Origin of the sequence: Sutcliffiella deserti, from assembly GCF_020037475.1 — a bacterium.
Classification (GTDB): domain Bacteria; phylum Bacillota; class Bacilli; order Bacillales; family Bacillaceae_I; genus Sutcliffiella_A; species Sutcliffiella_A deserti.
This window is the reverse complement of sequence record NZ_JAIQDB010000001.1, coordinates 461,372-576,714: the sequence shown is the minus strand read 5'-3', so window position 1 is coordinate 576,714 and position 115,343 is coordinate 461,372. Positions and strand designations below refer to the sequence as shown.

Here is a 115,343-nt window from a genome sequence, read left to right as displayed (position 1 = left end):
CAAAAAAAGAGCTTGCGAGTATCCCTGTGGTAGCAAATGCAGACTTCGGTCATACAAGTCCAATGTTTACTTTTCCGATAGGAGGAGAAGCGGTGATAAAGGTATCTCATAAAAAGGTTAAAGTTACCCTTATAACAAACTAATAAATAGCCTTTGAGAGAACCGAACATTTTTACAGTATCCAGGAGGTGAATGTACTTGTTTGATTCCTATACTGATCCAGAAGCTTTTATGGATGGAACGCTATTCCTTTCCTCCTCTCATATAGCTAGCATAATACTAGCAGTGCTTCTGATTATACTGCTTTTTATTTTTCGCAAACAGAAATTCACTAGAACCTATGGAAAGTGGCTTATTCTGATAAGCCTGATAGGCTCTGAGATTTGGCTGAATGCCTGGTATTTTTCAACAGGCATGTGGGATATTAAGTATACGTTACCTTTTCAGCTTTGTTCCATCAGTTTGTATCTGTGTATATGGACGCTTCTAACTAAACAAAACCTGTCCTTTGAGATAGTATATTTTATCGGTTTAGGCGGCGCCCTTCAAGCAATACTTACGCCAGAACTATTTTATGATTTTCCCCATTTTCGGTTTATCCACTTTTTTGTTGCCCATATTGCTATCATCTTATCTGTTTTTTATATGATATGGGTAGAGGGGAAATTGATCCGTTTTAAGTCGTTATGGAAGGCTTTTGGTTTTTTACAGCTTATTGCATTAATTGTGTATTTTATAAACAGGCTGACTGATGGAAATTATATGTTTTTAGCCAGAAAACCATCTAACGCTAGTTTAATAGACTTTTTAGGGCCTTATCCATGGTATATTCTTTCTTTGGAGGCAGTTGTAATCATTTTGTTTTTGGTTTTATATTTACCTTTTCCTATTCTTTATAGAAGAAGAAATAGAAGACTTAAAAATCAAGATGTTTAAAGAAAAAAATAAAAGAGGTTGGGACAAAACTGTTTTAGCCTGAGAAAAACCCGGACTAATTTGAGTTTTAAGTTCAAATTAGTTCGGGGTTTTTAATGTGTTTAAATATACGTTTTGTTTTAATGTTACTCAAGCGGTTGATTGGAGTGCAAGACGAAGACTCCTGCGGGAGAAGTGGCCAATGTGAGACCCCGCAGGCGAAGCCGAGGAGGCTCACGGGTCACCCGCGGAAAGCGAAGTCTTGCACGGAAATCAATAGCGTCTTTTAGAGCCGGTACTAAAATTGTTCGTCTTTTGTAAGAGTTATTTCACTTTTGTCCCAGCCACCTTTATTTTTTGGCTCTGTTAGCCTTGAATTAATACTTTTTCAATGTGTTTCTTACATATTTATATACACCGAAAAAAATCACGGCAAAAACTGTCACAATTAGTATATCAATTAAAACTACCATTCCCATTCCTCCGAAAATCCTATTTTTTTCATCATAACTTTTTCAAATAAAACAATCAATGAGATAAATAAAGTTGTCTTGAAATTTTTTTGTAATAGTCCTGTCATATTTTCGCCTTTCGACATAGTATGTAGAAAAGAAAAGGGGGGGACGAATGAGTACTGTATTGAAGGTAATTCTTCTATACCTGTTGGTTACTTCCACTCTTTATGGATTACTTGCTGGCTTAACTTATCATACAATACAACTTAAAATTGAAAAAATGGAGTTGTTAGAAACTGAATATATTGAAAAGGAAGCTCAAGGTGAGGTTTCTTATTCATTTAAGCAAACATATGAAAAGGAGTATGAACTTTATAATCGACTGCAAACTCTGTTTCAGTCTTTTTGGATGAAGTGGATTTTTGATTTCCCGGAATTTCGCGCTCCGTAAAAAAATGGTACATTATTCCTATGTTTCCTTTACGAACCCTTGTTGAACAAGGGTTTTTTAGTTTTCTGCTATTATAATCTAAAAAAAAGGTAGTTTTACTGTGTTATAATCGTTTTAAGACAAATTTATGGAGGGCTCATCCTGATAAATGTATTTCTAGATGATAGTCGCACATGTCCAGAAGGATACATCCTTGCAGAGGACATTGACGAATGCCGCACATTGCTAGAAAATAATGCAATTGGGCATCTTTCATTGGACCACGATCTGTTGAGTAGACAACGCAATGGCTTCATGCTGGTTCAAATTATGGTTGAAAACGAGCTCTATGCAGAACGAATTACTATACACTCAGCTAACTCGGTAGGCAGTAAGGCAATGTACAGATATTTAAAACAAGCGCAAGAAAACCTTAAAATGCCACCTGATATTAAAGTAATTCTCCGACCGCTACCATTATTCTAACGATTAAACCAAGCATAGATTTTGCTTGGTTTTTATTTTTCCGTTGTGTTAAACCACTGCTGATTGTTTCGGAAAATAAAGGGAAAAAAGCCTTGGTAAAAAACATTGAATAAGCAAAAGACTGATAGGAGTGATGGTTTATGGAACCTATCTATGATCACATAAAAAAACACTTGGATATACTGTTTGTTGGTTTTAACCCCAGTATTCGTTCTGGAGAAACAGGGCATCACTATGCCAATCCGAACAATCGTTTTTGGAAAATATTATATATGGCAGGTATTACACCTAGAAAATATGCACCAACAGAGGACTCAAAGCTAATTGACCTTAATTATGGATTGACTAATATAGTTTCAAGACCAACAGTGGGAGCTGCGGATATTACAAGAGAAGAGTATGAATTTGGGAGGAAACAATTAAAAAAGAAAATAGAAATGTACCAACCCAAAATCGTTTGTTTTGTAGGAAAAGGAGTTTATCAAGAATACAGCGGTCATAAAAAGGTACAGTGGGGTGTCCAAGATCAACCAGTTGTTTCTAATGTTATTGATTTTGTTGCACCGTCTTCGAGTGGTTTAGTGAGAATGAAGCTTGAAGATATAGTAATGATTTATCGTGAGTTAAATAGACTAAGATAAAAACAATAATAGAAATCTCCTCGTGGTTTGCCTTGATCTATCATAACAAAAGCACTCTTTCGTATTTTAAAGAGTGCTTTTGTCTTATGATTTATCATCTGTTAATTGAAAGTGCTCCAGCAAGAGTGGATTTAATGGAAACTTTATCAAAAGAGAGCCCCAACTGAACAGTTGTCTGAGCAATCTCCGGTCGAATGCCAGAAAGGGTAGTCGTAACTCCTATAAGGTTTAAGGCACTTATAAGCTGATATATTTGATCGGCAACCATCGTGTCAATGATGACTACACCGGATAAATCAATGTATAGATGACTAACGCCAAGCTCTGAACATTGTTCTAATGTATGTTCAAGTATAAACTTGGCTCTGCTAGTATCAATATCTCCGACAAGTGGCAGCAAGGCTCGGTTATTATCTAAGGCAATAATAGGAGAACTTAACTCTTGTATCATTTCCTGTTGCGCTTTTAACTTTTGTTCAGCATAATGTTGATGCTCTTCCACAAACTTAAGTATGACTTTGTCAAATGCCTTCATTATTAAACGATTCCATGCTATTTCGTTATTTTTATCTGTTTCATTAATAGAAATGTACTCAGCTATAAAATCAAGATACTGTTCCCTTACCCTGGAAAATTCTCTTAAAGTAAAGTGAATGGGAGTATTTAAATGTTGATCATCCTTGGCAATGGTTACTATCCATTGTTGGAACTCTTGAAAAAACACAGTTTCCTCTTCAACAAAGATATTGCAAAGATGAAAGTGGAAATCATAGTTCTGTTTCTTCAGGTTCGCAATAACTTCTGGATTGTTGGAAGAATAAACACCATAAGGATCGCTTTTGTCCAATGATTCGTACCACTCTTCAGTTAAGATTTTTGCTTTGTCTAATATAAACTTGTGTAACGCTATATTTCTGTGCAAAGGGGATCCTCCTCTAAAACTATACCTTTTTAATTAGGTTCTTTTCTAATAGATTGTTGCTATAAGTCCATAAAAATTGCAATTGGATTTTTTCTTTCTGATTCACTTAAAATAAAGAGGAATTCCTTAATTTTAGGCTGTAATAAACGCCGCTATTGATTTCCACAAAAGGCTACGCCTTCCACAGGGAGGTGCTTGAACCTCTTCCGCTGTGACTGGGGGATCTCCAGCCTTTAATTAATATCCTTTATTATAGTCTACTAAATTCTTATATGGTTGATTTTGATTCAAATAATCTTTGAAATTTGGTATAAAAATGTCTTCTATTACTCTTTTAGTATAATGCTCAGTTGAACCTGAAGTATGGGGAGTGATAATGACGTTTTCCATTTCCCAAAAGGGGCTGTTACTTTCTAAGGGCTCTTTTACAAAAACATCCAAACCTGCTCCGGCAATTGTACCGTTTTGTAATGCTCTAATAAGTGCATCTTCTTGAAGAATTTCGCCTCGCCCGATATTAATCAAAAAAGCAGATTCCTTCATTAGGATAAATTCTTCTTCACCAAACATTTCTTGAGTGTCGGGTGTAAGTGGTAGTGTTATAACTATATAGTCACATTTAGGAAGAATCGTATGTAATTGCTCTGGCGTATGCATGCTATCGACATATTCTTCAGATTTACCTGAATGGCGGACACCAAGCACAGTCATTCCAAAAGCTTTGGCGATTTTTGCAGTTTCTTTACCGATTTCTCCCACTCCAATAATTCCTACCGTCTTATTATGGAGTTCTAGATTCATCTTGGCATGATGCCAAACTTTCTTTTGCTGATTTTTTACATATGTATGAATTTTTCTCGTAAGAGCAAGCATCAGTCCAAAAATTGTTTCTGAGATAGGGTAAGCGTGGACTCCATTAGCACTAGTCAAAAGGATATTCTTTCTCGAAAGCTTTTCAAGCGGTATATTGTTCACACCCGCACTCCACGCTTGAATCCATTTTAAGTTTGGTGATTTATTAAGCGATAACTCCTCCAGTTCTTTTTTCCATCCTAATATAACTTCTGCCTCACTTGCGTATGGAGCCCAAACATCCTTATCTTTTCCAATAACCACTTCCCATTCTGGAACCATGGCTTTAATTTGCTCTTTATAATATTGGCCAATATCTTGTGTTACAAGTAAAGTTCGTTTCTTCATGCTGAATAGCCCTCCCTAATTTTATTTATTTTCATTTTAACAGAGTTGTCCATTTGATTTGTACTATTATGTGCTATTTAGAAAGGATCTTAGGAATTTAATAGAAAAACAATTTATGATTGTGGATTAGGACCGAAAGATGACATTTTAAATTGTTAAGAGAAGGGTCAGTATGACGTCCTGTGATAAAAAATTATCAGTCAACAGATTTAACTTCAGGCAGGCATACAATGGGTAGAATGCTTGCCTTTATTGTTCAGAATATGTTCACACTTCCATTTAAGTGTCCATATTATAAACACTCTAAGCTAGTTTGAACCTTGAGCCCTCAATTGGCACACTTATTGCATATTAAGGAATAATCAACCCTACATATATAGGAGGCGGACTAAATGTTTATAAAAGATACGATTGCATTTGTAACCGGTGGAGCTTCAGGACTTGGTGAAGCTACCGTCAGAAATATCACTGCTAAAGGTGGAAAAGCACTGATTGTGGATTTATCAGAAGAAAGAGGAAAAATGCTTCAGGAAGAACTAGGTGAATCGGTTTCTTTTGTGAAAACCGATGTAACAAAGGAAGTGGATATAACGAAAGCATTAAATCTAGGAATAGAAAGGTTTGGATCCATCAATACGGTCGTGAACTGTGCAGGGATTGCCGTGGCTAAGAAAGTTCTAAGTAGAAAAGGACCACATCCTCTTGATGAATTTTCTAAAGTCATCTCCATCAATTTAATTGGTACCTTTAATGTCATTAGACTTGCAACAGAGAGAATGACTACTAATAATCCAATCAATGAAGGAGAACGTGGCGTTATTATAAATACTGCTTCAGTAGCAGCATTTGACGGTCAAATAGGACAGGCTGCATACTCTGCTTCTAAGGGTGGCATCGTTGGAATGACTTTGCCAATTGCTCGGGAATTAGCCTCTTATGGAGTACGTGTCATGACGATTGCACCGGGTCTTTTTCATACTCCCATGTTTGATACACTTCCAGCTGAGGCTCGCGATTCATTAGGTAAGATGGTACCTTTTCCATCCCGGTTAGGTTATCCCGAGGAATATGCTCAGCTTGTGCAGAGTATTATTGAAAATCCTATGTTGAATGGGGAAACCATACGACTAGATGGAGCGATTAGAATGCAGCCGAAATAAGCTGCTCTTTTCTAGTTACAAGACATGTTCGAAGGTGAAGAAGATCATGTCTTGTAACTAGAAAGCTCACTATGTAATTATTTTTATAATTTTCTAAATAATGCTTTTTCAGTTAGAATAGAGATATCTAAGTATAAAGGGGAATTCTCATGCTTCCGTTAAAAGATATGATCACACCTGTTGTGGAAACAATCACCCCGGACACCTCACTTGAAAAAGCACTAACCATTATGCAGGCTAATAAATGGAATATTTTGCCTGTAACAGATGGGGAGAAAAAACTTAAAGGTGTGTTTACAAGAACAAGCTTATATAGAATGATTATGGATAAAAGATCGTTGAATACAACTATTCGTGACTATATAAAATTAGATGTTTCTACTTTGGCTATTGATACTTCATACGAAAAAGTGGAAAAGATTGTTCGTTCGAGTCAAGTTGGTACAGGGGTTGTCGTTGATGAAAATGAAAGAGTGATAGGTTTATTCACCAAAACGGATATGGTCATGTCCTTATTGCACGCATCCAGTACGTTGAAAGAACAACTTGATACGGTTATGAGAAATTCAACGATTGGCGTGCTTATGACAGACGAAAATAAAAAGGTTATCTATGCCAACGAGCGGCTATGTAAGATGACTACGAAAAAGAAGGAATTTCTTATATCAGCAAATATCCATACAATCTTCCCTGAAGCCAGTTCTATGTTAAAAGGTAATGGACCTTTCGTGCCTTTGAAACTTGAAAAACTTAAGGCAATCCTTACAATGACCACATATTCAACCATTAGGAATCAATTGGGCTATATCTTGTTCTTTCAAGATCTTTCCGAGGTAGAAGATATGGCAGCAGAGTTAGAGACAGTTAAAAACTTAAAGCAATCCTTACAAACTGCGATTAATCATGCATATGATGGAATAATGATGATTGATGAAAAGCAAAAAGTACAAATGGTTAGTCCTTCTTTGTTGGAACTATTTCAACTCGATCAGAAAGATATTTTACATATGCATGTTGATAAAGCATTTCCACAATTCGATTTGTCATCTATCTATGAAACCAAATCAGCAGAAATAAGTAATTTTAAAGAAGTAAATGGAATTAAATATATACTCCACCGTATTCCCATTATACAAGATGATAGAGTGGTTGGTGCTATTGGAAAAATAATGTTCCGACAATTAAATGAGGTTAGCGAACTTTTTAAAAAACTTCAAAAAGCAGAAAACAAGGCAAGTTATTATCGTTCCCAGTACCAACAAGCAGAATCTGCCCGATACACTTGGGATCATATCATAAGTAAAGATCCCCACATAGAGAAGTTGAAGAAAAGTGCTGCAAAAGCTGCAAAAGGTAGGTCCACTGTATTGATTCGAGGAGAAAGTGGAACAGGAAAAGAGTTATTTGCTCACGCCATTCATAATGAATCCGCACGAAAAGAAGCAAAATTTGTCGTCATAAATTGTGCTGCTATACCAGAGGATTTACTAGAGTCTGAGTTTTTCGGATATGAAGAAGGAGCTTTTACTGGAGCAAAAAACAAAGGCAAAATTGGAAAATTTGATCTTGCCAATGGAGGAACACTTTTTCTGGATGAAATAGGCGATATGTCTCTAAATCTTCAGGCGAAATTGCTGCGAGTCCTTCAAGAAAGAGAGTTCTATCGAGTTGGTGGCACAAAGCAGGTTCACGTGGACGTTCGTATTATTGCCGCAACAAATCGTAGCTTGGAGACAATGGTAATAGAAGGTGCTTTCAGGGAGGATTTATATTATCGGCTAAATGTAATTTCCTTTTCGATTCCACCGCTAAGAGATAGATTATACGATGTAGAGCTATTGTTAAATAAGCTAATGGTGGAACTTAACTCCGTTTTAGGTACAAGTATCGTTGGTGTAGAACCCAAAGCAAAACAGGTGATGCTTTCTTATGATTGGCCAGGGAACGTAAGGGAGCTGCGAAATGTCATGGAAAGAGGAATGACATTTGCAGAGCACGGAAAAATAAAAGCAGAAGACCTTCCTGAATATATGCATAAAGGTATAGAGCCAATAAGCCATGGAAACCAGAATGATGTCACTATGGTGGAAAGTGCAGAGCGAAACACCATTGAGAATGCCCTTCGAAAAACAAAGGGAAATAAAGCAAAAGCTGCTAGAGTATTAGGAATTAGTCGCTCAAGTTTGTATGAAAAAATAAAAAAGTACCAGCTTGTTTATTAGTAAGTAGTTATCTTCTTGCTTTTAAAATGCTTTTTTAAGTGGGTATCAGAGAGAAGTGTTATTAATGGTGCTTCTCTAGCTTTATTGGAGAAGAGATCCTGGACTAGGCACCAGCACCGCCCCGTAAAACATGTAGCCTTTTGCGGAAATTAATAGCGGCGTTTTTCACAGCTTTTTAAAAAAGGAATAAAAGGGAATAGAGAGAGAAGAGTAAAAACTTTTCTGAAAGGGAGGGCTTATTATGAAAAAGGAAACAAAGAACATTATTATCGGGTCAATGCTTTCAGCAGCAGGCAGTGCAGTACTGGTTAAGGAAGTTATTAAAAAAAGACAAAAAAATAAATATAGGGTTCTAGAAGATACCGACATGAGAAACAGTAAAAAAATCGACAGAATGGAAAGTGTAGATGCAAGTAAAGACGAGAAGGAAAAAGGGCTAACCCAACTTGATTCTGCTTATCGTGCTGAATGGGTGGCAAATGGTTTTCCACAAACACATAAAAAAATGAAAGAGTTGGAAGAGGAAGAAAAAAAGAATAATATTGGAGATAAATCTGGAAATTAATTTTAAGTTGTTATCGACGAAAAAATCTCTATACAATTATTTTAAGTGTCCATTTAAAGGACACTTTTTTTCATTCTCTACAAAACTAGTATATAAAAAAGCAACATAATAGTGAATTTATAGATGTTTGAATATTGGCATAATTATTGCATGTATGTCGGTAACACCCATTAAAGGAGGAATAGGAATGAACATTGGTATGTATGTAGCGCAAAATGCAAGGAAGCATCCAGAAAAGCTTGCCATAAAGTGTGAAGACAGAACGTACAATTATGATCAGTTTAATCGTGAAGTGAACAGACTTTCACACGGCATGATGGCTTTGGGAGTGGAGAAGGGCGATAAGGTTGCCTTTATGATGAAGAACTCAGACTATTTTGTGTTTTCTTTTTTTGCAGGTGTGAAAATTGGTGCGGTTATTGTTCCGATGAACTTCCGTTTAACGTCCTCGGAAATTCATTATATTTTAGAACAATCTGAAGCGAAAGTTGTTATCTGCGATGAAGAGTTTGAGGATACTGTTAAAACTGCAAGCGAGGGGTGCGTGGTTCAAAAGGTAATTGTTGTAGGCAACCCAGGACACGAAGAGAGCAGATCCTACAAGGGGATTTTATCCAGAAATGAAGAAGAACCTGATGTGGAAGTATTGGAAACAGATGACATAGAGATTCTATATACATCGGGAACAACAGGACGTCCTAAGGGAGCGTTATTTGACCACCGCCGTATATTCAATGTTGGTATCTCGATGATGATTAGCATGGGAATCAACCAGCAGGAACGGTTCTTACATGTTGCTCCACTATTTCATTCTGCACAGCTTAATCTGTTTCTGGTTTCTGGAGTGGTCCTTGGGGCAAGCCACTATATTCAGCGTGATTTTCATCCGGTTCACACCCTGCAAGCAATCCAAGATAATAAGATCACCCATTTCTTTGGCGTTCCGGCAATGTTCAATTTTCTGTTGCAGGTGCCTAATGCCAATGAGTATGACCTTTCATCCATTAAAAGGTGTGGGTATGGGGCAGCACCTATGGCGCCAGAGCTTGTGAAGAAAAGTATAACTCTATTCAAAAATGATCAATTTTATAATCTATGTGGTTTAACTGAAGCCGGTCCAAATGGAATTTTATTAGATCCTAAAGGTCATAAAAATCATCTCGGGAAAAATGGAAAAGCTTCTTTCTTAACGGAAGCAAGAGTGGTGGATGAAGCAGGGGGAAATGTGAAACCTGGAGCTGTCGGTGAATTTGTGCTTCAAGGTGAGTCGATTATGAAAGAATACTACAAAAAGCCAGAGGAAACGAAAGCAACGTTGAAAAATGGCTGGTTGTATACAGGAGATTTGGCTGTCATTGACGAAGAAGGTTATATCACCTTGGTGGACCGCAAGAAGGATATGATTATTTCAGGTGGAGAGAACGTGTACTCCATCGAAGTAGAAGAGGTACTCTATGAACACCCGCAAGTGTTGGAGGCAGCTATTATTGGATTGCCAGATGAAGTGTGGGGAGAAGCAGTGTGCGCTGTAGTTGTTCCGCACAAAGATCAACTATTAAATGAAGAAGAACTAAAGCTATTCTGCAGACAAAAGCTTGCTGGATACAAAGTGCCGAGAAGGATTTTTATTGAAAATGCACTTCCAAGGAATGCATCCGGAAAAATACTAAAATATCAACTACGCAAACAATTAAATGAAGTAAAGGCTTAGAGGTGAAAAAAGCGAAATCGCTTACAACAAGGAGAGAGTCTATGAAACACCCTTACTTACAGGAGGAACATCACCAATTTCGTAAATCATTACGCAAGTTTTTAGAAAAGGAAGCTATACCGTTCTATGAAGAATGGGAAAAAGACCGCATCGTTCCAAGGTCCTTTTGGACGAAGATGGGAGAGCAGGGATATCTTTGCCCGGATATTGACGAAAAATACGGCGGAAGTGAAACGGATTGGGGCTATTCTGTTGTTATTGATGAAGAATTAGAACGGGTAGGGACAGGGTTAATAGGAGTTGCCCTGCACAATGATATTGTTGTTCCTTATCTTACTTCTTTTGGAACAGAGGAGCAGAAACAGCGCTGGCTGCCTTCTTGTGCTACTGGACAAACCATTACCGCAATTGCCATGACCGAGCCCGGAGCAGGTTCTGATTTAGCCAATATTAAGACAACTGCCAGGCTTGAAGGGGATCATTATATTGTCAATGGTGCGAAAACCTTTATCACAAATGGCATACATGCAGATCTCGTATTAGTGGCTTGTAAAACAGACACTGAAATTCGTCCCCAGCATAAAGGTGTGAGCCTGCTTGTAATTGAACGGGGACATTCAGGTTTTTCAAGAGGCAGGAAGCTCGATAAAGTAGGGCTGCATTGCCAGGATACCGCGGAGTTGTTTTTTGAAGATTGTAAGGTTCCTAAAGAAAATCTTTTAGGTGAAGAAGGAAAAGGATTCTTATATTTAATGGAAAAGCTGCAGCAGGAGCGGTTGCTTGTTGCAATTGGTGCCCAAATTGCTTCAGAAGACATGCTAGAATCTACAATTGAGTATGTGAAAAGCAGAGAAGCATTCGGAAGGTCTGTCAGTCAATTTCAAAACACCCAGTTCAGAATTGCTGAAATGGCAACGGAAGTAGAAATGGGAAGAGTATTTCTAGATAGATTGATTGGAGAGCATATGGCTGGTGAAAATGTCGTCACAAAAGTATCGATGGCAAAGTGGAAGTTAACTGAGACTGCCCGTGAAATTGCCACAAAGTGCATGCAGTTACATGGCGGCTATGGATATATGGAAGAGTACAAAATTGCAAGAAGGTATCGGGATATTCCGGTTGCCAGTATTTATGCAGGTACGAATGACATTATGAAAACAATTATTGCCAAAAATTTAGGCTTATAAGAAGGGAAGTTTGTTCAACATGAGAGAAGTTGTCATTGTCGAAGCGGTACGCTCTGCGGTTGGAAGAAGAAATGGGTTATTGAAAGATATAAGACCAGATGATCTAGCAGGGGAAGTGCTAAAAGAGCTGGTACGTCGTGCAGGAGTGGATGCAAGTTTAGTAGAGGATGTTATTCTTGGCTGTGTTACCCAATCCGGAGAGCAAGCGGGGGATATTGCTAGAGTGGCGGCCCTTATTGCAGGGTTTCCAATTGAAGTCCCAGGAACCACTCTTGATAGACAGTGTGGATCAAGTCAACAAGCGGTTCATTTTGCAGCACAAGCCATTTTAGCTGGAGACATGGAGGTGGTTATTGCAGGTGGTGTGGAAAACATGTCACGAGTGCCGATGGGCTCGAATTATCAAAAGGCGCCTTTTAGTGAAAAATTAAGAGATCGTTTTGAGATTATAAACCAAGGACTATCTGCAGAACGTATTGCAGAAAAATATGGATTTACAAGAAAAGAATTAGATCAATACTCCTTCAATAGTCACCAAAAAGCTTTAAAAGCACAGGCTGAGGGTTATTTTGACAAAGAAATTATGCCACTTGAAGTCATGATGCCTGATGGTACAACAAGGATAATGAAAGAGGACTCAGGACCAAGAGAGGAAACCTCGGTGGAAGCGCTCGGCGGGTTAAAAACAGTATTTAAGGAAGATGGAGTGATCCATGCAGGAAATGCCAGCCAAATAAGTGACGGAGCAGCAGCACTCTTATTAATGTCAAAAGAAAAGGCCCTGGAATTAGGACTTACCCCTCGCTTTAAGGTACATACGAGAGTTGTAGTGGGTTCTGACCCAACCTTAATGCTTACCGGACCGATTCCTGCAACAGAAAAAGTTTTGAAGAAGGCTGGCTTGAGCATAGAAGATATAGACCTGTTTGAAGTGAATGAAGCTTTTGCTCCTGTGCCGCTCGCATGGCTAAAGGAGACAGGAGCAGATCCGGCCAAATTAAATCCAAATGGTGGTGCCATCGCACTTGGTCATCCGTTAGGGGCAAGCGGGGCAAGGATTATGGTAAGTATGATGCACGAGCTGGAGCGAACAAGTGGACGCTACGGCTTACAGACAATGTGTGAAGGTCATGGAATGGCGAATGCAACGATTATCGAGAGGATAGATTAATTAAAATGGCGGGAAAAGCGGTCAAAACATGATAAATAATCTATTAGAAGGAATAAGAGTCATTGATTTCACTAACTACTTACCTGGTCCATTTGCTACGCAGCGTTTAGCTGAGCTTGGTGCAGAAGTGATAAAAGTGGAACCCTTAGAAGGGGACCCTGCCCGAAATGCAGGATTAAAGCGTAATGGAACGGGAATCGTCTATTTAGCAAATAACCGTCAGAAGAAGAGTATTTCAATGGATTTGAAAAAAGTGAGTACAAAAAAAAGGATCTTAGAGCTTATAGAGACCGCAGATGTTTTGCTTGAGAGTTTTCGACCAGGTGTGATGGAGAAACTCGGCTTAGACTACGAATCTGTTAAAAAGCATAATCCCCAAATTGTCTATTGTTCTCTCAGAGGCTATGGAGAAAATGGAAAATGGCGTAAGTTTGGCAGCCATGATTTAAACTATATGGCATTAAGCGGAATGCTCGCCCAGCTTAAAGATACGAATGGGAAGCCTATTCACCCCTCTATTACCTTAGCAGACTACTTTGGCAGTTTTGCAGCTTGCGAGCGAGTTCTTGCTGCACTGCTTGCCAAAGAAAGAGGAGGACTTGGCGGATATCATTGTCTCTCTATAACAGATGTAATGGCTTCTATGATGGGCAACCATTTAATCATACAGGAGGAGTTAGGTGAAGAAAGGGGCATCTCGCTCTTAAATGGTGAAATAGTATCCTATAGCATTTATGAAACAAAGGATCAAAGGTATATGTCCTTAGGGGCTCTGGAACCAAAATTCTGGAAGAACTTTTGTGAAGCGGTAAACCGCCCCGAGTGGGTTTGTGCGCATTTCACCTTGAAAAGAGAGACGAATTCTATCTATAACGAAATACAAGCGTTATTTCTGACTAAGAGCTTTTTAGAGTGGATTGAATTTAGCCAAGAGTTTGATTGCTGTATGGCACCTGTTTTAGAAGTGGGAGAACTTGAACAATTTCCTTATTTTAAAGAAAATGAAACCATTTTTCGAAATACAGAAGGACATGTAGAAGTGAGAATGCATACCAGCTCATCAAGAATCGAAAGCAAAATTCCTAAACTCGGTGAGCATAATCAAGCGTTTAAAGTTTGATTGTGTAGAATTCCAAGGAAAAAACAATGATAGTCTGCAAAAATAAATCTAAATTATTGTGAATGAGGAAGGGGTAAACGAAGATGATGAATGTACCTATGACCGTTAGTTCGCTGTTAGAAAGAGCAGAAAAATTTTTTCCTAATAAAGAGGTAGTCTCGAGAACTTTATCTGGTGTCCAACGAATCTCTTATAAAAAAATAGGAGAACGGACAAGGAGACTTTCGAGTGCCCTCGAAAAACTTGGAGTGCAAAAGGGTGATAGGGTCGGAACGTTTGCCTGGAACCACCATCGTCATCTAGAAACGTACTTTGGAATTCCTGGTATGGGAGCAGTGCTTCATACTATTAATATACGATTAGCTCCAGAGCATGTTTCCTACGTTATGAATCATGCAGAGGATGTTGTACTTTTTGTCGATGAAGATCTTATACCTCTTGTGGAGCGAGTAAAGGACAAGTTAAATACTGTAAAGGCATTCATCATCATGACAGATAAGGAAGAGCTTCCTAGTTCAAGTCTTCATCCGGTATTTTCATATGAAGATCTCTTAGAAGAAGGAAACCCTAATTATTCGTTTGTAAAAGATATTGACGAAAATGATGCAGCCGGGATGTGCTATACCTCTGCTACAACAGGAAATCCAAAGGGTGTTGTCTACTCTCATCGTTCTTTGGTGCTTCACAGCTATGCACTTGGCCTTGCAGACACAGCAGGATTATCGGAATATGACACATGCATGCCAGTGGTTCCAATGTTTCACGCGAATGCATGGGGGCTGCCGTTTGCAGCAACGTGGTTTGGGACTACCCAGGTTCTCCCAGGACCACAATTCACCCCGCAGCTTTTAGCAGAACTAATTGAACAAGAAAATATTACACTAACAGCGGGGGTACCAACAATCTGGCTCGGGCTTTTGAATGAATTGGAAAAAGGAACTTACGATACATCAAGCTTGCGGGCCATATTATGCGGAGGATCTGCTGCACCACGGGGAATGATTAAGACTTTTGAAACGAAATATGGAATTCCGTTTCTGCATGCATATGGCATGACGGAGACTACACCCCTTGCCACCGTTTCGCGACTGAAGAGTCATCAACTCGATCTCGACGAAGACCAAATGCTTGATAAACGTTCAATGCAAGGTTTACTCGTACCAGGTCTTGAGATGAAGGTCATCGGACCTGACGGGGAAGTGGATTGGAACGGACAAGACATGGGAGAGCTTTGCCTAAGAGGGCCATGGATTGCCGATGAATACTACAAAGATGAACGCTCCAATGATGCCTTTAAGGATGGCTGGCTGCATACAGGAGATGTGGTCACCATTGATGAGGAAGGAGTCGTAAAAATTGTGGATCGTACCAAGGATCTTATTAAAAGTGGAGGAGAATGGATCTCTTCTGTTGACTTGGAAAATGTCATAATGGCGCACGATGCCGTCTTTGAAGCAAGCGTGGTTGCTGTTCCCCACGATGAGTGGCAGGAAAGACCAGTAGCGTGTGTGGTGTTAAAAGATTCTTACAAGGGGAAAGTGGAAAAACAAGAAATACTAGATTTCATTTCTCCTCAGTTTGCAAAATGGTGGCTCCCTGATGAGGTTATCTTTATGGAGGAAATACCTAAAACATCGGTAGGTAAATTTTTAAAGCGTGCCCTTCGTGATGTGGTCGCAAAAGAAATGAGTGGAGCAATAGAATAAATAGATCTCTAAGGAAAAGACCTTTCTGTTTAATGAAAGGTCTTTTATTTTGGTTTAAATAACGTTCTGTTAAATTAAGAAATTACGTTTAATCTTGAGTGAATAGGGCAGTGAAAAATCCAAATGCCGATTTTTATCCGAATAATTCACCCATTTATTGTATAATTAAGTAGACGGATATTGTATATACCTTTTGTTAGAATACAATCGAAAAGAGTGATTCAATGAATAAGAAAATAGTTTTAGCAGGTGGAACAGGTTTTATTGGTATATATTTAGAAGAAAAGTTTCAGAACCTTGGATATGAAGTGAAAATTATTTCAAGGCAGCCACAACATATTTCTTGGAGTGATTTTGCTAGTATTGTGGATGCTTTAGAGGACTCCGAAATGCTGATAAATTTAGCGGGAAAGTCAGTTGACTGCCGCTACAATGAGAAAAATAAGAAAGAAATTTTTGATTCTAGAACAAAAACCACAGAGATTTTGGGAAGGGCAGTTTTAGAAGCAAATAATCCTCCAGAATTATGGATTAATTCTAGTACCGCAACCATCTATAGACATGCAGAAGACCGTCCGATGACAGAGGAAACTGGGGAAATTGGATCAGGCTTTTCTGTAGAAGTTGCAAAAAAATGGGAAAGTTCTTTTTTTCAATTTCACCTACCGAAAACAAGACAGGCAGCACTGAGAATCGCCATTGTACTAGGAAAAGATGGGGGAGTTATGGTACCCTTTATGAATCTTGTAAAGTTTGGACTTGGAGGTGTACAGGGACCAGGCACCCAGAAGTTCAGTTGGGTACATATGGAAGATGTATATAACATAATCTTATTTTTGCAAAAGAGGAAAGACCTTAGTGGAGTGTTCAACTGTTCTTCGCCGAATCCTGTAACTAATAGAGAATTTATGACCAAACTCCGCAAAAAGATGAATAAAAACCTTGGGTTACCTTCTCCAAAATGGATGCTTGAACTTGGGGCAATATTCATAAGAACAGAAACTGAACTGATACTAAAGAGCCGTTGGGTTATTCCAGCTAGGCTTGAAGAGGAAGGCTACTCGTTTAAATTTGCCACAATAGATACGGCATTGGAAGAAATCATATAAACCCTAGCTTTCCCGAATAGGATATTCTCAATCGTCTTAACTCCCCCAAGAGCCGCTCTGTTTTAATTTTAAAAAATCAGGGAATATGCTCAATAGTAGAAGGGAGTAGATAGAAATGAGCTTATCAAAAGAAAAAACGCAAAAATTGGAAAGAAAACTTTTAGATATGAAACAAAGCATAGAACAGAAAAAAAAGAACAGTAAGTTCGACGAGTCAATGAGAGAATCAACAGGGGAATTAACCACAGGTATAGGAAACCATATAGCGGAAGGCAATGCAGAACGTGTAGAAAGAGAACAAGAACAAACCTTTGACCAGATTGATGAAAAGTTGCTCGGGGAAATAGATGAAGCTTTAGAACGTATCGACAATGGAACATATGGGACATGTGTTGATACAGGTGAGGAGATTCCTTATGAAAGACTTGAAGCCCTTCCTTACGCTAAAAGAACTGCCCAGGCGCAGCAAGAAGTCGATCGTACCATGTAAGAGGATTATAGATAGAGCAAGCAAATGAAACGATAAAATGCCACTGCTTATACAGAGTGGCATTTTATATATTCCAATTAAAAATTCAGGTTCTTTCATTCCAATTATTTTGAAAGGCTCTTTTCGTAAAAATTGTTGCTATAAGCCCGTAAAAATCGGTATTTGGATTTTTTACTGTCCTATTCAATCAAAATTTAGAGAGATTTTTTTATTTATCAGGAAAAGAGCACGACAGCAACGATTTTAACGGGTTGTACCCGCTTACGTAAAAGCAACAAACAATGCGAAAACAGCCTTTTGAAAAGCTTAACTGCTAAATGTTGTAGCAACAAAAAAGAAAGCCTTAACGGTTAACTTTTTTGTTCCTCTTATATGAAATAAATAATGCAATGGTAAGGACAATGAGAGACGATAAGCCTATAAAGATATTACGATAGCTTGCAACTTCCCCAAGAGCAACCTGCCAGACAAGGAGAAGACCGGTTAGTGCTACACCAAAGGCCCCGCCAATAAATTGCACTAGCTGTGCAATACCCATCCCTGCTCCAAGCTCACTTTTATCCATTATCCTTGAAATTTCGTTAGAAATACTAGAAGTTAAAGCTGAAAAGCCTGTACTCATAAACATATAGATAAATAAAATGGAAAAAGGAGATACGGTACCTAATGCTGCAAATGAGATAGTTGCAATTAAGAGAAAGGATTGTCCAAAAAGGATTAAAGGCATATTGCCGAACCGGTCAATCAGCCTTCCGATAAATTGAGCTGCAACAGCAGAGAGAATGGCACCTGGAAAAATAAGAAGTCCTATTGCAGCCGGTTCTTTACCGAAAACAACTGAAAGCATGATGGGCATCAAAAATAGTGCAGAGAAATGTGTTATAAATGCCACAAACCCAATTCCCAATAGCTTGACAAATTGCCGGTTTTTCAATAATGAAGGCTGGATAAATGGAATCTTCACACGATGAATGTGTCGCCATAGCCACCCCGCTGCCACTAGGCTTATTAGCAGTATTGGAATGGAAAAGGTTGATAAAAACAATAGCAGCCCTGTTACAGTAACGCCAATCATTAAGCCGCCAATCATGTCGAATTTCACCTTCTGAACATCTTCTATAGGTAAAAGCTTCCGGAATAACGGGAGCAGCAAAACCACAAGCCCCGTAATGGCAAATAAATAATGCCAACCAAGAAATTGTGTGATAAGACCGCCGAAAACAGGACCAAGCCCAAATCCTAACGATGCAGCGGAGGAAATGAAGGCCATTGCCTTGCCTCTTCTGGAAATGGGGATATAACGTCCAGCTAATACCATCGCAAGACCTGGAACCGCTCCCGCCCCTGCTGCCTGTAATAATCTTGCACCCATAAGCCAATAAAAATCATTGCTTAAAAATCCAATGATAGAGGAGATGGCTAGCAGACTTAAGCCGATTGTCAATAACCTTCGAATCGGAAGAAAGTCTGACAAACGACTATAAGTTAAAGTGGAAATTGCAAATACAATCGAATAGCCTGATACAATCCATGAGGCGGTAGAGGAGGTAAGGGATAACTCCTGTAACACACTTGGCAGCGCCACATTAAACATGGTCGTATTCATTACGACAAGCCAAACGGTGACGCTCCAAAAAAGAATGATTTTATTTTCCTGAATAACTGGATGTTCATCAGCTTGCATCATGACAGCGTCATTTGTCATTTCTATCACCATGTTTCTTTTAAATTTGCAAAAAGCGTTGTAAAGCATCAAAGTTTTGTTTAGCATCCTCCCAGCCTAAGTTATATAAATCAGTTAATTTTTTTTGGTTTTTTTCAATACGACTAACTGAAATAGACCTACTTGGTTGGAAAATAAAGATGCTTTTCTGCTCTTTCTCTTTTTCTAAATAAGAGAGAGTTTCATTATAAAGCTGATACCTTGTTTGTAAGCGCTCGGAAATAATAGGATGCTGTTTATATTGGAAAAGGGAAGACAAGCGACTGAATTTCTTCTTATACCCCAGAGGTTTGGTTAGGATAACAACGTTTTTCTGAAACCCATCCTCTTGTGCTTTTTTAATTGGAATCGGATCGATGATGCCTCCATCTAATAAGACACGATTTTCGTACGTGACACTTGGAGCAACAAAAGGCAGGGAACTGGATGCCCTGATGAGCTGTAGCATATTTTCCCCATGTTCATCCATGTGGTAATACACCGGTTCACCTGATTCACAATCTGTAGCAACAACTACAAATTGCTCTGTTCGTTTTAGAAAAGTTTCATAGTCGTAGGGGACAAGACTGTTTGGTATTTCATCGAAAATAAAATCCATGTCAAATAACTGCTTTTTTTTCCAGTAATTTCGGTAAGAAAGATAACGAGAATCTTTGATAAAGTCAATATTAACTTTTCTATTTCTCCCTCTCTGCCTTGATAAATAGGAGGCGGCCATGCAAGCCCCAGCTGAAACTCCTATAACATAAGGGAAATAAAGGTTTTTCTCCATAAAATACTCTAAAACACCAGCAGTATACACTCCACGCATGCCACCGCCTTCTAAAACTAAACCACTTTTATTCATGTAAAATCCCTCTTTTTTATAGCTTTGTTAGTAAACGTTTGTGAATTTTGTAGTAATGGCTGTTAAAAAACCAACTATTTTCAACTTCGCATGTTCAATAAAGGTTATTGTATCAAAAGATAAGAGTTTTTGTCAGAACCTTTGCTTGATCGATTCTAATAATAGATAAGCAATAATGGGGAAGGGTTTGGGAAGCAAAGGAACAGTATGTCATGTCGACTTAGCCCTAGGATGGGGCGCTTTATAGATTGTTTATCAATGAATTTATAAGTACAATTGACATAATGAACATATGAGGTGATAAGAATGCAAAGACAATGGTATATGCTTGATAATTCAATTGGGTATAAGCTGTTTCATGCTTCCAGACTAATGAATAACCGGATTAATTATTATTTTAAATATAATGATTTTCCAGTGACACATGAACAGTGGCAAATATTAAGCAGACTTTATGAGAAGGATGGATTAACTCAAAATAGAATTGCAGAGTTAAATGAAAAAGATCAACCTAGTGTTTCGCGTTTGATAGACAATATGATTAAACGAGGGCTGGTAGAACGTAAGGCACATCCATCTGATGCTAGAATTAACTTGATTTATTTAGCAAAAGAGGCGAAGGAAATACGAATGGATTTAACATCTCTTGCTGAACAGACGATATTAGATGCTACAGATGGCATAGATCCAGATGATCTAACAAACTGTCTACTTGTATTAGATAAAATCAGGGAAAACTTAAAGAAGTAGAAACAACAATCTTATAAAAGGCATAAAAAATGATTGTTTAAGCAAGTAATGAAATAAAAAAAATTAGTTGTTTAAACAAGTATTTTTCGAAAACCTATTGACAATCAATAGTGATAATCATTATCATTAAAAAAGCAGGTCAGGTTTGTTTTTTTTAATCGATATTGAGAATGATTATCTATTTCGGTGAGAATAAATAAACCATACTGGAAAAAATCTAAGTTGGGAATGTTAGGGGCTATGAAAAGAAGATATTTACTAGGAACACTTGTCGTTTTATCCGTTGTTTCTCTATTCATAGGAGTAAAAGGAGTAACTCCATTTGATCTATTTAACCTTAAAAATGAACAAGTACAAATTTTGTTGCAAAGTAGAATACCAAGATTAATAAGTATTATAATTGCTGGCGTTAGTATGAGTATCTGTGGTCTTATCATGCAGCAGCTAACACGAAATAAATTTGTTTCACCTACAACGGCTGGAACGATGGATTCTGCAAGACTAGGAGTACTTGTTTCTTTACTTCTTTTCGCATCGGCAAGCCCCGTTTTGAAAATGTCGATTGCCTTTTTATTCGCATTATTAGGGACTTTTATTTTTATGAAAATATTGGATAAAATCAAATTCAAAGATACGGTTTTTATTCCACTAGTAGGATTAATGTTTGGTAGCATCATAGGGAGCATTACGACCTTCTTGGCGTACAGATATGATTTAATACAAAACATGTCTTCCTGGTTGCAAGGAAATTTCTCCTTAATTATTAAAGGCAGATACGAACTTTTATATATCAGTATCCCCTTGGTTATTATTACATACCTTTTTGCAAATAAATTTACTGTCGCCGGAATGGGCGAGGAGTTTTCTATTAATCTAGGGCTTCCATATAAACAGATTGTGAATATTGGTCTGGTTATTGTCGCTGCAGTAACGTCCATCGTTATCCTCACAGTAGGAATGATCCCCTTCTTAGGTTTGATTATTCCGAACATCGTAAGTATTTATAATGGGGACCATTTAAAGAAAAATTTATCACATACAGCTTTAATGGGGGCAACTTTCGTATTGTTCTGTGATATTTTAGGACGTCTAATTATTTTTCCTTACGAGATACCAATTGGAATGACCGTCGGCGTAATAGGTAGTGCGGTATTTCTTTACTTACTTTTAAGGAGAAAATCAAATGAAGCTAAAGTATAAGATTATTATTTTATCAGTTCTGGCGATCTTATCCATTATATTGTTTTTATTTTATCAATTAGGCCCCAATTGGGATTATGTATTACCAAGACGTGCAACCAAGATCTTTGCGATTGTACTAACAGGGAGTGCCATTGCTTTTTCAACAGTGATTTTCCAAACCATCACAGGTAATCGAATTTTAACCCCTAGTATTATTGGCCTGGATTCTCTTTACATGCTTTTACAGACATTTTTAATCTTTGCCTTCGGTTCCACTAGCTTAATCGCTATGAATAAAAATTTTAACTTTATGATATCCGTGTTATTGATGGTTATGTTCGCATTTGTGTTAAATCGATTCTTTTTTAAAGGCGAGGGACGGAACATTTACTTCCTATTGTTAGTAGGTATTGTATTTGGTACCCTATTTGGAAGTTTATCCACGTTCATGCAAGTTTTAATTGATCCAAATGAATTTATGTTGGTACAGGATAGGATGTTTGCTAGTTTTAACAATGTAAATACGGACTTGCTAACTCTGGCGGTCGTGCTGCTCATTGCTATTTTCTTGTATGTAGCAAGATTTATGAAATACCTGGATGTACTTTCACTTGGGAAAGAGCATGCGATAAATTTAGGAGTACCATACAATCTTGTGGTTCAAAGATTATTGATTGTAATCGCTATTCTAGTATCTCTTTCTACAGCATTGGTTGGACCGATTACTTTTTTAGGGCTACTTGTAGCAAACGTAACATACGAGTTTATGAAAACATATCAACACAAGTATTTATTAGTAGCCTCCATGCTCATTAGTATTATCGCTTTAGTTGGAGGACAGTTCATCGTAGAGCGCGTATTCACCTTTAGCACGACATTAAGCGTAATTATCAACTTTATAGGTGGCGTGTATTTCATCTATCTACTATTAAGGGAGAGTAAATCATGGTCGAAGTGAGTAATGTTTCGAAAAGCTATGGAGGAAAAGTGGTTATTGATCAAGTTTCTACCACAATTAAGAAAGGGAAGATCACGAGTTTCATAGGACCGAATGGTGCAGGGAAAAGCACACTCCTTTCCATGATCAGCAGACTTATTGGAATGGATAGTGGGGGAGTGACTATTGATGGTCAGGATATTACGAAAGCAAAAAGCAATGACCTTGCAAAGAAAGTATCCATTTTAAAGCAAGCGAACCATTTACCAATCCGCTTAACTATTCGAGAACTAGTCAGCTTTGGACGGTTTCCATATTCTCAAGGAAACCTGAATAAGGAGGATAAGGAATTTGTTGATGAGGCAATTTCCTATATGGAGCTTGAGGATATGCAGCATAAATTTTTGGATCAGTTAAGCGGTGGCCAGCAACAACGTGCATTTATCGCAATGGTTATTGCACAAAACACAGAATACATACTACTTGATGAACCTTTAAATAATTTAGATATGAAGCATTCTGTTCAAATTATGAAGGTATTAAGAAGGTTAGTGGATGAACTAGGAAAGACCGTCATTATCGTGATACATGATATTAACTTTGCGTCTTGCTATTCAGATTATATTGTTGCTTTGAAAGATGGAAAAGTGATAAAAGAAGGGCCAACAAATGATATTGTCGATGTGAAAGTTTTAAAAGAGCTTTATGAACTCGATATGCAAATTGAAAACATTAACGGAAATAACATCTGTATTTACTTTACTTAAAGCCCTGTTAAAGATAAGTGTTGAAAATAGTACTTCACCAGCGATGATTAGAGCAAAAGGCGGAGACTCCAACGGGAGATAGCGGTAGACTGGAGACCCCACAGGCGCAGCCGAGAAGGCTCCAGCATCGCCCCGTGGAACGCGTAGCCTTTTGCGGAAATCAATAGCGGCGTTTAAGATAGCCTTACTTAAAGAAAGGAGAGGACGTAAATGAAGAGAATGATATTTTCTCCTTTGCGGATTGGGAACATTCCATAATAAGGAAGGTTTATATAAAGGTATCTCTTAAAAAGGTTGTTTTCAATTAGTTAGTCGTCTTTGCTGTTGTTTTCTGGGAATGAAAAAAATAAAACCTATGAGGTGTATACAATGAAAAACAAATTGTCCATTTTACTTTTAACATTTATTCTTACTATTTTAGCAGTAGGTTGCAGCTCCACGAATAATGCTAGTACTGGTACTGATGAAGCTACAGCTGAAACAAATGAAACACAGACTGCAAATGCTTCAGAAGAAGTTACTGAATTAACTATAAACCACCAGTTAGGCGAAACAAAAGTACCAAAGAGTCCAGGGAAAGTAGTAGTATTCGACTTTGGAATTCTTGATTCCTTAGATAAACTTGGTGTAGACGTATTAGGAGTTCCTCAAGCTAATATTCCTGCCTATCTATCAAAATATGAAGATTCTAAGTACGAGAATGTCGGTAGTTTAAAAGAGCCGGATTTTGAAAAAATCCATTCCTTATCGCCTGATTTGATTATTATTTCTGGAAGGCAGACCGAGGCATACGAAGAGTTGTCAGATATTGCTCCAACCATCTTTTTAGGGGTTGATACAAGCCGCTATATGGACTCCTATAAAGAAAACATGACTACTTTAGGGAAGATTTTCGAAAAAGAAGAAGATGTTACTTCTGAGTTGACGAATGTAGAAACGGCAATTGCTGAATTAGCTGAAAAAGCATCAGCACTTAATAAAACATCACTTATCATTTTAGCAAATGAAGGTAATATCAGTGCGTATGGTCCCGGCTCACGTTTTGGCATCATCCATGATCAATTTGGATTTACTCCTGTGGACAAAGGAATAGAAGTATCCACCCACGGACAAAATGTTTCATTCGAATATATTATGGAGCAAAATCCTGACTATCTATTTGTTATTGATAGAGGAGCAGCAGTAGCTGGTGACTCTACAGCAAAAGGTTTACTGGACAATGATTTAATGAAACAGGTAACAGCTGTTAAAGAAGACAATGTGATCTATCTTGACCCGAACTATTGGTACCTATCCGGTGGGGGGTTAATCTCTGTTTCTGAAATGGTGAAAGAAGTAGAAGAGGCTTTAGAATAAGAAAATCTCATCGTTTACTTTGAAACATAGACGCAAACAGAACAGTGGAAATTACTCCCTGTTCTGTTTCTGTTTTATGTGTTCATTTGAATTTTTATCGGATGATATTCAAACAACTTCCCTTCAAATATCTTCTTCACCTTCGCACTCTTTCTAAAGTCATCCGGTGTTACAAGTGACGGAAGTTTCTCCCATAGATTAATGCCAGAGCGGTGTAAAACATCGGAAACAAATTGAGAGCAGAAATAAGAGGAATCTATTTCTACGGGCTCATTGATGGAAACTCCAAGCACTCCAAGCAAATTATAAAACCATTTCTTTTCTTTTTTTTGAAAAAATGCTATTAGTCGCTTTATTTTTTCCACTTCTCTTTTTGATACAGGCAATTTATAAATTTCACAAGTGGTCCCAGGATAATTTCGGTAAGTGCCGTGTACCACATCTTCCTTAACGAAGCCCCCATTAAGAGGATTATTTGGTTTTTTGCGACCGAAACTGTAGAGCTCGTTTAACTCAGGATCAAGGGATAAAGAGACATGATTAAAAGGTGCTTTTGTATATTTTTTTATGGAACGTGTAAATAGAGTTCCAGTATCTGTTAATAAAATATAGATGTATGCTTGGCTCATGGTTTATCAAACTCCATTTATAGTATATTTAAAGAATATTCTTATTTATTATACGATTCCTATTGACCAAAATTAAACATTAATTTCATAATATATATAGTTAGGGGGAAAAGTATGTTTGAAATTGAGGCTTTAATTACCTTGCTAGTTATTAGTGCTGGCTTGAGTTTGTTCAATGTTGTGTTCGTCTTAGTAAGACGTAAAAATCCATCAAAAGATTTCTCTGATCTATCTGTTAGGGTGAAGACTTGGTGGGGAATGCTCATTGTTTTTAGTTTTGCTACCTTATTTAATCCAATAGTATCACTTTTTGCACTTATGTTATTATGCTTTTTCTCATTAAAAGAGTATTTCTCCATCTTAAAAACACGAAAAGTGGATAGGCAGCTTTTTCTATGGGCTTATTTATCCATACCTATACAATTTTACTGGATTTATATAGGTTGGTATGGGATGTTTATTGTGTTTATTCCCGTTTACGTTTTTCTTTTTCTGCCTTTGCCAAGAATATTAGGAAAAGGTACTGTGGGTTTTCTCCGATCTGTTAGCTCTACTCAATGGGGGCTGATGCTGATGGTGTTCGGTTTAAGTCATCTAGCATTCTATCAGATAGCAACACCGGAATTTGGAGCAAACTTAGTCTTATACTTGGTAGTACTTACTCAACTACATGATGCCGTTCAGTTTTTAGTATCAGTATTTGTTGGGAAGAGAAAAGTGGTCCCTTCCTCCAACCCTAATATTACCTGGGAAGGCTTTCTTATTGCGACCTTCGTAACAACAGGATTTTCTTATCTTCTTTATCCATATTTAACTCCTTTAGATGAACTATTCGGGATTCTTTCAGGAATACTCATCAGTGCGGCATGCTTTGGAGGAAGCTTAGCAGTTTCTGTACTAAAACGAGATCTATTGATTGGTGATGAAGAGAAGACCGTTGAAGTTAAAAAAAGCTATTTGACGAGAGTTGACAGCTTAGCATATTCTGCTCCGATTTTCTTCCATGTAATTCGTTATTATTTTGATTTTATGTAAAGGGTCCAGCAAGAATTATAAAACAATAGAAGTTAGCCTTTTTAAAATAAATCTATCATTTTTTCTAGTAATCGTTGCATATAATGTAACGATTCTTCTTTTTATAAGGCTCTTTTCGTAAGGTTCTGTTATAGGTGAGGAAAACTGCTCTAAGAAAAGAATATGATAAAGGGATTTCAGTTATCGCTAGCGAAAATACATACAAGTCGACTTAGATGGGAGGGACGAGATATTCATGGATAAAGAGGAGCATTCTATATTTGATCAACCAATTATAGCCTTTGGCTTACCAATATTAATTATGCTTTTCGGGATTTTCTTGTTATATGAAGCTCATAATTCAGGAAAAATTAAATATGTCCCTGTAGTTTTCATTTTACTTGGACTCTCTGAAATTATCCGCGCATTTATGAGAAGGCATTACCGGCCAACCAAAAAAAAACGAGCAGAAATCAATCAAAAAAGCGGACATATTGCCTATGTACTCATGGCAACAAGTGTAGTCTTTTCTGTTCTCTTATTAATTATGGAGAAAATATCAGTCGAAATGGTATTATACGTCCAACTGTCGATGGCGATAGTTGTCTATCCTTTATTAAAATTGATTTTTTTAGTACGATACTATTAAGTACATAGTAGAGAACGCTAGGAAGTATGTTTAAAATTCCTTTTTGAAAATGGCTATATAAAAACAGGGATTTCAATCAAAAATTCAAACTTATTTTCAGGATAGAATATAGGATAGAGAGGTTATGGTGCTTGTGATTTGGGTCTTTTTTCTTTCATTTACTGTTTTAGTTGCAATCTTTTTCTATTTTTTAAATATGTCTCTGAAAAAGCACCATGAAATTTACGGAGCTAAGTTTGTGAGACCCTCCATGTGTGTAGGATGTGGTCGAGAGTTTTTTAATAGTAGTTCTAACTTTTGTGAGAATTGTAAGAAACGATAATGTTTAATATGTTTATATTAGAAGCGGAGCGGGGGTAAAACTGCTCTGCTTTTTTTCATTAATTGATAACAATTTCTTAAGAAGAATTTTCAGACAACTAAAACGGGAAATATAGTATATTAGATATGATATTCTCTGGTACTTTACTAGCAATCTACAGCAATTTGGATACCTATGTCAGCAGCGCTTGCTATCAGGTATGTAATTCTTATTTTCAATATTCTAGGTGAAGTTTAAGAAAGCATTTTAATAAAATTGAACAATGATTATTGAAGGCTGTTTTCGCGTGGATTGTTGCTTTTAAGTAGGCTCTGTTAAACGCCGCTGTTGATTTCCGCAAAAGGCTACGCGTTCCACGGGGCGGTGCTGGAGCCTCCTCGGCTGCGCCTGCGGGGTCTCCATTCTACCGCGGCCGGACTTGGAGTCTCCGCCTTTTGCTCCAATCATCGCTGGTAAAGTACTATTATCAACACTCATCTTTAACAAAGCTTTTAAGTAAGAGGGTACCACTCGTTACAATCGTTACTGTCGTGCCCTTTTGGTAAGCAATTCTTTTGCATCTATCTTAATCGTTTGTAATAATAGCAGATAACTCTTGATAAGGATGGTGTAGGATATGAGAGTATTAGTAGTCGGAGCAACAGGTCAAATTGGACAAAAGCTTGTTCACATACTAAGTAACACAACGGAACATACTCCTATTGCTATGGTTAGGAAAGAAGAACAAGCACAAAAGTATGCAGCAGCAGGTGTTGAAACAGTATTTGCAGATTTAGAGGGCCCAGTTGACGACCTTGTAAGTGCAATAAAAGATAGTGACGCAATTGTTTTTACTGCAGGTTCGGGAGGAAGTACCGGACATGATAAAACATTATTGATTGATTTGGATGGTGCAGTTAAAGTAATGGAAGCAGCCGAAAAAGCTGAAGTAAAACGATTTGTTATGGTTAGTGCACTGCAGGCACATAATCGGGAAAGTTGGAATGAGCAGATAAAACCCTACTATGTAGCTAAGCATTATGCAGACAAAATGCTACAAGCAAGTAGCTTGAATTACACGATCATTCGACCAGGTTTGCTCTTGAATGAAAAAGGAACAGGCAAGATTCAGCCCGGTCTGAATCTTGATAGAGGCTCGATTTCTAGAGAGGATGTCGCGCATTTGATTTCCGAAGTGTTGAGTGCGGAAAACACCTATCGATTTGCTTTTGATGTAATTTCGGGTAATGTGAAGATTGAGGACGCTGTAAAAAATATTAAGTGATATCAAGTAGAGCCAATTCTGGAGAGGGTTGGCTCTTTATATCTGTATTCTAAAAAAGGTATAGTTAACATAGCAAAACTCAAACGGTGAACAGTATATGGTCTAGCGATGGATAGATAAATAAGTAATTGATTATCATAAATACATTACATATACATACTACATACAATAAAAGGAAACTTTTTCGGTCTTTCGGTTAAATACATTATAATAAGTAACATCAGATAAAAGAGGTGAAGCAATGAATTATATACTTTTTCAGCTATTATTTAGTTTTATTGCTTCAACAGGCTTTGGTGTCATCTTTAATGCACCAAGAAAATCATTAATTCATTGTGGTTTTGTGGGTATGGTCGGATGGATCACCTATCTTCTACTTGCTGATTCTGGTGTGGATACAGTTATTAGCTCCTTCTTCGGTGCATTTGCTGTGGCGGTGGTTGGTCATATTTTCGCCAAGCGGTTTCGTATGCCGATGATTATTTTCAGTGTAGCAGGGATCATTCCATTAGTTCCGGGTGGTCTTGCTTACAATACAATGAGACAGGTTGCCCAAAATGATTACATCGCAGCAATACCACTAGCAGCAAAAGCGTTTATGATCTCAGGTGCTATAGCAATGGGTCTCGTATTTGCCGAGGTTCTCGTTCAGATTGTGACGAAAACGAGGAAAAAGCAAAATAGCATTGATAGTAAAGAGGTGATCAAGTAGATGAGTGAGATACATGAACATCATACGGAAGAGATAATAAAATTATGTCTTTTGGCAGGGAGAATTATGATGGAAAGTGGTGCGGAAACGTATAGAGTTGAAGATACGATGTCAAGAATTGCCGCAGCATATGGTATAACGGAAACACATAGCTTTGTTACCCCAACTGGCATTATCGTTTCCCTTAAAGGTTCTAATCCAACACAATTAGTCAGAATCAGTAATCGATCAACTGATTTGGAAAAAGTAGCAAGGGTAAATAGTATATCCCGTCAAATTTCCAATGGTGAGCTTGAGATAGAAGCGGCACATCATTCATTAGAACAACTTCAAGCTTCCCACCTTGAATTTCCTATCTGGATACAAATTCTCGCAGCAGGTATTGTAAGTGGGTCTTTTCTAATAATGTTCAAAGGAATATGGGCCGATTTTCTACCAGCTATAATTGTAGGAGGAATAGGTTATTCCAGCTTATTATTTATTCAGCATTACACCCGTGTTAAATTCTTTGCAGAATTCCTAGCTTCGTTAATTATCGGAATCTTATCGTTCCAACTTGTAAAGGTAGGGTACGGATTTGAACTAGATAAAATAATAATAGGATCCGTCATGCCTCTAGTACCAGGTCTTCTCATTACAAACGCAGTACGGGATCTAATGGTAGGACACTTCGTCTCAGGCCTCTCCAAAGGAGCAGAAGCATTTCTCACCGCATTTGCAATCGGTGCAGGTGTAGCCGTAGTGTTTTTGTAGCGTTTGTGTATTTTGTTAATAAATTCCAAAAGGGGCCAGACCCCTCTTGGAATTTATTAACTATGTACGCCAATCCTTTACACCTACAACGTTATTACTATTTTACAATAATTTCTTGTTTATATTTTTAGAGATTCATATTACAGTATGAGTATGAAAACTTTAAAGAAAGTCCTCATACCCTTGTCGATTGTCGCTTTAGTCTTAGGTGGAAATACTGCAGCATTAGCCGCTACAACTCATACGGTTCAATCCGGAGATTCAATGTGGAAAATAGCTGTTAAGTATCAAGTGGGTGTTTCGGAAGTAATAAATGCGAACCCTGCAGTTAAGAATCCAAATCTTATCTACCCAGGTCAAAAACTTAACATTCCAGAGTTAGGAGAGGTAAAATCTTTAGAGGAACAAGTTGCAGCCTTGGTGAATCAAGAACGAAGTAAAGTAGGATTAAAACCATTAAAGCTTAACTGGGAACTTTCTAGAGTTGCCAGATACAAGTCTCAAGATATGATAGATAAAAATTATTTCAGTCACACTTCTCCAACGTACGGATCACCGTTTACGATGATCAAAAATTTTGGAATTAACTACAGAGCAGCTGGAGAGAACATTGCTGCCGGGCAAAGAACAGCACAAGAAGTTATGAATGCTTGGATGAATAGTGATGGACATAGAAAAAATATTTTATCTAGCCAATATACAGAAATTGGTGTAGGTTACGCAAAAGGTGGAAAATCCAGTCATTATTGGACACAAATGTTTATTTCGAGATAAATAGATGATATGTAGCAGTGGAGCTCTCTTTAGAGATCCACTGCTTTTTTATGATTTACCAAAAAAATTATCTAAAAGGTAAGCAAGCAGCGTCCAACTCTGGCTCCAGAAACTCCTAGCGCCTTTTACAGAAAACAAAACCATTATAATAGTCCAGTTGAATAAATATAGATTACAGGAGTTTCTTATTTTTCATTGAGTCTGAAACTGATTCCGATAAAGCACCCTATAAATGGTAGGTAGTATGGAGATATCCAGCAAATATCGATAGTGACAGGCAATATGAATAATACTATACTATTACCATAATAAAAAACCAAAAAAAAGCATAGAATACTAGAAAGGTGACTCATCATGATAAATTCTGAATATATTATAAGACCAGCACTAATAGAAGACCTCCCTGCAATTGTTACCATTTATAACTCTACTGTTCAAAGCAGGATGGTAACAGCCGACACAGCTTTAGTTAAAGTGGAGGACAAGCTTGCATGGTTTCATGAACATAATCATGAATATAGACCATTGTGGGTGGTTGTAGAACCTGGGAAGGAAAATATTAGTGCTTGGCTAAGCTTTCAATCCTTTTATGGCAGGCCTGCTTATCAAGGAACAGCCGAAGTAAGTATCTATATTCATGAAAATTCGAGAGGCAGAGGTCTTGGTGCATACTTATTGGAAAAGGCACTAGAAGCTTGTCCAAGCATCAAGGTAGATAATCTTCTTGGGTTTATTTTTGCACATAATGAACCAAGTTTACGATTGTTTCATAAATATGGATTTGAAAAGTGGGGATATCTCCCTGAAGTTGCCGAATTGGAAGGAATAAAGAGAGACTTGGTTATTTTGGGTAAAAAAATTAAGTAGTGAGGATGATGTGGATGAGATTTAAATGGGCAGTTATGATTGTCGTTGGTGTGTTTTTTGTGACAGGACTATTGCTTTCATTTAATGGGAATTTCCGTGGTGCTGTGAGGCTTGCAATTACTGGTTCGCCAGTTATAACCTTATCATCTGAAGGGGATACCACAAAGGTTATGACTAAAATGAGTGATGGAGAAGGGTTTCAGAAACTCCTATCCTTAGTAGAAACTGAAGGCTGGTTTCTGGCAAATCAGTCAGGCTCCATTTTTGTCTTTACAAGAGGCGAGGAAAGTCTCGTTTTAATGGTTAAGATGTGGACAAACCAATATATAGTGGGTGAAATGATAGAAGGGTAAGGTGAACACCAGTGAAACCAGTTCCAACGCTTCTTACTGAGCGTTTACAATTACGCAAACTAACTTTAAAAGATGCAGAGACGATTTTTTTGTATTTTTCCAATCCTGAAATGACTAGATTTTATGGAATGGAGCCCTTCGAATCAAGATTAGAAGCGGAAAAATTTATTAAAAATTTTCTGGATGATTATAATATGCTTTTCCGTTGGGGAATTGTGGAGAAAGATAGCAACCGCCTAATCGGTACTTGCGGTTTTCATGCAATTTCTGAAAAGCATTTGCGTGCAGAAATTGGGTATGAGATAGATGTCCCGTTTTGGGGGAAAGGCTATGCTACAGAGGCGATTAAAGCATTAATTGAGTATGGGATGGATACATTGAAGTTGCAACGGATAGGGGCAAATGTTTATCCCGAAAATATTAGTTCGAGAAGGGTGCTCGAAAAAGCTGGATTTTCTCATGAAGGGTTGTTGCGGAACTATCTGTTCCAAGGAGGAAATTTTCATGATGCCAATGTTTTTTCCATTTTAAAAAATGAAGTGCTGGGAAAATAATAGCTGGGAAGGTTCCACAACCTTCCCGCAAAACGAATATGCTATTCGTAGATTAACAACAAGATCCGATATAAGACGTAGCTGGAGTTCATGTTTTCGGCCGATATTTCTCCACTAATCAGGCTGCCCTCATACTCACTCATCCTGAGCAGTTAATATCAGTGGACCGTCTTTTGTAATGGCAAGAGTATGCTCATATTGCGCAGACAATTTACCATCCGCTGTCCTTGCTGTCCATCCATTCTGATCTAAAAGTGAAAACCAGGTGCCAACGTTCACCATCGGCTCGATTGTAATAACCATCCCTTCTCTTAATCTAACACCACTTCCCTTAATGCCAAAATGGAATATCTGTGGTGGTTCATGGATGGTCCTGCCTATCCCATGGCCAGTAAAATCTCGTACTACCGAGTAACCTTCTCCCTCCACAAAGTTCTGTATCGCAAAGCCAATATCTCCTGTTCTATTTCCTATATATGCTTGTTCAATTCCTTTATAAAGGGCTTCTTGGGTAACCTTAAGTAAATCCTGTGCTTTTTTACTTATGTTACCAACGGGATAAGACCAAGCTGAATCTGCTAGTGCCCCATTTAGATTAACGACACAATCGATTGTTACGATATCTCCATCACTAAGAGGTTCATTACGTGGAAAGCCGTGGCATATTTCATCGTTGATGGATGCACAAGTTGCATATCGGTATCCTCTAAAACCTTTTTGTTCAGGTGTTGCTCCATTAGTAATTAAAAATTCTTCCACAAATTCATCTATTTCACTAGTTGTTATTCCAGGCTTGATATTTTTTCTTAATAGCTTATGACAGGCAGCTAAAAGCTTGCCGGCTTCATGCATCTTCTTAATTTCCTGTTCGGTTTTGATAGTATTCATAAAGATTCACCCCCTTCAATCCATTATAGTAAGCACACCTCATTAGGTTCATAAAAAAGCAGGGAAATTAACCTTTGTGGGGAATTTATTTAGAGTAGGATTATAATTAGTATCGGAAGTGATTTTGTGGCAATAGAAAAATTAAATCAGGATCTTATTATCAATGGTAGTATGACAGTTTCTGGAGGTTCTTTTAATCTAGTATCCATTAATGGAAAAGGTACGATTAATGGAGGGGTACAGTGTAATAACTTTAAAATAAATGGAGCCTGTGATATAAATGGTCATTTAAAAGGAGAAACAGGAGTAATTAGAGGCAGAGCTAGTATTAAAGAAGATATTTTCCTCCATAATTATACCGTGGATGGCAGAAGTGATTTAATGGGTGGGCTCTATACAGCAAATCTCTTAGTAAGGGGTGCTTGCACTATAAAAAAGGAAATTAATAGCGAGAGTACCAAAATATATGGAAAACTGAAACTCGACGGAAGTTGCAATACGGATTCTTTTTTTTCAGAAGGGGTTATCCGTATCGGTGAAACATTAAAAGCAAAAAATATAGAATTAAATCTAGGTAATTCCAGAAGTCGCGTTAATCGAATGGAAGCTGATTCTATTAAAATATTAAAGAATAGAAAGTTTAATGGAATCATTGGCTGGTTTTTAGCTTTGTTGACAGCTGCAGGCGAGACTGGGTCACTTTCTGTTCAAGAGATATACGGTAAACATATAAATGTGGAAGCAACAAATGTTAACCACATTAGAGGAGAAAAGGTTGTAATTGGTCCAGGATGTAAGGTAGAGCTAGTGGAATATACGGATTCAATCGAGATAAGTAAAGATGCTAAAGTTAAAAAAAGTCTAAAAGTCACAGAATAACGGTTACCCTAATGAAAAAGGATTTATTCTTAAGGATTGTAACGAGTAAGTATCGTTTTTGTTAGTGGTAAAGATAGCTAGTATGAAAGGAGTAAACTTTTATGCCACCAGTAGTTTCCGATGAGTATAAGGAAAAAAAACGAAAGAGGATTCTAGAAAGTGCGTTAGCTTGTTTTGCCGAAAAGGGATTCCAAGTAGCTACGATGGACGATATTGTGAAAGATTCGGGGATAAGTAAAGGTGCCATTTACAACTATTTTAAAAGTAAGGAAGAGCTTTATATAGAATTGATGAACGAAAAGTCAAATAAGAGTTTTGAAATACTTCGTGAAAATTTAGAAAAGCTACCAACTGCAAAAGAGAGATTAAGTCATTTTTTTGAAGTGTTTCGGTCGCAAGTAAAAGTGAATCCGAATTGGGAAAACACCAGTATGGTTCACATAGAATTTTGGTTAAGTTCTGTTCGTAATGAACTAACAAAGGATTTTATGTTCAACAGATATCAAAATGTCTATAAAAAAATTCTAACGGATGTCATTCAATATGGGGTAGACCGGGCTGAATTTTCGAAATCTACTGATATAGACTTTGTTGGAAACGTTTATTGGAGTTCTTTTGATGGCATATGTTTTTATCAGTGTGTGATGGAGAATGATGAACTATATGTAAGATTGGTTAACCAATTAGAAACTGTCATTAATCTAATGATTTTACCTCCCAAAAATAATAAAGCTATGGAAGAATTTTGTCGAAGAGATTAGTTTGAAGTATTAGAAAATTCATGCTTAAATTAAATAAACTGAGTGGTCGGTTTACATTGCTTTATATAATTGAAATAAACTGTCTGGTCAGTTTATTATAGTGGGTAAAAGCAGCTTTAGCAAAAAGCCCATGTGTAGTGTATAAACAAAACATAAAATTCAGATACATATAACCTTTGTTAGATAAAGGAGGAGAATCAATGTTTATCATCAAGAAACTATATGAATGCAAACTTGAAGAAGCCGTAGAGGCTTGGAATAAAGGTTTTGAAGGATATTTTTTTGATGCTACCATGGATGTTGACCGGTTTACAGCAAGATTAGGGCATGAAAACCTTTCACCATCGTTATCAATTATTGCTTTTGACAAGGAAAAACCGATAGGAATCCTCTTAAGTGGGATGAAACAGATAAATGGAAAAAAAGTTGCTTGGAATGGTGGAACCGGTGTTGCAAAACCCTACCGACAAAAAGGTGTCGGTAAACTCTTAATTGAAGCTGCGATCAAGATATATGAAGAGACTGATGTTGATATTTCCACACTTGAAGCTATCACTGAAAATATGAAAGCAATTAGTTTATATGAAAAAATGGGATATGAAGTTGTGGACGAGGTGGTGCATCTAAGAAAAGATGACGTTCCGGAATTCTATGGAACTCTTGATTACCAAGCTGTTTTTACATCTGTGCTTGATGCTCAGTATTTCCCGATTTATAAATCTGATACTCCATGGCAAAGTCAATGGTTTGCCATGAAAGAAGGCCAAGCACTTCAGCTATTGAATGATAGAGGGGAAACAGTTGCCTACGGACTTTTTAAAAGAGAGTATGAAGAAGACGGCACATTGAAGTCAGTAGTTGTTACTCACTGCTTTATTAATGAATCTAAAGGGAATCCCGAATTTCTAATTGATTCTCTATTTTCATTTCTATTTCCACCAGCTGCTACTTCCTATAGTTGCACCGTCGCCTTTTTTCTTTTATCCAACACGAAGGTGTACCATTATCTGCTTGATAAGGGCTTCATAAGAAGGGTAAATCAGGTGTGGATGAAAAAGACTGTAAAAGAAAAGGTAGAGGACAGAAATTAACCTGCTTAAGATCAGGAGCCAGTTTGCAGAAGTTGCATGTAACGCTTTAGATACTTTGAAATAGGAGGAAAACAAATGTTAATTGATCAGTTTTTAAAAGAGCAAAACGAACAGTTTCAATTTTTATTAAAAAATTCTTCTTACGCGGCTTGGATGGCTCAGACAACTGGAGAAAAAAAGTGGGCGGATGAGGCTGGAAAAGCGTCAAGCGAATATAGTCTATATTTTTCGGAAGCGGAGCGATATGAGAAGGTTTTGGCATTTTTAAATCAAGAAGATCTTACTGTTGAACAAAGACGGCAGCTAGAAATCTTAGAAACAGAAATGAAAGAAAACCAGATGTCCAAAGAAACAATTGAAGAGCTGGCAACTATGTCTTCTGAGTTGAATTATTTATTTAACACTTACGTGCCAGAGGTGGGTGGCAAGAAATTATCAGCGAACGATATTCGGGATATATTGGCCAAAAGCAAGGATAATCAAGAGCGTGAAAATGCTTGGAAAGCAAGCAAAGAAGTAGGAGTTGTGGTATCTGGAAAATTATTAAACTTAGTGAAAAAAAGAAATGAAGCTGCAAGAACCCTAGGTTATAAGGACTATTATCAAATGGCGTTTGCTAATCAGGAATTAGATATAGAAGAAATTTTTTATATGTTCTCTGAGTTGGTAAATCAATCAGACGAGACATTCCGAGAATTAAAAAGAGAACTGGATGACTCCTTGGCCGCTAAATTTAATATCACCGTTTCTGAGCTTCGTCCATGGCACTATGTGGACCCATTCTTTCAAGAAGCTCCTACCGATGAAAAAACCAATTTAGATGTATATTTCAAAGGCGAAGATTTAGAAAAACTTACAGCAGATACCTTTGACTCAATGGATATGCCTATTGAAGGGTTGTATGCTTCATCCGATTTAAATCCACGTACTGGAAAAAACCCAACAGCTTTTTGCATGGATATGGATCGTATGGGAGACATTCGCGTACTTTGTAATCTTGAAGATAATACATACTGGATGGGTACGATGCTTCATGAATTTGGTCATGCGGCTTACAACAAATATACTAATCGAGATTTACCAGTACTTCTTCGTAGTCCAGCACATATTTTAACGACCGAGGCAATTGCCATGTTATTTGGAAAAATGACTGAGAACCGAGAATGGCTCTCCAAGTTCTTAAAACTGGGGGAGGATACACTCGACTCCTTAGCTCCGAGTATTGAAAAGCACGAGCGATTAAAGATGCTGATTTCAGCTCGTTGGATTATCACCTTCGTATTTTTTGAGCGAAAATTATACGAAAATCCAGATCAGGATCTAAACAGCTTATGGTGGGATACGGTGGAAAAGATTCAACTAGTAAATCCTCCTGATGATCGATCAAATCCCGATTGGGCAGCTAAGATACATTTTACGCTTGCACCAGTATACTATCAAAATTATTTATTAGGCGAACTTACTTCTGCACAGTTACATCAATACATTTTGAAGAATATCTCCAAAGAATTCTTCACAAAGCAGGTTGGAGCATATATTCGGGATGAATTTCTTGCACCAGGTGCAACCTATCATTGGAACAAAAAAATAGAAAAGGTAACGGGAGAAGCGTTAAACCCTGAGTTTTTTGTAAAAGCATATTGTCAGAGGGTTTCTGTTAAGTGAATCGAAATTTAGAATGAGTGGAGGATTGATGCCTCTGCTTATTTTTTTTGCATTCTTCAATTTAGCTTTCTGAAAAGGCTTTTATTAATTTTTCTTTACGATTCTTACAATTGTCGAAAAATAGTAGGAATGTCCTAATCTATTAGGTAAACTAAGATTGGTGTTATTTCTGGTTTAAAAAATACTAGATTGATATAGAAAGGTTTGTCTATGAAATGATGAACAAAGTTATGGCGATTATTCTACTTATTCCTATACTATTAACATTAGGCTTACCAATAGAAAGAACAAAAGCAAGTACTTCTACCTTAGATCTTTTCAGTGAATCCGTATTATTGGTTGACGCAAAGACAGGTGATGTTTTGTTTGAAAAAGATAGTGAAAGAGTGATGTATCCTGCCAGTATTACAAAGATTGTCACTGCTCTCCTTGCGATAGAAGAGGGTAATTTGGAAGATATCGTCACAGTAAGTAAGAATGCTAGAGATCAAGAAGGCTCAAGGGTCTATTTACTAGAAGGAGAGCAACTTTCTCTCCATAAGCTAGTAAAAGGACTTTTAATTAATTCCGGTAATGATGCTGGTACTGCCATTGCAGAACATATGAATGGATCCGAAAAAGAATTTGCAAAGAGAATGACATCTTTTGTTGAAAATAAAATAGGAACAAAAGACACTACCTTTAAAAACCCGCATGGTCTTTATAATCCCGATCATGTAACAACCGCCAGAGATATGGCAAAAATTGCAAAATATGCGATGGAAAACGAACTTTTTCGAGAAATTGTTGGTACAAAAGAAATAGAATGGATTGGAGAAGGGTGGGAAACGACTCTTTACAATCATCACCGGCTTTTATGGGATTATGAAGGAACTACTGGTGTGAAAAATGGATTTGTGCCAGAATCCGGTCATACTCTAATTACCTCCGCAAAGCGGGATGATACAGAGCTAATCGCTGTAACATTAAAAGCTGCTTCAAAATATTATTCCTATCAGGATACAATAAAACTTCTTGATTATGGTTTCGAGAACTTCAAAGTAGTTGACTTGAAGAAGGGCAAAATGGTAAAGGACGCTTCAGGAAAAGAGTATATCCTTGCAGAAAATATTTCTATCTCCACAAAGCATGAAGAAGAAATGTCTTTTATGGTTAATGAAGACATGCAATTGGTGATAAGAGCTGGGGATAGAGAATTTATTAAAGAGAATGCTTTGGTTAATAGAAAAATTAGTGAAATGAAACCTTTGACAATTATAGAGGATGAGAAAATTGCTTCAACAAGTGTCGATTCGTCTGAACCCAAGAATAGTTCGTTAAATAGTGTAGTTATATTTTTAGGTATAATTTTCTGTTTATTAATCTTAAGCTTGATTCAAAGACGTTGGAGCAAAAAAAGAAAACAGCAACGGATTATAAAGTCATTAACCTACTCTAAGAAAAACAACATGTAAACATGATTTTATCAACTAAGATTTAAGTATTCATAGGAATTGACCGTCAAATTAAATACCTAACATTTGGATTGCTACCCAAACATTGTTTATAATGGGAATAGGAAGATAGAAACTAGGAGGTAATATATATGGCAAGAGTGGAAACAAAATTGAATCAACAAATTATTGACCTATTGCAAGGAGAAAAGATCGTCTCACTTATTACAACGGACAAAAAAACGAATAAACCTAATTTAAGTATTGTATCTTGGCTTGTTGCTCATCAAGATGGCAAAACGATTAAATTCGCTTTAGGTCACAAAGCGGAAAGCGCATTTAATATTGAAGATAACCCTGAGCTAATTTTAGGGGTGATTGGTGCAGGAAGCTGCTTTTCCATCAATGGAACAGGTACTGTTTCCGAAGTAATAGATAAAACGATGAAATATCGTATTGTTACAGTAGAGGTGACTTCTGTGGAAGATGTTATTTTTTATGGTGGTCAGGTAACACAGGAACCGGATTATGTGAAAACCTATGATGCGGAATTAGCAAGAAAATTAGATGAAGAAGTATATGAAATGTTAAAAAACTAGCTTTGTGAAAGCCTATTAAGGGAACAGTCAATTCATTTTGACCCCTGACAAAGTAAAGATAGCTCTAAATAGAATGTGGTAGCTGCACCTATGTATTAGGTGCAGCTTTTTAAATTAGAGGATTGATTTTTAAGCATAATAAAAAAACCCTGGTCATCTTTTGAGAAAAAAAGGGTATTATCGGTCCACTATAGAACAAGGAATTGGTGGGAAACTGAGTAACTAGTAATTATCATTCGTTTTGAATAGGAGGTACTGTATGTTTATATGGTTAAAAACAAATAAAAAAAAGGTCATACCTTTTCTTTTAGTCGCCTTTTTAGCCGCGTTTTTTGTAATCTACTATTTTCAAACTTCTTCTATTTCTTCCTCGCTCGGTTCAAGTAATAGTGATAACCAGTCGGCCATTACAAACTCAACCGATGGTAAAGAGCCCGTTAGTCAGAGTAGACAAAGTGATAACCCTTTTAATCATCGTGGTTCTCTTACAGAAGTTGATGTACAAAACTATATTCACTGGATGTCCCATCAAAAAGTAAAAGCAGATGAAAAATGGACCCATTACAAATTAACCCCAGAGCGAGTAGAGTGGTTATTGGCAGAGGTAAAGGTACGAGATTATAACCATGAAGATATTTACCTTGAAATATTATCAAAATGGAAAAAAGGAAATTTTGATCGTGCAGATCAAGATCATAACCGGATATGGAGCTTACAAAAGGGTACGATTGGAAAGGCTACTGGGGTTTTAACCCCTGAAGAGGAGAAGGAATATTTGGAGAAAATCGGCAGAGAGCTTAACTAATCAACTTGAATCTTTTTTATGATATGATGAAAGAAACTATACTAAAAGGTGGGTAAAAATGAATTTCCTTCCTACATTTGCGTTAAATGAAATGCAAGAAGAATTAGTTGATAGTGCGAAAAAGCTCTCAGCTTCATTTGAGAAGCGGGCTTCTTTTTACGATCAAAATGCCCTCTTTCCGTTTGAAAATTTTCAGGAAATTAAAAAAGCGGGACTATTAGAATTAACAATACCGAAAGAGCAAGGGGGAAAGGGGGCTGGATTGTATGAATTTATTTTACTTCAAGAAACCCTTGCCCAGGGCGATGCACCAACCGCTCTAAGCTTAGGATGGCATCTTGGGGTGCTTATGAACCTCTCTTCTTATCAAGTTTGGCCAAAAGAGACTTTTAATAAGATATGCACAGAGATAATAACGAAGCAAAAAATCATAAATAGCGCACATTCAGAAGCAGGTACCGGTAGTCCGGCCAGAGGTGGACTTCCAGAAACAAGTGCAAGGAAAACAGATAATGGCAAGTGGATAATAAATGGCAGAAAGACTTTTACATCCTTAGCACCAATTTTAGATTATTTTATTATATCTGCCTCCATTGAAGGCTCAAATCAAGTTGGTGAATTTATCCTCCCTAGAGATTCAGCTGGTCTATCAATTGTTGAAACCTGGAACTCCATGAGTATGAAGGGAACCCGCAGTGATGATCTACTTCTTGAAAATGTCACCATATCGAATGAAGGATTTCTTTTTATACGAGGACAAAGGGAGTCGAAGCCTCAAGGCTGGCTGCTTCATATTCCTGCTTGTTACCTAGGAATAGCCATAGCTGCAAGAAATGAAGCAGTGAAATTTGCTGAAGGGTATCAACCTAACAGCCTGCCTCATCCGATAAGTGAAGTTGCAAAAGTGAGAGAAAGTATAGGGAAAATGGATATAGAGTTAACTGCGGCTAGGCATTTCCTATATAGTGTAGCAAGGAAATGGGATCAAAACCCAAATGCTAGGAATAAGTTAATTGGAGAGCTCGCTTCAGTTAAATATATAGCAACAAATACAGCTCTATCTGTCGTTGATGAAGCAATGAGAATTGTCGGAGCAAAGAGTCTACATGCCGAACATCCGCTTGGGCGACATTATCGTGATGTACGTGCTGGGCTTCATAACCCTCCGTCCGATGATATCACTTTGAAGATAATGGCCGAGCAAGCTTTAGCAATGAATGAGTATTAATAGTAGGAGACTTATAAATGAAATGGATTAAAAGAGTATATCAACGAGTCTTAGAATCGTGTCATCGTTTTATAGATAATAATTGGCGTTCGATCATAACGGGATTATTAACCTATTTCCTCTTATTTGTTATATTTATCGGGTTTTTCTTTTTAACTGGAGTAGGAAAATGGTTTGATGTGACATTTACAATCGGAACCGCCATATTGAGTATGGCGCTCGGTTTCATTATAAGTGTCATTATAATCAAACTCTTAAAACAAATACCTGTTATTATGATAGCCAGTGTTATAGGGGTGATTGTTGCCATTAATAGCGTTGGTTTGTATTTAGGTCCATTTTTCCGTATGATGTCTTATTCAATTTTGATTCTCGGAGCTTTAGCCGGACTCACCTTTCACTTGTATAGATCATTAAGTAGGAGGAAATTATGGATTGCTGGACTCTTGAGCTTGATTACCCTTTTTTCACATGGACTATTCATCTATCTCGTTACATCAGAAGGTCAGGATGGAGCCTGGTCTCTTGAAGTTGATAAAGACAATCCCTCACATGGCTTAGCTAATCCTGCTACTCCTGGGCCACTTTCCATAAACCACTTTACATATGGAAGCGGTGATGATCAAAGAAGAGAGGAATATAGGAAAGTTGAGTATACAACAAGATCTGTGAACTTATCTCCATTTATTATAAAACCAAAAGGATTTAATAAATGGTATCGAGAATGGTTCTGGGGGTTCAATATTCATCATGCCCCACTTAACGGGCGTGTATGGATGCCTGAGGATACGGAGGGAGGACCATACCCTCTTGTGCTGATGGTGCATGGTAATCATAATATGGCTGATTTTTCAGACGGGGGATATGGGTACATAGGGGAACTTCTAGCAAGCAAAGGGTATATCGCTGTTTCGATTGATGAAAATTTTCTCAATTCCGGTAAATCAGGTCATATAGGCTGGGATAATTCGGGAAGAGCATGGATGTTTCTTAAACATTTAGAGCAATGGGATAAATGGAATAAAGATTTAAACCATCCGCTACATAATACAATAGATATGGAGAACATTGCTCTAATTGGGCATTCCCGTGGCGGGGAAGCAGTAAGCATTGCAGCATTAATGAACAAGTTGGACCGGTTTCCAAATAATGCTAAAACACGATTGGATTTTGACTTTTCCATTAAATCACTTATAGGTCTTTCACCAGGTGATGGGCGCTTCAAATTGGGTGATCAGCCTATAGAGCTAAAGAATATCAATTATTTAACATTGCAAGGAGCGAATGATACCGACCACACTAATTATTTAGGAATGAGACAGTTTGAACGAGTTTCTTTTTCGGATGATTTTGATGGCTTTAAGAGCAGTGTTTATTTGTATGGCGCAAATCATGGTCAGTTCAATACAGATTGGGAAGTGGACCAGCCTGCACCCTATTGGTGGTTCATGAACCGTAAAGAATTATTGGAACCCGAATTACAGAGAAAAATGACAAAAACGTATATTTCGGCATTTTTAGATGCTACTTTAAAAGGTAAACGTGAATATCGAGAGGTTTTCTCTCAAAAAGAAACAGTAGCAGCATGGATTCCGACAGATCCTATTCGATTAAGATATGAAGATAATACCTTCACACCCCTTGCAACATTTGAAGAAGATGTGGATGTTACCACTATAACTGCTGAAAATGGAGTGAGTACAGGACATAACCTTCAAGTTTGGAAAGAAGTGAGTCTTACTTTACGTAACAAAGAGCCCCAAGATAATCAAGCAGTAATGTTAGGATGGCGTAATACGAATGCAAGGTATTCTCTCGATGTGCCTGAAAATATTTCTGCTACCCTTAACAAAAGTTCGGTATTAACATTTGACGCAATCCAGTTACATTCAAGTCGCTATCAATTTTATGGTATTCAGATGCCAAAAGAATATATAAATAAAGCTATTCCTATATCAGTCATTGTAAAAACTAAAGGGAAGATGACTTTTGATAGTCGTAACCGAACCACTGTTATGATAGAACCTACCTATTCTTCCAAGCTATATAGGTTTGAATGGTGGAATGAACGATTTGGAAATAATTATGAGCATATGTTACAGACCTATGAGGTGCCTTTGGAATTTCTGGAAGAAGAACTGTCTTCCATTGTGTATGAGGATGTTGAAGAAATTATATTTGAATTCAATCAGGTAGAAAGAGGATTGCTATTTTTGGATAATATAGGATTTAAAGAATAAAATTTATAACAAACGATAGCATTTATAATGAATAATATCGCTTTTTCTCCCTCATAGTAACAGTAATGAATTATTGTTCTAGGGGGAGAAAAAATGATTATGAAAAGCTTGATATTTTTTTTAGCATTTATAATTTCCTTTATAAATCCTTTTATCAACTTCGAATCTTATGTTAGGACCAACCTTGCTAATCTTCCATTAACTCTCCATTTAACCGCAACTCACCCGAATAGCATTAAAGAGATTCCTGTGAAGGACGAGAATTTACCTAAACTAAAAGTGCATTTCATAGATGTAGGGCAAGGCGATGCGATATTGTTGCAAACACCAAATGGCTTAAATGTCTTAATAGATACTGGACCCAAACAATCCTCCTCTAAACTTGTTAGCTATCTGAAAAAAGTATCCGTTTCCACTATCAATTTACTCATTATCACCCACCCTGATTTTGATCATATTGGAGGAATCCCCTCCTTGTTGGAAAAAGTTCCAGTAAATAAAATTTTGGACAGTGGGAAAGCCCATTCCACTTTATCATTCATTCAATACAAACAATATGTGTGGAATAATATCGTTCCGGTACAATATGCGAAGGAAAAAATGAAACTTGAGATTGATCCGAACCTGAAAATAAAGGTACTAAATAGCGGGGTAGGTAAAAAGGAAACCAATGATGCATCCATAGTCTTGCAAATCACATATGGAGATGTGAAATTTCTGTTTATGGGAGATACAGAAGAAATAGAAGAGAAAAGATTGACGAGAAAGTATAGATTGTCATCCACCGTGTTAAAAGTAGCTCATCATGGCTCCAATAGTTCATCGACTGCTTCTTTTCTAAAAGAAGTTAAGCCGAAGATAGCGGTTATATCGGCTGGAAAAGATAATGACTTTGGTCACCCACATCAGCCTGTCTTAAATCGCCTAATAGAAAGTGGAGCAGACGTTTATAATACAGCTGAAGCTGGCTCTGTAATTTTTTCTACAGATGGTAACTTGCTTTTTGTTAATAACCGACCGTGGTTATATGCAAATACCGAGGAAAGAACAAAAACCGATGCTGTCGTAATAACCGATTTGGATGTAATGGAAGAAACAGTAACTCTTCAAAATAAGGGAGAGAGTACAGTTGATCTTTCAAATTGGAAATTAATTAGTAAAAAAGGTTATCAGACATTTGACTTTCCGAAAGCTTTTAAGTTAGCTCCTGGAGAAATGATTTATATTACTTCAGGCGCACAAAAGAAGCAATTCAAGCGATATATTCACTGGTTAAGTGATTATCTGTGGAACGACAAAGGCGATACAGCTCAGTTATTTAATGATAAAGGGGAATTAGTAGATGAACTGGAGGCCTCTGTAAAGGAAGAAGATTAGCTTACATGTTTATTTTTGCTGAATTGGTGTTATGTAGGAGGTATAGACTTACAACATCAGACATGAGGTAAAAAGTGAGGAGAGGGGCAGTGAAAAAATATAAAAAAGTGTATTATCGCTTGATCTTTTCACTTATTTTAGTAAGTATATTATTTTTCACTTACATTCAAGTAAGCAAAGAGAGCATTGTCACTTCTGCTGTATTAGATGAAGAAAATAGTGCGGTGGCTGTAAACTTGCAGAACCCTTTTCATATGCCTATTGAGGTTTATTATACAGAAGTTGTTGATGAAGACGATATTGAAATGAAAGCTACAATATATTCTATTATTTTAAATGGTACGCATAATAGTGCAAGTTCCAATGTGAGTCAGGAATATTTGTCGCAAAAAACTGATACGTTTGAAGTATTAAATGAAGTAACCATTCCAGGAAAAAGTGCAAAAAAAGAAAAGAATTATTCTCTCTATATGAGAGATGAAGATGGAAAAGCTGAGCTGCACAAGGCAAATAAAATATCCATTTCTTTCAAAGTGTTTTCTCTCTTCCCTTTTAAGACAACTATTGATTTATAGGGAGTATGCTAATTACAGAGGAAAATGGGCACGACAGCAATGATTGTTACGTGTTGTGATAATTACGCAGAACAACATTACAAAATCAGCCTAATAGAAAAAAGGCTCGAATTTTACACAAATTCGGGTCTTTTTTCTATTTATGTCATTTTAAAATATTTGAGTGTGTAATATCGGCATAACAAGGGGAAAATATTATGAGAGCGACATTATTCGACAAGTAACTGTTTATCATATAAAGGCAAGGAAGTGAGGGAGTGTATGTAATGAGGCCTTACCATTTTCCCTTTTACTCTGATTTAATCATTCTTAATTACATAGCTGACCCAAGATGGTGGTTGTTGTTTCTTTCCATTTTTTTACCTTGGGTAATTTGGTGGATTTTTGCAGACAAGAATAGGTTATATGAACTTTTAATATATGGGATGTTATGGGCAGTGATTGCAACGTGGTTAGATTTAATCGGTACGTCAAATGGACTGTGGGAATATCCATATAATTTGTATAACAAAGTACCAACCTTACTACCAGCAGACTTATCAGTTATTCCAGTCATGTTTATGCTGTTGTATCAGTACCTTTCTAATTGGAAGAAGTTTTTGCTTGGAAGTGTTCTCGTATCGTCTTTACTTTCCTTTGTATTAGAACCTTTATTCATAAAATTTTCGATGCTGAATTTGATAAATTGGACACATTTCAAATCTTTGTTTTCCTTTGTGATTTTAGCTCTTCTCACTAAAAGTATCATGTCGGGTTTAGAGAAGTTAAAAAGTTTTTAGTTGACTAACATGTATATACAAGATAAACTAAAGTTGAACATGTATATACATGTTTTTGAGGTGAATAAAAGCGTTTTTGTAAGCCCTTTTCTTAATTTTAGGTTGTATTAAAGAGGGCTGCTGATAAAAGTAAACTTAAGCACCAATCCCCCGAAAGCGTTGTCTTTTTAGCGGAAATTAACGGCGGTGTTACATGAACTCATTAAATAACTTTATTAGGGACAGGAGGAAGCCTTATGTTTAAAAAGTTTTTTGGTAAAAAAGAAACAGAGATAAAACCTACAGAAGAAATAATTTATGCACCTTTAAGTGGAAAAGTTACAGAGCTCACAGAGGTTCCAGATCCAACTTTTTCACAACAGATGATGGGGGATGGACTCGCTATTCTGCCATCAGAAGGAGAAGTAGTTGCGCCTGTTGATGGAGAGATAGTTCAATTTTTCCATACAAAACATGCCATTGGAATACGTTCAGATATGGGAGCAGAAATTTTAATACATGTGGGTCTTGAGACAGTTTCTATGAATGGTGCAGGATTTGAAGGTCATGTAAAAGAGGGAGACCGAGTAAAAGCTGGGGATAAATTGATTAGCTTCGATATGAATTTGATTAAAGAGAAAGCCTCCAGTACGATCACTCCTATTGTAATCACAAATGGCGAGGTTCTAGAGAGTTTTGAAAAGAGAGTATCTGACAATGCAATAAAAGGAGAAACAGTATTGTTTCATTTAAAAAGAGCTTAAGAGCAGGGGAACTAGGAGGAAACTAAAATGGACATCAGGAAACAAGCAGAAGAAATTGTCCGTGCACTCGGAGGGAAAGAAAATATTAGCGCTGCTACACATTGTGTAACACGTCTCCGTTTGGCTTTGAATGATGAAAGTAAGGTAAATAAAGAGGCTTTAGAAGACCTAGAAAGTGTTAAAGGATCGTTTTCCACTAATGGACAATTCCAAGTGGTAATAGGCCAAGGTACGGTTAACAAAATATATAAAGAATTTGTCGAGATTACTGGTGTTGGAGAAGCTTCAAAGGATGATGTGAAGAAAGCCGCTGAGAAAAATTTAAATCCACTGCAGCGAGCGGTAAAAACACTTGCTGATATTTTCATCCCGATATTACCGGCAATCGTTACAGCTGGTTTATTAATGGGAATAAACAATATGCTGACAGGAAAAGGTATCTTTTTTGATGATGCATCAATAATTGATGTATATGCACAATGGGAAGATATTGCAGGAATTATAAATTTAATAGCAAATACAGCCTTTGTCTTTTTACCAGGATTAATTGGGTGGTCCGCCGCCAAAAGATTTGGGGGAAGTGAGCTACTTGGTATCGTATTAGGCTTAATGTTGGTGCATCCAGATCTCTTAAATGCCTGGGGATACGCAGAAGCTCAAGAAGAAGGAGCAGTGGACACCTGGAATTTTCTTGGGTTAGAAATTGAAAAGGTAGGATATCAAGGGCAAGTATTACCTGTACTTGTAGCAGCATACGTACTAGCTAAAATAGAACAATTTTTAGCAAAACGAGTCAGTGATGGTTTTCATTTGTTGGTAGTTCCACCAATTACACTATTGTTAACAGGTTTCATTACATTTGTGGCAATTGGTCCAATTACGTTTACTATGGGTAATTATTTAACTGACGGATTCGTAGCGATCTTTGATGCTGTTCCGGCCTTAGGTGGATTAATTTATGGTGGATTATATGCACCGCTTGTTATAACAGGAATGCATCATACTTTCCTGGCAGTTGATTTACAATTGATTGCAACAATCGGAGGTACCTTCCTATGGCCGATGGTTGCACTTTCCAATATAGCTCAAGGCTCTTCCGCCTTTGCCATGATGTTGGCGACAAAAGACGAAAAATTAAAAGGGTTAGCTTTAACTTCCTCTATCTCAGCATGGTTAGGGATTACGGAACCAGCAATGTTTGGGGTAAACTTACGTTTCCGTTACCCATTTTTTGCAGCAATGATAGGCTCTGCCATAGCAGGGATAATCATAACGATTGCAGGTGTAATGGCACCATCTATCGGAGTGGGCGGAATTCCATCATTTTTCTCCATTTTAAACGAATACTGGCCAGTATTCTTCTTAGGAATGGGAATCGTTTTAATCGTACCATTTGTTATTACCTTCTTAATCGCAAAAACAAAAATGAAAAAAGAAGCAACAAAATAGAGAAATGAATGTAAAGGATTGTAAATTGGGGTCTGGCCCCTTTTTACAATCCTTTACAAATTTGTAAATACTATAGTTATAAGATAGATTTATGACTAATCAATTTCTTATCAACGGTTATTAAATTAAAACGTAGGCGATGTTTCAGAGTTTAATATGCGCTCATATGAGGCAAGAGTGATTTACTTAACTAATAACAATCATTTTAACTAAAGAGGTGTTTACTATGAATAAAGTACAACAAGAACCGTGGTGGAAACGTTCGGTAGTTTATCAAATTTATCCGAAAAGCTTTAATGATACGTCTGGTAATGGGGTAGGGGATATACAGGGGATTATTAAAAAATTAGATTATCTGAAGGAACTCGGTGTGGATGTAATTTGGTTAACCCCAATTTATCAATCTCCTCAAAAAGACAATGGATATGATATAAGCGATTATTTTTCTATCCATGAAGAATACGGAACGATGGATGACTTTGATCAACTTCTTGACCAGGCCCATGAACGGGAAATAAAAGTAATTATGGATATAGTCGTAAATCATACCTCTACTGAACATGAATGGTTCAAAAAGTCTAAAGAAGCAAAAGAGAATAACCCATACCGCGACTTTTATATATGGAAGGACAGCAGAGAGGATGGAAGTGAGCCAACAAATTGGGATTCGAAATTTGGAGGAAATGCTTGGGAGTATGACAAAAAAACAGGACAATGGTACTTGCATTTATTTGACGTCACGCAAGCGGACTTAAATTGGGAGAATACTGAAGTTCGCAAGCAGGTCTACGATATGATGACTTTCTGGTTTGAAAAAGGGGTGGATGGTTTCCGTCTTGATGTGGTTAACCTTATTTCTAAAGACCAGAATTTCCCCGACGATGATGGTACAGTGCCTCCGGGAGACGGCCGTAGATTTTACACAGATGGCCCAAAAGTCCATCAATATATGAATGAAATGAATGAAAAAGTATTCTCTAAATATGACAGTATGACTGTAGGGGAGATGTCTTCTACCACTATTGACCATTGTATTAACTATACACGTCCCGACCGTAATGAGTTGAGTATGACCTTTAATTTTCATCATTTGAAAGTGGACTACCCTGGCGGTGAGAAATGGTCTGTGGCGGATTTCGACTTTCAAAAATTAAAGGATATTCTATCAACATGGCAAATTGAAATGACAGAAGGAGGAGGATGGAACGCGCTGTTTTGGTGCAATCACGACCAGCCTCGCATTGTTTCACGCTATGGGAATGATAAAGAATATCACAAAGAATCGGCAAAGATGCTTGCAACAAGCATGCATATGATGCGTGGAACTCCTTATATTTACCAGGGAGAAGAGTTTGGTATGACAAATCCGGGCTATATTAAAATATCAGATTATCGTGATGTAGAATCCTTAAATACTTATCATTTGAAAAAGGAATCAGGGATGAAAGAAGAAGAAATCTTGGAGGTTCTTCGTCATAAATCCCGGGATAATTCTCGTACACCAGTACAATGGAATGCCAGTGAAAACGCAGGCTTTACTAAGAGTACCCCATGGATTAATGTAGCAAAGAACTACCTTCAAATAAATGCTGAAGCAGCACTTGCTGACAAAGATTCAATTTTTCACCATTATAAAAAGCTTATTGAATTACGAAAAAAATATAACATTGTAACGTGGGGAAATTTTGAGTTGATTTTGGAAAAACACCGTGAAATTTTTGCTTATATTCGTAATTGGAATAATGAGAAGTTACTTGTCATTAATAATTATTATGCCAAGGAAAGTACGTTTGTCTTGCCTTCTGATGTAGATGTGGATGAATATCAGGCGGAAATTTTGCTCAGCAATTATAAAGATTCAAGTATAAGCTACAAGGAAGTCTCCCTTCGTCCTTATGAATCCATTATTTATCACTTGAAAAAATAATGCTACAATGATGTCAGGTGATAACAGATGAAAAAAAATAAATTTCAATGGATTTATCATGAACTTGTGAAAAAACTAGAACAAGACGAATTTAGTGTGGGAGATAAGCTTCCTTCTGAACATGAGTTGATGGAGCAATTCCTTTCCTCGCGTGAAACTGTTCGTAAAGCTTTAAATTTATTGGCCCAGAACGGGTATATTCAAAAAGTTCGTGGAAAGGGATCAATCGTATTAGATCGAACACGATTTGATTTTCCTATCTCAGGCCTTGTTAGCTTTAAGGAGCTGGCGGAGAAGATGGGGAAACCTTGGCTCACAAAAGTGCATGAAATTAATATTGTGGAAGCTAGTGAAGGGTTACAAGAGCAGTTAGGAAAGGAAGAACTCTGGAAAGTTGTCCGTTCCCGACAAGTGGATGGAGAAAGTATTATTCTTGATAAAGATTACTTTCAAAAAAAACATGTTCCTAATCTAAGCCATGCGATCGCTGAACATTCCATCTATGAATACTTGGAAAATGAACTAGGACTTCAAATCAGTTTTGCAGATAAAGAGGTTACAGTGGAAGAAGCCTCAGAGGAAGATCATATATTACTTGATTTAAATGGGTTAAGTCATGTTGTAGTGGTAAAAAGTGTCGTACATTTAGATGATGCCAGTCCATTCCAATTTACAGAGTCTCGTCATCGCTTGGATAAGTTCCGTTTTATTGATTTTGCACGCAGAATGAAATAATTATCGAGTACTCTTTTTGAGGGTGCTCGATTTTTTATTAGCTAGGATTTCTGAAGAGGGCAAAATGCACCCTTATGAACTACCGATTGGGACGATGGACCTGTCCCTATGACCCAGTTTGACTGTCCTTAACTAATAGGAAATATTTCCGATATTAAAGGTGTAGTGAGATTTAGAAAGTGAAGGGATGTACAGCTATGGAAAATAAAAAGGGCATTTTATTAGACTCTGGAACTAATGAAGTAGAATTTCTGGAGTTTTTAATTTCTGATACTAGTTTTGGTATAAATGTGTTAAAAGTAAGAGAAATCATCAATCCGACTGCAATAACAAAAGTTCCTCATTCTCATCCCAATATTGAGGGAATCATTGAACTAAGAGGAGAGGTTCTTCCAGTAATCAGTTTGAGAAAGGCTTTATCCATTGATTCTAAAAGTTCTTATAACGAAGATAAATTTATAGTTAGTGAGTTTAATGGGATGAAGGTCATTTTACGGGTGGATCATGTCACACAAATTCATCGACTATCCTGGTCCCAAATGGATAAGCCTGCTTCTCTAAATCAAGGGCTTGAGGATCATGTGACAGGAGTAATTAAACAAGAAGAGAAAATGATTTTATTGGTGGATGTCGAGAAAATAATTTATGACATATATCCGAATATGGAGGGAAGTCTGAACCCCATCTCTCGTTCAATCAATCCTGAACGTGGTAAGAAAAACATTGTAATTGCTGAGGATTCACCAATGCTTCGAAAACTTTTACAAGAAACGCTACTTGCGGCAGGGTTTGAACATATTACATTTTTTGAAAATGGGAAAGAAACGTGGGATTATTTTGATGAGAAGGTCCGAAATGGAGAATCAAAGGTTGATCTACTAATTTCCGATATTGAAATGCCACAAATGGATGGTCACCACCTTACGAAGATGTTAAAAGAAGATCGGAGTCTAACAAGTGTTCCTATCATCATTTTTTCATCGCTCATTACGGACCATTTAAGACATAAAGGTGAGATGGTAGGAGCAGATGCTCAAATCAGTAAACCTCAATTAACAAAATTAATCGATTTGATGGATCAGTTTCTATTTGAGGATGTAAAATAATATTTTTAAGTGTTGCTTAAGATTCCTATTAAGAATACAAAAGAGACGATATAAGTAAAAAAAATAAAATACCCGCCCAATTTATAATTGAGTGGGCATTTTTGATTTTTCTGTTTTATACTTCTGTTTTATAACGGGCGGCAAGCATACGGGTAGGTACTGCGCACCAACCGTTATCCTATGTGTTTCCAACATACCGCTTTCTACAAAGTTCATCAGCAGAAGAAGCAGAATTATTAGAGCAACTATTTTAATAGCTTTCGCCTAAGCGTTTAAAAACTGGCTTTTCGTAGGTTTTTTTAGTTGGGCGACCTTGGTTTTCTGATGGGTGAAAATTTGTATAGTTTTGGAGCATATTTTTAGCTGTTGATAAAGACATACTCGTTTTCGGATTCCGATAGTGATCATCCAATTCCCCTAGATGAGGGAGTTCTGTAAAATCTTCTTTTGAAGGAGGCAGATGAAAATAGTAGTCTCCTGCCAACACAAGAACGTCGGACTGCTGCCGGCTATTCTTAGGATTTCTTGAAAAGTGCAATCCCTTTTTTTGTGCTTTCCCTTCTGCAATCAGTTTCTCAAGTGCTTTTCGTTTTAATGTATAGAGAAATTTCGGGTCCGGTGCTGTTTTAGCATGGCGATTCACCGTAAAGATGGCACGGGAGAGGTTTTCTACAGAAGATTGCTTTGAGGTTTCTTTATTACTTTGGTTTGTGTATCGTTGATTGGGCATTCTTAGCAGACTCCTTTCTTTTCTTCATTATACTTACCTTTTTGCTAAAAGGGAAGAGAAGCCACCTATTGTCTCAACCAGATGAAGCAACGGGTAGCCTATTCTCTCTATTTTGAATAATTTTAACGAAAATTTCTACAAAATAAGGGTCCCATTGAGTCCCCTTCCCTGACTCTAAAACGGATAGGGCTTTAGTAATGCTCATTCCTTTTCGATAGGGCCTATCTGAAGTCATTGCATCAAATGCATCAGCAACAGCAATGATTCTGCCGAATATAGGAATCTGAATGCCTACTAACTGGTCTGGATACCCAAACCCATCATATCGTTCATGGTGATTCCTTACACCTGGAATTAAACTAGCAATGGCTTCTTTTGGCAACACCTGCTCAAGGATATTTGCTCCTAAAAGAGGATGAAGCTTTATTTGGCGAAATTCTTCTTCCGTCAACTTGCCATCCTTTAATAATACCTCATCTCTTATCCCTATCTTTCCTATATCGTGTAGTAGAGCAGCATTTTTTAGCTGTTCCATTTGTATCAAATCTAATCCTGCTTGTTTGCCGATAAGTAAAGAAAACTCACTGACCCGTAAAGAATGACCCGCAGTATAAGGGTCACGTGCATCTAGAGCGGTGGAAAGAGTTTGATAAAAACTCTCCAATAATAATCTATTTGTTTCGTTTCTTTCCTTTAAGCCATCTACCATCATATTAAAACCTTTTATAACACTGGAAAATTCATCTCCATATAATTCTTTAGCTGGTGAAAGATGATTTTCTCTTACATCTTTCATTCCTTTTAAGAGAGTATTAATTGGATGGATAATATCACGAAATAACAAATAAGAGCCATATGCAGAAAATGCGCCAGCAACAGCTAATATCAAGATGGCCCAGCTCCAGTACTCTAATTCGATAACCTGAACATCCAAACGGACTTGAGTAGCTAAACTAAATAAAAGTACAGGAAAGATCCCTATAAATAATGAACTTATAAGGAATTTAGTTTTTATTGAAACAAGTACGTCTCCGTCAAGAGTTAGAGGCAGGGAAAAGTTTTTTCTAGTTGTGTTTTGAAGAATGTCAAGGACCGGCTGTATGGCACGGGCTGTAAGAAAATACTCAATAAAGGCATGCATTCCTGCAATCAATAATGCTCCAATAAATGCTAATAAAATATAATGAACAGGTAAAGTCAACCAGCCCAGCTGAATACTAATGAGAGCAAGGGTACCTGCAGGTACAGAAAGCCCTAAAAGGTGAGGACCCAGTATTCGTCGGACAGTTAAAAATGGGAATCGATGGACATAATAAAATGCAGACTGGCACTCGAGATATGTAGGGTCATCCATATGGAAAATATGCTTGATTTTTTTTATATGTTTTCGAAATATCAAGTACTCTCCGGTTATCATAAACAATATTGAAAATAGTAATATAAATACCATCACATTTTTTTCGGCAAAAGAAAGATCTAATGTGGAAAAAATAAAGATTCCTCCTACACCTAATACGGCTATAGAAGAACCCAGAAGGTAATTAAGCAAAAGCTGTCGAACAAATTTCTTGTAAATGTCCTGAGGCAAGTCATCGCTTCCTTTGAGTGTAATATATTCTCTTTCTATTATAATCAAAAGCTGGTCTACCTGCTAGTATATTTGAAGGAGATTAAAAGGGTACAGCACAGCGAGAGGTTAACCTAGTGAGGTTACGGACGAACGGCTACACTGGTGCCATTAGGGACAATGGAAGATAACTCTAAAACGTCATGATTGTACATTCTAATACACCCTTTTGAAACAGCTTTTCCAATGGAGCTTGGATCATTGGTACCGTGTATTCCGTATGACCTTTTAGACAAAGTAAGCCACATTGCCCCATAAGGTCCACCTGGATTTGGTTGCCTATTAACAATTATATAATTTCCTATTGGTGTTGAATAAAGCATTCTTCCTACAGCAATAGGGTAGCTTTTCCTTGTTTGACCAGCTTCTTTTAAAGTAAGTGTCCGTTTTGAAATGGATACCTCTATAGTATAAGGGATACTTTCCTTAGCGGGGAGATTTGGAATAATGATAGGTTGACCAGGCACAATAATGTTTGCATTTGGTATATTATTCACTTGAATTAATTCAGCAACGGATCTTCTATAATCCGATGCAATTGAACTTAATGTTTCACCTATCTTTACATAATGAATAGCCATTAGAGACACCTCTTTTTAAGTTTGCTAAATTAAAAAAGGTTGAAGCTATTGGTGATGTACAAGCTTGAAAAGTGGAGGTTGCGAGATCACATGTTACAATGCTCGCTGGCGAATATAATCATATGAGTGAATCATCAGAACAAAAAGAAAATCAGTTTTAAAGGTTCACGATAGGGAACTTAATTTTTTTCTTGGCTCTGTGAAAGTTGCGTGTTGATAATTATACTATTGCAGCGATGATTTGCGCAAAGGGTGGAGACTCCACGTCCGGCCGCGGTAGGCTAAAGACCCCGAAGGCACAACCGGAGGCTCCGGCACCGCCCCGTGGACCGCGTAGCTGTTGATTTTTGCAAAGGCTATGCACCTACCAGAGCGAGTGGAATCTCTTAGAAACCTTCATTTATCTATAATAAGGATAAGGATAAGGATAAGGATAAGGCGGATAAGGTGGATACGGACGGTAGTAATAAGGATAAGGTGGATAATAGTATGGCCGAGGCCGTGTGAGTAACGAACCTACTGCTAAACCTCCAACGAAGGGCAAAAATGGAAAACCAAAACCGCCTCCAAAAAATCTACTATTTCTTCCATACGGGATATTTCTATACATCTAGACATACGCCTCCTTTTTTTTGTTAGTACATTCTATGTCAAAAAGGTGGTTGTGCGCTTGTCAGGGTAGCATATAATCGCCCATTTGTTATGAACGATGATGTTATTCAGTTTTTCTTTCAAGAATGAAAGAAGTAATCTCGGGAGGAGCCATAAACCGAAGTGGTTTTCTTGTTGTTCCTAAACCTCGGTTCACAAATAATGTGAGTTCATTAAACTGATAAAAACCTTCATAATATTTAGACCCTAGGGGGGGAGTAATTAAAGGACCAATAAAAGGCAACTGTACTTGACCACCATGGGAATGGCCGGATAATTGAAAAGAAGCGTTGAATTCTTCTGAGATCTCCTTTGCTGCATCTGGTTCATGGGAAAGAAGTATGGTAAAAGAATCCTCTGGAATACCATTTAATGTTTGTCGGAAATCTGGTCTACCTAACATCAAGTCATCTACACCAGCAATATATATTTTACTTTTATCTTTTAGTTCAATAAAAGTACTTTCATTCTTAAGCATCCTAAATTGAGCTGCCACCATAATCTCATCGTACGTTTCTGTTCCATAACCACCGTGATCATGATTACCAAATATCGCAAATTTCCCTAAAGGTGCTTGAATATTGCTTAGTATAGGAATAAGATCATGTGGGTTTTTATAGATCAATGGGTCATCCATTAAATCTCCTGTAAAGAAAACTACATCTGGTTTTTCCTCATTTATCATTTTTACTACTCTTTCTAGATCTTCTTGTTCAAAATAATGTCCTACATGGGTATCAGAAAATTGAACAATTTTTAAACCTGTAAATCCTTCAGGAATTTTGCTGTTTGTAATAGTGTGGGTCTCTTTTTTTATTTGCTTAGGCTCTATGTATCTAGCATACCAATAACCTAATCCGCTAGTAATAAATACCATAAAAGGAACAATAAATACACGTTTAAAAAAATGTCTTCTTGTGATTTTTTCCATCTATTCATCAACCTATCTAAAATAATATTTAATCAAATGAAATAATACTGTTTTACAATCTAATCTTTTTTTGAAATTATATTATACCATCTCCTACACTACTTTTTGTGGTCTCTTTACTCTCTTTTCCACATGTTTTTTATGGGAAAACATACAAATTAATTTTACTATTTTGATAATTAAGATAAAATAACGATATAGAAAGATTAAAGGGGGAGATAGAATGGATGAGAAGAAGGTTGTAATTATTACGGGTGGATCCAGTGGAATGGGTAAATATATGGCGATGAAGTTTGCAAAAGAAGGTTACCAAGTTGTTATAACTGGGAGAGATTTAGAGAGACTAGCAAACGCGAAAGGAGAAATCGAGACGGAAGATGGACAGGTTTTAACCATTCAAATGGATGTAAGAGACCCCGATCATGTCGAGCGAATGGTCAAACTTACAGATGAAGCATTTGGTCGTATTGATGTTTTAATAAATAATGCTGCAGGAAACTTTATTTGTCCGGCGGAAAAACTTTCCGTTAATGGATGGAAGTCTGTTATTGATATTGTTTTAAATGGGACCTTTTTCTGTAGTTCTGCTGTCGGGAAATATTGGATGGAAAGAGAGCATCAAGGAAGTATGATTAATATGGTTGCTACCTATGCTTGGAATGCGGGTGCAGGTGTTGCACACTCTGCAGCTGCTAAAGCTGGCGTTCTTTCCTTAACCAGAACATTAGCCGTCGAATGGGGAACAAAGTATGGTATTAGAGTAAATGCCATTGCTCCAGGTCCTATAGAAAGAACGGGTGGAGCAGATAAATTAATGCAATCAGAAGAGGAAGCAAGAAAGGTTGCAGAAAGTGTTCCTTTGAAACGATTTGGAACACCAGAAGAAATTGCCGAGCTAGCCTTTTTCTTAAGTTCAGAAAAAGCGGCTTACATAAATGGGGAATGTGTCACAATGGATGGTGGGCAATGGCTCCAGCCATTCCCGTTTTAACTCGCTAGATATTCATAGCAAGCACAATAAGCAGAATAAATAATTTACAGATAACTTAACCGATAAATTCAAGCGGTTAAGTTTTTTTTGTTACAATATTCAACCGAAATTGCAAATGACTTTTCAAAATACAAAAGGATTGAGCATGATGGTAACAATAATAATGGGTGGTAAGACTGTTTGAAGCTAGATGAGCCTTACCATAAATAAACAAAGATATATCTGTAATATCATAAAATTCTACCGTTTGGTTACATACTAAACAAAACAATTTAAAAAAGGAGGAACGAAATGAGCGTGTTTTATAAACATGAATGGGACGAGGAAAACAGAGAAGTGACTTTATATATTAATCCAACTGAAGCATTTTACGAATTTTCTGTTGAATATGTAAACCAAAAAAGACCTAAGGAAAGGAAAGAGGGTCTATTAATAGCTGTAAGAACATATGTGAATGAAAATCTTCCTCAAAAAACAACTATTAATAGTTATCGAATTAAATTCCAACAGTTCCTTATAGCAGTGTTTAAAGAAAAAGATCAAAATGTGACTATGGAACCTGAGAATATAGAATTTGGATACTTTAAAGTTCGGAAAGATGATACGTTAAGAGAAATCTCAAATCTCCTGCAAGTAAGACAGGCTGAACTAATGGAGAATAACCACTTAACAAATGATACGCTTTTGGTAGGAATGGAATTAATGGTACCGATTTACAGACATACAGTAATTTCTTCAGACAGTCTTCAAAAAATAGCTCAACGTTTTGATAGCACAAGAGAAGCCATCAGGCGAATGAATAATCTGACAACAGATTGTTTAACACCAGGATTGGAATTGAAGGTCCCAAGAAGTACTATTAACGAACATTAAGCTACTTGTTAAAGTAGTTTTTTCTTTATCTAGGTTAAACATGGATAAATTTTAGAGCTGTATACATGATATAATTTTTTAAAAAAGTGGTAAAAAGGGGAAGGATAATATGGATCCACTAGATATTATGACAAATATAAACAAGGTCATCCCTTATTATCAAGCAATATTTAGTGCGGATAGGCAAACAATAATAGGATATGAAGTACTTGGACGAATACAAGTAGATAAAGATATCGTACATAGCCTGGGCTCATTTTTTCAGGATGAAACAGTTCCGGATGAGTATCGCCTGGAAGTAGAAATGGTAATTATCAACAAAGTTCTAGCTTCTTATACCAAGGGAAAGAAGGACTTTCTGTTATTTATCAACCAAAATGCGCATCTACTTCTTTTAGATCAAGGTGAGGCATTATTGGAGCTTTTTCTATCCTATGTTCCAAATGGCCTAAAGCTAGATAATATTGTATTGGAACTAGAAGAGCACGTATATAAAGGCGATATAGAGCATATGCAGAATTTAATTAATTACTATCGAACTTATGGTATCCAATTTGCAGTTTCGAATATTGGAGAATCTGGAACAAATTTAGATCGGATTGGAAGATTATCTCCTAATATCATAAAAGTAGATTTACAGATTTTGCGTCTCTCGTATGAAATAGGTCCCCAGCAAGATGTATTATTTTCCTTGGCAGTTCTTTCTAGGAAAATTGGGGCTACTTTGCTATATGAGAACATCGAAGCTTCCTTTCAACTCCAATATGCATGGCGGCATGGGGGCAGATATTATCAAGGTTTTTATCTGCATGCCCCTGGTCCGGAATTTCTCCCAATGGATTATGCTAAAGTTAAACTAATGGAGAAATTTCGTCACTTTATCCGATATGAAAAAAGAAAACTTGAAGCAATTCAACTTTTAACTGAAATGCTTCAAGGAAAAGTCCAACATTTATTAGGAAAGTTTGAAATCAGGGAAGACCTTGATTTGTGGCTTCATCATATTGGGAAGGCATTTTCAGACATAAGTTTCCGAATATATATTTGTGATGAAAATGGGTTTCAGCTTTCTTCGAACTTGGTTAAAATAGAGGGGAATTGGAAAATGCAACCGGAATATAAAATGAATAATTGGAGTTGGAGGCCTTATTTTTTAGAATATGTCATGAAAATGAGGCTGGAGCGCAAAGGTCTTTTATCTGATGTATACAGTGATATTGAGTCTGGGGAAACTGTACGTACTTTTTCCTATCCTATCAATCATGAGCAATATGTATACATTGATCTTGCTTACGATTTCTTATATGAAAAAGAAGATTTATTATAAAAACTGGTATAGAAAAATCTTTAAAGCAAACCTTAAGAGTAAATAGTGCTCGTGAGGTGAAAAGTATGGGTCCTTTAGATTTAATACTAGCGATAGTAGCCCTTTTAGTAATAGTGGCAGGATTATTCTACACATATATGGTTGGACGACAATCGAATGCTAAACAGAGCAGTGAAATGGATACAGCAATAAATGAAAAGGTTCAAGAGCATTATGTACTCAGGAACCCGGTGTTTTTAGCCTACTTAATTGCTGCGGTTCTGGTAATACTTTATATAGCCTATATAGCAATGTCCTCCTAAAAACTGACTTGGTAACATTGGTCAGTTTTTTAGCGTTTATATATAGGCTGTGTTAAACGTCGCTGGAATAGCGTTATTATCAATACTCAACTTTAACAAAGCCTAGTTATTAAGTCCTGTTTTTATAATCTGCAGAAAAACATCTGATTAAATTGTTTGTAAGAAGTGTAAGGCGGGAAGGTTAAAATTATGAGAAATGTGTCAGAATAGCAAGTTATTTTGCGAACGGTTACAGCCCCGAGCATAATCAAAGCTTGATAAGATTAGGAGACATACTATTAGGAGGAAACTAATTTGCTAAGAACAGGTACAAAACTATTATTTGCCTTTATCATTCTACTAACAATCGGTGTTCCTGATGCAGCAGCTCAAAATCCGGCTACAAATGATGAGATAAACACCGTGCTAAAAAAAGCACAGCAAGCACAATTTTCTTTAGGTGAAAAGCATAGAACTTTGGAGGAGATAAAGGAAGTTCTAAACCCATACTTTTCACAAGACTACCAGGAACAGTTTCTTGAGGCGCATTTATACAAAGAGGACAAGGGTTATATAACCTATGGAACGGATGTTAATTATTTCTACATACCTTTTTTTTCCTATGATGAAAGCACTAAATTTTTTGAAATAAAGGAGACAGAAACAATTATTGTTTATGAATATTTTGAAGTAGATGAAAGCATGCCCTATTTAAATAAAAATCATTATGAATTTATAGAAATAGATGAGACCAAAGAAGGAATTAGAATAGTTAATTTTGGAAATCAAGAGGAAAAGCCTGATTTTCTTGTTAACGACTCTATCAATACGGTGGCAGAGCCCTCCATTCCAAGTCAAGATGTGATAGTGGAAAGTGGACGAGCAGTAGAACTAGAAAAAAGAGAATCGCTCAATATGTTGGAAGAACTGAAGAAAAGCAGTATCAAATATTCCTCTTTTAAGCAACTAACAAAGCCGTTTGCACTGCATGTATTTAACCGACAAAATGCAAGTTACACTCATTCCAATCCTTTGCCTATGTTTGCTGCTCATTTTTTTCAGCAAAGGATGGATAAGAATTTGCTCGCGAGAAGATAGAGTGAAAAAAATGAGCGGTGGTTACGCTCTTTTTTTGTGCTTAGTTTAGGAAATAATAAATTTCACTAAACTCACCACTATAAAATTATTAAAAAACTTCATTCCCCAATCTTTTAATGGTATGATGAATTCTCTTGCTGAAAGATTGGGATGAGAAGTTCTAATCATTCTTCAATGTTGAGCAGGCGTTGTAAAGCGGGTAAATCAAATCCTTTTACAATATCCTGATCCACTGTTATTGTAGGAGTGGAAAAAGATTGAAGCGTATAAACAAGGTAATCCCTTGCCTGCGAATCTTCTGAAATATCGACGTGTTCATAAGATATGTCATGATGAGTCAAATACTGCTTAACCACTTGGCATGGTGGACAATCTGGTTGTGTATAAACGGTTACTTTCATAGGGTGTACACTCCTTATTAGAAAAAAATTCATATTTGTTTGTGCTCTTTTAGGTAGTTTTAGTCTACAATAAAAGGGAAATGAAGAATGTAGCAAGAAATAATAAGTTTCTACATTATTTTACCTGTAAAATGACGAATGTTCAAAGCTTTATAGGTCAATAATATTGTTAGAAGGAATAGAAGGAGAGTTGTGACATGTCACTATTAGTAGGAATTGTAAAAAGATTAAACGATTTAAAAGAAACATCAGAGGCAGGGAATGAGCCGGCTCAACGTTTTTTTGAGGTAAATGGAGAAAAAGTTTGTAGTGTGAAATTTTTTGATAAAACAAATACATACGAATTAGAAGTTTACACGAAGGGTGAAAATCCTCAAACTTTCCAATTTGATAACATTGATATGATTGCGATAGAAATTTTCGACCTAATACATTAATTTATGTGAGCTACTATTCGTTAAACCACTTAATGCAAGTGCCTATTTTTTCACTGTGGAGAGGAAGAGAATCATGGGTAAAAACATAGACGATTACATAGATAGAGGTTTAAAAGGAACTCCAGAAATAAAACCAGGTGAAAGAAAAGAGTATTTGACACAATTAAGAGAGCGTATTATTCTAGCTCTTACAAATGGACAAGTAATGCAGCCAAAGCTGTATACTCCAATTGGAGATCTAATGAAAAGATACCCATCATCCAGACTGTATCTCGATGGAGAGGTTAGTTACGCTCACCTTTCCAAATACATTCGCCTAGCAACTCAGAATAACATCCCTTTCACAATAGTGGACGACAAAGAGAGTTCTACTAATATTGGACTCGTTCTAGCAAATACAAGTGCAATCGACAAAGATGACATTTTTGTGGAAAACGGGGAGTTTAAGAAACATATACGTTAGGAGTGGTTTTTCTTGATGCCTTTAGTTCACTGTCCTAAATGTAACAAAGAAGAAGCTATTGATAAGGTATTAACCGCCCAATCCAATCAAAATATAATTTATCAATGTCCACATTGTGCATATTTAAAACGACAGATTCATACAAGCAAGGGTTAAACCTTTTAATTTGAGACTGTAGTCAAACTCGATGATTATCGATGTTTGTCTACAGTCTTTTTATTTGGTTTCTTCTAGAAGGAACTATTCCGTTAGATTCTATAGTAAGGGGAGAAGGTCCAATCGGATTCAAGACATGACAATTTTATAACGGGCAGGACTGTTACTAGGCTCCAGCACCGCTCCGAGATCGTTGCACCTTTTGCGGAAATCAAGAGCAGCGTTTTAACAAAGTTTTAAAAAACATCCTATGTTCGGATTAATTTAGCCTTATAACTTATCCTAGGTTGAAAAAGGTAAATTTTTTGGCTTCTTTCATCATATAAGTAAGTAGGAAAGCCCAACAAAGGAAGTGGCTCAATGGATAACACCAATAAGTTTTATAATATTACCCACGGCTACCTTACTTTCGAACAAGCTTATATGAAAATTTTCTCCTTTATTGAGAAGGATGTGAAAGCTTCCTATTTATTGTCTATTGGAACTGATTCCCATACTTATCCCAAAGAGACAAAATTTATGACGGCCATTCATCTGCACCGTATAGGAAAAGGGGCTTGGGGATGTATCAGACCCTATGTCGCCAAAAGAGCCATTCGCAGTTTACATGAAAAGATATCTCTTGAAACAGCACTAAGTCAAGAAGTTGCCATGCTTTTTACCAATGAGCGCTTAGATATCATCCAAAATTTACTCATACCATATTTAGATCAAGGAGCTGATTTTAGATTCGAAATTCATCTTGATATTGGCCAAAAAGGAGCAACAAGGGATTTTATTCAGGAAATGACAGGAAGGATCACAGCAATGGGCTTTGATGCAAAAATTAAGCCTGATGCGTATGCAGCTTTTTGTTATGCACACCGGTACACAAAGTAGAAGAAAAAGGGAGGTGATGGATGTTGGGATTTACAGATGAGGATAAAGAGCTACTTGTATCATTATTAATATCTTCCAATATGGCGAAAGAACTAGTAGCTAATGAAATAAACGACATCGAAATTGGTGATAAGAAACTAGAAAGTGAAACTTATAAAAAATTAGTTCAAATTTTTAATAAAATCTCATAAATATTGTTTCTTCTTGAAAAGTTTTGGTTCTTTTTTATTCTGCTGTTGATTTCTGTTCTAGTCGCTTTCTGAGGTGTAGTGCTGAAATCAACGGTGGTGCTTAATATATCCTACATATTATGGTTGCTCTATAAATGGGCAACTTTTTTGTCGAACTAAAAGCGAGGGGGGATGAAGGGAAAAACTCGAGTTGATATTAGATTTGTGCTACAATAAGTTTGGTTAATAATGAGATGTATCATATATATATAATAATGAAAGTAAATAAAGAGAGGAAGAACATTCATGATTAGTCTCCATAAGGAATTTTTGGGAACTACACTTCCTGATTTAATTATACCTGTAGAGAGAGTGGCGCATGTACAGGTACGGAATAATTTAGAGCATTCTCTTTTGGTGTTAACAAAGACAGGGTATACTGCAGTACCTGTATTAGATGCTAAATATCAATTACATGGTTTGGTAAGTACGACACAAATAATGGATTCCATCCTTGGGTTAGAGCGGATTGAATTTGATCGTTTAGATAAGATGGTGGTAGAAGATGTTATGAACAAAGAAATCCCCCGCTTGAGCTTAAGTGATAGTGTGGAAAAAGGATTAGAGCTCCTTGTAAACCATCCTTTTGTATGTGTGGAAAATAATGAGCATGTATTTGAAGGTATTCTCACGAGAAGAAGTATACTAGAACGACTAAGTACCCATTTCCAAAAACTTAACAAATAAGGAGACCTTTATGAGGTCTTTTTTATTTGGAGCTGAACGAGCCGCTTTCGCATTTCTGGTTGTCTAGCTGCAGCGGCTAGCTCCTCGGGTCATAAGTCAGCTTTCTTACAGAGGTGAAAAGCAACCTCTTTCAGAAATCTGTCTTATGCCCGTCGGAGCTGAACGAGCCGCTTTCGCATTTCTGGTTGGCATAGAGATTTTTTAAGGGTACAATTTACATAGAGGCACGAAATAATAGTTCGTAGTTGGAATTTGATACAGAGAAGGGGAAAGGCAATGGGTACAGCGGTTGAAGAAAGAATGGCTTTGGGACTAACTTCACCAAAAAAAACGAAGCGTCCTTTTGTATTGGCTGCCATTATGCTTGCGATGTTTATGGCTGCGGTGGAAGCGACAATAGTCTCCACTGCAATGCCCGCAATAGCTGCAGATTTGGGAGGATTCTCCTTATATAGCTGGGTGTTTTCTTCCTATTTGTTAATGAATGCTGTTACTGTATTGATATATGGTAAGCTTTCAGATTTGTTCGGCAGAAAGCCTATTTTAACATTTGGTATTGTTGTATTTTTAATAGGCTCTATTCTTTGTGGAATGGCTCAATCCATTGAGATGCTAATAGTATTTCGATTTATTCAAGGGTTTGGAGCCGGTGCTGTGATGCCGATAGCATCCACTATAGTAGGTGACATGTATACAAAAGAGGAAAGGGCAAAAATCCAGGGTTATTTATCGAGTGTTTGGGGAATTTCCGCTATTTTAGGACCGGCAATTGGTGGAGTGTTAGTTCAGTACGTAAGCTGGCGTTATGTATTTTGGGTTAACATACCACTTGGGATTTTGGCAATCATTGGTCTTTTCTTGTTTTTGCATGAAGGAGTGGAAAAGAAAAAACATTCAATTGATTATGCAGGAGCAGGACTGTTGTTCCTTTCAGTTAGTAGCTTGATGTATGTTCTGGTAGAAGGCGGTGTGCGCTTTCCTTGGCTATCTGCACCTATCTTAGGCCTAGTGGCTCTATCAGTTGTTACTTTTATGTTGTTCCTATATCAGGAGAAAAGAGCGGTAGATCCCATGATGCCGTTTGATTTGTGGAAAGAGCGCTCTATTCTAATTGCAAACAGTACTTCTTTAACGACTGGAGTAATGCTGATAGGTATATCCAGTTTTCTTCCAGCGTTTGTTCAAGGGGTAATGGAGAAACCGGCAATCGTTGCAGGATTTACGTTAACTACGATGTCTATCGGGTGGCCGATAGCGGCAATGATTGCAGGAAGAACCTTATTAAAAATAGGTTTTCGAACTACATCGATTATCGGAGGCGTGGCTTTAATCTTTGGAAGCATTATATTTATGTCTTTAAGTCCGGAAGATGGGCCGGTAATGGCTGCGTTTGGTTCCTTTATGATAGGTATAGGGATGGGGTTTTCAACCACTGCTTTTATTGTTTCCATACAAAGTACTGTTCCTTGGCAAAAGCGTGGAGTCGCTACAGCTTCGAATATGTTTATGAGAACGCTTGGAAGTACGATAGGCGCAGCATTACTTGGAGGGATTTTAAACTCTCGAATTCAAGAACATTTAAGAAATAACGGAGTAAGTGAAGAATTTTCGCTTGATTCCACGACGCTTTTATTAAATGAAGAACAAAGAAATCAACTATCAGATTCTATGAGATTCCTCTTGCAGGATGGACTCACTTCGGCTTTGCATACGGTCTATATTGTTGTTGGAGTATTTGCTGTAATTAGCTTTTGTCTTATACTACTGCTACCCAAAAAAGAGTAGAAGGGCAACTCAAAAAGCTTCTCTAAATAAGGGCAGGAAAAGATACACTCTTTTTCCTGCCTTTTATGCTAAATGTAATACAATAGGTTTAGGTTAAAATTCCTTAACCAGACTGTAAGGAAATGCTTTTTCAGATGATCCTTTTAGGAATCTCAGGAATGTAGTTCTAAAAGCTCTATACGGTTTCCGAATGGGTCAAAAAAACTAAAGCGGTTCACATTAGGAATTGGAGTTTCCTCTTTTACCCTTACTTTTTTAGATAACAAATATTGTTTCGCATCCTCAATATCTTCAACTTCAAAGGCAGGATGTCTTTTGCTTTTTTCTTCTATTATATTTTCCACTCCAATATGAAGCTCTATATCACCGACTCTATACCACAGTCCTCCATTTGCTAGTAGAGAGGCAGGCTTGGTTATTTCTTTGAATCCCAACAAATTGGAATAAAACTCTCTCGCTCTATTTTCTTTTCCAAAAGGAATGCAAAGTTGAATATGGTGTAGTCGCTTGACAGAAATTTTCATAGCTTTCTCCTTCGCTTACAAAATTTTAAGTATTAGATAAATAATTAAAAAAATAGAAAATCCGGTTAATATCTTTTTCCAAGGTAAATGAGCTATTTTTGGTGCATAGGCTACCGCCGTTTGAGCGCCAAGAATGGAACCAATACCAAGCATAACTCCAACTTTCCAGTCAAATAACCCCATAGATAAATATACAGTAAAGGAAATCAGACAACTTGAAAGTGTTTGAAGCCTTGTTAAACCGATGCTAGTAAGAAAAGAATATCCCGCGTTTAAAAATGAATGCATAAGAAGAGTTGCTTGACCTGGTCCAAATAAACCATCATATGCTCCAATAAAGATATATGTTGGATAAAACAACTTTTGTGGTGTTTGACTGCTAAAGTCCTTTTTGATTCGAGACTTGTAAATATTCAATCCAGTAGCAGAGATTAACAAAATAATGGCGATTCTTAACAGAAGATCCTCTGAGAGACTAGAAGCAATTAAAGCACCTAGTAGGCCACCAATCAACGTAAAAGGTACGATTTTTAATCCGGGTCTTAAATTCACTTCCTTTCGTTTCCAAATGCTGTAAAAGCTGCTTGTGGAGCTTAAGGTATTTGAGAATTTGTTTGCTGCAATTGCGGCATGTATTGGCACTCCAAGTAAAAGCATAGCAGGAAAGCTTATAAGGCCACCACCGCCACCTAAAGTACCAATAAAGGTAGCGATAAATCCAATAAAAATAAGTAAAAAATAGGAATGCTCCATATCTTCTCCGCCTCTTTGCAGGATGTTATTCCCTTTTTATTATATGAAATCAGTAGTCATAATGAAATATTGAAATATTTAAGATATAATATAAGGAAAACTTATAACAAGGGGTAATTTATGAACTCATCAGAATTTCATATTCTTTCTGTTTTGGCTAAGGAAAAAAATATGAGAAAAGCAGCAGAGCGGTTATTTGTTTCACAACCAGCTTTATCACAGCGACTACAAAGTATTGAAAAGAATTGGAATACAAAGATTTTTATTCGAACACAAAAAGGGTTATTAATTACTCCTGCAGGAGAAAAAATAGTGGAGTTTGCAGAGGAAGTACTCTCAAAGGATGCTAAAGTACGGGAAGAAATCTTTTCATTGGAAAAAGAAGTATATGGAACATTGAAAATTGCAGTAGCAACGATAATAGGACAGTATTGGCTTCCAAAAGTTTTGAAAAAATATCTTCAAAGATATCCCAGTGCCAAGGTATCCCTAATCACTGGTTGGAGTAGTGAAATTGTAAAAAGTTTGTATGAAGATGAAGTTCACCTTGGAATCATTCGTGGTAATCCGGAGTGGAAGGGTGTGAAGCAACACTTGTTAAGTGATGATCTGTATGTAGTCGATACGGAAATAGAAAGCTTGGAAGAACTTCAATATACTGAACGACCTTTTATTCAATTTAAAAGCGATTCTACTTATTACCAAGAAATTCACGTTTGGTGGCATAAGAAGTTTCAGACGCCTCCTAAAAGGACCATTGTGGTGGACCAAATTGAAACATGTAAACAAATGGCACTAAACGGGATAGGTTATGCAATCCTGCCTTCCATTACATTGCAAGAAGAGTACGATCAGATTAACAAAATTCCATTATCGCAAAAGGAAGCTTCTAGTTTGCATAGGGATACTTGGCTGATTGGTTATGAGTCAGCGTTCCAATTAAAGCAAGTCGAAGCGTTTTTAGCTGTGTTGAATGAAAGTGCACCAGCTAAAAAAGATATGGGTAAGTAGTTATCTCAATGCTAATGCCCTCTTGTTCCGATGAATAACTCCCTATTTAGCAGGAAAAGAGCAGTAAAAATATAACTGTTGATTTCTTTTCAGGCTTTATTCGTCAAATATCATGAAAGACTCTAAGTTTTTGTTGGATTATCGAAAGTAAAAATAGTATCATATAAACTTGAGTGAACTAGACTAAATACCAAGGGTGGAACGTTTGTATGGAATGGAAAAATATTTTTCGTGGAATGTTAATGGGAATCAGCGATGTTGTTCCGGGTGTTAGCGGAGGAACAATTGCTTTCATCTTAGGAATTTATGACAGACTAATAGATGCGATCAGTGGATTTTTCAGTAAGGACTGGCTAACTCATCTCCGCTTTTTATTGCCGCTAGTTCTTGGAGTTGGTACAGCAATCCTCCTTTTTAGCAAAATTATTACTTATTTTATCGAAAATTACTATCAGCCTACACAGTTTTTATTTTTGGGACTGATTATAGGTATTTTACCCTTATTGGTAAAAGAATCACAATTGAAGACTACTTTTACTAAACGACATTATGCTTCACTTGTTGTCGCATTTATCTTGGTTGCTTCCATGGCTGTTTTAAAAGAATCTTCCATGGCTCCTATTGAATCATTAACACTTACTTCTGCAATTGGCCTATTTTTTGCAGGGTGGATAGCTAGTATGACGATGCTTCTTCCAGGCGTCAGCGGATCTTTAATGCTTTTGATTCTTGGCGTGTATTATACGGCACTAAATGCTCTCCATACACTTAATATCCCAATTATTCTTGTTTTAGTTGCTGGTGGAGCGGTTGGATTTATTGTAAGTAGCAAGATTATAAAATTCTTAATGCAGGCTTATCCAAAGATTACGTTTGCTGTTATTATCGGACTGGTACTCGGTTCTACCGTAGTCGTGTTTCCTGGGATTTCCACGAGCATCTTTCTAAATATCATGAGCATCATTACCTTTATCGCGGGAATAATCATTGTCCAATTTATTGGTAAAGCGAACGATAAGATGGTAAAGAAAACAGTTTAATGTTCAAATGGTATAGGTATGAATCGTGCGGAGTCCATACCGCATGATTTTATATAAGCTACGCAATTTAAACTTGTCACATTTTTTTTTGTTTGATAGAGTAAAGGAATAAAGACATCAAGTTTTAGGAGGAATACATAATGAAAATGATGGATGCAAATGAAATTATCTCTTTTATTCAAAATAGTACAAAATCAACGCCGGTTAAGGTATATATAAAAGGAGAATTGGATGGAGTTGACTTTGGAGCTTCTTCTAAAACTTTTATTAATGGCAACAGTGGGGTCGTTTTTGGTGAATGGAATGAAATTGAAGCAGTTTTAAAAGATAATTCAGCAAAAATAGAGGATTATGTTGTCGAAAATGATCGCAGAAATTCTGCTATTCCATTATTGGACCTTAAAGATGTTAAAGCCCGAATTGAACCTGGTGCTATCATTCGTGACCAAGTGGAAATTGGCAACAATGCTGTCATCATGATGGGTGCTTCAATCAATATAGGTGCTGTTGTAGGAGAAGGTACCATGATTGACATGAATGTGGTTCTTGGTGGTCGCGCAACAGTAGGTAAAAACTGTCACATCGGAGCAGGAACTGTTCTGGCGGGTGTAATTGAACCACCTTCTGCAAAACCCGTTATCGTAGAGGACGACGTAGTGATTGGAGCTAATGCAGTGGTACTTGAAGGTGTAACTGTAGGAAAAGGGGCAGTTGTAGCTGCAGGTGCGATTGTAATTGAAGATGTAGCACCGTATACTGTGGTAGCTGGAACACCGGCCCGGAAAATCAAAGATATAGATGAAAAAACGAAATCAAAAACTGAAATTAAACAAGAGCTTCGTCAGCTTTAATTGAATATTACCAAGAAAGGCGTGGATAAATTAGAATCCGCGCCTTCTTTATAGGAAAAGGGTGAATTCTATGACACAAATGACAAATCCATTTATTAAGATACGCAGAGAACTCCATCAAATACCCGAACTAGGATTCCAGGAACAAAAAACACAAAGCTACTTACTACGTTATCTAAAAGGCCTTAATCAACATAATCTTGAAATTATCGAATGGGAAACAGGTATTTTTGTACGAATAAATGGAACAGCCCCTACAAAAACAATAGGATACCGTACTGATATGGATGGTCTTCCGATTACTGAAGAGGCTGGACTTCCGTTTGAGTCTCTACATAAGGGAATGATGCATGCATGTGGCCACGACCTGCACATGAGTATAGCACTTGGTGTGTTAACACATTTCTCTCAACATCCAGCGAAAGATAATATGGTATTTATGTTTCAACCTGCCGAGGAGGGGCCAGGCGGAGCACAACCTATGATCCAGTCTGCTATTTTTAATAAATGGAAACCTGATATGATGTTGGCTCTTCATATTGCACCAGAATACCCAGTAGGGTCAATCGCTACCAAGCCTGGATTATTATTTGCCAACACTTCTGAGCTTTTTATAGACCTGTTTGGAAAAGGCGGGCATGCAGCTTACCCTCATCAGACAAATGATATGGTTATAGCAGCATGTTCCTTAGTATCGCAATTACAAACCGTTATTTCACGAAATGTAGATCCACTTGATAGTGCAGTAATTACCATTGGAAAAATAACAGGTGGTACTGTACAAAATATAATAGCGGAAAAGGCAAGGCTTGAGGGAACGATTCGTACATTATCAGTTGAAAGTATGAGAAAAGTAAAAGAACGGATTGAAGCTCTCATTCGCGGAATTGAGGTAGGTTACAACTGTAAAGCTAACATAGACTATGGTTGTATGTATCACCAGGTAGATAATGATCCTGAACTAACATCAGATTTTATGACCTACGTTAGAGAAAATACTGCAGTTAATGTTATCGAATGTTCCGAAGCAATGACTGGCGAAGACTATGGGTATATGATTGAAAATATTCCAGGGTTCATGTTTTGGTTAGGCGTGGATTCTCCTTATGGGTTGCACCATTCCAAACTAAATCCAAATGAAGATGCGATCGGTATCGCAATAGATATGTTGGTTTCCTATATGACGGAAAAAGGGAATAATTAATTTGAAAAATTGTATCAACTTACATAAAGCCCACAATAATATGGGAACAGCCATTAATAAACATTCCATCTCAAGAGCATAATTTCTTAAAAGAAAGACAAATTAAGTACGAGGAGGTGGACCAATTATGCCAAAAATCGGTGTAGAACAGTCTTTATCTGCAGTGCAGGATGCATTACAACAAAAAGGATATGACGTGGTTCAACTGAAAAGTGAAAACGATGCAAAAGGCTGTGATTGCTGCGTAATTACAGGGATAGACAACAATGTTATGGGGATTGAAAATAGCGTAACAGCAGGTTCTGTTATTTCGGCACATGGCCTATCAGCAGATGAGGTTTGTCAACAGGTTGAAAGTAAGATTAATCATTAAAAAGGGCTATTATAGCCAAGTTGTTAACTTATTAAAATTAGGCTCTGTTAAAGTTGTGTGTTGATAATAACGCTATTCCAGCGATGATTAGAGCAAAAGGCGGAGACTCCAACAGGAATATAGCGGTAGGATTGCGACCCTGCAGGCGCAGCCGAGGAGGCTCCAGCACCGCACCGCGGAACTCGTAGCCTTTTGCGGAAATCAACAGCGGCGTTTTAACACAGCCTAAAAGTAAACAAGTCTATAATGGAAATACCAGCTATTTTAAACACAACCAACTAAAAAAAGAGCCGTTATAGCTCTTTTTTTCAGTTATGCTTTTTTCTCAACATTTACTTGATGTGGGAATGGTATTTCTATTCCATTAGCATCTAAAGCTTCCTTGATTGCCTTGCGAAGTTCTCGCTCAATAGCCCATTGTTGCATGTTTTCTGTTTTAGCGATAATACGAATGACTACATCAGAATCTCCTAAGCCTTGAACACCAATTACATTTGGCCCTTCTTTAATTGCCACATTTTTATGTGCAATTTCATCACATACCTCTTGCATAACAAGAATAGCATTGTCTATATTATCATCGTAGGAAATACCAATATCCACTAGAGCTCGCATGTTACCACGTGAATGATTGGTAAGATTAGATATTTCCCGATTCGGAATGTAATGCAAGGACCCATCAAAATCCCTGATTTTAGTTGTTCTTAGCCCTACCTCTTCCACAATTCCGGAGAAACCAGCGGTGGTGACGTAGTCATCTACATCCACTTGCTTTTCTAATAGCAGAAAAAATCCAGTAACAACATCACTTACTAACCCTTGTGCACCAAAACCAATTGCGAGCCCAAGTATACCAGCACCTGCAAGGATAGCGGTGGTTTGAACATCAAAAATGTTTTCCAGTACCATTACTACTAAAAAGAAAGTAAGAGCATATGTAAAAATATTAAAAGTTAACTTTTCAAGTGTTTTTGCTCTTCCTGCTGATATACCTTGCTTTTCTACTGCACGATTAAATAAGCGGGCAATCACTTTTTTACCTAGTGATTTAACAATTGCATATACCAAGAGTATGACAATCAGCTTAAGAAAAATAATACCGATTGCCGTTAAAATAGCATACAAGTTTATTTCAGAAAAATCCCATATCATCTGTTCATATCTCCTCTGCACTATATTTCTGACTACATACTAAGGCATTATATAGGATAGACACTATAAAACCAAACAATAAGTTTAACCGTCGTAAGCTTATCGTTTTGTTCCTCATTTAAAGAGTGGTAAAGTAATAAGTAGGGATAGAATTTATAGTATGAAGTGTATTTTTTACTTCTTAAAGGGAATACCAATGAAGGGTTAATAGAAATTTTAGTGGTTCTTTCTACATATTCTATTTTAAATTAATTATCATTTAATATTGACTAAAAAAAGCCCTTGTTTTATAATTACTAATGTTGATAAAAATGCAATTGAGAAAGTACAAGCTATTTTCTCAATAAATATTATTTTGGAGGGATTTTTAATGGCAGAACGCATGGTAGGTAAACAAGCTCCACGTTTTGAAATGGACGCTGTAATGCCGAATAAAGAATTTGGAAAAGTAAGCTTAGAAGAAAACATGAAAAATGGAAAATGGACAGTACTATTCTTCTATCCAATGGATTTCACGTTCGTTTGCCCAACTGAAATCACTGCAATGTCTGATCGTTATGATGAGTTTGAAGACTTGGATGCAGAAATCATTGGTGTTTCCACTGATACGATTCACACTCACTTAGCTTGGATTAATACAGACCGTAAAGAAAATGGTCTTGGTGAATTAAGATATCCTTTAGCAGCTGATACGAACCATGTGGTTTCTCGTGACTATGGTGTATTGATTGAGGACGAAGGTATTGCTTTACGCGGACTTTATATCGTAAGCCCAGAAGGTGAACTACAATACCAAACAGTATTCCATAACAATATCGGTCGTGATGTTGAAGAGACTCTACGTGTGCTTCAGGCGTTACAAACTGGTGGACTTTGCCCAGCTAACTGGAAGCCTGGACAAGCTACATTATAATAGAATGGATAAGAAATAGGTCTAACATTACATTTGTTAGGCCTTTTCTTTCCTAAATATAATAAATATTTCAAAATTAAACTACATATGGGAGGCTAAGCGATATGAAATTACGTTCACCTATGCCGGAATTATCTGGTGCCACAGAATGGCTAAATGGACAAGTAACAAAATCAGAATTACTGGGAGATAAGCCGACACTTATTCACTTTTGGTCAATAAGCTGTCACCTTTGTAAAGAAGCAATGCCCCAAGTAAACGAGTTCCGTGATCAGTATAAGGATAAATTGAATGTAATTGCTGTTCATATGCCAAGGTCCGAGGATGACCTTGATATGGACGAAATCAAAAAGGTAGCAAGTGAACATGACATCACTCAACCTATCTTTGTGGATAATGAACATAAACTAACAGAAGCCTTTGAAAACCAATATGTACCTGCATACTATGTATTTGATGCTGAAGGTAATCTGCGTCACTTCCAAGCGGGCGGTAGTGGAATGAAAATGCTTGAAAAACGAGTAAACCGTGTTTTAGGTGAGAGTGAGAAATAAGGAAGTTAGAACTCCAAGTTAGTAATGGAACTTGGAGTTCTTTTTTTTGCAGATGTAGATACAAACGAAATGGAAAGAAGAAGATAACAAATAACCTCATAAGGACATAACAAATATGCATATAGTATAAAGTTCTTCTTTAGGTAAAAGCTCTCGATATTCACTTCGGTGTAGGCATAATCTCCTCTAAATCTTTATCTCCACCTAAAGTTGTAGAGAAGTTCAGACTTCTTCACGCTTACAAATTGAGACTAGGACTTTATGATAATAGTATAAATATTTAAATTTTTTTAAAAAAGACTGGAAAAATATTTCGAAACTCGATATATTAGATACTATCTTATATTTTCCAGCATGAATACACAAAAGGAGGGAACCATGTGGAGACTTTTAAGAAACTAAAGCAATTTTATTGGCCGTATCGTAAAAACTTCTATATTTCGCTAGTGTTTTTACTACTTGTAACGGTCATTACTGTTATCTACCCTGTTATTTTACAATTTACAATTGATGAAGTTATGGTAGAAGAACAGTTCCAATATGTTCCTTATTTAGCACTCGGGTTTATTGGAATCATGTCTTTAAAAGGATTATTTACTTACTATAATCAGTATTTAGGTGATCTTTTCGGAATCAGGTCTGTTTATAGACTAAGAAATGAACTGTACGAAAAGTTGCAATTTTTACCGTTCCGTTATTATGATAATGCAAAAACAGGAGACTTAATGTCAAGACTGACAGCAGATGTAGAAGGATTTCGATTCTTCCTTTCTTTTGGATTTGCAGAGTTAATTCGGTTTGTTCTCCTAGTTACGCTGAGCTTGGGATTGATGTTTTTTTATTCCATACCACTAACATTCGTAACCTTGTTAGCCATGCCGTTCTTAGCATACACAACCTATCGTTTTGATAAAAAAGTGCATCCTGCTTTCCGTAAAATCAGAAAATCCTTCGGTAAATTAAATACAAATGTTCAAGAAAACATTAGTGGGATAAATACCGTTAAGTCTTTGTCTCGGGAAAATCATCAAATCGATAAGTTTAATAATTCCAATGTGGATTACAAAGATAAATATATAGCTACATCTAATGTATGGGCGAAGTTTTTTCCTTTGATGGAGTTTATCGGGAATGCCTGTGTAGTAGGATTACTTGGGTTTGGTGGTTATTTAGTTATCAACGGTAATTTAAGCCCTGGTGCTCTAGTAGCATTTTTTAGTCTTGTTTGGTTCATTGTTTGGCCAATTGCCAACCTAGGATTCGTTATTAATCAATTTTCACAAGCAAAAGCTTCTGGGGAGCGTTTACTCGAAATATTAGAGGCTGAAGAAGATATTCAAGATAGCCCTGAAGCGAAGGATATTAATGAAATGAAAGGCCATGTAACATTTGAAGATGTATCTTTCAGTTATCCTAATGAAGATAAAGCAGCATTACAAAATGTATCTTTTGATGTACCTGTTGGAAAGACCATTGGTCTTATTGGCGCGACAGGTTCAGGGAAAACGAGTATTACCCAGCTCATCACCCGATTTTATGAACCGCAGAATGGTCGGATTTTAGTTGATGGAAAAGAAATAAATAAATACACTCTTCATTCTCTTCGAAATCAAATTGGATTTGTGTTACAGGAATCGTTCTTGTTCTCTTCAACTATTAAATCAAATATTGCATATGGGAGACCAAATGCTTCTATGGATGAAGTAGTTCGAGCTGCTAAAATGGCTCAGGCTCATGAATTTATCATGGAGCTGCCTGATGGCTATGATACAATGCTTGGTGAACGCGGAATGGGTCTTTCAGGTGGCCAAAAACAGCGTATAGCTATTGCGCGTGCACTGATTCTTGATCCAAGTATTTTAGTGCTGGATGATGCTACTAGTGCAGTTGATATGCAGACCGAGTTTAATATTCAAAGAGAACTAAAGAATGCAATGGCTGGACGCACTACCTTTATTATTGCTCATCGAATTTCTTCTTTAAAGCATGCGGACGAAATAGTTGTGTTAGAAGAAGGTAGTGTTGCAGAAAGAGGGACCCACGAGCATTTAATTCAACAAAAAGGTCCGTATCGTAGAATATATGACATTCAATACAAAGATCAAAAAACAGTGCTGGAAGCTCAGACAAATTGAAAGAAGGTGAAAGAGTGTGAGCCTACAAAAAAAAGTAGAAATGAATGACAATGTTAAAAAGCGATTTTATTATTCGGTAGACCAAGCGATTGAAAAACCGTTTAACTGGAAGCAAATGTGGCGTCTATTTTCCTATATGAAACCATATTCCAAAACCTTATTACCATTAGCTATTATTACGATGTTATTGGCAACTGCCGTTCGATTAATTGTTCCTATTATTATTGGTAAGTATGTATTTGACTATGCAATTGCTGAACAAGATATGAATCTCTTAACCCAACTTGCAATCTTGATTACGGTTTTGTATATAGTTTCCTATGTTTCTAATGCTTTTCGGATAAGATGGATGAATATGCTTGGGCAAAATGTCATCTATGATTTAAGAAAGCACTTATTTACACATGTTCAGAGCCTATCTCATCGTTTCTTTGATCAGCGCTCAGCAGGATCTATCCTGGTAAGAATAATGAACGACATTAACTCTCTCCAGGAACTGTTTACAAATGGAGTTATTAACTTGTTGATGGACTTTATGCTCCTAGTGGGTATCGTAGTAATTTTATTTGCGCTAAGTCCAGAGCTTGCAACTGCTATTTTAATCATTTTGCCAATCATGTTCTTTATTTCAACAAGCTTACGTAGAAAGATTAGAAGAGCATGGCAGGATGTTCGTATCAAACAATCGATGCTGAACTCTCATTTAAATGAAAGTATTCAAGGAGTTCGTGTGACGCAATCCTTTACGCAAGAAAAAGAAAATATGGCATTTTTCGATCGTATTAATACAGAGAATTTCGAGTCATGGAGAAATGCTACCAAACAAAATGCTATTTTTCGACCTTTCGTTGAGATGTCAAATGCAATTGGAACCGCGATATTAATATGGTTTGGAGCGTATTTAATCCAATCAAACCTTCAAGGCGGAACAAGCACATTAACGATTGGGGTCTTTGTTTCATTTGCATTTTATCTAGGAATGTTCTGGGAACCGATTTCAAGGTTAGGTCAGTTATATAATATGCTCCTCGTAGGAATGGCATCTTCAGAGAGAATATTCGAATTTTTAGATGAAAAGCCTAATGTGGATGAAAAAGACCATGCGTTGGAGATTGACAATGTTCGTGGTGAGATCGAATTTGAAGAGGTAGAATTCTCTTATGATAATAAACGAACCGCCCTGAACAAGATTTCGCTCAAAATGGAAGCTGGTCAAACTGTCGCCCTAGTTGGACATACAGGCTCAGGTAAAACAACAATTGCTAATCTGATCTCCCGGTTTTATGATGCAACAGGAGGAACAGTAAAAATCGATGGCTACAATATCCGTGATGTTTCCCTGCAGAGTTTACGTTCCCAGATAAGTGTTGTGCTTCAGGATACATTCATATTCTCGGGTACAATTTACGATAACATACGCTTTGGGCGCCCTTCCGCAACAGATGAAGAAGTGAAAGCTGCTGCTGAAGCAGTTGGTGCGAATGTATTTATTGAAAAACTGAAAAGTGGTTATGAAACTGAAGTAGAGGAACGCGGAAACGTACTTTCTGTTGGGGAAAGGCAATTAATCTCATTTGCTAGAGCGTTATTGGCTGATCCGCGTATAATTATCTTGGATGAAGCGACCGCTAGTATTGATACAGAAACGGAAGTCCAAATCCAAAACGCATTAAAGAAACTTTTAAATGGAAGAACAGCTATAATCATTGCCCACAGATTATCTACTATTAGAGAAGCAGATAACATAATAGTACTTGATCATGGAAATATCATGGAGCAAGGAAATCATGACAAGCTGATGGAGCATAAAGGTATTTACCATCATTTGGTTAAAGCCCAATTCACTATGCAAGATGTTGGTTAATTCTTAAAGTTCATTTATAAACAAAAGGCACCGGTTACTTACCGGTGCCTTTTGTGCGTTACCATAATTCATTTTCCAGCTCTAAGAAACGCTGCTCAGCTTCTTCTTTACTAAATGTGCTAAACCACCGATAATCTTTTTTATCTAAGATCCGGTAATGCTGGCTAATAACATTTTGCTGTAGTCGGTACCCAGAAGTTTCGGAGATTTCCTTCCACCAGATTTTCCCCCCCAACGTTTTTTCCTTGCTCTTGTCAATGCGCTCGTGTGCAACTGTTTCAATTACCTCTAACGGGTCTTTCCCTAAAATTGATATCATTGTACTATTTTCACGAAAAAGGGCACAGGCAGCGACTATAAGCGTCCAGCTGCCATTCGTTCTGCCTTTTTCAATTTGTACTAATGTTTTTTTTGAGACTCCCAATATTTCTGCCATTTTATCCTGGGTGTACCCCTCTTCAATACGAATGAGCTTTAATTTGCTAGAAATGACTTCAATTATTTCTGTTTGTATCATAGTATTTAGTTTCTCCTTGTATTATAAATTATCTATTTGGTGTAACTTTACACCTTTAACCTTCGTTTATCAACTTTACTACAAGATCTTTTTGCATCTTTATTCGTTTTCACACTATTGAAATATTGCAGTTATGATACAATAAAAGAAAAGAAAACATGTAGTTAATGGGGGATAAGCCATTGAAAAAGAAAGAGTTTGCCGTTATTGGATTAGGTCGTTTTGGTGGAAGCATGGTAAAAGCCTTAAGTGAAGAAGGAGTAGAAGTGCTCGCCATCGACACAGATGAGGATAAAGTTAATGAATATGCTAATGTAGCCTCCCATGCGGTTGTGGGTGATGCAACAGATGAAGCAGTACTCAGAAGTTTAGGAATACGAAATTTCGATCATGTTATCGTAGCGATAGGGGATAATATTCAAGCTAGCATACTGACAACTTTAATATTGAAAGAGTTAGGTGTTCAGCATATTACTGTAAAAGCAACAAATGACTATCATGAAAAAGTACTTAGTCGAATTGGAGCAGATCAAATTGTTCATCCTGAGCGGGACATGGGAAAAAGAATAGCCCATAATATCGTTTCGAATAATGTATTGGATTATTTAGAGCTTTCAGATGAACATAGTATTGTAGAGATTGTTGCTAGCAAAAGATTAAATGGTAATTCCTTAATAGACCTGGATATTCGTGCAAAGTATGGCATTAATATTGTTGCGATAAAACGCGGAAGGGATATTATTGTATCTCCCCAGGCTGATGAAGGAATCAGGCAGGGTGACATTCTTATTGTTATAGGTGCTGATAAGGATATCGACCGTTTTGAAAAGAATCAAGTAGAAGAGTAAGTTGCAATGAAAAAAGTCCTTTTAAAAAAGCCGTGTGCAGTTGCACATGGCTTTTTTAGAACTCCTATTTACATTAAACTTCCATAATGATAGGTAGGATCATCGGACGGCGTTTTGTTTTTTCATAAAGAAACGGTGCAAGTGTATCAGTTATTTCATTTTTGATTTCTGACCACTGAGTTGTACGGCGTTCCATCGTTTTATTTAAGTGTTTAGTAATCAGTGACTGTGCATCATTAATTAAGTCACCCGATTCCCTCATGTATACAAACCCGCGGGATATAATATCAGGCCCTGATGCGATTTTGAATTCTTTCATATTAATACTCACCACTACTACAACAAGTCCCTCTTCAGAAAGGATACGTCGATCGCGTAACACGATATTTCCGATGTCACCGATCCCGCTTCCGTCAATATAGACATTGCCCGATGGAATTTTACCGGCAACAGAAGCTTCTGACTCTCCAAGTGCAAGTACCTCGCCGTTGTCCATGATAAAGCAGTTCTCTTCAGGGACCCCACAATCAATAGCAAGTTGTTTGTGCGTAATTTGCATACGATATTCGCCGTGTATAGGCATAAAGTATTTCGGTTTAATTAAGCGCAGCATTAACTTTTGCTCTTGTTGTCCGCCGTGACCGGATGTATGGATATCACTTAATGAACCATGAATTACATCTGCACCTGCACGGAACAGCAAGTTAATTGTACGGTTTACACTTAGCGTGTTTCCTGGAATAGGAGAAGAGGAGAATACGACTGTGTCACCAGGAATGATCTGAATTTGTCTATGTGTCCCATTGGCGATTCTTGAAAGGGCAGCCATTGGTTCTCCCTGACTTCCTGTACACAGGATTGTTACTTTATTAGCTGGCATACGATTTATCTGATGTGTGTCGATAAAAGTTTCTTTTGGTGCGCGTATATACCCAAGCTCTTGCCCTATGTTAATTGCTGCCTCCATACTGCGTCCAAAAACAGCAACTTTTCTACCGTGTGATACAGCAGCTTCAATTACTTGTTGAAGACGATGTATATTAGAAGCAAATGTAGCAAAGATAACTCGTCCATCAACTTTGCGGAAGATATCCTGAATGCTTTCACCAACACGTCGTTCTGACATTGTAAAGTCAGGAATCTCACTGTTTGTACTATCAGAAAGTAGGCATAAAACACCTTCTTTGCCGATTTCAGCCATTTTGGTTAAGTTTGCAGGTTCTCCTACAGGGGTAAAGTCAAACTTAAAGTCACCGGTGTGTACAATGTTTCCTTGAGGTGTTTTTACAACAACACCATAAGAATCAGGAATACTATGTGTAGTGCGGAAGAAAGTAATGGACGTCTTGCGAAATTTTATAATATCGTCTTCTTGGATTTCAATTAACTTCGCTTTTCTCAGTAAACCATGTTCTTCAAGTTTATTTCTAATTAAGCCTAGAGCAAGCTTACCCCCATAAACAGGAACATCTATTTCACGAAGCAGGTAAGGTATTCCTCCAATATGATCCTCGTGTCCGTGGGTTACAAATAATCCTTTTATTTTTTCTTTGTTTTTAACTAAATAAGTGTAGTCAGGTATAACATAATCGATTCCTAATAATTCATCTTCAGGAAATTTTATTCCAGCATCAATTAAGATAATTTCATCCTGGAACTGAATGGCGTAGGTGTTTTTGCCGATCTCACCTAGTCCTCCTAAAGCGAAGACCGCTGCTTGATTGTTTTTAACAAATTTCATTTTCTATCAAATCTCCAATACTTTATAATTTTCTGATTGTTTTTCATACTCAAGATAAGCTCCATCCACCACTTGGATGAACTCAATATTGTATGGTTTGTCTATTAATTTTCTGCGTACTTCAAAAACCGCCGAAGCTTCTATGTATAGAGATTCTGTGTTTTCTCTTACAGGTGCTTCTGTAGGGTTTTGCTGAAAAAAGACTTTGTATATCATTCCTATCTCTCCTTTAGTAGTTCTCTTCCGTATCCCCAAGTTATTAACTATTGGGTGGGTAGGGAAGGTATCTATAGTTATTTTATGTTTGGTTACTAAGGCGGAAGTGCCCGGCGACTCTTCATCTGAGAAAAGCTACTATGCCTTAGTCTAACCTTACAAAAAGACAACGCGCTAATCGTTTTTCTAAAAAATTATATTTAAATATAGCCGTACAGTTGGCACTTATACCATTAATACCCTATATTATAAACTATTTATCATTTTGATTCACGTTTTACTCAGTAGACAAAGCTATATGTCTGTTTTTAAATGGGATTTCTCCATTATAGATATTTCTAAGTCTTGGATATTCATGAGAAAAGAACCATATATCTTTCTATTATAAAGAGCGGTAGGGTGCTTGTAAAATTTATTACCCCTAAATATATGTAAGAGCCCTTCATTAGAAGGACTCATTAACCTAAATTAAGCAATTGTTTTTCTATTAAGGATATTGTTCATTTTTCTTAATATTTTTTTTCTTAATCTTCTAAGCATATGTGCCTCACTCCTTATCAAGGTATGTCCAGGAAGTTATTTGTAGTATGTGCTAAAAGGACATCAAGTTATTAGAGAGAAAATTATTTCACCCAAGGAATGGCCAATATCTGCTTGTTGGTAGATTTTTTTAGAGCTTTATTTGGTATTTTGAGTCTAAATGAAATGCTATATTTAGCTATAGAGTATCATAAGTACGGGCTCTTGGGAATAAGCATCGGGAGATTCTTTTTAGTTATAAAATAAAAAGACCTATTGACAGTAAACGCTTTCCTCATGTAGGTTAAGTGTAAATTTATATTTCGTAACCCTAACAAAGTGAGTTTAGGCGGTTGATAAGATGAGAAAATTATATTTGGCATTAATTACATTAAGTTTAATATGGGGAACATCTTTTCTATTCATTAAAATACTTGTGGGTGAGTTAGGAGTCTGGGGTGTCGTTTTTTGGAGGTGTGCTTTTGGGGCGGGAACATTACTGGTTCTACTAGCATTTCAAAGGAAATTACCTGAACTAAAAAAGGTTCCATGGTTCCCAGTCCTTTTGATTGCACTACTAAATAATGCGCTTCCCTGGGCGCTGATTGCCGTAAGTGAAATGTCCATTAGCAGCAGTCTGGCTTCTGTTGTAAATGCAACTACTCCCATGTGGACCATCTTAATAGGCTTTACTCTTTTCGCTAGTAAAATGGAAAAAACCCAATGGATTGGATTAGGTGTAGGATTTTTTGGGATACTTGTACTTTTAGAGCTGAATATCGTGCAACTTTTTCAAGATAACTTACTTGGTGTAGGGACAATGCTAGGGGCAACAATTTGTTATGGATTTGGTGCTCATTTAAGCAGAAAACATCTCAAAAACATTCCAATCACAATCATATCTTTTAGTACGTTGGCTTTAGCGGGAATAATCTCGGGTTTAATGTCATTATTTTTCCAACCTGAAGCCTTCTTGCAATTAGGAAGCATAACCGTGTTTTTTTCGTTAATAGGTTTAGGAGTATTCGGCTCAGGAGTTGCTTACCTGCTTTATTATTATATGGTAAAAGAGGGGAGCGCGGAATTTGCATCCCTTGTTACTTATATTGTACCTTTAACGGCCATGCTTTGGGGAAGTATACTATTAAATGAACAAATCACTTTTTCTATGCTCATTGGTTTGGTTCTGATCTTTAGTGGTGTATACTTGTCTTCGTACAAAACAAAAAAGCAAAAATTAGAAAATAAAATTGTAGCTTAAAAAATTTAAGGTGGTAATTATGGATAAAAACAGTAAAATAGTTTTCTTTGATATAGATGGCACATTACTTGACCACAATAAAGAGCTTCCGTTATCTACTAAAAAGGCAATTGCAAAACTAAAAAATAATGGCGTATACGTTGCAATTGCAACCGGTAGGGCACCTTTTATGTTTGAGGATTTGCGAAAAGAATTAGATATAGAAACCTTCGTAAGCTTTAATGGTCAATATGTGGTGTTTGAAGGAGAGGTAATCTACAAAAATCCGCTAAGTGTCGAAAAAATGAAAGTTCTGCGCAAGTATGCAGAGCAGGAAAAGCACCCGTTAGTTTATTTGAACCACAAGACAATGAAAGCAAATGTGCAAAATCATCCTTTTATACATGAGAGTATGGGGAGCTTAAAGTTTAAGCATCCAGAACTTCAATCATCCTTCTTAGAGGAAACAGAAATCTATCAAGCTTTGCTATTTATAGAAGAGAAAGATCAGCAAACATACCTTGAAGCTTATAAAGATTTCCACTTTATCCGCTGGCACTCTTATTCTACAGACATATTGCCAAAAGGCGGATCCAAAGCAATCGGAATTGAACGAATGTTAGAACGCATGCCATTTAAGAAAGAAAATGTATATGCTTTTGGTGATGGTTTAAATGATATCGAGATGTTAGAGTATGTAGGTACTGGGATAGCTATGGGAAATGCTCATGCAGAGTTATTAAAAGTAGCAGACAGAGTAACGAAGGATGTAGCCGAAGATGGCATTCAACATGGCCTGGAACTTGTGGGCCTTCTAGGGAAATAGCTTAAAATAAAAGGCTCTGTTAAAGATGATGCTTGATAATCGTACATCACCAGCGACGTTTAACCTAGCCAAATAAAAAGAGGTCGGGACAAAACTGAAATAACTCTTACAAAAGACGAAAAATTTTAGTACCGGCTCTTAAAGGCGCTATTGATTTCCGTGCAAGACTTCGCTTTCCGCGGGTGACCCGTGAGCCTCCTCGGCTTCGCCTGCGGGGTCTCACATTGGCCACTTCTCCCGCAGGAGTCTTCGTCTTGCACTCCAATCAACCGCTTGGGTAACCTTAAGACTAAACGTATATTTAAAGACATTAAAAAACCCGCACTAATTTGATTTGAAAAAACTCAAATTAGTGCGGGTTTTTCTTAGGCTAAAACAGTTTTGTCCCAACCACTTTTTTATCATCTTTCAACAGGTATCGCATTTTGAGGGGCTTGAAAAGGGTCTTGAGGATTTATATGATCGTAAAACATAATTCCATTCAAGTGATCAATTTCATGCTGAAATACAATAGCGACAAACCCTTTTAATCGTAATTTAACTTCTTCTCCATCCAATGTTGTTCCTTTAACAGTGACTCTGGCATATCTAGGGACAATTCCCGGTACGTCTCGTTCAACTGATAAGCAGCCTTCCCCTATAGTAAGATAGCTTTGCTCTACAGAATGGCTGACTATTTTTGGGTTAAATAATGCATAGCTATACTGTTTTCCGGCTTCATCTGCTACATGTACGGCAATCATTCTTTTTGGTACATCGATTTGTGGTGCTGCAAGCCCCACCCCTGGTCGCAGTTTATATTGAGCGGATACTTCTGGGTCTTGGCTATTTTTAAGGTAACCCATCATTTCGCTTAGAATTTCTTTTTCTTCTTCGGTGGCTGGAAGTATTACCTCCTTGGCAACAACCCGTAGCGTTGGATGTCCTTCTTTAATGATATCATTTGTGGTTAACATCGTTTTGGTTCACTCCAATCTTTTTCAACAAATATAGGAAAATCAATAATGACTTTGATTAAGTTATTTTAACAGAAAAAACGTGAGGAAGGGAAAGTATTAAATTAATTTAGGTTACATAATAAATCTAGCATCAAGAGAGAGGAAGTTGTTTTATTTAATTGTTTTTAACAATTCGTTGTTTTGTATCTTTTTTGTGCTCATGACTGCCGAGTGTGGGGCTTACAGGATTAATCTTAACGAAACAAGCTACACAAAAAGAGCCTTAAAAGTAAATAGAGGTTGTCAAAATCAATTTTAAATTTTATAGTTAAAGAGGATAAAACGTTAGGGGGATTTAAATTGCGTCATTGGAAAAAATCGATTGTTTCATTTGCTTTTGCGAGTACACTTTTACTAACAGGTTGTATAAATGGGGAATCTCCTGAAAAAGAAATTTTTGAAACTCTGGAAGATGTAGTAAGTCTCGAAGAAAGTTTTGAAGCTCAACAAGAACCTTTATTGAAATTAGAAAAAGAAGAACAAGAAATTTACGAAGAAATAATGAGTCTTGGGATGAAAGAGTTTGAACAAATTGTCAAGCTTTCTGAGGAAGGATTAGCACTTATAGAACAACGCCAGGAAGCAATGGAAATCGAAAAAGAGAGCATCGAATCGTCTAGAGAGAAATTTGAAGAGGTTAAAACCTCCATTGAGTTATTAGAAGATGAGGAATTAAAAACAGAAGCTCAAAGTCTTTATCAACTTATGGAAAAGCGTTATGAAGCATATATGATATTGTTCAATCAATATAAAGAGTCAATCGAACTTGACAAAGAATTGTATACTCTCTTCCAAAAGGAAGATCTAACATTAGAGCAATTACAACTTCAAATAAGTAAAATAAATGAAATGTATGATAAGATAAAAGAATCTAATCAAACCTTTAATGAATATACTGAGCAGTATAATGAAGCGAAGTTCACCTTCTACAAGAATGCTGGACTTGATGTAGAATATAATAATTAATTGGATTGTCTGCACCCTTTTCACTAGAAGAGGGTGTTTTTTATATGTTCCAATAAAGTTGTCTTATAACAAAGCTTTTTACAAAGGCTGCTGCTATTAGCGTGTGAAAAATCAGGGATTTAATTTTTTAATGTCCCACTCGCTCAAAAGAGTAATCTCTTACATTAACAGGAAAAGAGCACGAAACAAATAACAATAAGCAAAGCAATGCAAAAACTGCCTATAACAATAAGAACTAACTATATTTTAAGTAGTTCCTCCTAAAAGGATGGTTATTGTTTAGTGAGAAAGGGAAAAGGATAAAGATGATTCACCCTTCATCTTGATTCTTTTTATATTTAGTGTCTTGCAGGTTATGAATATTCGTAGAAAAGTGCTCTTTACTTTGAATAGGATATAGATTTAAACTTTTATAATACAGAACGTGTAATTGTATTAGTACAGATTGAATCCCTATATATTATACACAGTCAAAATAATTACAACTTCGATAGATGCAAAGAGATTGACGGGGAAATCGGGGTGTTGTAAACTTAAAACTGTTGTATTAATATATTTCTTAGAAGGATTAATACAGGTATTTATATATGCTAGATATTGCATTGATAATGAGCTGAAAAAGAGAAAAAGTGCATTTTTGCATAGGAAGCAGAAAAATGTCTTTTAAAGTATATTTTTGGGTAACCTAATTTTGTGTGTAAAACTATGTATTAATGAGTTTCTCTTAATAGAAAGGATAGGTGATTTAGATGGCTGCAAAAACAAAAAATGCTAAATTCGATCCAAAGCAGCAGTTAGCGAAAGTGGAAGAACAATTTCAAATGTTTCAAATTTTGAATGAAGAAGGCGAAGTAGTGAATGAAGCTGCAATGCCTGATTTAAGTGATGACCAATTAAAAGAATTAATGCGTCGTATGGTATATACGAGAGTTCTTGATCAACGATCCATTAGTTTAAATCGTCAAGGACGTTTAGGGTTTTATGCTCCTACAGCTGGACAAGAAGCGTCTCAATTGGCCTCTCAATTTGCATTAGAGAGCGATGATTTCATCCTTCCGGGATATCGTGATGTTCCTCAAATGATTTGGCATGGTCTACCTTTATATCAAGCGTTCTTATTTTCGCGCGGTCATTTCCACGGTAACCAAATGCCTGAAGGTGTAAACTTATTACCGCCACAAATTATTATCGGTGCACAAATCATCCAAACTGCAGGGGTAGCTCTTGGTTTGAAGAAAAAAGGTAAAAAGGCAGTTGCTATTACATATACAGGTGATGGTGGTGCTTCACAAGGTGACTTCTATGAAGGATTAAACTTTGCAGGAGCATATCAGGCACCTGCGATCTTTGTTGTTCAGAATAACCGTTTTGCAATTTCTACTCCGGTAGAAAAGCAATCAGCTGCAGGAACGATTGCACAAAAAGCAGTAGCTGCTGGAATTCCTGGGGTGCAAGTCGATGGGATGGATGCTTTAGCAGTTTATGTAGCTACTCGTGATGCACGTGACCGTGCTGTTAACGGAGAAGGTCCGACATTAATTGAAACATTAACTTACCGTTATGGCCCACATACGATGGCTGGAGATGATCCAACACGTTATCGTACTTCTGAACTTGATAATGAGTGGGAAAAGAAGGATCCTCTAGTTCGGTTCCGTAAGTTTCTTGAAAATAAAGGTGTATGGAACGAAGAAGAAGAAAATAAAGCAATCGAAGAAGCAAAAGAAGATATCAAAGTTGCTATTAAGAAAGCTGATGGCCAGCCAAAGCAAAAAGTTACTGACTTAATCTCTTTCATGTATGAAGAGTTACCTTACAATCTAAAAGAGCAAAATGAAATTTACAAAGAGAAGGAGTCGAAGTAAGCCATGGCGCAAATGACAATGATTCAAGCAATCACTGATGCGTTACGCACAGAATTGAAAAATGATGAAAACGTCTTATTATTCGGTGAAGATGTAGGTCAAAACGGTGGAGTTTTCCGCGCAACTGAAGGCCTTCAAGCTGAATTCGGTGAAGACCGTGTGTTTGACACACCACTTGCAGAATCTGGAATCGGCGGACTTGCGATTGGTTTAGGTTTAACTGGATTCCGTCCAATTATGGAAATACAATTCTTCGGTTTCGTTTATGAAGTAATGGATTCCGTAAGTGGACAACTTGCTCGTATGCGTTATCGTACAGGCGGTAGATGGACTGCTCCTGTTACAATACGGTCCCCATTTGGTGGAGGTGTGCACACACCAGAACTTCATGCAGATAGTTTAGAAGGATTAATGGCACAACAGCCTGGTCTGAAAGTAGTTATACCTGCAACTCCGTATGATGCAAAAGGTCTATTAATTGCTGCAATTCGCGATAATGATCCGGTTGTATTTTTGGAGCACATGAAATTGTATCGTTCCTTCCGTCAAGAGGTACCTGAAGAAGAGTACACAATTGAACTAGGAAAAGCTGATATAAAGCGTGAAGGTTCAGACCTTACTATGATTACTTATGGTGCAATGGTACATGAATGCCTGAAAGCAGCAGATGAGTTAGAGAAAGACGGCACATCAGTTGAGGTTATTGACTTACGCACAATCAGTCCGATTGATATTGAAGCTATCATTACATCTGTAGAAAAAACAGGTCGTGCAATGGTTGTTCAAGAAGCACAAAAGCAAGCAGGAATTAGCGCACAAATCGTTGCTGAAATTAATGACCGTGCAATTCTTAGCTTAGAGGCGCCAGTGCTACGTGTTACAGCACCTGACACAGTATTCCCATTCTCACAGGCTGAGAATGTATGGTTACCAAACCACAAAGATGTATTAGAAACAGCAAAAAAAGTTTTAAACTTCTAATATAGAGACAAATGAAGTAGTCCATTCCATTTCAAACTTAACAAATGGAATGGGCTATACCATTTATTCATAATAGCGGACAGACGCGCTGCTTTGGCTTAAAAGAAGAGCATATATAATAGGAGGTTGAATACTTTGTCATTTGAATTTAAACTGCCAGATATTGGTGAAGGTATCCACGAAGGTGAAATAGTTAAATGGTTTGTAAAACCAGGTGATGAAATCGATGAAGATGATATTTTAGTTGAAGTACAAAACGATAAAGCTGTTGTAGAAATCCCTTCTCCAGTTAAAGGGAAAATCTTAGAGTTGAAAGTGGATGAAGGTACGGTAGCAACTGTTGGCCAAACCATTATTACGTTGGATGCTCCTGGTTATGAAGACCTTAAGTTTAAAGGTGATCATGGTGATGACAACAAAAAAGAAGAAAAAACAGAAGCACAAGTACAAGCTACTGCTGAAGCTGGACAAGATGTGAAGAAAGAAGAAGCACCAAAGCAAGAGTCTGCTGGTGAAACAGGGGCAGGTGCTCAAGAACAGGTAGAAGTTGATCCAAACAAGCGTGTTATTGCAATGCCTTCCGTTCGTAAATATTCCCGTGAAAAAGGGGTAGAAATACGTCAAGTGGCAGGTAGCGGAGATAATGGGCGTGTCCTGAAGAGTGACATTGATGCATTCCTTGAAGGCGGAAATTCAAAAGCTGAAGAAACGCAAGCTGTAAATGAAACACCTGCAAAAGAAGAAACAAAAACCGAAGCAAAACAAGATAAAAAACAAGCTGTTCCAACTGGGCAATATCCAGAAACCCGTGAGAAGATGAGCGGAATGCGTCGTGCAATTGCAAAAGCAATGGTTAATTCCAAACATACTGCTCCGCATGTTACACTAATGGATGAAATTGATGTTGCAAATCTTGTTGCTCATCGTAAACAATTCAAAACAGTTGCAGCAGATAAGGGTATTAAGTTAACATTCTTACCGTACGTAGTAAAAGCGTTAACTTCTGCCTTACGAGAGTATCCTGTGCTAAACACTTCTTTAGATGATGCAACAGACGAGATTGTACACAAACATTATTACAATATCGGTATTGCAGCAGATACAGAAAAGGGACTATTAGTACCTGTAGTGAAAGATGCTGACCGTAAGTCGATCTTCTCGATTTCAAATGAAATTAACGAACTTGCTGGAAAAGCACGTGATGGTAAATTAGGTTCCGATGAAATGAAAGGTGCTTCTTGTACAATTACGAACATCGGCTCTGCTGGTGGACAGTGGTTCACACCTGTAATTAACCATCCGGAAGTTGCTATTCTAGGAATTGGACGTATTGCTGAAAAACCAGTCGTGAAAGATGGAGAAATTGTAGTAGCTCCAGTTCTTGCTTTATCACTAAGTTTTGACCATCGTATGATTGATGGTGCTACTGCGCAAAATGCGCTAAACCACATTAAGCGTCTGTTGAACGATCCACAATTATTGTTAATGGAGGGGTAATTAAATGGTAGTAGGAGATTTCGCAATTGATGTAGATACACTTGTCATTGGTTCAGGCCCTGGCGGTTATGTTGCAGCGATCCGTGCTGCACAATTAGGTCAAAAAGTAACTATCGTTGAAAAAAATACGCTAGGCGGAGTATGTTTAAACGTAGGGTGCATTCCATCTAAAGCACTTATTTCTGCTGGACATCGCTTTGAAACAGCGCAGCATTCTCAGGATATGGGAATAACTGCTGAAAATGTAACGGTTGACTTCTCTAAAGTCCAAGAATGGAAAGCTGGAGTCGTTAAGAAATTAACTGGCGGTGTAGAAGGTCTCCTTAAGGGAAATAAAGTTGATATAGTGTCAGGAGAAGCGTACTTTGTAGACGGTAATACCGTGCGTATCATGGATGAAAACTCTGCTCAAACTTATAAGTTTAACAACTGTATTGTTGCAACAGGATCTCGTCCAATCGAAATTCCTACCTTTAAGTACTCAAAACGTGTTCTAGATTCAACAGGAGCATTAGCTCTAAAAGATATTCCGAAAAAGATGATTGTCATCGGTGGAGGGTATATTGGTACAGAACTGGGTACAGCATATGCTAACTTCGGAACAGAAGTAGTAATCGTGGAAGCAGCTGATGAGATTCTAGCTGGCTTTGAAAAGCAAATGAGTTCATTAGTAAAACGTAACCTTAAGAAAAAAGGTAATGTGGAAATCTTCACAAAAGCGATGGCTAAAGGCGTTGAAGAAACAGAAGATGGCGTAAAAGTTACAATCGAAGTAAAAGGCGAAGAGCAAACAATCGAAGCTGATTACGTTCTGGTAACTGTTGGCCGTCGTCCTAACACTGATGAACTTGGTCTTGATCAAGTGGGCGTTGAAATGTCTGACCGCGGGGTAATCAAGATTGATAAGCAATGCCGCACAAGCGTTTCAAACATCTATGCAATCGGTGATATAGTCGAAGGACCACCTCTTGCACATAAAGCGTCTTATGAAGGTAAAATTGCAGCAGAGGCAATAGCTGGACATTCATCAGAAATTGACTACCTTGGCATCCCTGCAGTGGTCTTCTCTGAGCCTGAATTAGCATCCGTAGGTTATACCGAAAGCCAAGCAAAAGAAGAAGGGCTGGAAGTTGTGGCGTCCAAATTCCCGTTTGCAGCTAACGGTCGTGCTCTTGCACTTAATGCAACAGACGGATTCTTAAAGTTAGTGACTCGTAAAGAAGATGGACTAATCATTGGCGCGCAAATTGCAGGATCTAGCGCTTCTGATATGATTGCAGAACTTGGTCTTGCTATCGAAGCTGGAATGACAGCAGAAGATATTGCAATGACAATTCACGCACATCCAACTCTTGGAGAAATTACGATGGAAGCAGCGGAAGTTGCAATGGGAAGTCCGATTCATATAATAAAATAAATAATTAAAAGTTTAGGAACCTTAGGATTTTAAATCCGAGGTTCTTTTTTTGTTTGAAGGATAGAGTATGTGCATTCTATAATACAAGAAACCACTTGAAATACCAGAGAAAGGATAGAGTAGGGTCACCAGTTCTGATGAATGGTGAGAGCAGGGGGGAGTGGAATAGTCTTGTACATACAAAAAACAGAAGCCTGAATCTTAATATTCAGTGTCTTCTGTTTGATTTAAGGCTTGTTCAATTGAACCAATTATTTCATCTTTTTGAAGAGTTCCATCCACTTGGGTCACTACTTTATTGTTGCTCACAACAAGTAAAGAAGGGGTGTTTTTTATATTAAACTGCCGATAGAGAGTTTTTTCATTGTTAAATTGAGCAACTTTTAGGTTGGCAACCTCGTCTGGAAAATTTCTTTTTAAATCAATGATAGCATCATAATATGTACTTTCTTCTTGTAAATTCGACTCGTCTGTGAAAAATACAAGAGTTTTAGAATCATCGGGAAATTGAATGTGAGTGATGGTTTCATTTTCTTGGCAAGAAGACAATATGAAAAAAGACAACGATAAAAAAAAGACAAAGCCTCTAATCATTTCAATCCTCACTTTCTTTTTCTGAAGTATATCTCATTAATATAGAGCGCAACTATTTACGTTATTTCGACTTATCTTAACATGAAAAAAAAGCAAATAAACGCTTGTCATGTAATTGTTACAAAATTGAAAAATAGAATGTTTATTAATAGCATAAATATTACAAAGGTTCTTCTAGAGTAGATTAAGGCTGTTAAAAATGCTTCTTTAGAAAGAGTACTAGCTAGAACCGCGCAAATAATCGGTAATTGTAATGGTTGGTAGCAACTTACGTAAAAGCAACACTCAATGAGAAACCATCCTCAAGTAAAGGTAATGTATATCAGGCAGGGGGCTACTGGCATGAAAAGTTATCTTGTGTTTTTAATACAAAATATACTTTTTGGGACGTATAGTATCATTGAATGGTTTTCCGTTCATGATAAAATGCAGGCGAAATTTATTTTATTAGGTATAATCGTTTATCTTTGTTATATTTTAGCCACACATTTGATAGGAAAGAAAAAGCAGGCAGCAATCATCACTGCAATTAGCTTCATTTTCTATTTTAGTTTCCAAAGTCTTTTTTATTACATGATGTTTTAGATCTTTCTTTTCTTTTGTTGTTTTTTTAAAGAAATTCTACGTGGAAAAAAGTAGGTTTTATTTCTTGGAGGCTTGTTTCCATTTCTTTTCGCTAGGCTACCCTGAATATAATCTATATTCTTGCGCCATGGTGCGAATTTTCATTAGCATGGTGTCACTGTTAATAACGCTATCCAGCGATGATTAGAGTAAAAGGCGGAGACTCCACGTCCGCCACGGTGAGGCCACTGAAAAACTGAAAACATATAGTTTTTGGTGGCTTCTAGCAGTGGATTGGAGCAAATGGCGTAGACTCCAGCGGGGGAGTAGCGACAAACTTGAGACCCCGGAGGGCATAGCCCGAGGAGGCTCAAGGTCGCCCCGCGGATAGCGAAGCCATTTGCGGAAAGTAACAGCGGAGTTTAACCCAAACCTAAAATTATGTACTTCTTCAGTGGCCTCCGCCACGGTAGACTGGAGATTCCGCAGGCTTGCCGAGGAGGCTCCAGCACCGCCCTGTGGAACGAGTAGCCTTTTGCGAAAGTAACAGCGGCGTTTAACACAGCCTTTCGCTAAGTTAGGAGATGACCTTACCATTTTACGTTTATCTATAATGTTTCAAGGTCTATGTGACCACAGTGAATGAAAGATTTTTAACTAGTACGTCGGAAAATACTCAAAAACCATTGCAGATGGATACGGGTGCTAGTATGATTATAGAAGAACCTTACATATGGAGGAGAAAACATGAAAAAATGGATGTTACCGATAATGATAATCCTCCTTACCGCTTGTAATGCTTCACCTCAGAATGAAGATGGACAAGCGATTGAAGAGGAACAAATCAAAGTGGAAGATGAAAATCAACAGAATGAAAGCGATGAGGAAGAGCAAAAACCTGTAGAGGAAGCCTCAGGTAGTGAAGATACTTCTGATACTGATGAAGGGGATACCTCAGAAAATGGCAATGAGGTAGAAAATAAAATAAATGAGCCGCAATATGCTATAGATCCAAATGATTCCTCGGTAATTCCTTTAAGTGATGCTAAATCTGAAGTTGTCCTGTTAACAATAGATGATGCTCCAGACCGTTATGCCTTAGAAATGGCCAATACATTAAAAGAGTTAAACGTAAAAGCTATATTCTTCGTTAATGGTCATTTTTTACAAACGGACGAAGAACAGGAAATTTTAAAAAAGATACATGAAATGGGTTTTCCAATCGGCAATCATACGATGAATCATAAATCATTACGCCAAATTTCGGAAGAAGAGCAATATGAGGAGATTGTTGCTTTGAGTGATCTTATAGAAGAAATTGTAGGAGAACGTCCCCGTTTCTTCCGAGCGCCTTTTGGTATAAATACGGACTACTCTGCAGAACTAGTAGGTAAAGAAGGCATGGTTCTTATGAATTGGACATATGGATATGATTGGGAACAGGAGTATACCAATGCAGAAGCAATAGCTGACATAATGGTAAATACAGAGCTATTAAGGAATGGTGCGAACCTTCTCATGCATGACAGAGAATGGACGAATGCAGGGCTTGCAGATATAGTAAAAGGGCTACAAGAAAAAGGGTATGATATTGTCGACCCTGATCTAATTGAAGTTCCATCTGAAATTAAACAAGAAAATTAGGAGGCCTAATGGGCCTCTTTTTCTTGGTTGAAAAAGAGGCTAATCAAAATTTGCTTTTGTTTAGCCTCTTCACGAAGTCAGTTCTTTGGGACAAGTCCCTTCTTTTTCTATCGCTTATAATAATACATGATGCTTCCTGTGAATAATTTCAGCTCTGCTTCTAATTTTTTTGCGAAAAACTTACATAGTTCATTTGCTTTTCCCTTGTCCCCGTGCGTGCTTTGTTCATGTAGTGTTACTTGTATGTAAGGAAGCGGTAAATCATCACTATTTAGCGGTTGTGGTTGAGTTCCCACTCCAACCAAAATCATCTTATATCGATCCTCTATAGCTTTTAAATAAAACCATTGACCTTTACCCTCTGGGGTTTCTTTTAATTCATAAGGAAAAGCTGCCTCGCTATATTCCCAACCTAACTGTTTGCCGGTTTTGCCGGTTATTTCTTGATAATAGGATACCAATTCCTTTACATCTTCTATTGTAAGGGTTTTTTTATTAGATTTTGGAACAAGGTTAATGTATGCGCTACGGTCCATCGTGATTCACTCCTAAACTAGACAATAAACTTTGTTTCATTCTAGCACTTACTGAAAGAGTGTGACAATCATTAAGTTAAAATTCTTGCAATTTTCTTAAGTATAGAGTTATAATAATAATCAGAATATACAAACAATTATTCTCTTTTAGGATTGCTCTTTTTGTAAAGATTATTGCTATGATCTTGTAAAAAATCGGTATTTGGACCATTTACTTTCCTTTTCACGTAAAAAGTGCACAATAGCAACGCTTATGCTGGGTTGTACCAACTTACGACAAGCAACAGTCAATGCGAAAATAGCCAAAAATTAAAAGGAGGCAGGTTTCTTATGAATCTTTTTGATAAGTTTTACGATAACAATGAAAATGTACCTGTGAGATTTGTAGGTTTTACCACCAAGGATATTAGATATGACTTTGGAATTGTCTATACTAATTTATTTTTTGGAAAACCTCTCGTTATTTGTATGCAAACTGGAAGATCCACCCTCCTCGATCCTAAAGACCTTACTGACTATAACCACCTTCAACATGTATTCCGCATTGAATCTAAAGAGCAAGCAGAAGATTTAGCAGAATTTCTTTCAGAAGCAATCCCAACAAGCCCTTTCCAAGAACAATATGAATAACTAGTTTGGCCACCGTCCTTTAATGAGGCGGTGGTCTAATTTTATCTTTAATTGATATTTACTCCTGTTTAATGTGTTATACAATATAGTTATTGACATAACACATTTGAACATTTAAACTATAATTAGTTACAATAAAGCGCTTTCATTACAATTATTTTTCTGAAAAATCTACTTTGGAAAAGAGGTAATTGCGTATGGGTACAATTATTTGTCAAACATGCAATAGTGCAGTCGATCACTTTGAAGATGAAAAAGTAACGACATATTATGCTAAATGTGCTGAATGTCAGTGCACAGAGAAAGTGGAAGATTTAGACTAGAAATTTACTATAAATCCTTAAAACTAAAAACAGCAGTCGTGCAAAAAACGACTGCTGTTTCTTTATTGATATTTAAGAATTTAACTGAATCAACAGCTTGCTTGGATTATCGGATAGCTTTGTGTTCCTTGATCACACGTAAAGTTTTAAGTTCAGAATCTTCAGGGCCTTGAACTGGAAGTCCAACTTCTATCGTTTTCGTGATATAGGCTAGATTTTCTTCTGTTATGATTTCACCTGGTGTAAAAATGGGGATACCAGGAGGGTATACCATAATGAATTCTGCAATTATTCTTCCGGCTGATTTTTCAAATGGAACTACTTCTGTCTCAGAATAAAAGGCATCTCTGGGAGCAATAGCTAATACGGGAATATCCGGCAGAAATACTTTCACCTGGTTGTTACTTCCTGTTTCTTGCGCTTTATATTCTTGTGACAATTCCTTAAGTGCTTTTAGCAGTATACTTGTTTCTTTTTCGGTATCACCTGGAGTGATTATACAAAGGATATTATACAAATCGGATAGCTCGACTTCAATATTGTATTTTTTTCGGAGCCAGTTTTCAACATCATATCCAGTAAGGTTTAATTGTTTTACAGAGATTATTAATTTTGTAGGATCATAATCGAATGTAGCCTTTCTGCCAAGGATTTCCGGACCTACGCAGTATAGGTTTTCTATAGCATTAATCCCGTCTCTTGTTTTATTAGATAGTTGAATGGTTTTCTCTATTAAGTCATGTCCTTCTGTAGCAAGGCGTTTACGTGCAACGTCCAATGATGCCAATAGCAGATAGGAAGTAGATGTTGTGGTAAGCATACTCAAGATAGTTTGGATGCGGTTGACGTTAACAAGGCCTTCACGGACGTTTAATATAGAGCTTTGTGTCATGGAGCCACCCAGCTTGTGTACACTTGTTGCGGCCATATCAGCACCGGCTTGCATGGCAGACAAGGGAAGCTGTTCATGGAAGTGGATATGAACACCATGCGCTTCATCTACTAAAACAGGAACATTAAAAGAATGAGCAATCTCAACAATTTGACTTAAGTCAGCTGAAATTCCAAAGTAAGTGGGGTTTATTACTAAGACTCCCTTTGCATCTGGATGTTGCTGTAAGGCCCTTTCAACCGATTCAGTTGTAATTCCATGGGAGATTCCAAGCTCTTTATCGACTTCTGGATGAATGAAAATTGGAACTGCACCAGAAAAAACAATGGCTGACATAACCGACTTATGAACATTACGCGGCACAATTATTTTTTCGCCTGGACCACAAACAGCCATCACCATCGTCATAATTGCACCACTTGTACCTTGAACAGAGAAAAAAGTATGATCGGCACCGAAAGCTTTCGCTGCTAAATCTTGTGCTTCCTTAATCATGCCCTTGGGCTGATGTAAATCATCAAGTGGACCAATATTAATTAAATCAATGGATAATGCATTGTCACCAATAAATTGACGGAAGTCAGGATCGATTCCTGCTCCTTTTTTATGACCGGGTATATGAAACTGAACTGGATTTTTTTTAGCGTGATTTAGTAAGCCTGTAAATAATGGTGTTTCATTTTGAGAGTAGGACAAAATTATTAAGCACCTCTTTATCTTAATTAAATATATATTTTATTTTAACGTAACTTCAAACTCAGAACAAATTTGCACATAAAACAAAAGAATTATAGCATTTTTACTTATCCTTGCATAGATTTTTCTTTAGAATTTGGATTGAACTAACAGGATTTCCTTTATATATAAAGAAAGATATATTGAAACGATTGAAAGGAGAGGAAAATAGATGAACTGGGAGACAAGAGTAACGAAATTATTAAACATAGACTATCCAATTATACAAGGAGGGTTAGCATATTTGGCTTATGCCGATCTGGCTGGAGCAGTTTCTAATGCAGGCGGACTTGGACAAATTACCGCTATGAGTTTGGATAGTCCTGAATTGCTTCGTGAAGAGATAAAAAAAGTGAAGTCTATAACCAATAAGCCTTTTGGTGTTAATTATGCGATAGGGCAGCATGGTCGGCCATTTGAAGACATGTTAGAGGTTGCAATGGAAGAAGAAGTTCCAGTAATTTCAATGACAGGTGGAAACCCCGCTCCTATTTTTAAAAGACTGGAGGGTTCTTCTTGTAAAAAACTTGTCCTCGTAGCAGCGAGAAGGCAAGCGGAGAAGGCGGAAGAGCTTGGAGCTGATGCAGTGATGGTGGTAGGACAAGAAGGAGGAGGGCATTTAGGAAAGCAAGATTTGGGTACAATGGTTCTTGTTCCTAAGGTGGTCGATGCCTTATCTATTCCTGTCATAGCATCAGGAGGAATCGGAGATGGTCGTGGTTTTATGGCAGCTTTAAGTTTAGGGGCAGAGGGGATAGAAATGGGAACACGCTTTATAGCTACGAAAGAATGCTTACACGCGCATCCTATCTATAAGGAAATGCTTGTTAAAGGCAGTGAGAATGATACGGTCGTTATTAAAAAAAGCATTGGTACACCTGCTCGTGCCATACACAATAAATGGACTGATGCCATTCTAGCCATTGAGAAAAATGAGCTCGGCTATGATGGGTTGAAAGAACATGTTAGCGGAGTGGCAAATAAACGCTTTATTTATGATGGAGATATTGAAAATGGATTTGCATGGGCAGGTCAAGTGATGGGATTAATAGATGATGTTCCTTCTACAGAAGAGCTGATTACCCGGATTATAGAAGAAGCGGAAGAAATAAGAAGGAAATGGACAAACTATCGTTAATCAGTGCTATAATGGATTTTTATTTATACATAAAGGCTCTTTTCGAAAAGATTGTTGCTATAAGCCCCGTAAAAAATCGGCAATTGTTTTTTTACTGTCATAACAACACAAAAGTAAGAGTAACATTTTAAATTTAACAGGGTAAGGGCACGTCAGCAACGATTATAACGTGTGGTAGCAATTTACGTAAAAGCAACAATCAATGCGAAAACAGTCTACATAAAAGAGGTGACATTATGGACTTTTCCTATCCAATTTCCCATGAATGGTCAACAGATGAAATAGTTGAAGTAATTGCATTTTATGAAGCGGTGGAAATAGCATATGAGAAAGGTATGGAGCGGGATAGATTAATGAAGATATACAAGAGGTTTAAAGAGATCGTTCCTTCTAAGTCGGAAGAACGCAGTTTAGCAAATGAATATGAGGAACTTAGCGGATTTTCGGCATATCACACAATAAAGAAGGCAAAAAATTTAGAAACCGGAGACATTGTGAAAATGTAGCAGGAAATTCGCTAGTATGCTCTTTTCGTAAATGTTATAAACAAATTGGAAGCTGGATTTGTTACTGCGATATTCACACGCAATCGAGAGTGAATATCGCAAATTAAAGCAGAAGCAACTAAGGATGCGAATATAGCCTTTAGAAAAGATCAGTGGCACTCATGCACTGATCTCTTTTGGTTTTAATTTCCCTCCCTTGCAGTAGTTTGTTTAGTTAATGTATAAAGTAGATTTAATTGTTGAAACGCATTTTCAATTTTAGCGATTGTTTCGTCCCCAGTTAAATTGATAGCTTCTTCTTTAGGAATTTGAATGCCGCATAATAACTCGGCTTTTTTGACGTTTGTTAGACGTTCAACAAGTTCTTTATGTTCTGTCTCTGAAAGGTCACTTTGCCGAATAACATCAGGCTTCGTATGGTCTTTTGACCAAACAAATTGAGAAGGGATTTTAGTGCGTACATTTTGAAGTTCCTCTATTAGTGTTTCTCCAAAAGCCTCTTTGATCTGTGCTTCATAAATTATCGCGAACCAGACAAATACATGAGTTTCCCACAAACCGATTTGAAAATGTGGAAGCATCTTATAGCCGCGATTGCTGTTAGCGAATGCCACCCAAGAATCTTTAGGTGCATTTTTTGTTCTTCTAGCATGCTTCGCTACATGATATTGCATCTCCATTCCAGTCATTGCAGATAAAGTAGGTGCAAAGTGCTGGCCGAGAACTTCGAATTTTGGTTGTATTTGTTCTTTTAAAGCGTGCATTCGCTCTTCTAATCCATTTATAGTAAAGACATTAAAATCAGCACTTTGAAATCCATTGAATTTTTTGTTTGTCACCTTCATCACTCCGTATCGTTTTTCCTTATACTGCACTGCAGTAATTATAGTAGAGAATTATCTCTCTTTTTCATAAGAGGTATTTTAGCATAGCCCTTTCGTTATTCCAAAAGATTGAACCTGCCTTTGATTTTTACAAAAGCTTTTTTTAGGTATATGCACATTTTAGTTACCATCCTCCTTTCCCCTCATATGATATAGCAACTATTAAAAAGTGACTGCAAGAGGCACCGTTGTTAAAAAACTGTAAGGAGGGATTAGGATGAAACAAGTGGTGACACCGTGGAAGAAGAAAAAGGAAAATAACAAAAAAGCTGTGCTGAAACTTGAAATTGACTATGAATTAGTAACATTATTTGATGCCATAAAAGCCAAAGATTCAGAAGCAATCCGTAAAACAAAAGGAAAATTAGAGCAGTTGCGAAAAGATATGATGAATTTAGAGGTTTAGTAGCATAAGCTGCCTAACGAACCTGTATGAGGTTCGTTTTTCTTTGTCTCGCATTACTTGATTTTAAAGAACAGATTCAGTAAGCTAAAAAATAATAACCTACATAATATAGAAGAGCTTAAATTATAGTAGAAGGGTAGGGTTTTATGAACTGGAAGGAAATTGATGAAAATGCAAAAAGGTGGACTAGAGATGCAGGAGAGAAAATACGAGCTTCTTTCAGTGAAGAACTTTTAATACAGACTAAAAGCTCCCCTAACGATCTCGTCACGAATATAGACCGCGAAACAGAACAGTTTTTTATCGAAAAAATTAGACAGGCCTATCCAAATCATCAAATACTTGGTGAGGAAGGATTCGGAGACGAACTGGAGAAATTAGATGGCACTGTCTGGATTATCGATCCCATAGATGGAACCATGAACTTTGTCCATCAGCAGCGGAATTTTGCCATTTCTGTTGCAGTATATCAAGATGGAGTGGGGAAGGTTGGATTAATTTATGATGTTGTACATGATGAACTTTACCATGCAATGCCGGGTGAAGGGGCTTACTTAAACGATACGAAGCTACCCCAGTTGCCCCAAGTGTCTGTTGAACAAGCTATTATTGGATTGAATGCGACTTGGATAACCGAAAACAAGAGAATTGACCCCTCAATACTTGCACCACTGGTTAAAAAGGTAAGAGGCACTCGCTCCTATGGTTGTGCAGCAATGGAAATGGCATATGTAGCTACAGGTAGAATAGATGCTTATATTTCATTGAGACTCTCTCCGTGGGATTATGCAGCAGGACTCATAATTGTAGAGGAATTGGGTGGGAAAGTTACAACACTTACTGGTGAACCATTGACCTTGTTAGGGCAAGACAGTGTTTTTGTGAGCAAACCTGGTCTTCATGATCAGATAAGGAAAAATTATTTGGTGGATTATAAAGAAGAACCCAAAAATTAATAAAAAACCCTCAGGATTTCTTTCACTGAGGGTTATTCAAGAGGCATTCATGCATAAAACCTGCGAGGTAATTACCAGCGGTTTTAAAAAAATCAAAAAATTAAAAGAAATTTTTTAGTATTAATTTAGACTACGCTTTTTTTTGAATGCAAATACCATAACAATAATTAATAAAATAACTGCGAATACTATACCCAGAAGGCTTCTTTCAGCTATAGCAATGCCGATAAGCGCCATCGAGGCGGCTGTTAATACTGCGAAAAGAACAAAAATCCATTGAATGTTTTTCATGATTCCACTCCTTAATGTTAAGTGTTTTTAACACTTAACATATATTTTACAGAAGTCTCTTCGTCTTTTCTACCTTGTTTGTGGTATAATATTAAAGTTATTAAGTTGTTAATTTAGGGAGATGAAATAGTGAACATCCGCAATGATATTAGAAACATCGCAATTATAGCTCACGTTGACCATGGTAAAACAACGTTAGTAGACAAATTGCTACACCAAGCTGGTACGTTTAGAACGAACGAGCATGTAGCAGAACGTGCCATGGACTCAAACGATCTAGAAAGAGAACGTGGGATTACCATATTGGCAAAAAATACGGCAATTAACTATAAAGACACACGCATTAACATCATGGACACACCAGGACATGCCGACTTTGGTGGAGAAGTGGAAAGAATCATGAAAATGGTTGACGGTGTACTTTTAGTGGTGGACGCATATGAAGGCTGTATGCCTCAAACACGTTTTGTACTTAAAAAAGCTTTAGAGCAAAACCTTACACCGATTGTCGTTGTAAACAAAATTGATCGTGATTTTGCCCGCCCTACTGAAGTTGTGGACGAAGTTATCGATTTATTCATCGAACTTGGTGCATCAGAAGAGCAATTAGAGTTCCCTGTAGTTTACGCTTCTGCGATTAATGGTACTGCAAGTACAGATCCAGAAAAGCAAGATGAAAACATGGAAGCTATTTACGAGTCCATTGTAGCAAACATTCCAGCACCGATTGATAATAGCACAGAACCACTTCAATTCCAGGTTGCTCTTTTAGACTACAATGATTACGTAGGAAGAATAGGGGTTGGACGTATTTTCCGTGGAACAATGAAGGTAGGACAACAGGTTGCATTAATGAAGCTTGACGGCTCTGTTAAACAATTCCGTGTTTCTAAGTTGTTCGGTTTTATTGGACTAAAGCGTGTAGAAATCGAAGAAGCAAAAGCAGGAGACCTTGTTGCAGTTTCTGGAATGGAAGACATCAACGTAGGTGAAACGGTTTGTCCGGTTGACCATCAAGATGCACTTCCAGTTCTTCGTATCGATGAGCCGACTCTACAAATGACTTTCTTGGTAAACAACAGTCCATTTGCAGGTAAAGAAGGTAAATTTGTCACATCTCGTAAAATCGAAGAGCGACTAGAAGCACAGTTGGAGACAGATGTGAGTTTACGTGTAGACCCGACAGATTCTCCAGATGCTTGGATCGTATCAGGACGTGGAGAGCTTCATTTGTCCATTCTGATCGAGAATATGCGTCGTGAAGGATTTGAGCTGCAAGTATCAAAACCAGAAGTTATCATCAGAAATGTTGATGGCAAAAAATCAGAACCGGTAGAACGTGTGCAAATTGATGTGCCTGAAGACTATACTGGTTCCATTATGGAGTCAATCGGCGCCCGTAAAGGTGAAATGGTTGATATGATCAACAATGGTAATGGTCAAGTTCGCTTAATATTCATGGTACCATCACGTGGACTGATCGGTTATACCACTGAATTCTTATCTTTAACTCGAGGATACGGTATCATTAACCACACATTCGATAGTTACCAACCAATGGCTGCTGGTCAAGTTGGTGGACGTCGTCAAGGTGTACTTGTTTCTATGGAATCTGGAAAAGCATCTACCTATGGTATCATGGGAATTGAAGACCGCGGTGTAATCTTCGTTGAGCCTGGTACAGAAGTGTACGAAGGAATGATCGTTGGAGAGCATAACCGTGAAAATGATCTTGTGGTAAACGTTTGTAAAATGAAGCAAGCAACAAATGTTCGTTCTGCTACAAAAGATCAAACTGTTAGCATGAAAAAACCTCGTCTTATGACTTTGGAAGAATCTTTAGAATACCTGAACGATGACGAGTATTGTGAAATAACACCTCAGTCCATTCGTTTACGCAAAAAAATTCTAGATAAAAACGAGCGTGAAAGATCTGCTAAGAAAAAGAAATTTGCAGAAGCATAATAAATAGGGAAGTGAGGAGTGTTACATAGCGTAGCCTCCTTGCTACCCTTTTTCTAAATTTTAGGAATTAAGGTGATTAGGAAATGGAAGAAAATGTACCGGAAAGACTATCTTTTTTTGCTAGTCTCTACCGTGTGGATGAAAATCCTGATTTAGGAATGTGGCTGTTGTATTTTACGATACTTGCCTTATCTATTCTAGTTTATAAGCTAGGCTTTGCTTTAAAGCTACCAATTTTAAAGTCTGCTGTTATCTATCTATTTTTAATTTTAGGTGGAACTGTACTTTCTTTTTTAGGAATATTTCTTCCTGTAGCAGAAGGATTAATTGTTGCTGCCTTAATATTAATTATTTATAGAATCAGGCTGCGCCGTCATAAGCAAGAAGAAGGTTCGGCAAATTAAAGGGGGACAGGATATGAGGTCCTTACAGGATACATTATATAATTGGTTAACAATAAAGGTGGTAGCGGAAGCAAGGCCAGATGATAAATCAGCTCAGGATACTATGCATCTGTTTGAGTCCATTTTAAAAGATGATCATCACATAAAAGATATAATCGTAACTAAAGGAAATCCAATGTACACCGTTTCCTATGCTAAAGATGGAGAAGTGCATAAAACAAGGTTTCCGGTCGAATTAATTGATGTAATGATCGAACAGATTAAAAGTGAGCCTGAGAAATATCATAACTATGAATGAAGAAATACAGAGGATTACTCATCAAATGGAGTTATCCTCTTTCCTTGTGTGGAAAAAAGTATAAAAAGCGGGAAGTAAAATTGCAAATAACAAGTGGCATATTGTCCAGAGAGTAAAGCTTTGAACATCTGAAACAGGAGGTGTCGCCTTTACTGCTAAAATAGTTAAAGGGAAATAGAGAAAAACAGTGGGTAAAGTTATTAGAAGTGACAACATATATTTTCTCCATTTGCTAACCACTTTAAAATAGTTCAATATCCATCCAAACATTACACCAATAAAAATAGCAATGAGTAGATGGAAGAAAAATTCTATCGGCTCAGAATAATTCTGTTCTCCCATATATGGAATAAAATCAATGTTCAACAATAAAGTGTAAATCTCTTTAGAAGTTAAAGCCTCGAGGCCTTTCATAACTAACCCCATTATTATCCCGCTTAATAAGCCTGCTAAAGAACCCCTGATAAGCAATATTACCACTCTTCCTGTTTTTGTTTCTGTTCAAAAAGTCGAAAGTTTCCTGTGGCTTTTCTTTGATTGGTTCTCATTTCAATTCGTTCACTGCATTCGTTACACATGTAAGTATGGATAGGTCGATTCCGTAGTCTTTTTGCTATTAATGTTTCATCATTTATACTTTCAATTTTATCGCAAATAACACATTTAACTCTCATAGGGCACCTCATCTACTCAATCTTTAGGTATAGTATAGCATAAACCTGTCCGAACAAAATAAAATAAAAGGAGGAAACTACGTTCGAATACAGTTTGTAAGTTTTAAAAATTTGCTGATATGGTATGATAGGAGAAAAATAAAAGGAAAGGGGGAGAACGATGCCTAATCTGGTGGAATCAGTTCTTGTTGATTCTTTGCTTGAAGCTTTGCAAGAGGAGCGGTTAGTAACGATAAGCACAGTCGATTATGAAGATGGCGGTCCGAATGTGAGTGCTGTTTCTTGGCTTTATGCTCCAGACGAAACACACATTTTGGTTGCTGTAAATAATAAGTCACGTATTGTCAAAAATATTGAAGCAAATAGCAATGTCGTAGTGACCCTGTATGCCAATGAATCTGTTTTCTCCATTCACACTCAAGCGTCTATAATGGAAAGAGAGATAGAAGGTTTGCCATTAAAACTGGCTTTAATTAAATTAGAGATAAAAGAAGTGCGTGATGTAATGTTTTATGGTGCCAAAATAAGCGCTGTGCCTCTTTTTGAAAAAACGTATGACAAAGCAGCCGCAGCAAAGTTGGATAAACAAGTGATGGAAGTTTTAAAAGGCTATTAATTAAGAAGTGCCAAGAAATCAGTGGGAAGAGTCCCCACAGACTTCCTTGGCGCTTTTTAATTGCTTTTCTCATTTTTATGGCCATTAGATTGTTTTTGTTGTTCTTCTTCTAATTCTCTTTCTGAATCATCAGATAGCTGTGAATTATTCTGTTCTGTAGGATTTGGTGCTGTAGGTTCTCTTAAGTCCATCGGTACCTCAGGCATCACCCGGCCAACTATTTCTGCAAGCTCTTCCATCACACCAGTCAAAGGTCTTCCTCTTTGAATATCTCTTCCCATTTCCTGAAGACGTACAAAGGAATCTGCATCTGCAACAACGACTGCCGTTGCCCCGTATGGATCACTTTTTAAACTCTCTGCTACAGAATATTTAATGGTACTAACTTTGGAGCGATCTAGATCCGAGTTAACGTCAATTCCTACTACTGCATAATGGCCAAGTACTACTGCTGTTGCATCATTTACATTTGGTGTTCTAGAAGCGATTTCAACTAAATGAGCAGATATTTCTTGTCCAGTCTTTCTGTCCACTTGAACATCCGCAGAATCCTTAACATGAATAACCTGCGAGTTTTCGTTTTCTCTAGAAATGTTACGCGGTCCATTGTTACAACCTGAAATTGCTAAAATCACAATCAAAAGCATGAAAGATAGATTTTTCATTAGACTATACTCCCTTCCCGAACTTTGTCCTATTTTCTTATGGCTTGATTTTATTGTTCATTTGTTCTTCTATCTTTATTCATTTGGACATATATTTTATCAACGGTCCGTCCTTTTTAAAGGTCAAGTAATTTTAAAAAATCGACCATTTGGTTAAATTAGAGGAGGATGCCTTGATTGACTCCAGTAAGAAAAAGAATACAGCCAGGAGTAGGAGGCGGCAGGTTGAGTAAAATTTATGTTTTAGATACCAACGTTTTATTACAGGATCCAAACTCCATTTATTCCTTTTCAGATAATGAAGTAGTGATTCCTGCAGTTGTATTAGAAGAAGTGGATTCAAAGAAAAGATACATGGACGAAATTGGCAGGAATGCTAGACAAGTTTCTAAGATAATTGATTCACTTCGTCAAACAGGAAAACTTCACGAAAAAATACCATTACACAATGGTGGAGCATTAAGAATAGAATTAAATCATCGAAGCTTTCATCAATTACAAGAAATTTTTGTAGAAAAAACGAACGATAACCGGATTCTTGCGGTGGCAAAAAATTTGTCATTAGAAGAACAAACGAAAGAAAACGGCAGGCAGGTTATTCTTGTAAGTAAAGATGCACTTGTGCGCGTGAAGGCAGATGCTATCGGCTTAGTTTCCGAGGATTTTCTCAATGATAGAGTGGTTGATGTGGATCATATTTATAAAGGGTTTTTGGAAATATACGTTCAGAAAGAAAGTTTGGACCTTTTCTATGATAAAGGTGAGATAAATGTGTCAGACCTGGCAAATCACCCGTTTTATGCTAATCAATTTATTCTTATGAAGGATGCTTTGGGTGGTTCTTCTTCTGCCGTAGGTTTAGTCGACTCAACAGGAAAAAAGGTAAAAAAATTAATATTTGATACGCAAGATCATATATGGGGGATTCGTCCGAGAAATGTCCAGCAAACGATGGCATTTGAATTGCTGCTTCGAACAGATATTCCATTAGTTACGCTTACCGGGAAAGCGGGTACAGGAAAGACCTTGATGGCTCTTGCTGCGGGACTAATGCAAACCGAAGATTTAAATAGATACAAAAAATTGTTAGTTGCAAGACCAATTGTGCCCGTGGGTAAAGATATTGGTTTTTTACCAGGAGAAAAACAAGAAAAACTGCGACCTTGGATGCAGCCTATCTATGATAATTTAGAGTACTTATTTAATACAAAAAAGCCCGGAGAACTTGATGCAATCTTAGCTGGAATGGGTTCAATTGAAGTCGAGGCATTAACTTATATTAGAGGGAGAAGTATACCAGACCAGTTTATTATCATTGATGAAGCACAGAATTTAACGAAACACGAGGTGAAAACAATACTTACAAGGGTTGGCGAACGAAGCAAGATAGTGTTGATGGGGGATCCTGAACAGATAGATCACCCGTATTTAGATGAATATAATAACGGCTTAACCTATGTAGTGGAACGCTTTAAAGATCAAAAAGCAGCAGGGCATGTTAAGTTAGTGAAGGGCGAAAGATCGATGCTCGCTAAGCTGGCTGCAGATTTATTATAGGAGGAGGGGCTTGTTATTCACCTAAAGCTGCACAAAAAGGGCCTGAGAAAACAATTCTCAGACCCTCACGCGGCATTCAGTAGACTTGTGGTGTTACTTGACAATAATGCGGTATACACTTTGAAGAGGGTCTGCCTTATTGGATCCGTCACCATAGTAAACATGGACAGGGCCACTCTCTCTTAAAGGTTTGCCTTTATTAGAAAATGCAAAAATGACTTCTTGCGCCTTTTTTAAATCTACTTCCAGTTCCTGCTCGTCTGATAGAAAAGTGACGGTTTTTGCATCTGGAGATGGTTCAGCATTTTTTAAGAAAGGGGCAAATTTGATTCCGAAAGAACCAGTTAGCAGTTTCTCTTTCTCGTATTTTCGTTCAGTTTTTAAAGTTGGTGGCTGTATAGCTCCTTCTCTAATTTCGCGTTCCCAATTTTTAGAGGCCGCTTTGGTATACTCTTCTAGTTCATTGATTTCTTGTATATGCTCTTGTTCGAAATATGTATCCAAATCCACGCGACGATCATCAAATATCCATACACCGGGATCCATTGTTATTTGGTATTTAACCTTTCCTTCTATTCTTATGATTGTCTCCATGATGTTCCCCCTAAAAATAATCTTTTTCATCATATCTCTTGTCATTATAAAGCTTGCAAAAGTATTTGTCATGTTATGTAATGAAATGTTTCTTCTATCACATATCAGGGAATCTAATGGGCAAAATAGTACAAGGAAGGAGTGGAGTAAATGGCTTGCCAAAGAGAAGATGAACTGCAAGAACTTGTGGATGAAGCAAGAAAAATAGCATATGAAGGAAAAGTAGCAAACTATATTCCAGCCCTGCAAAAACAAAACCCTGAAGTTTTATCTTGTGCAATCACCTATCCAAATGGTAAATGCGTTTCAGCTGGAGATATTAATCAATCTTTTAGCCTTCAAAGTATATCCAAGATTATTACACTGGCAATAGTTCTTATGGACTATGGAGTGGATCACGTTTTTCATAAGGTAGGTATGGAACCGACCGGAGATCCTTTTAATTCCATTGTAAAGCTTGAAACTTCCTCTCAGGCTAAACCATTAAATCCCATGATAAATGCTGGTGCACTAGCAGTAACTTCTATGATAAAGGGGAAAAATGCAGAGGAAAAAGTAGAATACATATTAAAGTTTGTAAGAAAGCTTTGCAATGATCCTGATATTACATACTGTAACGATGTGGCAATATCTGAATTTACGACTTCCTTTTTGAACCGTTCGCTTTGTTATTATATGAAGGGGGGCGGCGTAATACATGGGAACGTTGAGGAGATAATGGAAGTTTATACAAAGCATTGTGCCATCAGTATGAACAGTCTACATTTAGCAAATGTAGGAGCGGTATTTGCCATGAATGGCGTTAATCCTGTAACGGGTGAGAGAGTCATGCCAAAAGAAGTTGCGAGAATTTGTAAAACTTTCATGGTAACTTGCGGAATGTACAATGCTTCTGGAGAATTTGCTATAAAAATTGGAATACCTGCAAAGAGTGGTGTCTCCGGTGGAATCATGTGTAGCGTACCAGGAAGGTTCGGTATTGGCATCTTTGGCCCTCCATTGAATGACATTGGAAATAGTCATACTGGAATGAAATTATTAGAACTTTTGCAAGAAAAGTACGATTTAAGCATGTTTTAAAAACAAATTGACAAATTTATAATGATTAGAAAGGAACCTGAGCTTTTCATCCTTGCATTTTAGCCCAAAGAACGATACTATTTAATAATAGGATAGGTATTTGTTCGTAAACGGAGGGGTCGATATTGGCATCAGATATCGTGGTCGATCATCGTGATAAAGCTATTTCGCTTTTAAAAGCAGATTCAGATAAAATTTTGAAGCTTATTCAAGTTCAGATGGATAACTTGACAATGCCTCAATGTCCACTATATGAAGAAGTCTTGGACACCCAAATGTTTGGCTTGTCCAGGGAAATGGATTTTGCGGTTCGATTAGGTTTAATTTCTGAAAAAGAAGGCAAGGAAATACTAGCCAAGCTTGAAAGAGAATTGTCGGCTTTGCATGAAGCATGGGAAAAGTAATTAAATCAAATTTTAATGCTCAATCGACTACTACGGTGGTTGATTGAGCGTTTTTATTAGGCTTTTTTCGGAAAAATTGTTGCTCTAAGCCTCAAAAAGAGCTCGCATTTGGATTCTTTACAATCGGTAACTCACAAGTCAACAGGGAAAGAGCACATCAGCAACAACTAGTGACCGGTTGTTCCAACTTACGTAAAAGCACCAATAGCTACGAAAACGACCTAATATTAAGCTGAAGTTGCTAGTCCACTTAAATTAAAGGGTTTAAAAATATACAATTTTTTACACTTTTGTGCAACTCTATAAAAAAGGAGGAAAAATGATAGAGAATAATGTATAATTGTAAGTATAATTAAAAAATTCACAAAACATTTCCGGAGAGAAGTAGCTACTAGGGGGAGACAAAATGACGAAAAAAATTAATAAAATACTAGTTGCCAATCGTGGCGAAATTGCAATTCGCGTTTTTCGAGCTTGTACGGAATTAAATATCCGGACAGTTGCTATCTATTCAAATGAAGATATTGGTTCTTTTCATCGATATAAGGCTGATGAGGCCTATTTAGTCGGAGAAGGAAAAAAGCCTATTGATGCCTACCTGGATATTGAAGGAATAATAGAAATTGCTAAAGCTAATGACGTAGATGCAATTCATCCTGGCTATGGGTTTTTATCAGAAAACATTCATTTTGCCAGAAAATGTGAAGAAGAAGGAATTAAATTCATTGGTCCTCATTCAAAGCATTTAGATATGTTCGGGGACAAAGTTAAAGCAAGAACCCAAGCCAACTTAGCAAATATTCCAGTTATACCCGGTACAGATGGACCTGTAAAATCTTTAGATGAGGTAATGGATTTTGCTGGAATCCATGGTTTTCCATTAATGATTAAGGCAGCTCTTGGTGGTGGTGGCCGTGGAATGAGAATTGTCCGTAGCAAATCGGAATTACGGGAGGCATTTGACCGGGCAAAGTCTGAAGCAAAAGCAGCATTCGGAAACGATGATGTATACATAGAAAAACTGATTGAAAATCCAAAGCATATTGAAGTTCAAATCCTCGGAGATGAGCACGGTGAGATTGTGCACCTATTTGAACGCGATTGTTCTATTCAACGTCGTCACCAAAAAGTAGTAGAAATAGCACCAAGCGTTTCTATTTCTGATGATTTACGCGATCGCATTTGTAATGATGCAGTAGAATTAATGAAAAATGTAGATTATATTAACGCAGGAACGGTGGAATTCCTTGTTTCTGGGGATGAATATTTCTTCATTGAAGTAAATCCTCGAGTGCAGGTGGAACATACCATTACGGAAATGGTTACAGGTATTGATATTGTTCAATCACAAATAATGATAGCAGAAGGACATGCTTTACACAGTAAAAAATTGGCGATTCCTAAACAAGAAGATATCCATGTTCATGGGTTTGCCATCCAGTCTCGTGTTACAACAGAAGATCCTTTGAATGGCTTTATGCCTGACACAGGGAAGATTATGGCTTATCGTTCTGGCGGAGGTTTTGGTGTCCGGTTAGATGCAGGTAATGGATATCAGGGAGCGGTCATAACTCCTTATTACGATTCCCTATTGGTTAAACTTTCTACATGGGCTTTGAGCTTTGAGAAGGCAGCCAATAAAATGGAACGTAATTTAAAAGAATTTCGTATCCGGGGGATAAAAACTAATATTCCGTTTTTAGAAAATGTAGTAAGGCACCCTAATTTCATGAATGGCAATTATGATACATCATTCATAGACAGTACTCCTGAGTTGTTTGTTTTTCCAAAGCGTAAAGACCGTGGAACAAAAATGCTTACCTATATTGGAAATGTAACAGTAAACGGTTTTCCAGGAGTTGAAAAAAGGAAAAAACCGATTTTCCAAGATCCAAGGATTCCTAAGATGGCAGAAAGCCTTTCAATTCAAAATGGGACAAAGCAAATTTTAGACGAACGTGGTCCAGATGGCTTAGTTAAGTGGATTAAAGAACAAAAGGAAGTGTTGTTAACGGATACAACCTTTCGAGATGCACATCAATCTCTTTTAGCGACCCGCCTTCGAACTCATGACATTAAGCAAATAACTGAACCAACCGCGAAAATGTTGCCTAATCTCTTTTCAATGGAGATGTGGGGTGGTGCCACCTTTGATGTTGCTTATCGCTTCTTAAGTGAAGACCCGTGGGATCGCTTGTTAACATTACGCGAAAAGGCACCAAACATCCTTTTTCAAATGCTTTTGCGTGCATCCAATACGGTAGGATATAAAAATTACCCAGATAATTTAATTAAGGAATTTGTTGAAAAGTCAGCACAGGCTGGAATAGACGTTTTTCGAATTTTCGACAGCTTAAACTGGGTTAAAGGAATGACGCTCGCTATTGATGCTGTAAGAGACAGTGGTAAAATAGCGGAAGCTGCGATTTGTTATACGGGTGATATTAATGATGCTGCCCGGACTAAATATGATTTAAACTATTACAGGGACCTGGCTAAAGAATTGGAACATAGCGGTGCTCATATATTAGCGATTAAAGATATGGCTGGTTTATTAAAACCACAAGCTGCCTATCGATTGATATCTACTCTAAAAGATACCATCAATATACCTATCCATCTGCATACACATGATACAAGTGGAAATGGTATCTATATGTATGCAAAAGCAATCGAAGCTGGTGTAGATATTGTTGATGTTGCGGTAAGCTCGATGGCAGGATTAACATCTCAGCCAAGTGCAAACTCCCTGTATTATGCACTAGAAGATACAGAACGCAGACCAGATGTACCTGTTAAAGCATTGGAAGAACTTTCTCATTACTGGGAAGATGTTCGTAAATATTATAGTGACTTTGAAAGTGGGATGAACAGTCCGCATTCAGAAGTGTACATGCACGAAATGCCAGGCGGTCAATATAGCAATCTTCAACAACAAGCCAAAGCAGTAGGTCTTGGTGCACGCTGGGACGAAGTAAAAGAGATGTACCGCCGTGTTAATGATATGTTTGGCGACATTGTTAAAGTTACTCCATCTTCAAAAGTAGTTGGAGATATGGCGTTATTTATGGTACAGAATAACCTTACTGAACATGATGTTTTAGAAAAAGGGGAAAGTATAGATTTTCCTGATTCAGTTATCGAATTATTTGAAGGCTATTTAGGTCAACCTCATGGAGGATTCCCGGAAAGATTACAACAAGTAATATTAAAAGGGAAGACACCAATAACAGTCCGTCCAGGAGAGCTGTTAGATGATGTTGATTTTGAAGAAATACGTCAAAAATTATTTGATACGTGTAACAGACAAGTTACTAGCCATGAAATGATTGCGTATGCTCTCTATCCTAAAGTGTATTTAGACTACCATAAGAAACAGGAAACATATGGAAATGTTTCAGTTATCGATACACCAACTTTCTTCTTCGGAATGAGACTAGGAGAAGAAATTCAAGTCGAAATCGAACAAGGGAAGACATTAATGGTAAAGCTTGTCTCGATTGGTCAACCACAGAAAGATGGTACAAGAGTTGTTTATTTTGAACTAAATGGACAACCTCGTGAAGTTAACATCAAGGATGAAAGTGTGAAATCTGATGTTATCTCAAAGCCGAAGATGGATGCAAGCAAT

General features: G+C 37.2%; 117 protein-coding genes (2 of these 117 running past the window's edge). 90 read left to right on the top strand and 27 right to left on the bottom strand.

Translation table 11 applies throughout. The features are described 5' to 3' along the window. From K9B36_RS02795 to mug, 5 genes are all read left to right on the top strand, one after another. On the top strand, positions 1–143 hold the end of the coding sequence (locus K9B36_RS02795; RefSeq protein ID WP_223700477.1) for a S66 family peptidase. 838 nt of this gene lie to the left of the window's left edge; the window shows 143 of its 981 coding nt (coding positions 839–981); its start codon lies off the left edge, out of view; its stop codon occupies positions 141–143. Between the two features lie 55 nt (positions 144–198). Then, positions 199–936: a YwaF family protein gene (locus tag K9B36_RS02790; RefSeq protein WP_223700476.1), complete on the top strand. Its 738-nt coding sequence runs from the start codon at positions 199–201 to the stop codon at positions 934–936. A gap of 606 nt (positions 937–1,542) precedes the next feature. Continuing rightward, entirely contained in the window at positions 1,543–1,821 is a 279-nt protein-coding gene (locus K9B36_RS02785) for a hypothetical protein (RefSeq protein ID WP_223700475.1), read from the top strand. Between the two features lie 105 nt (positions 1,822–1,926). Further along, positions 1,927–2,286 (top strand): cyclic-phosphate processing receiver domain-containing protein, encoded by a 360-nt coding sequence (locus K9B36_RS02780; RefSeq protein WP_317889858.1) that lies wholly within the window; start codon positions 1,927–1,929, stop codon positions 2,284–2,286. A 140-nt stretch (positions 2,287–2,426) separates the two neighbouring features. Continuing rightward, positions 2,427–2,927, top strand: a complete 501-nt coding sequence (gene mug / locus K9B36_RS02775; RefSeq protein WP_223700473.1) for a G/U mismatch-specific DNA glycosylase — start codon at positions 2,427–2,429, stop codon at positions 2,925–2,927. Between the two features lie 94 nt (positions 2,928–3,021). Here mug and K9B36_RS02770 read toward each other — a convergent pair whose 3' ends face one another. Both K9B36_RS02770 and K9B36_RS02765 read right to left on the bottom strand, forming a co-directional pair. Then, a complete protein-coding gene (locus K9B36_RS02770; RefSeq protein WP_223700472.1) occupies positions 3,022–3,849 on the bottom strand; it encodes an STAS domain-containing protein in 828 nt (275 codons plus the stop codon). A gap of 237 nt (positions 3,850–4,086) precedes the next feature. Then, complete coding sequence (locus K9B36_RS02765; RefSeq protein ID WP_223700471.1) at positions 4,087–5,049, bottom strand: D-2-hydroxyacid dehydrogenase; 963 nt, start codon at positions 5,047–5,049, stop codon at positions 4,087–4,089. A 392-nt stretch (positions 5,050–5,441) separates the two neighbouring features. Between K9B36_RS02765 and K9B36_RS02760 the strand changes: the two genes are divergently transcribed. From K9B36_RS02760 to K9B36_RS02715, 10 genes are all read left to right on the top strand, one after another. Then, on the top strand, positions 5,442–6,209 hold the full coding sequence (locus K9B36_RS02760) for a 3-hydroxyacyl-CoA dehydrogenase (RefSeq protein WP_223700470.1): 768 nt from the start codon (positions 5,442–5,444) through the stop codon (positions 6,207–6,209). Between the two features lie 149 nt (positions 6,210–6,358). Beyond that, positions 6,359–8,431 (top strand): sigma-54-dependent Fis family transcriptional regulator, encoded by a 2,073-nt coding sequence (locus tag K9B36_RS02755; RefSeq protein WP_223700469.1) that lies wholly within the window; start codon positions 6,359–6,361, stop codon positions 8,429–8,431. Positions 8,432–8,672: 241 nt separating this feature from the next. Beyond that, a complete protein-coding gene (locus K9B36_RS02750; protein WP_223700468.1) occupies positions 8,673–8,996 on the top strand; it encodes a hypothetical protein in 324 nt (107 codons plus the stop codon). Between the two features lie 187 nt (positions 8,997–9,183). Beyond that, positions 9,184–10,707 carry a class I adenylate-forming enzyme family protein gene (locus K9B36_RS02745; RefSeq protein ID WP_223700467.1) on the top strand — a complete coding sequence of 508 codons (1,524 nt, stop codon included), beginning with the start codon at positions 9,184–9,186 and terminating at the stop codon, positions 10,705–10,707. Positions 10,708–10,748: 41 nt separating this feature from the next. After that, the gene (locus K9B36_RS02740) at positions 10,749–11,894 is read left to right on the top strand and encodes an acyl-CoA dehydrogenase family protein (RefSeq protein WP_223700466.1); all 1,146 of its coding nucleotides are present in this window, start codon (positions 10,749–10,751) and stop codon (positions 11,892–11,894) included. A 19-nt stretch (positions 11,895–11,913) separates the two neighbouring features. After that, complete coding sequence (locus tag K9B36_RS02735; RefSeq protein WP_223700465.1) at positions 11,914–13,065, top strand: thiolase family protein; 1,152 nt, start codon at positions 11,914–11,916, stop codon at positions 13,063–13,065. 28 nt (positions 13,066–13,093) lie between these two features. Further along, positions 13,094–14,185, top strand: a complete 1,092-nt coding sequence (locus tag K9B36_RS02730) for a CaiB/BaiF CoA transferase family protein (protein WP_223700464.1) — start codon at positions 13,094–13,096, stop codon at positions 14,183–14,185. 83 nt (positions 14,186–14,268) lie between these two features. Next, entirely contained in the window at positions 14,269–15,891 is a 1,623-nt protein-coding gene (locus tag K9B36_RS02725) for a long-chain fatty acid--CoA ligase (protein WP_223700463.1), read from the top strand. Between the two features lie 224 nt (positions 15,892–16,115). Continuing rightward, entirely contained in the window at positions 16,116–17,000 is an 885-nt protein-coding gene (locus K9B36_RS02720; RefSeq protein ID WP_223700462.1) for a TIGR01777 family oxidoreductase, read from the top strand. A 115-nt stretch (positions 17,001–17,115) separates the two neighbouring features. Further along, on the top strand, positions 17,116–17,490 hold the full coding sequence (locus tag K9B36_RS02715) for a TraR/DksA C4-type zinc finger protein (protein WP_223700461.1): 375 nt from the start codon (positions 17,116–17,118) through the stop codon (positions 17,488–17,490). Between the two features lie 343 nt (positions 17,491–17,833). Here K9B36_RS02715 and K9B36_RS02710 read toward each other — a convergent pair whose 3' ends face one another. Both K9B36_RS02710 and K9B36_RS02705 read right to left on the bottom strand, forming a co-directional pair. Next, positions 17,834–19,195, bottom strand: a complete 1,362-nt coding sequence (locus K9B36_RS02710) for an MFS transporter (RefSeq protein WP_223700460.1) — start codon at positions 19,193–19,195, stop codon at positions 17,834–17,836. Between the two features lie 19 nt (positions 19,196–19,214). After that, complete coding sequence (locus K9B36_RS02705) at positions 19,215–20,060, bottom strand: patatin-like phospholipase family protein (RefSeq protein ID WP_223700459.1); 846 nt, start codon at positions 20,058–20,060, stop codon at positions 19,215–19,217. A 306-nt stretch (positions 20,061–20,366) separates the two neighbouring features. On the opposite strand from K9B36_RS02705, the gene K9B36_RS02700 reads away from it, so the two are divergent. From K9B36_RS02700 to K9B36_RS02680, 5 genes are all read left to right on the top strand, one after another. After that, a complete protein-coding gene (locus K9B36_RS02700) occupies positions 20,367–20,810 on the top strand; it encodes a MarR family winged helix-turn-helix transcriptional regulator (RefSeq protein WP_223700458.1) in 444 nt (147 codons plus the stop codon). Between the two features lie 240 nt (positions 20,811–21,050). Next, the gene (locus K9B36_RS02695; RefSeq protein ID WP_223700457.1) at positions 21,051–22,010 is read left to right on the top strand and encodes an ABC transporter permease; all 960 of its coding nucleotides are present in this window, start codon (positions 21,051–21,053) and stop codon (positions 22,008–22,010) included. After that, positions 21,994–22,950, top strand: a complete 957-nt coding sequence (locus K9B36_RS02690) for an iron chelate uptake ABC transporter family permease subunit (RefSeq protein WP_223700456.1) — start codon at positions 21,994–21,996, stop codon at positions 22,948–22,950. The genes K9B36_RS02695 and K9B36_RS02690 overlap by 17 nt, the downstream gene beginning before the upstream one ends. Further along, on the top strand, positions 22,938–23,696 hold the full coding sequence (locus K9B36_RS02685; RefSeq protein WP_223700455.1) for an iron ABC transporter ATP-binding protein: 759 nt from the start codon (positions 22,938–22,940) through the stop codon (positions 23,694–23,696). The genes K9B36_RS02690 and K9B36_RS02685 overlap by 13 nt, the downstream gene beginning before the upstream one ends. Before the next feature lie 369 nt (positions 23,697–24,065). After that, positions 24,066–25,052: a siderophore ABC transporter substrate-binding protein gene (locus tag K9B36_RS02680; protein WP_223700454.1), complete on the top strand. Its 987-nt coding sequence runs from the start codon at positions 24,066–24,068 to the stop codon at positions 25,050–25,052. 74 nt (positions 25,053–25,126) lie between these two features. Here the strand turns inward: K9B36_RS02680 and K9B36_RS02675 are convergent, their stop codons facing one another. Further along, complete coding sequence (locus K9B36_RS02675; RefSeq protein ID WP_223700453.1) at positions 25,127–25,681, bottom strand: hypothetical protein; 555 nt, start codon at positions 25,679–25,681, stop codon at positions 25,127–25,129. Positions 25,682–25,795: 114 nt separating this feature from the next. On the opposite strand from K9B36_RS02675, the gene K9B36_RS02670 reads away from it, so the two are divergent. The 9 genes from K9B36_RS02670 to K9B36_RS02630 all read left to right on the top strand — a co-directional run bounded on the left by K9B36_RS02670 (position 25,796) and on the right by K9B36_RS02630 (position 32,943). After that, on the top strand, positions 25,796–26,716 hold the full coding sequence (locus K9B36_RS02670; RefSeq protein WP_223700452.1) for a phosphatidate cytidylyltransferase: 921 nt from the start codon (positions 25,796–25,798) through the stop codon (positions 26,714–26,716). 235 nt (positions 26,717–26,951) lie between these two features. After that, complete coding sequence (locus tag K9B36_RS02665; protein WP_223700451.1) at positions 26,952–27,344, top strand: hypothetical protein; 393 nt, start codon at positions 26,952–26,954, stop codon at positions 27,342–27,344. Between the two features lie 938 nt (positions 27,345–28,282). Next, a complete protein-coding gene (locus K9B36_RS02660) occupies positions 28,283–28,930 on the top strand; it encodes an SDR family oxidoreductase (RefSeq protein ID WP_223700450.1) in 648 nt (215 codons plus the stop codon). A gap of 241 nt (positions 28,931–29,171) precedes the next feature. Next, complete coding sequence (locus K9B36_RS02655; protein ID WP_223700449.1) at positions 29,172–29,642, top strand: threonine/serine exporter family protein; 471 nt, start codon at positions 29,172–29,174, stop codon at positions 29,640–29,642. Then, complete coding sequence (locus K9B36_RS02650; RefSeq protein ID WP_223700448.1) at positions 29,643–30,395, top strand: threonine/serine exporter family protein; 753 nt, start codon at positions 29,643–29,645, stop codon at positions 30,393–30,395. Positions 30,396–30,548: 153 nt separating this feature from the next. After that, a complete protein-coding gene (gene safA, locus K9B36_RS02645; protein WP_223700982.1) occupies positions 30,549–31,169 on the top strand; it encodes a SafA/ExsA family spore coat assembly protein in 621 nt (206 codons plus the stop codon). A 354-nt stretch (positions 31,170–31,523) separates the two neighbouring features. Then, entirely contained in the window at positions 31,524–32,036 is a 513-nt protein-coding gene (locus tag K9B36_RS02640) for a GNAT family N-acetyltransferase (RefSeq protein WP_223700447.1), read from the top strand. A 14-nt stretch (positions 32,037–32,050) separates the two neighbouring features. Then, positions 32,051–32,389, top strand: coding sequence for a hypothetical protein (locus tag K9B36_RS02635; RefSeq protein ID WP_223700446.1), 339 nt, complete (start codon positions 32,051–32,053; stop codon positions 32,387–32,389). A gap of 11 nt (positions 32,390–32,400) precedes the next feature. Continuing rightward, a complete protein-coding gene (locus K9B36_RS02630; protein ID WP_223700445.1) occupies positions 32,401–32,943 on the top strand; it encodes a GNAT family N-acetyltransferase in 543 nt (180 codons plus the stop codon). Between the two features lie 135 nt (positions 32,944–33,078). On the opposite strand, the gene map is transcribed toward K9B36_RS02630, so the two are convergent. Beyond that, positions 33,079–33,831: a type I methionyl aminopeptidase gene (gene map / locus K9B36_RS02625; protein ID WP_223700444.1), complete on the bottom strand. Its 753-nt coding sequence runs from the start codon at positions 33,829–33,831 to the stop codon at positions 33,079–33,081. Positions 33,832–33,957: 126 nt separating this feature from the next. On the opposite strand from map, the gene K9B36_RS02620 reads away from it, so the two are divergent. From K9B36_RS02620 to K9B36_RS02540, 17 genes are all read left to right on the top strand, one after another. Then, positions 33,958–34,710: a hypothetical protein gene (locus K9B36_RS02620; protein ID WP_223700443.1), complete on the top strand. Its 753-nt coding sequence runs from the start codon at positions 33,958–33,960 to the stop codon at positions 34,708–34,710. A 101-nt stretch (positions 34,711–34,811) separates the two neighbouring features. Continuing rightward, on the top strand, positions 34,812–35,471 hold the full coding sequence (locus K9B36_RS02615; RefSeq protein ID WP_223700442.1) for a TetR/AcrR family transcriptional regulator: 660 nt from the start codon (positions 34,812–34,814) through the stop codon (positions 35,469–35,471). 200 nt (positions 35,472–35,671) lie between these two features. Next, positions 35,672–36,562 (top strand): GNAT family N-acetyltransferase, encoded by an 891-nt coding sequence (locus K9B36_RS02610; protein ID WP_223700441.1) that lies wholly within the window; start codon positions 35,672–35,674, stop codon positions 36,560–36,562. Between the two features lie 75 nt (positions 36,563–36,637). Further along, entirely contained in the window at positions 36,638–38,227 is a 1,590-nt protein-coding gene (locus tag K9B36_RS02605; RefSeq protein ID WP_223700440.1) for a M2 family metallopeptidase, read from the top strand. Positions 38,228–38,442: 215 nt separating this feature from the next. Next, positions 38,443–39,681 (top strand): D-alanyl-D-alanine carboxypeptidase family protein, encoded by a 1,239-nt coding sequence (locus K9B36_RS02600; protein WP_223700439.1) that lies wholly within the window; start codon positions 38,443–38,445, stop codon positions 39,679–39,681. Positions 39,682–39,812: 131 nt separating this feature from the next. Continuing rightward, positions 39,813–40,259 carry a pyridoxamine 5'-phosphate oxidase family protein gene (locus K9B36_RS02595; RefSeq protein WP_223700438.1) on the top strand — a complete coding sequence of 149 codons (447 nt, stop codon included), beginning with the start codon at positions 39,813–39,815 and terminating at the stop codon, positions 40,257–40,259. 259 nt (positions 40,260–40,518) lie between these two features. Next, positions 40,519–41,064, top strand: a complete 546-nt coding sequence (locus K9B36_RS02590) for a DUF6241 domain-containing protein (protein ID WP_223700437.1) — start codon at positions 40,519–40,521, stop codon at positions 41,062–41,064. A gap of 58 nt (positions 41,065–41,122) precedes the next feature. Next, positions 41,123–42,292 (top strand): acyl-CoA dehydrogenase family protein, encoded by a 1,170-nt coding sequence (locus K9B36_RS02585; RefSeq protein ID WP_223700436.1) that lies wholly within the window; start codon positions 41,123–41,125, stop codon positions 42,290–42,292. 17 nt (positions 42,293–42,309) lie between these two features. After that, positions 42,310–44,532, top strand: coding sequence for an alpha/beta hydrolase (locus K9B36_RS02580; protein ID WP_223700435.1), 2,223 nt, complete (start codon positions 42,310–42,312; stop codon positions 44,530–44,532). Between the two features lie 93 nt (positions 44,533–44,625). After that, a complete protein-coding gene (locus tag K9B36_RS02575) occupies positions 44,626–45,909 on the top strand; it encodes an MBL fold metallo-hydrolase (protein WP_223700434.1) in 1,284 nt (427 codons plus the stop codon). Between the two features lie 89 nt (positions 45,910–45,998). Further along, on the top strand, positions 45,999–46,484 hold the full coding sequence (locus K9B36_RS02570) for a hypothetical protein (RefSeq protein ID WP_223700433.1): 486 nt from the start codon (positions 45,999–46,001) through the stop codon (positions 46,482–46,484). A gap of 266 nt (positions 46,485–46,750) precedes the next feature. Then, the gene (locus K9B36_RS02565; protein WP_223700432.1) at positions 46,751–47,263 is read left to right on the top strand and encodes a CBO0543 family protein; all 513 of its coding nucleotides are present in this window, start codon (positions 46,751–46,753) and stop codon (positions 47,261–47,263) included. 236 nt (positions 47,264–47,499) lie between these two features. Beyond that, positions 47,500–48,006, top strand: a complete 507-nt coding sequence (locus K9B36_RS02560) for a PTS sugar transporter subunit IIA (protein WP_223700431.1) — start codon at positions 47,500–47,502, stop codon at positions 48,004–48,006. Positions 48,007–48,033: 27 nt separating this feature from the next. After that, on the top strand, positions 48,034–49,455 hold the full coding sequence (treP, locus tag K9B36_RS02555) for a PTS system trehalose-specific EIIBC component (RefSeq protein WP_223700430.1): 1,422 nt from the start codon (positions 48,034–48,036) through the stop codon (positions 49,453–49,455). A gap of 226 nt (positions 49,456–49,681) precedes the next feature. Beyond that, positions 49,682–51,382, top strand: coding sequence for an alpha,alpha-phosphotrehalase (gene treC / locus K9B36_RS02550; protein WP_223700429.1), 1,701 nt, complete (start codon positions 49,682–49,684; stop codon positions 51,380–51,382). Positions 51,383–51,409: 27 nt separating this feature from the next. Continuing rightward, a complete protein-coding gene (gene treR, locus K9B36_RS02545) occupies positions 51,410–52,117 on the top strand; it encodes a trehalose operon repressor (RefSeq protein WP_223700428.1) in 708 nt (235 codons plus the stop codon). A 197-nt stretch (positions 52,118–52,314) separates the two neighbouring features. Next, complete coding sequence (locus K9B36_RS02540) at positions 52,315–53,223, top strand: chemotaxis protein (protein WP_223700427.1); 909 nt, start codon at positions 52,315–52,317, stop codon at positions 53,221–53,223. Between the two features lie 250 nt (positions 53,224–53,473). Here the strand turns inward: K9B36_RS02540 and K9B36_RS02535 are convergent, their stop codons facing one another. The 4 genes from K9B36_RS02535 to K9B36_RS02520 form a co-directional block, all read right to left on the bottom strand. Next, the gene (locus K9B36_RS02535; protein WP_223700426.1) at positions 53,474–53,953 is read right to left on the bottom strand and encodes a YkyB family protein; all 480 of its coding nucleotides are present in this window, start codon (positions 53,951–53,953) and stop codon (positions 53,474–53,476) included. Between the two features lie 73 nt (positions 53,954–54,026). Continuing rightward, entirely contained in the window at positions 54,027–55,589 is a 1,563-nt protein-coding gene (locus K9B36_RS02530) for an HD-GYP domain-containing protein (protein WP_263399248.1), read from the bottom strand. Between the two features lie 74 nt (positions 55,590–55,663). Then, on the bottom strand, positions 55,664–56,161 hold the full coding sequence (locus K9B36_RS02525; protein WP_223700425.1) for a L,D-transpeptidase family protein: 498 nt from the start codon (positions 56,159–56,161) through the stop codon (positions 55,664–55,666). Between the two features lie 715 nt (positions 56,162–56,876). After that, positions 56,877–57,743 carry a metallophosphoesterase gene (locus K9B36_RS02520; RefSeq protein ID WP_223700424.1) on the bottom strand — a complete coding sequence of 289 codons (867 nt, stop codon included), beginning with the start codon at positions 57,741–57,743 and terminating at the stop codon, positions 56,877–56,879. Between the two features lie 223 nt (positions 57,744–57,966). Here K9B36_RS02520 and fadH point away from each other — a divergent pair, with 223 nt between their 5' ends. The 5 genes from fadH to K9B36_RS02495 all read left to right on the top strand — a co-directional run bounded on the left by fadH (position 57,967) and on the right by K9B36_RS02495 (position 62,313). After that, positions 57,967–58,734 carry a 2,4-dienoyl-CoA reductase gene (gene fadH, locus K9B36_RS02515; RefSeq protein WP_223700423.1) on the top strand — a complete coding sequence of 256 codons (768 nt, stop codon included), beginning with the start codon at positions 57,967–57,969 and terminating at the stop codon, positions 58,732–58,734. A 291-nt stretch (positions 58,735–59,025) separates the two neighbouring features. Beyond that, positions 59,026–59,607: a LysM peptidoglycan-binding domain-containing protein gene (locus K9B36_RS02510; RefSeq protein WP_223700422.1), complete on the top strand. Its 582-nt coding sequence runs from the start codon at positions 59,026–59,028 to the stop codon at positions 59,605–59,607. Between the two features lie 109 nt (positions 59,608–59,716). After that, positions 59,717–60,934 carry an EAL domain-containing protein gene (locus K9B36_RS02505; RefSeq protein ID WP_223700421.1) on the top strand — a complete coding sequence of 406 codons (1,218 nt, stop codon included), beginning with the start codon at positions 59,717–59,719 and terminating at the stop codon, positions 60,932–60,934. Between the two features lie 65 nt (positions 60,935–60,999). Beyond that, positions 61,000–61,236 (top strand): hypothetical protein, encoded by a 237-nt coding sequence (locus K9B36_RS02500; RefSeq protein ID WP_223700420.1) that lies wholly within the window; start codon positions 61,000–61,002, stop codon positions 61,234–61,236. Between the two features lie 294 nt (positions 61,237–61,530). After that, a complete protein-coding gene (locus tag K9B36_RS02495; RefSeq protein ID WP_223700419.1) occupies positions 61,531–62,313 on the top strand; it encodes a DUF3993 domain-containing protein in 783 nt (260 codons plus the stop codon). 164 nt (positions 62,314–62,477) lie between these two features. Here K9B36_RS02495 and K9B36_RS02490 read toward each other — a convergent pair whose 3' ends face one another. Beyond that, positions 62,478–62,714 (bottom strand): glutaredoxin domain-containing protein, encoded by a 237-nt coding sequence (locus tag K9B36_RS02490; protein WP_223700418.1) that lies wholly within the window; start codon positions 62,712–62,714, stop codon positions 62,478–62,480. A gap of 197 nt (positions 62,715–62,911) precedes the next feature. On the opposite strand from K9B36_RS02490, the gene K9B36_RS02485 reads away from it, so the two are divergent. The 6 genes from K9B36_RS02485 (at position 62,912) to K9B36_RS02460 (ending at position 67,351) form a co-directional block, all read left to right on the top strand. Further along, positions 62,912–63,151, top strand: a complete 240-nt coding sequence (locus tag K9B36_RS02485; RefSeq protein WP_223700417.1) for a YkuJ family protein — start codon at positions 62,912–62,914, stop codon at positions 63,149–63,151. Positions 63,152–63,224: 73 nt separating this feature from the next. Beyond that, complete coding sequence (locus K9B36_RS02480; RefSeq protein ID WP_223700416.1) at positions 63,225–63,614, top strand: YueI family protein; 390 nt, start codon at positions 63,225–63,227, stop codon at positions 63,612–63,614. A gap of 516 nt (positions 63,615–64,130) precedes the next feature. Continuing rightward, entirely contained in the window at positions 64,131–64,649 is a 519-nt protein-coding gene (locus K9B36_RS02475; RefSeq protein WP_223700415.1) for a ribonuclease H-like YkuK family protein, read from the top strand. A 20-nt stretch (positions 64,650–64,669) separates the two neighbouring features. Next, positions 64,670–64,840 (top strand): antirepressor AbbA, encoded by a 171-nt coding sequence (abbA, locus tag K9B36_RS02470; protein WP_223700414.1) that lies wholly within the window; start codon positions 64,670–64,672, stop codon positions 64,838–64,840. A 285-nt stretch (positions 64,841–65,125) separates the two neighbouring features. Then, positions 65,126–65,566 (top strand): cyclic-di-AMP-binding protein CbpB, encoded by a 441-nt coding sequence (cbpB, locus tag K9B36_RS02465; RefSeq protein WP_223700413.1) that lies wholly within the window; start codon positions 65,126–65,128, stop codon positions 65,564–65,566. Between the two features lie 276 nt (positions 65,567–65,842). Beyond that, entirely contained in the window at positions 65,843–67,351 is a 1,509-nt protein-coding gene (locus tag K9B36_RS02460) for an MDR family MFS transporter (RefSeq protein WP_223700412.1), read from the top strand. 152 nt (positions 67,352–67,503) lie between these two features. On the opposite strand, the gene K9B36_RS02455 is transcribed toward K9B36_RS02460, so the two are convergent. Both K9B36_RS02455 and K9B36_RS02450 read right to left on the bottom strand, forming a co-directional pair. After that, positions 67,504–67,875 (bottom strand): VOC family protein, encoded by a 372-nt coding sequence (locus K9B36_RS02455; protein WP_223700411.1) that lies wholly within the window; start codon positions 67,873–67,875, stop codon positions 67,504–67,506. 15 nt (positions 67,876–67,890) lie between these two features. Further along, positions 67,891–68,628, bottom strand: coding sequence for a sulfite exporter TauE/SafE family protein (locus K9B36_RS02450; protein ID WP_223700410.1), 738 nt, complete (start codon positions 68,626–68,628; stop codon positions 67,891–67,893). Between the two features lie 120 nt (positions 68,629–68,748). Here K9B36_RS02450 and K9B36_RS02445 point away from each other — a divergent pair, with 120 nt between their 5' ends. From K9B36_RS02445 to K9B36_RS02425, 5 genes are all read left to right on the top strand, one after another. Further along, the gene (locus K9B36_RS02445; RefSeq protein WP_223700409.1) at positions 68,749–69,639 is read left to right on the top strand and encodes a LysR family transcriptional regulator; all 891 of its coding nucleotides are present in this window, start codon (positions 68,749–68,751) and stop codon (positions 69,637–69,639) included. Positions 69,640–69,848: 209 nt separating this feature from the next. Next, entirely contained in the window at positions 69,849–70,679 is an 831-nt protein-coding gene (locus K9B36_RS02440) for a DUF368 domain-containing protein (protein ID WP_223700408.1), read from the top strand. A gap of 140 nt (positions 70,680–70,819) precedes the next feature. Continuing rightward, positions 70,820–71,530 (top strand): 2,3,4,5-tetrahydropyridine-2,6-dicarboxylate N-acetyltransferase, encoded by a 711-nt coding sequence (gene dapD, locus K9B36_RS02435; RefSeq protein ID WP_223700407.1) that lies wholly within the window; start codon positions 70,820–70,822, stop codon positions 71,528–71,530. Between the two features lie 79 nt (positions 71,531–71,609). Continuing rightward, complete coding sequence (locus tag K9B36_RS02430) at positions 71,610–72,734, top strand: N-acetyldiaminopimelate deacetylase (protein ID WP_223700980.1); 1,125 nt, start codon at positions 71,610–71,612, stop codon at positions 72,732–72,734. A 127-nt stretch (positions 72,735–72,861) separates the two neighbouring features. Then, positions 72,862–73,107 (top strand): YkuS family protein, encoded by a 246-nt coding sequence (locus K9B36_RS02425; protein WP_223700406.1) that lies wholly within the window; start codon positions 72,862–72,864, stop codon positions 73,105–73,107. Positions 73,108–73,419: 312 nt separating this feature from the next. Here K9B36_RS02425 and K9B36_RS02420 read toward each other — a convergent pair whose 3' ends face one another. Beyond that, entirely contained in the window at positions 73,420–74,259 is an 840-nt protein-coding gene (locus K9B36_RS02420; RefSeq protein WP_223700405.1) for a mechanosensitive ion channel family protein, read from the bottom strand. Positions 74,260–74,629: 370 nt separating this feature from the next. Here K9B36_RS02420 and K9B36_RS02415 point away from each other — a divergent pair, with 370 nt between their 5' ends. The 4 genes from K9B36_RS02415 to K9B36_RS02400 all read left to right on the top strand — a co-directional run bounded on the left by K9B36_RS02415 (position 74,630) and on the right by K9B36_RS02400 (position 79,725). Continuing rightward, entirely contained in the window at positions 74,630–75,172 is a 543-nt protein-coding gene (locus tag K9B36_RS02415; protein ID WP_223700404.1) for a peroxiredoxin, read from the top strand. Between the two features lie 104 nt (positions 75,173–75,276). Continuing rightward, positions 75,277–75,726 carry a TlpA family protein disulfide reductase gene (locus K9B36_RS02410; RefSeq protein WP_223700403.1) on the top strand — a complete coding sequence of 150 codons (450 nt, stop codon included), beginning with the start codon at positions 75,277–75,279 and terminating at the stop codon, positions 75,724–75,726. Positions 75,727–76,106: 380 nt separating this feature from the next. Then, complete coding sequence (locus K9B36_RS02405) at positions 76,107–77,861, top strand: ABC transporter ATP-binding protein (RefSeq protein WP_223700402.1); 1,755 nt, start codon at positions 76,107–76,109, stop codon at positions 77,859–77,861. A gap of 40 nt (positions 77,862–77,901) precedes the next feature. Beyond that, positions 77,902–79,725, top strand: a complete 1,824-nt coding sequence (locus K9B36_RS02400; protein ID WP_223700979.1) for an ABC transporter ATP-binding protein — start codon at positions 77,902–77,904, stop codon at positions 79,723–79,725. Between the two features lie 58 nt (positions 79,726–79,783). On the opposite strand, the gene K9B36_RS02395 is transcribed toward K9B36_RS02400, so the two are convergent. Then, on the bottom strand, positions 79,784–80,242 hold the full coding sequence (locus K9B36_RS02395) for a helix-turn-helix transcriptional regulator (RefSeq protein ID WP_223700401.1): 459 nt from the start codon (positions 80,240–80,242) through the stop codon (positions 79,784–79,786). Between the two features lie 182 nt (positions 80,243–80,424). Here K9B36_RS02395 and K9B36_RS02390 point away from each other — a divergent pair, with 182 nt between their 5' ends. Further along, on the top strand, positions 80,425–81,090 hold the full coding sequence (locus K9B36_RS02390; RefSeq protein ID WP_317889851.1) for a potassium channel family protein: 666 nt from the start codon (positions 80,425–80,427) through the stop codon (positions 81,088–81,090). Positions 81,091–81,163: 73 nt separating this feature from the next. On the opposite strand, the gene rnjA is transcribed toward K9B36_RS02390, so the two are convergent. Together rnjA and K9B36_RS02380 are read right to left on the bottom strand one after the other, a co-directional pair. After that, entirely contained in the window at positions 81,164–82,831 is a 1,668-nt protein-coding gene (rnjA, locus tag K9B36_RS02385; RefSeq protein ID WP_223700399.1) for a ribonuclease J1, read from the bottom strand. Between the two features lie 6 nt (positions 82,832–82,837). Beyond that, positions 82,838–83,047, bottom strand: a complete 210-nt coding sequence (locus K9B36_RS02380) for a DNA-dependent RNA polymerase subunit epsilon (protein WP_223700398.1) — start codon at positions 83,045–83,047, stop codon at positions 82,838–82,840. A gap of 880 nt (positions 83,048–83,927) precedes the next feature. On the opposite strand from K9B36_RS02380, the gene K9B36_RS02375 reads away from it, so the two are divergent. After that, a complete protein-coding gene (locus K9B36_RS02375) occupies positions 83,928–84,827 on the top strand; it encodes a DMT family transporter (RefSeq protein WP_223700397.1) in 900 nt (299 codons plus the stop codon). A 19-nt stretch (positions 84,828–84,846) separates the two neighbouring features. Beyond that, complete coding sequence (locus K9B36_RS02370) at positions 84,847–85,632, top strand: Cof-type HAD-IIB family hydrolase (RefSeq protein ID WP_223700396.1); 786 nt, start codon at positions 84,847–84,849, stop codon at positions 85,630–85,632. 401 nt (positions 85,633–86,033) lie between these two features. Here the strand turns inward: K9B36_RS02370 and def are convergent, their stop codons facing one another. Continuing rightward, positions 86,034–86,588, bottom strand: a complete 555-nt coding sequence (def, locus tag K9B36_RS02365) for a peptide deformylase (protein ID WP_223700395.1) — start codon at positions 86,586–86,588, stop codon at positions 86,034–86,036. A gap of 342 nt (positions 86,589–86,930) precedes the next feature. Here def and K9B36_RS02360 point away from each other — a divergent pair, with 342 nt between their 5' ends. The 5 genes from K9B36_RS02360 (at position 86,931) to lpdA (ending at position 93,356) form a co-directional block, all read left to right on the top strand. After that, positions 86,931–87,596 (top strand): YkyA family protein, encoded by a 666-nt coding sequence (locus tag K9B36_RS02360; protein WP_223700394.1) that lies wholly within the window; start codon positions 86,931–86,933, stop codon positions 87,594–87,596. Between the two features lie 749 nt (positions 87,597–88,345). After that, on the top strand, positions 88,346–89,461 hold the full coding sequence (gene pdhA, locus K9B36_RS02355) for a pyruvate dehydrogenase (acetyl-transferring) E1 component subunit alpha (RefSeq protein WP_223700393.1): 1,116 nt from the start codon (positions 88,346–88,348) through the stop codon (positions 89,459–89,461). A gap of 3 nt (positions 89,462–89,464) precedes the next feature. After that, entirely contained in the window at positions 89,465–90,442 is a 978-nt protein-coding gene (locus tag K9B36_RS02350; RefSeq protein ID WP_223700392.1) for an alpha-ketoacid dehydrogenase subunit beta, read from the top strand. Positions 90,443–90,577: 135 nt separating this feature from the next. Continuing rightward, a complete protein-coding gene (locus K9B36_RS02345) occupies positions 90,578–91,939 on the top strand; it encodes a dihydrolipoamide acetyltransferase family protein (protein ID WP_223700391.1) in 1,362 nt (453 codons plus the stop codon). Positions 91,940–91,943: 4 nt separating this feature from the next. Then, positions 91,944–93,356, top strand: a complete 1,413-nt coding sequence (lpdA, locus tag K9B36_RS02340) for a dihydrolipoyl dehydrogenase (protein ID WP_223700390.1) — start codon at positions 91,944–91,946, stop codon at positions 93,354–93,356. Positions 93,357–93,557: 201 nt separating this feature from the next. Here the strand turns inward: lpdA and K9B36_RS02335 are convergent, their stop codons facing one another. Then, complete coding sequence (locus K9B36_RS02335; RefSeq protein ID WP_223700389.1) at positions 93,558–93,950, bottom strand: hypothetical protein; 393 nt, start codon at positions 93,948–93,950, stop codon at positions 93,558–93,560. A 342-nt stretch (positions 93,951–94,292) separates the two neighbouring features. Between K9B36_RS02335 and K9B36_RS02330 the strand changes: the two genes are divergently transcribed. Further along, complete coding sequence (locus tag K9B36_RS02330; protein ID WP_223700388.1) at positions 94,293–94,535, top strand: hypothetical protein; 243 nt, start codon at positions 94,293–94,295, stop codon at positions 94,533–94,535. 726 nt (positions 94,536–95,261) lie between these two features. After that, the gene (locus K9B36_RS02325; protein ID WP_223700387.1) at positions 95,262–96,158 is read left to right on the top strand and encodes a polysaccharide deacetylase family protein; all 897 of its coding nucleotides are present in this window, start codon (positions 95,262–95,264) and stop codon (positions 96,156–96,158) included. Positions 96,159–96,265: 107 nt separating this feature from the next. Here K9B36_RS02325 and K9B36_RS02320 read toward each other — a convergent pair whose 3' ends face one another. Continuing rightward, a complete protein-coding gene (locus K9B36_RS02320; protein WP_223700386.1) occupies positions 96,266–96,694 on the bottom strand; it encodes a DUF1885 family protein in 429 nt (142 codons plus the stop codon). A 330-nt stretch (positions 96,695–97,024) separates the two neighbouring features. Between K9B36_RS02320 and K9B36_RS02315 the strand changes: the two genes are divergently transcribed. Both K9B36_RS02315 and K9B36_RS02310 read left to right on the top strand, forming a co-directional pair. After that, on the top strand, positions 97,025–97,324 hold the full coding sequence (locus K9B36_RS02315) for a DUF3055 domain-containing protein (RefSeq protein ID WP_223700385.1): 300 nt from the start codon (positions 97,025–97,027) through the stop codon (positions 97,322–97,324). Between the two features lie 197 nt (positions 97,325–97,521). Continuing rightward, the gene (locus K9B36_RS02310; protein ID WP_223700384.1) at positions 97,522–97,647 is read left to right on the top strand and encodes a GapA-binding peptide SR1P; all 126 of its coding nucleotides are present in this window, start codon (positions 97,522–97,524) and stop codon (positions 97,645–97,647) included. Between the two features lie 106 nt (positions 97,648–97,753). Here the strand turns inward: K9B36_RS02310 and K9B36_RS02305 are convergent, their stop codons facing one another. Beyond that, a complete protein-coding gene (locus K9B36_RS02305; RefSeq protein ID WP_263399247.1) occupies positions 97,754–99,235 on the bottom strand; it encodes an aminotransferase class I/II-fold pyridoxal phosphate-dependent enzyme in 1,482 nt (493 codons plus the stop codon). A gap of 211 nt (positions 99,236–99,446) precedes the next feature. Here K9B36_RS02305 and K9B36_RS02300 point away from each other — a divergent pair, with 211 nt between their 5' ends. Both K9B36_RS02300 and K9B36_RS02295 read left to right on the top strand, forming a co-directional pair. Continuing rightward, positions 99,447–100,412 (top strand): NAD(P)H-dependent flavin oxidoreductase, encoded by a 966-nt coding sequence (locus K9B36_RS02300; RefSeq protein ID WP_223700383.1) that lies wholly within the window; start codon positions 99,447–99,449, stop codon positions 100,410–100,412. Positions 100,413–100,648: 236 nt separating this feature from the next. After that, a complete protein-coding gene (locus K9B36_RS02295) occupies positions 100,649–100,918 on the top strand; it encodes a UPF0223 family protein (RefSeq protein ID WP_223700382.1) in 270 nt (89 codons plus the stop codon). Between the two features lie 182 nt (positions 100,919–101,100). Here K9B36_RS02295 and K9B36_RS02290 read toward each other — a convergent pair whose 3' ends face one another. Then, positions 101,101–101,757 (bottom strand): YktB family protein, encoded by a 657-nt coding sequence (locus K9B36_RS02290; RefSeq protein WP_223700381.1) that lies wholly within the window; start codon positions 101,755–101,757, stop codon positions 101,101–101,103. Positions 101,758–102,019: 262 nt separating this feature from the next. Here K9B36_RS02290 and K9B36_RS02285 point away from each other — a divergent pair, with 262 nt between their 5' ends. Both K9B36_RS02285 and K9B36_RS02280 read left to right on the top strand, forming a co-directional pair. Then, complete coding sequence (locus K9B36_RS02285) at positions 102,020–102,208, top strand: hypothetical protein (protein WP_223700380.1); 189 nt, start codon at positions 102,020–102,022, stop codon at positions 102,206–102,208. Between the two features lie 146 nt (positions 102,209–102,354). Next, positions 102,355–103,164, top strand: coding sequence for an inositol monophosphatase family protein (locus K9B36_RS02280; RefSeq protein WP_223700379.1), 810 nt, complete (start codon positions 102,355–102,357; stop codon positions 103,162–103,164). 120 nt (positions 103,165–103,284) lie between these two features. Here the strand turns inward: K9B36_RS02280 and K9B36_RS02275 are convergent, their stop codons facing one another. Continuing rightward, on the bottom strand, positions 103,285–103,455 hold the full coding sequence (locus tag K9B36_RS02275; protein WP_223700378.1) for a DUF5325 family protein: 171 nt from the start codon (positions 103,453–103,455) through the stop codon (positions 103,285–103,287). 129 nt (positions 103,456–103,584) lie between these two features. Between K9B36_RS02275 and typA the strand changes: the two genes are divergently transcribed. From typA to K9B36_RS02260, 3 genes are all read left to right on the top strand, one after another. Beyond that, positions 103,585–105,420, top strand: a complete 1,836-nt coding sequence (gene typA, locus K9B36_RS02270; RefSeq protein ID WP_223700377.1) for a translational GTPase TypA — start codon at positions 103,585–103,587, stop codon at positions 105,418–105,420. 83 nt (positions 105,421–105,503) lie between these two features. After that, positions 105,504–105,824 carry a YlaH-like family protein gene (locus K9B36_RS02265; protein WP_223700376.1) on the top strand — a complete coding sequence of 107 codons (321 nt, stop codon included), beginning with the start codon at positions 105,504–105,506 and terminating at the stop codon, positions 105,822–105,824. Positions 105,825–105,837: 13 nt separating this feature from the next. Continuing rightward, on the top strand, positions 105,838–106,122 hold the full coding sequence (locus K9B36_RS02260) for a hypothetical protein (protein ID WP_223700375.1): 285 nt from the start codon (positions 105,838–105,840) through the stop codon (positions 106,120–106,122). A 21-nt stretch (positions 106,123–106,143) separates the two neighbouring features. Here K9B36_RS02260 and K9B36_RS02255 read toward each other — a convergent pair whose 3' ends face one another. Continuing rightward, entirely contained in the window at positions 106,144–106,548 is a 405-nt protein-coding gene (locus tag K9B36_RS02255) for a hypothetical protein (protein ID WP_223700374.1), read from the bottom strand. 47 nt (positions 106,549–106,595) lie between these two features. Beyond that, positions 106,596–106,796, bottom strand: coding sequence for a YlaI family protein (locus K9B36_RS02250; RefSeq protein ID WP_223700373.1), 201 nt, complete (start codon positions 106,794–106,796; stop codon positions 106,596–106,598). 160 nt (positions 106,797–106,956) lie between these two features. On the opposite strand from K9B36_RS02250, the gene K9B36_RS02245 reads away from it, so the two are divergent. Beyond that, positions 106,957–107,412, top strand: coding sequence for a pyridoxamine 5'-phosphate oxidase family protein (locus tag K9B36_RS02245; protein ID WP_223700372.1), 456 nt, complete (start codon positions 106,957–106,959; stop codon positions 107,410–107,412). 56 nt (positions 107,413–107,468) lie between these two features. Here the strand turns inward: K9B36_RS02245 and K9B36_RS02240 are convergent, their stop codons facing one another. Next, positions 107,469–108,077, bottom strand: a complete 609-nt coding sequence (locus K9B36_RS02240) for a YhcN/YlaJ family sporulation lipoprotein (protein WP_223700371.1) — start codon at positions 108,075–108,077, stop codon at positions 107,469–107,471. A gap of 225 nt (positions 108,078–108,302) precedes the next feature. On the opposite strand from K9B36_RS02240, the gene K9B36_RS02235 reads away from it, so the two are divergent. Next, complete coding sequence (locus K9B36_RS02235; RefSeq protein WP_223700370.1) at positions 108,303–109,634, top strand: PhoH family protein; 1,332 nt, start codon at positions 108,303–108,305, stop codon at positions 109,632–109,634. Between the two features lie 93 nt (positions 109,635–109,727). Here the strand turns inward: K9B36_RS02235 and K9B36_RS02230 are convergent, their stop codons facing one another. Then, positions 109,728–110,228, bottom strand: coding sequence for a peptidyl-prolyl cis-trans isomerase (locus K9B36_RS02230; RefSeq protein ID WP_223700369.1), 501 nt, complete (start codon positions 110,226–110,228; stop codon positions 109,728–109,730). Positions 110,229–110,378: 150 nt separating this feature from the next. Here K9B36_RS02230 and glsA point away from each other — a divergent pair, with 150 nt between their 5' ends. The 3 genes from glsA to pyc form a co-directional block, all read left to right on the top strand. Further along, positions 110,379–111,308: a glutaminase A gene (glsA, locus tag K9B36_RS02225; protein WP_223700368.1), complete on the top strand. Its 930-nt coding sequence runs from the start codon at positions 110,379–110,381 to the stop codon at positions 111,306–111,308. A gap of 125 nt (positions 111,309–111,433) precedes the next feature. Further along, positions 111,434–111,712 (top strand): YlaN family protein, encoded by a 279-nt coding sequence (locus K9B36_RS02220; RefSeq protein ID WP_223700367.1) that lies wholly within the window; start codon positions 111,434–111,436, stop codon positions 111,710–111,712. A 406-nt stretch (positions 111,713–112,118) separates the two neighbouring features. After that, on the top strand, positions 112,119–115,343 hold the 5' portion of the coding sequence (gene pyc / locus K9B36_RS02215; RefSeq protein WP_223700366.1) for a pyruvate carboxylase. 219 nt of this gene lie beyond the right edge of the window; the window shows 3,225 of its 3,444 coding nt (coding positions 1–3,225); the start codon lies at positions 112,119–112,121; the stop codon falls past the right edge of the window.

What these genes read in the sequence shown, in the direction of transcription:
- K9B36_RS02785 (WP_223700475.1), top strand. Translation starts at nt 1,543, where the DNA reads ATGAGTACTGTATTGAAGGTAATTCTTCTATACCTGTTGGTTACTTCC.
- mug (WP_223700473.1), top strand. Translation starts at nt 2,427, where the DNA reads ATGGAACCTATCTATGATCACATAAAAAAACACTTGGATATACTGTTT.
- K9B36_RS02765 (WP_223700471.1), bottom strand. Translation starts at nt 5,049, where the DNA reads ATGAAGAAACGAACTTTACTTGTAACACAAGATATTGGCCAATATTAT.
- K9B36_RS02760 (WP_223700470.1), top strand. Translation starts at nt 5,442, where the DNA reads ATGTTTATAAAAGATACGATTGCATTTGTAACCGGTGGAGCTTCAGGA.
- K9B36_RS02755 (WP_223700469.1), top strand. Translation starts at nt 6,359, where the DNA reads ATGCTTCCGTTAAAAGATATGATCACACCTGTTGTGGAAACAATCACC.
- K9B36_RS02750 (WP_223700468.1), top strand. Translation starts at nt 8,673, where the DNA reads ATGAAAAAGGAAACAAAGAACATTATTATCGGGTCAATGCTTTCAGCA.
- K9B36_RS02745 (WP_223700467.1), top strand. Translation starts at nt 9,184, where the DNA reads ATGAACATTGGTATGTATGTAGCGCAAAATGCAAGGAAGCATCCAGAA.
- K9B36_RS02740 (WP_223700466.1), top strand. Translation starts at nt 10,749, where the DNA reads ATGAAACACCCTTACTTACAGGAGGAACATCACCAATTTCGTAAATCA.
- K9B36_RS02735 (WP_223700465.1), top strand. Translation starts at nt 11,914, where the DNA reads ATGAGAGAAGTTGTCATTGTCGAAGCGGTACGCTCTGCGGTTGGAAGA.
- K9B36_RS02730 (WP_223700464.1), top strand. Translation starts at nt 13,094, where the DNA reads ATGATAAATAATCTATTAGAAGGAATAAGAGTCATTGATTTCACTAAC.
- K9B36_RS02725 (WP_223700463.1), top strand. Translation starts at nt 14,269, where the DNA reads ATGATGAATGTACCTATGACCGTTAGTTCGCTGTTAGAAAGAGCAGAA.
- K9B36_RS02720 (WP_223700462.1), top strand. Translation starts at nt 16,116, where the DNA reads ATGAATAAGAAAATAGTTTTAGCAGGTGGAACAGGTTTTATTGGTATA.
- K9B36_RS02715 (WP_223700461.1), top strand. Translation starts at nt 17,116, where the DNA reads ATGAGCTTATCAAAAGAAAAAACGCAAAAATTGGAAAGAAAACTTTTA.
- K9B36_RS02710 (WP_223700460.1), bottom strand. Translation starts at nt 19,195, where the DNA reads ATGACAAATGACGCTGTCATGATGCAAGCTGATGAACATCCAGTTATT.
- K9B36_RS02705 (WP_223700459.1), bottom strand. Translation starts at nt 20,060, where the DNA reads ATGAATAAAAGTGGTTTAGTTTTAGAAGGCGGTGGCATGCGTGGAGTG.
- K9B36_RS02700 (WP_223700458.1), top strand. Translation starts at nt 20,367, where the DNA reads ATGCAAAGACAATGGTATATGCTTGATAATTCAATTGGGTATAAGCTG.
- K9B36_RS02695 (WP_223700457.1), top strand. Translation starts at nt 21,051, where the DNA reads ATGAAAAGAAGATATTTACTAGGAACACTTGTCGTTTTATCCGTTGTT.
- K9B36_RS02690 (WP_223700456.1), top strand. Translation starts at nt 21,994, where the DNA reads ATGAAGCTAAAGTATAAGATTATTATTTTATCAGTTCTGGCGATCTTA.
- K9B36_RS02685 (WP_223700455.1), top strand. Translation starts at nt 22,938, where the DNA reads ATGGTCGAAGTGAGTAATGTTTCGAAAAGCTATGGAGGAAAAGTGGTT.
- K9B36_RS02680 (WP_223700454.1), top strand. Translation starts at nt 24,066, where the DNA reads ATGAAAAACAAATTGTCCATTTTACTTTTAACATTTATTCTTACTATT.
- K9B36_RS02675 (WP_223700453.1), bottom strand. Translation starts at nt 25,681, where the DNA reads ATGAGCCAAGCATACATCTATATTTTATTAACAGATACTGGAACTCTA.
- K9B36_RS02670 (WP_223700452.1), top strand. Translation starts at nt 25,796, where the DNA reads ATGTTTGAAATTGAGGCTTTAATTACCTTGCTAGTTATTAGTGCTGGC.
- K9B36_RS02665 (WP_223700451.1), top strand. Translation starts at nt 26,952, where the DNA reads ATGGATAAAGAGGAGCATTCTATATTTGATCAACCAATTATAGCCTTT.
- K9B36_RS02660 (WP_223700450.1), top strand. Translation starts at nt 28,283, where the DNA reads ATGAGAGTATTAGTAGTCGGAGCAACAGGTCAAATTGGACAAAAGCTT.
- K9B36_RS02655 (WP_223700449.1), top strand. Translation starts at nt 29,172, where the DNA reads ATGAATTATATACTTTTTCAGCTATTATTTAGTTTTATTGCTTCAACA.
- K9B36_RS02650 (WP_223700448.1), top strand. Translation starts at nt 29,643, where the DNA reads ATGAGTGAGATACATGAACATCATACGGAAGAGATAATAAAATTATGT.
- safA (WP_223700982.1), top strand. Translation starts at nt 30,549, where the DNA reads ATGAAAACTTTAAAGAAAGTCCTCATACCCTTGTCGATTGTCGCTTTA.
- K9B36_RS02640 (WP_223700447.1), top strand. Translation starts at nt 31,524, where the DNA reads ATGATAAATTCTGAATATATTATAAGACCAGCACTAATAGAAGACCTC.
- K9B36_RS02635 (WP_223700446.1), top strand. Translation starts at nt 32,051, where the DNA reads ATGAGATTTAAATGGGCAGTTATGATTGTCGTTGGTGTGTTTTTTGTG.
- map (WP_223700444.1), bottom strand. Translation starts at nt 33,831, where the DNA reads ATGAATACTATCAAAACCGAACAGGAAATTAAGAAGATGCATGAAGCC.
- K9B36_RS02615 (WP_223700442.1), top strand. Translation starts at nt 34,812, where the DNA reads ATGCCACCAGTAGTTTCCGATGAGTATAAGGAAAAAAAACGAAAGAGG.
- K9B36_RS02610 (WP_223700441.1), top strand. Translation starts at nt 35,672, where the DNA reads ATGTTTATCATCAAGAAACTATATGAATGCAAACTTGAAGAAGCCGTA.
- K9B36_RS02605 (WP_223700440.1), top strand. Translation starts at nt 36,638, where the DNA reads ATGTTAATTGATCAGTTTTTAAAAGAGCAAAACGAACAGTTTCAATTT.
- K9B36_RS02600 (WP_223700439.1), top strand. Translation starts at nt 38,443, where the DNA reads ATGATGAACAAAGTTATGGCGATTATTCTACTTATTCCTATACTATTA.
- K9B36_RS02595 (WP_223700438.1), top strand. Translation starts at nt 39,813, where the DNA reads ATGGCAAGAGTGGAAACAAAATTGAATCAACAAATTATTGACCTATTG.
- K9B36_RS02590 (WP_223700437.1), top strand. Translation starts at nt 40,519, where the DNA reads ATGTTTATATGGTTAAAAACAAATAAAAAAAAGGTCATACCTTTTCTT.
- K9B36_RS02585 (WP_223700436.1), top strand. Translation starts at nt 41,123, where the DNA reads ATGAATTTCCTTCCTACATTTGCGTTAAATGAAATGCAAGAAGAATTA.
- K9B36_RS02580 (WP_223700435.1), top strand. Translation starts at nt 42,310, where the DNA reads ATGAAATGGATTAAAAGAGTATATCAACGAGTCTTAGAATCGTGTCAT.
- K9B36_RS02575 (WP_223700434.1), top strand. Translation starts at nt 44,626, where the DNA reads ATGATTATGAAAAGCTTGATATTTTTTTTAGCATTTATAATTTCCTTT.
- K9B36_RS02565 (WP_223700432.1), top strand. Translation starts at nt 46,751, where the DNA reads ATGAGGCCTTACCATTTTCCCTTTTACTCTGATTTAATCATTCTTAAT.
- K9B36_RS02560 (WP_223700431.1), top strand. Translation starts at nt 47,500, where the DNA reads ATGTTTAAAAAGTTTTTTGGTAAAAAAGAAACAGAGATAAAACCTACA.
- treP (WP_223700430.1), top strand. Translation starts at nt 48,034, where the DNA reads ATGGACATCAGGAAACAAGCAGAAGAAATTGTCCGTGCACTCGGAGGG.
- treC (WP_223700429.1), top strand. Translation starts at nt 49,682, where the DNA reads ATGAATAAAGTACAACAAGAACCGTGGTGGAAACGTTCGGTAGTTTAT.
- treR (WP_223700428.1), top strand. Translation starts at nt 51,410, where the DNA reads ATGAAAAAAAATAAATTTCAATGGATTTATCATGAACTTGTGAAAAAA.
- K9B36_RS02540 (WP_223700427.1), top strand. Translation starts at nt 52,315, where the DNA reads ATGGAAAATAAAAAGGGCATTTTATTAGACTCTGGAACTAATGAAGTA.
- K9B36_RS02535 (WP_223700426.1), bottom strand. Translation starts at nt 53,953, where the DNA reads ATGCCCAATCAACGATACACAAACCAAAGTAATAAAGAAACCTCAAAG.
- K9B36_RS02525 (WP_223700425.1), bottom strand. Translation starts at nt 56,161, where the DNA reads ATGGCTATTCATTATGTAAAGATAGGTGAAACATTAAGTTCAATTGCA.
- K9B36_RS02520 (WP_223700424.1), bottom strand. Translation starts at nt 57,743, where the DNA reads ATGGAAAAAATCACAAGAAGACATTTTTTTAAACGTGTATTTATTGTT.
- fadH (WP_223700423.1), top strand. Translation starts at nt 57,967, where the DNA reads ATGGATGAGAAGAAGGTTGTAATTATTACGGGTGGATCCAGTGGAATG.
- K9B36_RS02510 (WP_223700422.1), top strand. Translation starts at nt 59,026, where the DNA reads ATGAGCGTGTTTTATAAACATGAATGGGACGAGGAAAACAGAGAAGTG.
- K9B36_RS02505 (WP_223700421.1), top strand. Translation starts at nt 59,717, where the DNA reads ATGGATCCACTAGATATTATGACAAATATAAACAAGGTCATCCCTTAT.
- K9B36_RS02500 (WP_223700420.1), top strand. Translation starts at nt 61,000, where the DNA reads ATGGGTCCTTTAGATTTAATACTAGCGATAGTAGCCCTTTTAGTAATA.
- K9B36_RS02490 (WP_223700418.1), bottom strand. Translation starts at nt 62,714, where the DNA reads ATGAAAGTAACCGTTTATACACAACCAGATTGTCCACCATGCCAAGTG.
- K9B36_RS02485 (WP_223700417.1), top strand. Translation starts at nt 62,912, where the DNA reads ATGTCACTATTAGTAGGAATTGTAAAAAGATTAAACGATTTAAAAGAA.
- K9B36_RS02480 (WP_223700416.1), top strand. Translation starts at nt 63,225, where the DNA reads ATGGGTAAAAACATAGACGATTACATAGATAGAGGTTTAAAAGGAACT.
- K9B36_RS02475 (WP_223700415.1), top strand. Translation starts at nt 64,131, where the DNA reads ATGGATAACACCAATAAGTTTTATAATATTACCCACGGCTACCTTACT.
- abbA (WP_223700414.1), top strand. Translation starts at nt 64,670, where the DNA reads ATGTTGGGATTTACAGATGAGGATAAAGAGCTACTTGTATCATTATTA.
- cbpB (WP_223700413.1), top strand. Translation starts at nt 65,126, where the DNA reads ATGATTAGTCTCCATAAGGAATTTTTGGGAACTACACTTCCTGATTTA.
- K9B36_RS02460 (WP_223700412.1), top strand. Translation starts at nt 65,843, where the DNA reads ATGGGTACAGCGGTTGAAGAAAGAATGGCTTTGGGACTAACTTCACCA.
- K9B36_RS02455 (WP_223700411.1), bottom strand. Translation starts at nt 67,875, where the DNA reads ATGAAAATTTCTGTCAAGCGACTACACCATATTCAACTTTGCATTCCT.
- K9B36_RS02450 (WP_223700410.1), bottom strand. Translation starts at nt 68,628, where the DNA reads ATGGAGCATTCCTATTTTTTACTTATTTTTATTGGATTTATCGCTACC.
- K9B36_RS02445 (WP_223700409.1), top strand. Translation starts at nt 68,749, where the DNA reads ATGAACTCATCAGAATTTCATATTCTTTCTGTTTTGGCTAAGGAAAAA.
- K9B36_RS02440 (WP_223700408.1), top strand. Translation starts at nt 69,849, where the DNA reads ATGGAATGGAAAAATATTTTTCGTGGAATGTTAATGGGAATCAGCGAT.
- dapD (WP_223700407.1), top strand. Translation starts at nt 70,820, where the DNA reads ATGAAAATGATGGATGCAAATGAAATTATCTCTTTTATTCAAAATAGT.
- K9B36_RS02430 (WP_223700980.1), top strand. Translation starts at nt 71,610, where the DNA reads ATGACAAATCCATTTATTAAGATACGCAGAGAACTCCATCAAATACCC.
- K9B36_RS02425 (WP_223700406.1), top strand. Translation starts at nt 72,862, where the DNA reads ATGCCAAAAATCGGTGTAGAACAGTCTTTATCTGCAGTGCAGGATGCA.
- K9B36_RS02420 (WP_223700405.1), bottom strand. Translation starts at nt 74,259, where the DNA reads ATGATATGGGATTTTTCTGAAATAAACTTGTATGCTATTTTAACGGCA.
- K9B36_RS02415 (WP_223700404.1), top strand. Translation starts at nt 74,630, where the DNA reads ATGGCAGAACGCATGGTAGGTAAACAAGCTCCACGTTTTGAAATGGAC.
- K9B36_RS02410 (WP_223700403.1), top strand. Translation starts at nt 75,277, where the DNA reads ATGAAATTACGTTCACCTATGCCGGAATTATCTGGTGCCACAGAATGG.
- K9B36_RS02400 (WP_223700979.1), top strand. Translation starts at nt 77,902, where the DNA reads ATGAATGACAATGTTAAAAAGCGATTTTATTATTCGGTAGACCAAGCG.
- K9B36_RS02395 (WP_223700401.1), bottom strand. Translation starts at nt 80,242, where the DNA reads ATGATACAAACAGAAATAATTGAAGTCATTTCTAGCAAATTAAAGCTC.
- rnjA (WP_223700399.1), bottom strand. Translation starts at nt 82,831, where the DNA reads ATGAAATTTGTTAAAAACAATCAAGCAGCGGTCTTCGCTTTAGGAGGA.
- K9B36_RS02380 (WP_223700398.1), bottom strand. Translation starts at nt 83,047, where the DNA reads ATGATATACAAAGTCTTTTTTCAGCAAAACCCTACAGAAGCACCTGTA.
- K9B36_RS02375 (WP_223700397.1), top strand. Translation starts at nt 83,928, where the DNA reads ATGAGAAAATTATATTTGGCATTAATTACATTAAGTTTAATATGGGGA.
- K9B36_RS02370 (WP_223700396.1), top strand. Translation starts at nt 84,847, where the DNA reads ATGGATAAAAACAGTAAAATAGTTTTCTTTGATATAGATGGCACATTA.
- def (WP_223700395.1), bottom strand. Translation starts at nt 86,588, where the DNA reads ATGTTAACCACAAATGATATCATTAAAGAAGGACATCCAACGCTACGG.
- pdhA (WP_223700393.1), top strand. Translation starts at nt 88,346, where the DNA reads ATGGCTGCAAAAACAAAAAATGCTAAATTCGATCCAAAGCAGCAGTTA.
- K9B36_RS02350 (WP_223700392.1), top strand. Translation starts at nt 89,465, where the DNA reads ATGGCGCAAATGACAATGATTCAAGCAATCACTGATGCGTTACGCACA.
- lpdA (WP_223700390.1), top strand. Translation starts at nt 91,944, where the DNA reads ATGGTAGTAGGAGATTTCGCAATTGATGTAGATACACTTGTCATTGGT.
- K9B36_RS02335 (WP_223700389.1), bottom strand. Translation starts at nt 93,950, where the DNA reads ATGATTAGAGGCTTTGTCTTTTTTTTATCGTTGTCTTTTTTCATATTG.
- K9B36_RS02330 (WP_223700388.1), top strand. Translation starts at nt 94,293, where the DNA reads ATGAAAAGTTATCTTGTGTTTTTAATACAAAATATACTTTTTGGGACG.
- K9B36_RS02325 (WP_223700387.1), top strand. Translation starts at nt 95,262, where the DNA reads ATGAAAAAATGGATGTTACCGATAATGATAATCCTCCTTACCGCTTGT.
- K9B36_RS02320 (WP_223700386.1), bottom strand. Translation starts at nt 96,694, where the DNA reads ATGGACCGTAGCGCATACATTAACCTTGTTCCAAAATCTAATAAAAAA.
- K9B36_RS02315 (WP_223700385.1), top strand. Translation starts at nt 97,025, where the DNA reads ATGAATCTTTTTGATAAGTTTTACGATAACAATGAAAATGTACCTGTG.
- K9B36_RS02310 (WP_223700384.1), top strand. Translation starts at nt 97,522, where the DNA reads ATGGGTACAATTATTTGTCAAACATGCAATAGTGCAGTCGATCACTTT.
- K9B36_RS02300 (WP_223700383.1), top strand. Translation starts at nt 99,447, where the DNA reads ATGAACTGGGAGACAAGAGTAACGAAATTATTAAACATAGACTATCCA.
- K9B36_RS02295 (WP_223700382.1), top strand. Translation starts at nt 100,649, where the DNA reads ATGGACTTTTCCTATCCAATTTCCCATGAATGGTCAACAGATGAAATA.
- K9B36_RS02285 (WP_223700380.1), top strand. Translation starts at nt 102,020, where the DNA reads ATGAAACAAGTGGTGACACCGTGGAAGAAGAAAAAGGAAAATAACAAA.
- K9B36_RS02280 (WP_223700379.1), top strand. Translation starts at nt 102,355, where the DNA reads ATGAACTGGAAGGAAATTGATGAAAATGCAAAAAGGTGGACTAGAGAT.
- K9B36_RS02275 (WP_223700378.1), bottom strand. Translation starts at nt 103,455, where the DNA reads ATGAAAAACATTCAATGGATTTTTGTTCTTTTCGCAGTATTAACAGCC.
- K9B36_RS02265 (WP_223700376.1), top strand. Translation starts at nt 105,504, where the DNA reads ATGGAAGAAAATGTACCGGAAAGACTATCTTTTTTTGCTAGTCTCTAC.
- K9B36_RS02260 (WP_223700375.1), top strand. Translation starts at nt 105,838, where the DNA reads ATGAGGTCCTTACAGGATACATTATATAATTGGTTAACAATAAAGGTG.
- K9B36_RS02255 (WP_223700374.1), bottom strand. Translation starts at nt 106,548, where the DNA reads ATGGGGTTAGTTATGAAAGGCCTCGAGGCTTTAACTTCTAAAGAGATT.
- K9B36_RS02250 (WP_223700373.1), bottom strand. Translation starts at nt 106,796, where the DNA reads ATGAGAGTTAAATGTGTTATTTGCGATAAAATTGAAAGTATAAATGAT.
- K9B36_RS02245 (WP_223700372.1), top strand. Translation starts at nt 106,957, where the DNA reads ATGCCTAATCTGGTGGAATCAGTTCTTGTTGATTCTTTGCTTGAAGCT.
- K9B36_RS02240 (WP_223700371.1), bottom strand. Translation starts at nt 108,077, where the DNA reads ATGAAAAATCTATCTTTCATGCTTTTGATTGTGATTTTAGCAATTTCA.
- K9B36_RS02230 (WP_223700369.1), bottom strand. Translation starts at nt 110,228, where the DNA reads ATGGAGACAATCATAAGAATAGAAGGAAAGGTTAAATACCAAATAACA.
- glsA (WP_223700368.1), top strand. Translation starts at nt 110,379, where the DNA reads ATGGCTTGCCAAAGAGAAGATGAACTGCAAGAACTTGTGGATGAAGCA.